The organism is Chryseobacterium capnotolerans, assembly GCF_021278965.1.
GTDB lineage: Bacteria > Bacteroidota > Bacteroidia > Flavobacteriales > Weeksellaceae > Chryseobacterium > Chryseobacterium capnotolerans.
The window spans coordinates 3,864,990-3,980,332 of the sequence record NZ_CP065589.1 but is presented as its reverse complement, the minus strand read 5'-3'; the positions used below and the strand labels follow the sequence as shown (position 1 = coordinate 3,980,332).

106 protein-coding genes, 16 tRNA genes and 4 pseudogenes (1 of these 126 only partly in view) are annotated in these 115,343 nt (G+C 35.3%); 95 read left to right on the top strand and 31 right to left on the bottom strand.

Translation table 11 applies throughout. The features are described from left to right. The 5 genes from H5J24_RS19150 to H5J24_RS19130 form a co-directional block, all read left to right on the top strand. On the top strand, positions 1-1,503 hold the 3' portion of the coding sequence (locus tag H5J24_RS19150; RefSeq protein ID WP_082810987.1) for an alkaline phosphatase D family protein. Its footprint begins 252 nt before the window's first position; only the last 1,503 of its 1,755 coding nucleotides appear in the window; its start codon lies off the left edge, out of view; its stop codon occupies positions 1,501-1,503. Between the two features lie 290 nt (positions 1,504-1,793). Further along, complete coding sequence (locus tag H5J24_RS19145; RefSeq protein ID WP_068939925.1) at positions 1,794-2,660, top strand: helix-turn-helix domain-containing protein; 867 nt, start codon at positions 1,794-1,796, stop codon at positions 2,658-2,660. A 651-nt stretch (positions 2,661-3,311) separates the two neighbouring features. Next, positions 3,312-4,235: an alpha/beta hydrolase gene (locus H5J24_RS19140; RefSeq protein WP_068939923.1), complete on the top strand. Its 924-nt coding sequence runs from the start codon at positions 3,312-3,314 to the stop codon at positions 4,233-4,235. Between the two features lie 126 nt (positions 4,236-4,361). Continuing rightward, the gene (locus H5J24_RS19135; protein WP_068939921.1) at positions 4,362-5,942 is read left to right on the top strand and encodes a Na+/H+ antiporter; all 1,581 of its coding nucleotides are present in this window, start codon (positions 4,362-4,364) and stop codon (positions 5,940-5,942) included. A 12-nt stretch (positions 5,943-5,954) separates the two neighbouring features. After that, complete coding sequence (locus H5J24_RS19130) at positions 5,955-7,001, top strand: MBL fold metallo-hydrolase (protein WP_068939919.1); 1,047 nt, start codon at positions 5,955-5,957, stop codon at positions 6,999-7,001. A 114-nt stretch (positions 7,002-7,115) separates the two neighbouring features. On the opposite strand, the gene H5J24_RS19125 is transcribed toward H5J24_RS19130, so the two are convergent. Then, a complete protein-coding gene (locus H5J24_RS19125; protein ID WP_068939917.1) occupies positions 7,116-7,973 on the bottom strand; it encodes a DUF4822 domain-containing protein in 858 nt (285 codons plus the stop codon). Between the two features lie 118 nt (positions 7,974-8,091). Further along, positions 8,092-8,946, bottom strand: a complete 855-nt coding sequence (locus H5J24_RS19120; protein WP_228407570.1) for a hypothetical protein — start codon at positions 8,944-8,946, stop codon at positions 8,092-8,094. Between the two features lie 387 nt (positions 8,947-9,333). On the opposite strand from H5J24_RS19120, the gene H5J24_RS19115 reads away from it, so the two are divergent. The 8 genes from H5J24_RS19115 to H5J24_RS19080 all read left to right on the top strand — a co-directional run bounded on the left by H5J24_RS19115 (position 9,334) and on the right by H5J24_RS19080 (position 15,870). Further along, complete coding sequence (locus H5J24_RS19115) at positions 9,334-10,053, top strand: DUF434 domain-containing protein (RefSeq protein ID WP_068939915.1); 720 nt, start codon at positions 9,334-9,336, stop codon at positions 10,051-10,053. After that, positions 10,043-10,699, top strand: coding sequence for a hypothetical protein (locus H5J24_RS19110; RefSeq protein WP_228407569.1), 657 nt, complete (start codon positions 10,043-10,045; stop codon positions 10,697-10,699). The genes H5J24_RS19115 and H5J24_RS19110 overlap by 11 nt, the downstream gene beginning before the upstream one ends. A gap of 230 nt (positions 10,700-10,929) precedes the next feature. Next, positions 10,930-12,294, top strand: a complete 1,365-nt coding sequence (locus H5J24_RS19105) for an SDR family NAD(P)-dependent oxidoreductase (RefSeq protein WP_068939913.1) — start codon at positions 10,930-10,932, stop codon at positions 12,292-12,294. Positions 12,295-12,303: 9 nt separating this feature from the next. Beyond that, a tRNA-Ser gene (locus tag H5J24_RS19100) sits at positions 12,304-12,375 on the top strand. A 105-nt stretch (positions 12,376-12,480) separates the two neighbouring features. Beyond that, entirely contained in the window at positions 12,481-12,927 is a 447-nt protein-coding gene (locus H5J24_RS19095) for a hypothetical protein (protein WP_082810983.1), read from the top strand. Further along, positions 12,914-14,830, top strand: coding sequence for a hypothetical protein (locus H5J24_RS19090; protein WP_068939911.1), 1,917 nt, complete (start codon positions 12,914-12,916; stop codon positions 14,828-14,830). Before H5J24_RS19095 ends, H5J24_RS19090 begins: the two co-directional genes overlap by 14 nt. 12 nt (positions 14,831-14,842) lie before the next feature. Further along, positions 14,843-14,913, top strand: a tRNA-OTHER gene (locus H5J24_RS19085). A gap of 171 nt (positions 14,914-15,084) precedes the next feature. Next, the gene (locus tag H5J24_RS19080) at positions 15,085-15,870 is read left to right on the top strand and encodes a TatD family hydrolase (RefSeq protein WP_068939909.1); all 786 of its coding nucleotides are present in this window, start codon (positions 15,085-15,087) and stop codon (positions 15,868-15,870) included. 80 nt (positions 15,871-15,950) lie between these two features. On the opposite strand, the gene deoD is transcribed toward H5J24_RS19080, so the two are convergent. Next, a complete protein-coding gene (gene deoD / locus H5J24_RS19075; protein ID WP_068939907.1) occupies positions 15,951-16,661 on the bottom strand; it encodes a purine-nucleoside phosphorylase in 711 nt (236 codons plus the stop codon). Positions 16,662-16,935: 274 nt separating this feature from the next. Here deoD and H5J24_RS19070 point away from each other — a divergent pair, with 274 nt between their 5' ends. From H5J24_RS19070 to H5J24_RS18885, 38 genes are all read left to right on the top strand, one after another. Continuing rightward, positions 16,936-17,325, top strand: a complete 390-nt coding sequence (locus H5J24_RS19070; RefSeq protein ID WP_068939905.1) for a VOC family protein — start codon at positions 16,936-16,938, stop codon at positions 17,323-17,325. Positions 17,326-17,977: 652 nt separating this feature from the next. After that, the gene (locus H5J24_RS19065) at positions 17,978-19,012 is read left to right on the top strand and encodes an IS110 family RNA-guided transposase (RefSeq protein ID WP_068939903.1); all 1,035 of its coding nucleotides are present in this window, start codon (positions 17,978-17,980) and stop codon (positions 19,010-19,012) included. 274 nt (positions 19,013-19,286) lie between these two features. After that, the gene (locus tag H5J24_RS19060; RefSeq protein ID WP_228407568.1) at positions 19,287-19,937 is read left to right on the top strand and encodes a hypothetical protein; all 651 of its coding nucleotides are present in this window, start codon (positions 19,287-19,289) and stop codon (positions 19,935-19,937) included. Next, positions 19,934-21,067, top strand: a complete 1,134-nt coding sequence (locus tag H5J24_RS19055) for an AAA family ATPase (RefSeq protein WP_068939900.1) — start codon at positions 19,934-19,936, stop codon at positions 21,065-21,067. Before H5J24_RS19060 ends, H5J24_RS19055 begins: the two co-directional genes overlap by 4 nt. Further along, positions 21,040-21,783, top strand: coding sequence for a hypothetical protein (locus H5J24_RS19050; RefSeq protein ID WP_068939898.1), 744 nt, complete (start codon positions 21,040-21,042; stop codon positions 21,781-21,783). The genes H5J24_RS19055 and H5J24_RS19050 overlap by 28 nt, the downstream gene beginning before the upstream one ends. Continuing rightward, positions 21,774-23,216 (top strand): hypothetical protein, encoded by a 1,443-nt coding sequence (locus tag H5J24_RS19045; protein ID WP_232815782.1) that lies wholly within the window; start codon positions 21,774-21,776, stop codon positions 23,214-23,216. The genes H5J24_RS19050 and H5J24_RS19045 overlap by 10 nt, the downstream gene beginning before the upstream one ends. Next, on the top strand, positions 23,147-24,142 hold the full coding sequence (locus H5J24_RS19040; protein ID WP_232815781.1) for a hypothetical protein: 996 nt from the start codon (positions 23,147-23,149) through the stop codon (positions 24,140-24,142). Before H5J24_RS19045 ends, H5J24_RS19040 begins: the two co-directional genes overlap by 70 nt. 8 nt (positions 24,143-24,150) lie before the next feature. Then, on the top strand, positions 24,151-24,750 hold the full coding sequence (locus H5J24_RS19035) for a hypothetical protein (protein ID WP_232815780.1): 600 nt from the start codon (positions 24,151-24,153) through the stop codon (positions 24,748-24,750). Positions 24,751-24,806: 56 nt separating this feature from the next. Further along, positions 24,807-25,850 (top strand): hypothetical protein, encoded by a 1,044-nt coding sequence (locus H5J24_RS19030; protein WP_232815779.1) that lies wholly within the window; start codon positions 24,807-24,809, stop codon positions 25,848-25,850. Next, complete coding sequence (locus H5J24_RS19025; RefSeq protein WP_068940150.1) at positions 25,843-26,862, top strand: soluble NSF attachment family protein; 1,020 nt, start codon at positions 25,843-25,845, stop codon at positions 26,860-26,862. Before H5J24_RS19030 ends, H5J24_RS19025 begins: the two co-directional genes overlap by 8 nt. Positions 26,863-27,055: 193 nt before the next feature. Further along, positions 27,056-27,184 carry a penicillin-binding protein gene (locus tag H5J24_RS19020; protein ID WP_068939893.1) on the top strand — a complete coding sequence of 43 codons (129 nt, stop codon included), beginning with the start codon at positions 27,056-27,058 and terminating at the stop codon, positions 27,182-27,184. A 576-nt stretch (positions 27,185-27,760) separates the two neighbouring features. Then, positions 27,761-27,828 (top strand) — tRNA-His (locus H5J24_RS19015). An 8-nt stretch (positions 27,829-27,836) separates the two neighbouring features. Then, positions 27,837-27,910 (top strand) — tRNA-Ile (locus H5J24_RS19010). Between the two features lie 64 nt (positions 27,911-27,974). Beyond that, positions 27,975-28,048 (top strand) — tRNA-Lys (locus H5J24_RS19005). 7 nt (positions 28,049-28,055) lie between these two features. Then, positions 28,056-28,129: transfer RNA gene (locus H5J24_RS19000), tRNA-Arg, on the top strand. Between the two features lie 7 nt (positions 28,130-28,136). After that, a tRNA-Asp gene (locus H5J24_RS18995) sits at positions 28,137-28,207 on the top strand. A gap of 67 nt (positions 28,208-28,274) precedes the next feature. Continuing rightward, a tRNA-Pro gene (locus tag H5J24_RS18990) sits at positions 28,275-28,346 on the top strand. Positions 28,347-28,447: 101 nt separating this feature from the next. Further along, positions 28,448-28,520 (top strand) — tRNA-Leu (locus tag H5J24_RS18985). 5 nt (positions 28,521-28,525) lie between these two features. Further along, positions 28,526-28,597 (top strand) — tRNA-Asn (locus H5J24_RS18980). A 251-nt stretch (positions 28,598-28,848) separates the two neighbouring features. Beyond that, a tRNA-Cys gene (locus tag H5J24_RS18975) sits at positions 28,849-28,930 on the top strand. Between the two features lie 251 nt (positions 28,931-29,181). Beyond that, positions 29,182-29,268: transfer RNA gene (locus H5J24_RS18970), tRNA-Tyr, on the top strand. A 271-nt stretch (positions 29,269-29,539) separates the two neighbouring features. Then, a tRNA-Glu gene (locus tag H5J24_RS18965) sits at positions 29,540-29,611 on the top strand. A gap of 243 nt (positions 29,612-29,854) precedes the next feature. Then, a tRNA-Phe gene (locus H5J24_RS18960) sits at positions 29,855-29,927 on the top strand. Between the two features lie 99 nt (positions 29,928-30,026). Then, a tRNA-Gln gene (locus H5J24_RS18955) sits at positions 30,027-30,098 on the top strand. 8 nt (positions 30,099-30,106) lie between these two features. Further along, a tRNA-Trp gene (locus H5J24_RS18950) sits at positions 30,107-30,177 on the top strand. 99 nt (positions 30,178-30,276) lie between these two features. Next, on the top strand, positions 30,277-30,765 hold the full coding sequence (locus H5J24_RS18945) for a ribonuclease H-like YkuK family protein (RefSeq protein WP_068939891.1): 489 nt from the start codon (positions 30,277-30,279) through the stop codon (positions 30,763-30,765). Positions 30,766-30,799: 34 nt separating this feature from the next. Next, a complete protein-coding gene (locus H5J24_RS18940; RefSeq protein ID WP_068939889.1) occupies positions 30,800-31,576 on the top strand; it encodes an ATP-grasp domain-containing protein in 777 nt (258 codons plus the stop codon). Positions 31,577-31,587: 11 nt separating this feature from the next. Then, a complete protein-coding gene (locus H5J24_RS18935) occupies positions 31,588-32,133 on the top strand; it encodes a 3'-5' exonuclease (RefSeq protein ID WP_068939887.1) in 546 nt (181 codons plus the stop codon). A gap of 18 nt (positions 32,134-32,151) precedes the next feature. Continuing rightward, positions 32,152-32,937, top strand: a complete 786-nt coding sequence (locus H5J24_RS18930) for a hypothetical protein (RefSeq protein ID WP_068939885.1) — start codon at positions 32,152-32,154, stop codon at positions 32,935-32,937. A 30-nt stretch (positions 32,938-32,967) separates the two neighbouring features. Continuing rightward, entirely contained in the window at positions 32,968-33,303 is a 336-nt protein-coding gene (locus H5J24_RS18925; RefSeq protein ID WP_390881164.1) for a cyclic-phosphate processing receiver domain-containing protein, read from the top strand. A gap of 32 nt (positions 33,304-33,335) precedes the next feature. Beyond that, a complete protein-coding gene (locus H5J24_RS18920; protein WP_068939884.1) occupies positions 33,336-34,349 on the top strand; it encodes an RNA ligase, Rnl2 family in 1,014 nt (337 codons plus the stop codon). 51 nt (positions 34,350-34,400) lie between these two features. Further along, positions 34,401-34,991 carry an RNA ligase 1 family protein gene (locus tag H5J24_RS18915; RefSeq protein ID WP_068939881.1) on the top strand — a complete coding sequence of 197 codons (591 nt, stop codon included), beginning with the start codon at positions 34,401-34,403 and terminating at the stop codon, positions 34,989-34,991. A gap of 241 nt (positions 34,992-35,232) precedes the next feature. After that, on the top strand, positions 35,233-36,174 hold the full coding sequence (locus H5J24_RS18910; RefSeq protein WP_068939879.1) for an MBL fold metallo-hydrolase: 942 nt from the start codon (positions 35,233-35,235) through the stop codon (positions 36,172-36,174). Between the two features lie 113 nt (positions 36,175-36,287). Then, positions 36,288-36,851: a metallophosphoesterase family protein gene (locus H5J24_RS18905; protein ID WP_068939877.1), complete on the top strand. Its 564-nt coding sequence runs from the start codon at positions 36,288-36,290 to the stop codon at positions 36,849-36,851. Between the two features lie 139 nt (positions 36,852-36,990). Then, positions 36,991-37,536: a 3'-5' exonuclease gene (locus H5J24_RS18900; protein WP_068939874.1), complete on the top strand. Its 546-nt coding sequence runs from the start codon at positions 36,991-36,993 to the stop codon at positions 37,534-37,536. Between the two features lie 69 nt (positions 37,537-37,605). Continuing rightward, entirely contained in the window at positions 37,606-38,157 is a 552-nt protein-coding gene (locus H5J24_RS18895) for a 3'-5' exonuclease (RefSeq protein WP_068939872.1), read from the top strand. A gap of 111 nt (positions 38,158-38,268) precedes the next feature. Beyond that, complete coding sequence (locus tag H5J24_RS18890; RefSeq protein ID WP_232815778.1) at positions 38,269-39,801, top strand: ATP-dependent DNA helicase; 1,533 nt, start codon at positions 38,269-38,271, stop codon at positions 39,799-39,801. 110 nt (positions 39,802-39,911) lie between these two features. Further along, positions 39,912-40,241, top strand: a complete 330-nt coding sequence (locus H5J24_RS18885; protein ID WP_232815777.1) for a helix-turn-helix domain-containing protein — start codon at positions 39,912-39,914, stop codon at positions 40,239-40,241. 13 nt (positions 40,242-40,254) lie between these two features. Here the strand turns inward: H5J24_RS18885 and H5J24_RS18880 are convergent, their stop codons facing one another. The 3 genes from H5J24_RS18880 to H5J24_RS18870 form a co-directional block, all read right to left on the bottom strand. Further along, positions 40,255-41,154 carry an alpha/beta fold hydrolase gene (locus H5J24_RS18880; RefSeq protein WP_068939870.1) on the bottom strand — a complete coding sequence of 300 codons (900 nt, stop codon included), beginning with the start codon at positions 41,152-41,154 and terminating at the stop codon, positions 40,255-40,257. Beyond that, positions 41,151-41,495, bottom strand: a complete 345-nt coding sequence (locus H5J24_RS18875; protein ID WP_068939869.1) for a GIY-YIG nuclease family protein — start codon at positions 41,493-41,495, stop codon at positions 41,151-41,153. The genes H5J24_RS18880 and H5J24_RS18875 overlap by 4 nt, the downstream gene beginning before the upstream one ends. 81 nt (positions 41,496-41,576) lie before the next feature. Then, on the bottom strand, positions 41,577-42,005 hold the full coding sequence (locus H5J24_RS18870; protein ID WP_232815776.1) for a MarR family winged helix-turn-helix transcriptional regulator: 429 nt from the start codon (positions 42,003-42,005) through the stop codon (positions 41,577-41,579). Between the two features lie 466 nt (positions 42,006-42,471). Here H5J24_RS18870 and H5J24_RS18865 point away from each other — a divergent pair, with 466 nt between their 5' ends. From H5J24_RS18865 to H5J24_RS18850, 5 genes are read left to right on the top strand one after another with little or no spacing between them, the layout of a single operon-like run. Next, the gene (locus tag H5J24_RS18865) at positions 42,472-43,356 is read left to right on the top strand and encodes a DUF6493 family protein (RefSeq protein WP_232815775.1); all 885 of its coding nucleotides are present in this window, start codon (positions 42,472-42,474) and stop codon (positions 43,354-43,356) included. Beyond that, a complete protein-coding gene (locus H5J24_RS18860; protein WP_232815774.1) occupies positions 43,301-45,007 on the top strand; it encodes a DUF7824 domain-containing protein in 1,707 nt (568 codons plus the stop codon). Before H5J24_RS18865 ends, H5J24_RS18860 begins: the two co-directional genes overlap by 56 nt. Next, positions 44,988-47,012, top strand: coding sequence for a DUF6493 family protein (locus H5J24_RS18855; RefSeq protein ID WP_283250731.1), 2,025 nt, complete (start codon positions 44,988-44,990; stop codon positions 47,010-47,012). The genes H5J24_RS18860 and H5J24_RS18855 overlap by 20 nt, the downstream gene beginning before the upstream one ends. Then, complete coding sequence (locus tag H5J24_RS25705) at positions 46,955-47,683, top strand: DUF7825 domain-containing protein (RefSeq protein ID WP_283250730.1); 729 nt, start codon at positions 46,955-46,957, stop codon at positions 47,681-47,683. The genes H5J24_RS18855 and H5J24_RS25705 overlap by 58 nt, the downstream gene beginning before the upstream one ends. A gap of 4 nt (positions 47,684-47,687) precedes the next feature. Continuing rightward, complete coding sequence (locus tag H5J24_RS18850; RefSeq protein WP_068939861.1) at positions 47,688-49,034, top strand: SWIM zinc finger family protein; 1,347 nt, start codon at positions 47,688-47,690, stop codon at positions 49,032-49,034. 63 nt (positions 49,035-49,097) lie between these two features. On the opposite strand, the gene H5J24_RS18845 is transcribed toward H5J24_RS18850, so the two are convergent. Then, entirely contained in the window at positions 49,098-49,550 is a 453-nt protein-coding gene (locus H5J24_RS18845; protein ID WP_068939860.1) for a VOC family protein, read from the bottom strand. A 480-nt stretch (positions 49,551-50,030) separates the two neighbouring features. On the opposite strand from H5J24_RS18845, the gene H5J24_RS18840 reads away from it, so the two are divergent. The 4 genes from H5J24_RS18840 to H5J24_RS18825 all read left to right on the top strand — a co-directional run bounded on the left by H5J24_RS18840 (position 50,031) and on the right by H5J24_RS18825 (position 52,932). Beyond that, complete coding sequence (locus tag H5J24_RS18840) at positions 50,031-51,548, top strand: TROVE domain-containing protein (RefSeq protein WP_068939859.1); 1,518 nt, start codon at positions 50,031-50,033, stop codon at positions 51,546-51,548. 177 nt (positions 51,549-51,725) lie between these two features. Beyond that, a complete protein-coding gene (locus tag H5J24_RS18835; protein WP_232815773.1) occupies positions 51,726-52,082 on the top strand; it encodes a hypothetical protein in 357 nt (118 codons plus the stop codon). After that, complete coding sequence (locus tag H5J24_RS18830; protein WP_232815772.1) at positions 52,070-52,387, top strand: hypothetical protein; 318 nt, start codon at positions 52,070-52,072, stop codon at positions 52,385-52,387. Before H5J24_RS18835 ends, H5J24_RS18830 begins: the two co-directional genes overlap by 13 nt. Positions 52,388-52,398: 11 nt before the next feature. After that, positions 52,399-52,932 (top strand): DUF6584 family protein, encoded by a 534-nt coding sequence (locus H5J24_RS18825; RefSeq protein ID WP_232815771.1) that lies wholly within the window; start codon positions 52,399-52,401, stop codon positions 52,930-52,932. A gap of 1,453 nt (positions 52,933-54,385) precedes the next feature. Here H5J24_RS18825 and H5J24_RS18820 read toward each other — a convergent pair. Both H5J24_RS18820 and H5J24_RS18815 read right to left on the bottom strand, forming a co-directional pair. Beyond that, on the bottom strand, positions 54,386-54,703 hold the full coding sequence (locus H5J24_RS18820; RefSeq protein ID WP_228407566.1) for a helix-turn-helix domain-containing protein: 318 nt from the start codon (positions 54,701-54,703) through the stop codon (positions 54,386-54,388). Positions 54,704-54,747: 44 nt separating this feature from the next. After that, entirely contained in the window at positions 54,748-55,173 is a 426-nt protein-coding gene (locus tag H5J24_RS18815; protein ID WP_068939852.1) for a transposase, read from the bottom strand. A gap of 620 nt (positions 55,174-55,793) precedes the next feature. Between H5J24_RS18815 and H5J24_RS18810 the strand changes: the two genes are divergently transcribed. The 14 genes and pseudogenes from H5J24_RS18810 to H5J24_RS18745 all read left to right on the top strand — a co-directional run bounded on the left by H5J24_RS18810 (position 55,794) and on the right by H5J24_RS18745 (position 68,387). Continuing rightward, positions 55,794-57,332: a SulP family inorganic anion transporter gene (locus H5J24_RS18810; protein WP_068939850.1), complete on the top strand. Its 1,539-nt coding sequence runs from the start codon at positions 55,794-55,796 to the stop codon at positions 57,330-57,332. A gap of 339 nt (positions 57,333-57,671) precedes the next feature. Then, positions 57,672-57,884 carry a hypothetical protein gene (locus H5J24_RS18805; protein WP_232815770.1) on the top strand — a complete coding sequence of 71 codons (213 nt, stop codon included), beginning with the start codon at positions 57,672-57,674 and terminating at the stop codon, positions 57,882-57,884. Positions 57,885-57,904: 20 nt separating this feature from the next. Then, entirely contained in the window at positions 57,905-58,339 is a 435-nt protein-coding gene (locus H5J24_RS18800; protein ID WP_232815769.1) for an HAD family hydrolase, read from the top strand. An 8-nt stretch (positions 58,340-58,347) separates the two neighbouring features. Next, the gene (locus tag H5J24_RS18795; RefSeq protein WP_346729924.1) at positions 58,348-59,109 is read left to right on the top strand and encodes a phosphoribosyltransferase family protein; all 762 of its coding nucleotides are present in this window, start codon (positions 58,348-58,350) and stop codon (positions 59,107-59,109) included. Between the two features lie 51 nt (positions 59,110-59,160). Beyond that, positions 59,161-59,718 carry a TerD family protein gene (locus tag H5J24_RS18790; protein ID WP_068939844.1) on the top strand — a complete coding sequence of 186 codons (558 nt, stop codon included), beginning with the start codon at positions 59,161-59,163 and terminating at the stop codon, positions 59,716-59,718. A 2-nt stretch (positions 59,719-59,720) separates the two neighbouring features. After that, positions 59,721-60,890 carry a toxic anion resistance protein gene (locus tag H5J24_RS18785; RefSeq protein ID WP_185124646.1) on the top strand — a complete coding sequence of 390 codons (1,170 nt, stop codon included), beginning with the start codon at positions 59,721-59,723 and terminating at the stop codon, positions 60,888-60,890. Between the two features lie 40 nt (positions 60,891-60,930). Continuing rightward, the gene (locus H5J24_RS18780; protein ID WP_232815768.1) at positions 60,931-61,854 is read left to right on the top strand and encodes a hypothetical protein; all 924 of its coding nucleotides are present in this window, start codon (positions 60,931-60,933) and stop codon (positions 61,852-61,854) included. A gap of 66 nt (positions 61,855-61,920) precedes the next feature. Further along, a complete protein-coding gene (locus tag H5J24_RS18775; protein WP_068939841.1) occupies positions 61,921-62,529 on the top strand; it encodes a TerD family protein in 609 nt (202 codons plus the stop codon). An 86-nt stretch (positions 62,530-62,615) separates the two neighbouring features. Then, positions 62,616-63,660 (top strand): annotated as a pseudogene (locus H5J24_RS18770) (TerC/Alx family metal homeostasis membrane protein). Between the two features lie 275 nt (positions 63,661-63,935). Next, positions 63,936-64,463, top strand: a complete 528-nt coding sequence (locus H5J24_RS18765; RefSeq protein ID WP_068939839.1) for a TetR/AcrR family transcriptional regulator — start codon at positions 63,936-63,938, stop codon at positions 64,461-64,463. A gap of 3 nt (positions 64,464-64,466) precedes the next feature. Then, positions 64,467-64,880 (top strand): nuclear transport factor 2 family protein, encoded by a 414-nt coding sequence (locus H5J24_RS18760; protein WP_185124645.1) that lies wholly within the window; start codon positions 64,467-64,469, stop codon positions 64,878-64,880. A 306-nt stretch (positions 64,881-65,186) separates the two neighbouring features. Further along, complete coding sequence (locus tag H5J24_RS18755) at positions 65,187-66,689, top strand: zinc metalloprotease (protein WP_068939835.1); 1,503 nt, start codon at positions 65,187-65,189, stop codon at positions 66,687-66,689. Beyond that, positions 66,686-67,309, top strand: coding sequence for a hypothetical protein (locus tag H5J24_RS18750; protein WP_068939833.1), 624 nt, complete (start codon positions 66,686-66,688; stop codon positions 67,307-67,309). Before H5J24_RS18755 ends, H5J24_RS18750 begins: the two co-directional genes overlap by 4 nt. 73 nt (positions 67,310-67,382) lie before the next feature. Beyond that, positions 67,383-68,387, top strand: coding sequence for a hypothetical protein (locus tag H5J24_RS18745; protein WP_141395616.1), 1,005 nt, complete (start codon positions 67,383-67,385; stop codon positions 68,385-68,387). Between the two features lie 177 nt (positions 68,388-68,564). Here H5J24_RS18745 and H5J24_RS18740 read toward each other — a convergent pair whose 3' ends face one another. Beyond that, the gene (locus tag H5J24_RS18740) at positions 68,565-69,578 is read right to left on the bottom strand and encodes a catalase family protein (protein WP_068939828.1); all 1,014 of its coding nucleotides are present in this window, start codon (positions 69,576-69,578) and stop codon (positions 68,565-68,567) included. Between the two features lie 293 nt (positions 69,579-69,871). Here H5J24_RS18740 and bamJ point away from each other — a divergent pair, with 293 nt between their 5' ends. The 5 genes from bamJ to H5J24_RS18715 all read left to right on the top strand — a co-directional run bounded on the left by bamJ (position 69,872) and on the right by H5J24_RS18715 (position 73,776). Further along, on the top strand, positions 69,872-70,306 hold the full coding sequence (gene bamJ, locus H5J24_RS18735) for a BamJ family beta-barrel-assembly machinery protein (protein ID WP_068939826.1): 435 nt from the start codon (positions 69,872-69,874) through the stop codon (positions 70,304-70,306). A 140-nt stretch (positions 70,307-70,446) separates the two neighbouring features. Then, positions 70,447-71,397: a hypothetical protein gene (locus H5J24_RS18730; protein ID WP_068939824.1), complete on the top strand. Its 951-nt coding sequence runs from the start codon at positions 70,447-70,449 to the stop codon at positions 71,395-71,397. A 65-nt stretch (positions 71,398-71,462) separates the two neighbouring features. Then, complete coding sequence (locus H5J24_RS18725; RefSeq protein WP_068939822.1) at positions 71,463-71,873, top strand: Rrf2 family transcriptional regulator; 411 nt, start codon at positions 71,463-71,465, stop codon at positions 71,871-71,873. A 60-nt stretch (positions 71,874-71,933) separates the two neighbouring features. Next, positions 71,934-72,587 (top strand): NAD(P)-dependent oxidoreductase, encoded by a 654-nt coding sequence (locus tag H5J24_RS18720; RefSeq protein WP_068939821.1) that lies wholly within the window; start codon positions 71,934-71,936, stop codon positions 72,585-72,587. A gap of 16 nt (positions 72,588-72,603) precedes the next feature. Next, complete coding sequence (locus H5J24_RS18715) at positions 72,604-73,776, top strand: MBL fold metallo-hydrolase (RefSeq protein WP_068939820.1); 1,173 nt, start codon at positions 72,604-72,606, stop codon at positions 73,774-73,776. Between the two features lie 205 nt (positions 73,777-73,981). Here the strand turns inward: H5J24_RS18715 and H5J24_RS18710 are convergent, their stop codons facing one another. Together H5J24_RS18710 and H5J24_RS18705 are read right to left on the bottom strand one after the other, a co-directional pair. Beyond that, positions 73,982-74,815 (bottom strand): M23 family metallopeptidase, encoded by an 834-nt coding sequence (locus H5J24_RS18710; protein ID WP_429832706.1) that lies wholly within the window; start codon positions 74,813-74,815, stop codon positions 73,982-73,984. Next, on the bottom strand, positions 74,775-75,017 hold the full coding sequence (locus H5J24_RS18705; RefSeq protein WP_232815766.1) for a hypothetical protein: 243 nt from the start codon (positions 75,015-75,017) through the stop codon (positions 74,775-74,777). Before H5J24_RS18705 ends, H5J24_RS18710 begins: the two co-directional genes overlap by 41 nt. 225 nt (positions 75,018-75,242) lie before the next feature. On the opposite strand from H5J24_RS18705, the gene H5J24_RS18700 reads away from it, so the two are divergent. Next, complete coding sequence (locus H5J24_RS18700; RefSeq protein ID WP_066691828.1) at positions 75,243-76,283, top strand: NAD(P)H-dependent glycerol-3-phosphate dehydrogenase; 1,041 nt, start codon at positions 75,243-75,245, stop codon at positions 76,281-76,283. Positions 76,284-76,361: 78 nt separating this feature from the next. Here the strand turns inward: H5J24_RS18700 and H5J24_RS18695 are convergent, their stop codons facing one another. Genes H5J24_RS18695 through H5J24_RS18685 form a run of 3 tightly spaced genes read right to left on the bottom strand, consistent with a single transcriptional unit; the run spans position 76,362 to position 79,088 of the window. Continuing rightward, the gene (locus tag H5J24_RS18695; RefSeq protein WP_068939819.1) at positions 76,362-77,138 is read right to left on the bottom strand and encodes a hypothetical protein; all 777 of its coding nucleotides are present in this window, start codon (positions 77,136-77,138) and stop codon (positions 76,362-76,364) included. An 11-nt stretch (positions 77,139-77,149) separates the two neighbouring features. After that, positions 77,150-77,971, bottom strand: coding sequence for a hypothetical protein (locus H5J24_RS18690; RefSeq protein ID WP_141395615.1), 822 nt, complete (start codon positions 77,969-77,971; stop codon positions 77,150-77,152). 10 nt (positions 77,972-77,981) lie between these two features. Beyond that, positions 77,982-79,088, bottom strand: a complete 1,107-nt coding sequence (locus H5J24_RS18685; protein ID WP_068939815.1) for a hypothetical protein — start codon at positions 79,086-79,088, stop codon at positions 77,982-77,984. A 522-nt stretch (positions 79,089-79,610) separates the two neighbouring features. Here H5J24_RS18685 and mqo point away from each other — a divergent pair. From mqo to H5J24_RS18670, 3 genes are all read left to right on the top strand, one after another. Next, the gene (mqo, locus tag H5J24_RS18680; protein ID WP_068939813.1) at positions 79,611-81,116 is read left to right on the top strand and encodes a malate dehydrogenase (quinone); all 1,506 of its coding nucleotides are present in this window, start codon (positions 79,611-79,613) and stop codon (positions 81,114-81,116) included. Positions 81,117-81,189: 73 nt separating this feature from the next. Then, entirely contained in the window at positions 81,190-81,591 is a 402-nt protein-coding gene (locus H5J24_RS18675; RefSeq protein ID WP_045493119.1) for a hypothetical protein, read from the top strand. Between the two features lies 1 nt (position 81,592). Beyond that, positions 81,593-82,459, top strand: coding sequence for an AadS family aminoglycoside 6-adenylyltransferase (locus H5J24_RS18670; protein ID WP_068939811.1), 867 nt, complete (start codon positions 81,593-81,595; stop codon positions 82,457-82,459). Here the strand turns inward: H5J24_RS18670 and H5J24_RS18665 are convergent. Further along, positions 82,456-83,826 carry a GMC family oxidoreductase N-terminal domain-containing protein gene (locus H5J24_RS18665; RefSeq protein WP_232815765.1) on the bottom strand — a complete coding sequence of 457 codons (1,371 nt, stop codon included), beginning with the start codon at positions 83,824-83,826 and terminating at the stop codon, positions 82,456-82,458. The two genes, H5J24_RS18670 and H5J24_RS18665, sit on opposite strands and share 4 nt — an antisense overlap. Before the next feature lie 11 nt (positions 83,827-83,837). Further along, on the bottom strand, positions 83,838-84,035 hold the full coding sequence (locus tag H5J24_RS18660) for a hypothetical protein (protein ID WP_232815764.1): 198 nt from the start codon (positions 84,033-84,035) through the stop codon (positions 83,838-83,840). An 86-nt stretch (positions 84,036-84,121) separates the two neighbouring features. On the opposite strand from H5J24_RS18660, the gene H5J24_RS18655 reads away from it, so the two are divergent. From H5J24_RS18655 to H5J24_RS18640, 4 genes are all read left to right on the top strand, one after another. Continuing rightward, the gene (locus tag H5J24_RS18655; RefSeq protein ID WP_232815763.1) at positions 84,122-84,784 is read left to right on the top strand and encodes a DUF1684 domain-containing protein; all 663 of its coding nucleotides are present in this window, start codon (positions 84,122-84,124) and stop codon (positions 84,782-84,784) included. Between the two features lie 3 nt (positions 84,785-84,787). Further along, the gene (locus tag H5J24_RS18650) at positions 84,788-85,264 is read left to right on the top strand and encodes a GNAT family N-acetyltransferase (protein ID WP_068939805.1); all 477 of its coding nucleotides are present in this window, start codon (positions 84,788-84,790) and stop codon (positions 85,262-85,264) included. 72 nt (positions 85,265-85,336) lie between these two features. After that, positions 85,337-86,146 carry a glucose 1-dehydrogenase gene (locus tag H5J24_RS18645; RefSeq protein ID WP_068939803.1) on the top strand — a complete coding sequence of 270 codons (810 nt, stop codon included), beginning with the start codon at positions 85,337-85,339 and terminating at the stop codon, positions 86,144-86,146. Between the two features lie 109 nt (positions 86,147-86,255). Then, complete coding sequence (locus tag H5J24_RS18640; protein ID WP_068939801.1) at positions 86,256-88,922, top strand: MGH1-like glycoside hydrolase domain-containing protein; 2,667 nt, start codon at positions 86,256-86,258, stop codon at positions 88,920-88,922. Positions 88,923-89,022: 100 nt separating this feature from the next. Here H5J24_RS18640 and recO read toward each other — a convergent pair whose 3' ends face one another. From recO to H5J24_RS18620, 4 genes and pseudogenes are all read right to left on the bottom strand, one after another. Continuing rightward, a complete protein-coding gene (gene recO, locus H5J24_RS18635) occupies positions 89,023-89,709 on the bottom strand; it encodes a DNA repair protein RecO (protein ID WP_068939799.1) in 687 nt (228 codons plus the stop codon). Further along, complete coding sequence (porZ, locus tag H5J24_RS18630; protein WP_068939796.1) at positions 89,709-91,964, bottom strand: type IX secretion system anionic LPS delivery protein PorZ; 2,256 nt, start codon at positions 91,962-91,964, stop codon at positions 89,709-89,711. The genes recO and porZ overlap by 1 nt, the downstream gene beginning before the upstream one ends. A 1-nt stretch (position 91,965) precedes the next feature. Further along, positions 91,966-92,915: pseudogene (locus H5J24_RS18625) on the bottom strand (bifunctional metallophosphatase/5'-nucleotidase). Then, positions 92,915-93,673, bottom strand: coding sequence for a 5'-nucleotidase C-terminal domain-containing protein (locus H5J24_RS18620; protein ID WP_068939792.1), 759 nt, complete (start codon positions 93,671-93,673; stop codon positions 92,915-92,917). Before H5J24_RS18620 ends, H5J24_RS18625 begins: the two are co-directional and overlap by 1 nt. Positions 93,674-93,780: 107 nt before the next feature. Between H5J24_RS18620 and dapA the strand changes: the two genes are divergently transcribed. The 4 genes from dapA to H5J24_RS18600 all read left to right on the top strand — a co-directional run bounded on the left by dapA (position 93,781) and on the right by H5J24_RS18600 (position 96,594). Continuing rightward, positions 93,781-94,653, top strand: a complete 873-nt coding sequence (dapA, locus tag H5J24_RS18615) for a 4-hydroxy-tetrahydrodipicolinate synthase (protein WP_068939791.1) — start codon at positions 93,781-93,783, stop codon at positions 94,651-94,653. Positions 94,654-94,776: 123 nt separating this feature from the next. Further along, on the top strand, positions 94,777-95,280 hold the full coding sequence (locus H5J24_RS18610) for a GNAT family N-acetyltransferase (protein WP_068939790.1): 504 nt from the start codon (positions 94,777-94,779) through the stop codon (positions 95,278-95,280). Positions 95,281-95,573: 293 nt separating this feature from the next. Then, complete coding sequence (locus H5J24_RS18605) at positions 95,574-96,155, top strand: helix-turn-helix domain-containing protein (RefSeq protein ID WP_068939788.1); 582 nt, start codon at positions 95,574-95,576, stop codon at positions 96,153-96,155. After that, on the top strand, positions 96,148-96,594 hold the full coding sequence (locus H5J24_RS18600) for a response regulator (RefSeq protein WP_068939786.1): 447 nt from the start codon (positions 96,148-96,150) through the stop codon (positions 96,592-96,594). Before H5J24_RS18605 ends, H5J24_RS18600 begins: the two co-directional genes overlap by 8 nt. Positions 96,595-97,189: 595 nt before the next feature. Here the strand turns inward: H5J24_RS18600 and recG are convergent. The 9 genes and pseudogenes from recG to H5J24_RS26250 form a co-directional block, all read right to left on the bottom strand. Beyond that, positions 97,190-99,277: pseudogene (gene recG / locus H5J24_RS18595) on the bottom strand (ATP-dependent DNA helicase RecG). A gap of 111 nt (positions 99,278-99,388) precedes the next feature. Then, positions 99,389-99,922, bottom strand: coding sequence for a thioredoxin family protein (locus H5J24_RS18590; RefSeq protein WP_068939782.1), 534 nt, complete (start codon positions 99,920-99,922; stop codon positions 99,389-99,391). A gap of 41 nt (positions 99,923-99,963) precedes the next feature. Next, positions 99,964-101,475 carry a peptide MFS transporter gene (locus H5J24_RS18585; protein ID WP_068939779.1) on the bottom strand — a complete coding sequence of 504 codons (1,512 nt, stop codon included), beginning with the start codon at positions 101,473-101,475 and terminating at the stop codon, positions 99,964-99,966. 21 nt (positions 101,476-101,496) lie between these two features. Then, positions 101,497-102,489 carry a PDDEXK nuclease domain-containing protein gene (locus H5J24_RS18580; RefSeq protein WP_068939777.1) on the bottom strand — a complete coding sequence of 331 codons (993 nt, stop codon included), beginning with the start codon at positions 102,487-102,489 and terminating at the stop codon, positions 101,497-101,499. 59 nt (positions 102,490-102,548) lie between these two features. Continuing rightward, positions 102,549-104,303 (bottom strand): peptide MFS transporter, encoded by a 1,755-nt coding sequence (locus H5J24_RS18575; RefSeq protein WP_068939775.1) that lies wholly within the window; start codon positions 104,301-104,303, stop codon positions 102,549-102,551. Between the two features lie 133 nt (positions 104,304-104,436). After that, positions 104,437-106,091: pseudogene (locus tag H5J24_RS18570) on the bottom strand (peptide MFS transporter). Between the two features lie 128 nt (positions 106,092-106,219). Next, a complete protein-coding gene (locus H5J24_RS18565) occupies positions 106,220-107,017 on the bottom strand; it encodes a hypothetical protein (protein WP_068939770.1) in 798 nt (265 codons plus the stop codon). A gap of 9 nt (positions 107,018-107,026) precedes the next feature. Beyond that, complete coding sequence (locus H5J24_RS18560) at positions 107,027-109,156, bottom strand: S9 family peptidase (RefSeq protein ID WP_068940136.1); 2,130 nt, start codon at positions 109,154-109,156, stop codon at positions 107,027-107,029. Between the two features lie 242 nt (positions 109,157-109,398). After that, positions 109,399-109,467, bottom strand: coding sequence for a bacteriocin-like protein (locus H5J24_RS26250; RefSeq protein WP_407918884.1), 69 nt, complete (start codon positions 109,465-109,467; stop codon positions 109,399-109,401). Between the two features lie 126 nt (positions 109,468-109,593). Here H5J24_RS26250 and H5J24_RS18555 point away from each other — a divergent pair, with 126 nt between their 5' ends. Further along, entirely contained in the window at positions 109,594-110,067 is a 474-nt protein-coding gene (locus H5J24_RS18555; protein WP_068939768.1) for a hypothetical protein, read from the top strand. Between the two features lie 11 nt (positions 110,068-110,078). Then, entirely contained in the window at positions 110,079-110,267 is a 189-nt protein-coding gene (locus tag H5J24_RS18550) for a DUF6496 domain-containing protein (RefSeq protein WP_068939765.1), read from the top strand. 58 nt (positions 110,268-110,325) lie between these two features. Here the strand turns inward: H5J24_RS18550 and glgP are convergent, their stop codons facing one another. Beyond that, positions 110,326-111,993: an alpha-glucan family phosphorylase gene (gene glgP, locus H5J24_RS18545; protein ID WP_068939763.1), complete on the bottom strand. Its 1,668-nt coding sequence runs from the start codon at positions 111,991-111,993 to the stop codon at positions 110,326-110,328. Positions 111,994-112,195: 202 nt separating this feature from the next. On the opposite strand from glgP, the gene H5J24_RS18540 reads away from it, so the two are divergent. Together H5J24_RS18540 and H5J24_RS18535 are read left to right on the top strand one after the other, a co-directional pair. Beyond that, positions 112,196-112,993, top strand: a complete 798-nt coding sequence (locus H5J24_RS18540; protein WP_232815762.1) for a hypothetical protein — start codon at positions 112,196-112,198, stop codon at positions 112,991-112,993. Between the two features lie 155 nt (positions 112,994-113,148). Beyond that, positions 113,149-115,248: a T9SS type B sorting domain-containing protein gene (locus H5J24_RS18535; protein ID WP_068939760.1), complete on the top strand. Its 2,100-nt coding sequence runs from the start codon at positions 113,149-113,151 to the stop codon at positions 115,246-115,248. The last annotated feature ends 95 nt before the right edge of the window (positions 115,249-115,343 follow it).

Sequence of the window (115,343 nt, the reverse complement as noted above, 5' to 3'; positions counted from 1 at the left end):
ATAAGCAGAAATAGCAATTTTTCTGAAGTTTTGAGAAGTGGTAAAGCTAGTGCTTCAATTGCTAATGACTTTACAGTAGCCGTAGATGTACAGAATATTCCGTCCAATACTCAATATTATTATAGATTTTATAATCTTAAAACTAAAGAGGTTAGTGTAACAGGAGAAACCATTACATTACCATCTAAAACAGATACCGTGAACGATGTGAAGATGGCGGTAGTATCATGTTCTAATTTTCCGGCGGGACTTTTCAATGTATATGGAGCGGTTGCCAAATCTGAAGCAGATGTTGTTGTGCATCTTGGAGATTATATTTATGAATATGCACCGGGACAATATGGAACCAACCCTTATACCAACTCGTTAGGAAGAGCACATAAACCTGCTAAAGAAATCCTGAATCTTAACGATTACAGAGAACGATACAGACAGTACAGAGGAGATAAAAATCTTCAATTGGCTCATCAGAAAAAACCTTTTATCTGTGTATGGGATGACCATGAATTTGCCAATGATACCTATAAATCCGGAGCAGAAAATCATCAACCGGATGAAGGGAGTTTTGAGGCAAGAAAAAAAGCTGCATTCCAGGCTTACAGCGAATATATTCCTCTCAAAACGGGAAAAGATCTTCGAATTTACAGAAGTTTCAATTTCGGAAATATTGTATCTCTTTATATGATGGATACAAGAGTGATTGCAAGAGATAAACAATTGGAGTATTCAGATTATCTGGATAATACCGGAAATTTTGATCAGGGAAAGTTTAAAGCAGACTTTTTAGATCCCAACAGAAAACTGATCGGAAGCGAACAGATGTCGTGGCTAGGCTCACAGATCAATACTGATGCCGCTAAATGGAAGGTTTTGGGACAACAGATCTTAATGACCAAAATGATGGTCCCAGCAGAACTATTAATGCTATTGAACCAGATTTTAGCAGAAATAAAAAACCATGGAAGTGCCCAGCCAGCAACAATGCAGGCCCTTCAGAATACCATTGGACAGTTGGTCGTCATAAAAGGAAGATACAAAGCTCAGGACCCCACCCTTACTCCACAGGAAATAGCAAGAATAACCACTACATTACCTTATAATCTGGATGCCTGGGACGGATACTTCATAGAAAGAGAGCAATTGTATTCTATCCTTGCCGATAAAAAAATTGTTGTGCTGGCAGGAGATACCCATAATGCATGGTTGGGAAAGCTTACCAATGCACAAGGGAAATTTATAGGAACCGAGTTAGCCTGCAGCTCTGTTTCTTCGCCAGGACTTGAAGGTTATCTTGGGATTACCTCAGATCCTACCCAAGCGATTGCTCTGGCTCAGGCATTTTCTTCACTGATTGATGATCTGGAGTATGCCAACCTTTATAAAAGAGGCTATCTGCATGTGAAATTTACTACCGGAAGTTCTGACGCAGAATGGAGGTTTGTAGATAATGTGACTTCTGATATTTATAATGTTTCTACAGAAAAAAAATATACAATTTCATAGTTTTTTAAGAATAGATCTTATTTTCAATTTTGTACAGAGCTTCAGATAACACTGGAGCTTTTTATATGTTCATTTTTTGTCATATCTTGAACAGATGCAAGAGAATTTTAGAAAAGAGTTTGTACCATTAGTCTCCCAACCTAGCTGGTTAATCACTTGTCCGATTAATATTTTCTTGGTTGTAAAAATATAGAAAGATAAACCGGAAAATGTATCCGTTTTTCCTGAATATGTATCATAAGGATACTGTTCAAAATATTTAATTTTACCCATTATTGAAAGACTGTACAATGAGTATAAAAATATTAAATATACCCGAATTCTGTCAATACCTGAATGTTGGCAGTCTGAAAAGTGATGATCTTCACATCGTAGATTTTGAAAAGCAGAATGATATCAGGCTAAAATCTGAGCCGGTAACTATTGATTTTTATCTTTTGGCTATCAAACCACCGATGGAAGTTAAGTTTGTTAGTCGTCAGCTTCTGGAAGATCAGTCAGATTCATCTTATATGTATGTGGATTGCCCGCAAAATACGCTTGAGTGGGAGATTGCACCACCATTTTCAGGTTTGTGTATTATGATGGGGGCTAAATATCTTGAGAAATATGCCAAAGATTATAGCTTTGTACATTATAACAATCATGAAGCTCTTTTCCTCACTAAAGAAGAAGAAAGTATTTTGTGGGATCTCTTTATAAAAGCAAACCACGAATTTCAGAAAGAATATTATTCAAAAAAGGTTATCATCTCTTATGCCAACCTGATTCTTACTTACGTTAAAGATTTTTATGACCGTCAGTTTGATACCCGAAGTGAGATTTATCACAGGGTAATCGATGAATTTTACAAAAATCTGGATCATTATTTCATAGACAATGAAACTCTTGCCGGCTTGCCTTCTGTAGCCTATTTTGCACAGAAAAGTAACCTTTCTCCCAATTATTTCGGTGATCTCATCAAGCACTTTACAGGCAAATCACCATTGGATCATATTCATGATTACGTTGTAAAGCTGGCAAAAGATAAACTCAAGAATACAAGTCTTTCCGTAAGTGAAATATCTTACAGCCTTGGGTTCGACTATCCTAACTATTTTGCAAGATTCTTTCGCAAGAAAACAGGACTTTCCCCAAAAGTTTTCAGGAATCAGTAAACAGTTTCAACAATATAATAAAAGGCAGCTCAGCGAGTTGTCTTTTACTTTTTCAGAAGCTTTTCCGGCTATGCACTCATACTCCTCGCGCCAGCACATCCCATGCTTACCTCCCCAACTTTCCAGTTTGGCTGCGGGGTAACCGTTACTATCCGGGCTAATATATAAGTAATGAGTAATAAATGATGAGTAATATTAAAAAACATCTGTCTAAATCTGAGCAATCTTTGGGAAATAAAATTCTGCAATCTAATAAGGATTGTGACTAACCACAAAAGTCGCAAAAAATTAAACACTTAAGCGATTTTAAGTTAAAAGCTTTGAGTACAAAAAGTACACAGAAATTTTTGAAAATTTATGATTTTCATATCCGAAGTCATCTGCGAAATCTGCGAGAGATGAAACTTTAGCAGTTCTGAAAAATACCCAAAAACATCATCTGGCTTTCGCTAAAAATTACAATAGAATCAGTAAAATACAAAAAGTAAAATGTATCTGTTTTCAGGTAATGTGTCTCCTTTCCAAGGGAGCATGCCTTGCTACCTTTGATTTGTCAAAATAAAAGAAGAATATCCGGGAAAAAGAAGTTAAAAATAAAATGTTACTTCATCCGGCTTCTTTTTAAAAAAGTAACAAAAAAAATATAAAATCATGTCACAGGAAAAAATCAGTATTAAAAACACAAACGCCCAGGAAATTATCCTATCAGCCGTCATTAATTTCCCTGAAGAGTTTGATCATAACAAAAAATATCCAGCAGTCATAGTGTCCCATCCGGGGGGCGGAGTAAAAGAGCAGACCGCAGGCTTATATGCTAAAAGATTAGCTGGATATGGATTGATAACAATTGCATATGATGCTTCTTATCAGGGAGAAAGTACAGGAGAACCACGCCAATTGGAAAATCCTTATATCAGAACAGAAGACATAAGTGCAGTAATTGATTACCTTACAACCTTATCTTATGTAGATGCTGATAAGATCGGAGCTATGGGAATTTGTGCAGGAGCAGGATATACAGCTAATGCAGCTATCAACGATCATAGAATTAAGGCTGTGGGAATGGTGAGTGCTGTAAACATCGGATCCATGTTCAGAAACGGATGGGAAAACAATGTAAAAGATGCCGATGCATTACCTTTTTTACTAGCAGGTTCTAATGCAAGAACAGCTGATACAGGGAACACAGAAATCCAGACTATTCCTTTAGCCCCAATGAGAGAAGAGGATGCACCAAATGAAGAATTGAGAGAAGCTTGGGAATATTACCATACAGATCGTTGTCAATATCCTACAGCACCAGGTTTTGCTACAGCACGAAGCCTTTCGCAGATCATTTCTTATGATGCTTATAATAAAGCAGAAGCATTCTTTACACAACCTCTTTTAGCTATAGTAGGAAGTGCTGCAGGCAGTGCATGGATGAGTGATGATCTGCTTGAGCGTGCTGCTTCTGGTGATAAGAGAAAATATATCATTCAAGGAGCCAATCATATGTCTTTATATGACAGAGAAAACTATGTGAATGAAGCGGTAAGTCAATTAGCACCTTTCTTTCAAGAGAAATTAATATAAAAACATAAAATACTGCTATGCTTTTGTGTGGCAGTATTGATTTTAAAATCGAAAACCAATTAAAAAAACAATCATATTTCTCAAAAAATATATAAATTAGATCCACACAATTAATTGAAAAAGCAAATGGTGGAGAATTTTATATATTATCTCGGACTGGTTCTTGTTATTATTGGGGCTATTATGCTGGCCAATCGTTTAAAAGTAGCTTATCCCATTATACTGGTGATTGCAGGGCTGTTGATCAGCTTTATTCCCGGCTTGCCCCCCATAAAAATAGATCCCGAACTTATATTCATCATTTTTTTACCCCCATTGTTGTATGAAGCTGCATTTGCCGTTTCATGGAAGGAAATCTGGAAAATGAGGCGGATCATTACCAGCTTTGCTTTTATTGTAGTATTTCTTACCGCTATATCAGTAGCCTTTGTGGCCAATTCTTATATTCCCGGATTTTCATTAGCATTAGGTTTTGTATTGGGCGGGATTGTTTCTCCACCGGATGCCGTGAGTGCAGGAGCTATTTTAAAGTTTGTAAAAGTTCCTAAAAACCTGTCTACTGTTTTGGAAGGCGAAAGTTTATTCAATGACGCTTCCTCTCTTATCATCTTTAGATTTGCAATGGTAGCGGTAGCAACCGGACAGTTTATATGGCAGGATGCAGCGGTAAATTTTGGATGGATGGTATTTGGAGGGTTAGGGATAGGCGTCGTATTGGCCTTTATCTTTCTTAAAATTGAGAAAATATTCCCCACTGATGTCAATATGGATGCTATACTCAGTTTGGTAGCTCCTTATGTAATGTATATTGCTGCTGAAGAAGTTCACTCTTCCGGAGTTTTAGCCGTAGTAAGCGGCGGATTGTTTCTTTCCATCAGAAGACATGAAATCTTCCGAACTTCAGAATCTAGGCTCAAAGGGTCCAATGTCTGGGAAAGTTTTGTATTTCTGATTAACGGGATTGTATTTCTATTAATTGGACTAGATCTTCCGGAAATTATGGTAGGGCTGGACAAGGAAGGAATAAGTCTTTCCAACGCGGTAGGTTATGGGTTGTTAATTACAGCTGTACTCATTGTGGTGCGCTTTTTTGCTTCTTTTGGAGCTGTTTTTGTAACCTTAATTATGCGTAACTTCATTAATGTAGCAGATAGAGATCCTGGGATGAAAGCTCCAATATTGATGAGCTGGACGGGTATGCGTGGAGTAGTTTCTCTGGCAGCTGCTTTATCCATTCCTGTTGTGATGGATAACGGACAACCTTTTCCCCATCGTGATCTTATTCTGTTCATTACCTTTATTGTGATTTTGGCTACCCTTATCATTCAAGGGCTTACCTTACCGGCATTGATTAAAAAACTTAATTTATCAGATACCGGAGGAGGATATTTGTCTGAGGAAGAATCCGAGCATTATTTGAGAAAAGAAATGCGCAAGGTGGCTTTCAGATATCTTGATGAAAACTATAAAGAGCGAAGAAATGAAAATGAATATTTCAATAAATTGATGGATCGTTGGGAACAGGAAGATAAAGAAGGTTCTACCCATAAATTATCAGATGATGCCAAAGAGATTTATTTTGAAACTCTCGAACAGCAGCGCATCTGGCTGCGGGAAGAAAACAGACGAAATCCGAATATAGACGAGGAATATATAAGACATTATTTAACAAGGCTGGATCTTGAAGAAGAAAGGCTGAGAATGTAAAAAAATAAGGAAATGAATTTAGTAAAACAACTCGGGCAGTTTCCTGATGAAAAAAGAAAGGAATACTTCAGCACACTTCCCAATTATGCCAATGGAAGATTTCAGAATATACTTATCACACCAGCTTTATTAGAAGGAGAAAGTATGACCAAAGCCCTTCTGAACAGTTTGTGTAAGGTAGAAAATACTTCACCCAAATCTGCACTTCCGTTTGTGGTTACAGATCTTAAAAACCTTTCTCCAAAAGAAAATGTTTTGGTATGGTTCGGGCACAGCTCTTATTTTATACAGGTTGATGGCAAAAAATTCTTGATAGATCCTGTTTTTAGTGGAAATGCTTCACCAATGCCCGGATCTATAAAAGCATTTCAAGGAGCAGATTATTATAAGCCGGAACATATGCCGGATATAGATTTTCTATTGATTTCCCACGATCATTGGGATCATTTGGATTATAAAACGGTACAGGCTTTAAAAAATAAAGTGGAAAAGGTAATTTGTGGACTAGGAACTGGGCAGCATTTTGAATATTGGGGCTGGGAATCGGAAAAGATTATTGAGAAAAACTGGTGGGAAAGTATAGATATTGCAGATGGTTTCCGAATTACCCTCACTCCGGCAAGACATTTCTCCGGCAGATTATTAAATAGAAATATATCCCTTTGGACCTCATTTGTATTAAAGACTCCAACCAAGAATCTGTTTTTAGGCGGCGATAGCGGTTATGGAAATCATTTTACCGAAATTGGAAATAAATATGGCCCGTTTGACCTGGCTGTTATGGAATGTGGGCAGTACAACGAAAAATGGCCCTACATTCATACATTACCGGATCAGCTTATTGGAGAAGTAAAGGAATTAAAAGCTAAAAATTTTATCCCTGTTCATCATTCAAAATTCAAGCTTTCTCAGCATGCATGGTTTGAGCCGGTAGAGCTTGCTGCTAAAAATGCGGAAGAAAATAATCAGCCAATTACTTTACCTATTATAGGAGAAAAAGTAGACCTGGACCAATTGGGAAATGTAACCTGGAAAAAATGGTGGGAAGAGTTCTGGTAATAAAGAATTTCTTTATGATTTTCAAATATTTTAACCAGAATGAGAATGTCACTAATACAATTAAAACCTGCCCATCACTGAGCAGGTTTTCCTTATTATCAAAAAAAATAATCACTACTGTGGTTCCTTGTGAGAATCCTTTGTATGAATGATATCGTAAAATACAGCCGGATTAGCTGCATCTGGGGTGATTCTGTAGGTAAATGTAGTTTCGTTCAGTACAAGAATATTTACAGTACGGGTGAAAAGTACATTCCCATTAGCATCTAAGGCAACAAGTGTTCTTGTCTTTCCATCAGGTGAAATAGTCCATGTTCCCTGAGATCTTAAGACATCATTTAATCCGAAGATTTTAAACGTTCCATTAGCTTTAAAATAAGAATATCCTACATAGCCAGCCACGCTTGCATCCGTTAATGCTACAGTAGATCCGCTGTTGTCTTTAGCATCAGTAGTTTTCCATGGAGTAGAGGCTAATGTAAGCTGTCCGTTTTTTGGTTCAGCATGAGTCGTTTTTGTATGGATAATATCATAATAAACTGATGGATCTGTTGCATTAGGACGGATTCTGTATGTGAATTCATTTCTGTTTAAAACAAGAATTTCAACATCACGCTTGAAGATGATTGATGCATCCGGATTTAAAGAAGTAATGCTTCTTGTTTTTCCCTGAGCATCTACAGACCATGTTCCTCTTGATCTTAATACATCAGTTAAGTTGTAAATAGCAAAATTTCCGTCTGCTTTAAAATAAGCAAATCCTACATATCCAGCCACGCTGGCATCTGTTAAGGCTACATTAGCCCCATTTTTATCTTTAGCCCCTGTAGTTTCCCATGGAGTAGAAGCCAGAACTTGTGAGGGAGTCTGTTGTTCGATAATAATTTCGTTATCATCGCTTGAACATGAAACGAAAGAAGCAGAGGAAAGTATCGCTGCAGATAAATAACATAGTTTTTTCAGTGTATTCATAAGGGTATTTTTAAGTCTTTGCAAACTTATTTCTAATCCCTATCAAAACTGTTGTATAAAATATCTCTTTTGTTGTAAAAAATATAACCAATTCTCTATTGGTTTGAATAATATGATATTACCAGCCTGTCACCAAAAGATTTCTAGCCGCTTTTACACTGCATTTCTGATATTTTGAATAGGCCAGTGCTGCTTTGCTTCTGATTTCTTCACCTGATTCATTGTTGAGATAGCCTGTTAAAGCATCATGCAGAATATAGGCTTCAGGAGCCATCAGATGGCTGGACCAAACCAAAGGATTAGCTTTCGTTTCCTGTAATAAAGGTGAGAAAAACTTTTTACTGTAACAGGCTAAAATGATGCAGTCTCTAGTCTGCCCATCTGTATTTTTAAAAGATTCTGATAATTGAAAATCCATTAATCCGTCATGTCCTATATAAGAAATGAGTTTGGAATTGCCGTATAACCCAATCTTGGTATTATTAATAGAAAGTACATCCTTCATCTGCCCTGAACTGCTATAGAAAAAGTCCTTTGTGCAATTTTTGATATATTGCCCGTCATAAGCATCAGCAACCAGGTAATAATCTTTCTTTGAGGTGTGCTGAAAAATAAGCCTTTCCATCCTTATTGAATCCTTTTTTTCAGCCTTTAAAAGTTTCCACTCCTTACTCTTTTTAAAAAAAGTACGGATTCCATAAGCTGCTCCCCAATATAAGTTCTGATCAGGATCTTGTCCGTTTCCTATTTTTTCCGGAACCGGAACAATTCCTTGGTATTTATTATCACATAAGGCAACAAGTACGTGAATCGTTTTAGTATTTTTATCAAAGTTATCAACATTTTTCAGGGTTTCATGGTTTTTACCAAGACCTGCAAGGTTAATCATCTTTTCTTTCGTTTTATTTTCACAGCTTAAAAGGCAAAAAGAGAAACATACTAAAACAAATAAAAACGGATTCTTTATTTTCATGACTTGGCGTATTTTCCTTAAAAGTACAATAAACTGCCTTATGAAAAAAACTATTATCTCGCAGAGAACACAGATTTCGCAGATGATTGAGGATATGAAAATCAAAGATTTTCAAAAACTTTTGTGTACTTTTTGTACTCAAAGCTTTTAACTTAAAATCTCTTAAGTGTTTAAATCTTTTGTGCCTTTTGTGTTTAATTATTTTTTAAGTCTTCTCCTTTATATATTAGAGAATATATTCTTTGTACAATATGAGATTATGACATTTCTGAAAAGCATTATTGATATTTGTGTCTATAGTTTTCACATTGAGTAGGCGATTGCGAAAAATCTGCGTAATCAGCAAAATCTGCGAGAACTTTATCTTTAAAAACTCTATTTTTGAGTATGAATAACAGAAACCGCGGAAAAAATACAGGCGATGATATGCTGTTCGGTTCAGAAAAACAGATCAGCAAGCTGAAATTGGCTGTTCAGGATATGCAGTATTTACTCACAAGAGGATATGCCGAAAAAGCGGCGTCTGATCTTGTTGGAAACAGATATAGATTGAAAACACGACAGATACAAGTCTTGCGTGGTGCATCAGCATCTGAAGAACAAATTTATGACAGAAAGCAGAAACAGCAGAAAATATCAGATCTGAAAGAGAAAACCGTTTACCTTGATGGCTTCAATGTATTGATTCTGTTGGAAAGTTTATTGTCAGAAGCCTATATTTTTGAAGGGGTTGATGGTTGTTTTCGAGATCTCTCCGGTGTTCATGGAACGTATAAGAGGGTCAACCAGACCCAGAGAGCCATAGAACTTGTGGGGATGTTTTTTCAGAAAAGCCAGGTTCAGAAATTGGTTTGGATTTTTGACCAGCCGGTTTCCAACAGCGGAAGAATTAAGCAGATGGTTCTTGATGCTGCGGTGGAAAATCAACTTAACTGGGAGGCCGAACTTGAGTTTAGCCCCGATAAGTTTCTGGCAGAAAGCGCAGCAACAATTATTTCTTCAGATGCCTGGATTTTGGATCATTGCAAAGAATGGTTTAACCTCATCGGCTATCTGATCAAGGAAGAAAACTTATCTGTTAATTTGATACAATGTTATGATCAATAAGTTTGAACACTATATTCCTTTCATTTCAGATGAATGGAAGGAAAAGTATAAGCCTATTCTGGTAGAAGAGCATTTAAAAATGTTGGATGAAAACATTCAAAAATTTCAGGATAAAATATTGGACTGGAATCTGCCTTATTTTAATGAAGAAATAAGTATTGACAGGGAAAAAGTCTTTAATCAGTTTGTCAAGATCTTTACCTGTAATGACACTGATGAGGTTAAAGCAAAGTATTTGGAAAAAATATCATTTGAAGACTGGCTGATTGTTTTAGGGCAAAGGCTAACCTCAGCAAGTATTCGTGATGAAACAGCAGTCCCGCCCCTAACTTCTGTTTTGATTGAAGCTTGCCAGAAGTCCTTTAACGAAGAAATTACCATTGCCCAACGTGCCTGGGAAAAACATACCGGAAGAATGAATGATGATGATTTTTGGGGCGAAGTAAAAGGAAATAATAAGCAGAAACAGGAAAAAGTGATGCAGAAAATTCGGTACATCCTTGAAAATAAAACCTGGTGGAATGTCTTCTTTCATTATAAACACGAATTGGTGTTTGAAGTCCGGGAAAAAGAGGGGCACGGAATTCGCTGGAGCCACAGTGGAACAAAGCTGATAGGGTTTCTGGAAAAATTTATCAATGAGTAGAAAAGTCTGGAAGCGGGAAGAATGAGGCTGGGAGTTACTCTTTGCCGTGAAATTTCTAATCATCTTTTTATAGATTTTAAGGATGTAAAAAAGGAATAGAATTGATCTTTATGACCTTTATAACTTCCTTATTCCAGCTCCCATCTTCCAACCTATTTAGCTAATATTTTTCTACTGCGTAAAAAGATTGCGTACCATTATCATAATTTTGTCCACATAAAACTGAAACAATGAATTTATCAGAACAAAGATTTTCAACGGAAGAATGGGAAATATGCCTCAAGGTACTTTTTGCTTTGAAAGATGATCCTTTTCAGAATCCTGATAATGAAATATTTTCAGGACTGATAACGAAAATACATAAGAATGCCAGGAAGCAGAGCCGTAGTGGGCATTATTCTGAGATGAAATCTCATGATCTCACTATAAATTCTGGTTCTGTGTTGATGCAGAAAGCATTGGCTGGAGTTTCTGCTTTTTATGACGATGAAAAAGATGAGATGAAGCTCACTAAACTTCAAATTCCCAAAAACTGCTACTGCTGTAATCAAAGTTATCAGTATGCTCATTCTTTCTATTCAAGATTATGTCCGGTTTGTGCCGGAGAAAACTATGAAAAACGTTTTGAAAAGGTAGACCTTACAGGACGAAATGTGATCCTGACAGGAGGAAGAGTAAAAGTAGGTTTTGCCACTGCATTGAAATTATTGAGAAGCGGAGCTAATTTGGTTTTGACAACCCGTTTCCCGGCACTTGCTATGGAGCTTATACAGCAGGAAACAGACTATGAAAACTGGAAAGACAGACTTTGGATATATGGGCTGGATCTGAGAAATCTTCAGGCTATTCAGGATTTTATAAATTTCTATAAATTAAATTTTGATACGCTCGATATCCTGATCAATAATGCTGCTCAGACGATTAAATATCCTGATGAATACTATTTTTCGATCATCAAACGTGAAAAGGAAAAACTGATTGATTTTACAGACCTTCAGCATCTGATACCAAATCGTACAGAAATTTCAAATGAAACGGCAAAACTGGAATATGCCCAGAATGAAACAACTCAGGTTGAGCTTACCCGTTTCGGACAGCCTGTAGATAACAGAGAGAAGACGAGCTGGAATTCTACGCTGGAAGAGGTATCAATGTATGAACTGGTAGAGGTAAATCTCATTAATCATATAGCACCCTATTTTCTGATTAAGGAATTGAAGCCTCTGATGAAAAATTCAGTTTTTAAAGAAAAATTTATCATCAATGTGACTTCTTCGGAAGGGATATTCAGCTATGAAAATAAAACGGTGTTTCATCCACATACCAACATGACGAAGGCAGCGCTCAATATGATGACACTTACCTCAGCAAGAGAATTTGAAAATGATCAGATCTATATGAGTGCCGTAGATGTAGGTTGGATTTCTACGGGAGCCAAGGAAAGTTTAAGAAAGAAGCAATTTGAACAGGGGTATATCCCGCCATTGGATTCTGTAGATGGAGCGGCAAGAATTCTGCATCCAATCGGAGAAGGAATAAAAGGGAATTACTTCAGCGGAGTTTTATTAAAAAACTATAAAATTCATACCTGGTAAATTCAAATGGAGATAATAGTATTAAAATGGAAAAACACATTATGCTAAAATGAGTTGCAGGTTCGAGTCCTGCTTATCTCACAACCTAATATAGTAAAAGAAATAGTTTAATCTGGAAAAACTCATTCCTACAGAGTGCATTATCGGTTCGATCCCGGTTTTCTTTTACTTTTAAAAAATAATACCATGTTCAAACGATTATTAATTTTTTTCAATATTATCGATGAAATCCAGATACCTGTTCCGATACAACGGGGTGCAGTTCAAAAACTGGTCAAAGTACAAGAGAAAGAAGAAAGGGATATAGTTCCTAATGCTGAGATTAGCTCTGCAATAACGTTTGTAGAAAGAAGGATAGATGAGAAAATAAAAAAAATTAAAGATTTCAGTGAATACACTCAGAATTACCAAGAATATTGTCTTGAAAAAACGAGCAATCAGCATATGATGAAAGCTTCAAGCTATAGAGTGGTTGACAGTGAAGACAGTACTGAAACATTTTTTATTAAGGAAGATGCCTTCATTATCCATGATGAACATAAAGTCTTACGTGTAGAAAGTCCATATTTTGTAAAGTATATCCAGCAGGAATATAATCCAATAACTCAAATTAGTGAAAATGCATACGACTGATACCACAAAAAGATATAAGATATTCTCTGAAGAAGACTTGGATAATATACTTCCGGGTGAATATGCATCCATAGAGATCTATGCAAAAAATATGACGTTTGGTTTTACTGAAATAGAAGGAAATCTGCTATTACGTGGTGAAGGCTGTAGCTTCCCTGATCTGGTGAACATCAGCGGGAATCTTTCTATAGATGCAGGAAACTGTATTCTTCCAAAGCTTAAGACAATAGGCGGAAGTTTTGCTATGCACGGTCCTGCAGTTTTGGATAAACTTGAAAAAGTAAAGGGAGACTTTAAATGTATCCTCAATTTTGTGTTCAAAAACTCAATAAAAATTGATGGAAGTATTGAGTTGAAAAATGCAGATGTATATGCCGCGGGTAAAAAGCTGAATGATATAAAAAGAGTCATTGTTATCAATCACCAATATCAGGTTGATTTTCTACCGAAAGACGGAGTATTCAATGTAGATGTTTTTGCTGATGATATTACTTTTCTGCATCAGGAAATCCGTGGAAAGATTAATGTTTTGGGTAGCAATGTTTCTTTTCCTAATCTTGAATTTATTCGTGGTCAACTTAAAATTGAAGCCCGGAAAAAGAAAGAACCGGATTTTGAGCCTGATTTTGCAAGGCTGAAAAAAATTGTGGGGAATTTGATCATAGATAAAACTAAATTGTGCCTTCCTGAGCTTAACGAAATAGTAGGAAATATTGAAATCAAAAATAATTCTTATGTGAAATTTCCTGTATTGGAAAAATCGGGAAGCGTTTTTATCAGACAGCATGCAGGAGCGGAGTTTCCGTTTCTGAGAGAGGTTTCCGGAGATCTTCAGAATTATGGTTTTGAAACCTGTTATCTGACTGAATTGAAGATCGTGAAGAAAAGTTTCTATACCCATCAGATCCTTGCGAAAAATATTGAGGAAGTGGGAAATCTGATGATGAACAAATATTGTGAGTTCGACTATCTGAAGAGAATTGAAGGTGTTGTCAGCAGTAATACAAGCTTCAACTTCAAATCTTTGGAATATATCGGGTATTTAATGGAGGACAAACAGAAGAGTTCAAAACTACCTTCTTTAAAAAAGATTGGGCATTATATGTATAATGAGCACGATGGTTTAGAGGATCTTGCTGACCAGATTTATTTTAAGGTGAAGGAAAATCTATATGTTACAAAGAATAAATGCAATATTTCACGACTCAGATCACCCAATATATATCAACATTCTCTTTCTCCGTTGAAAAAACTGGTTTCCATATTAAAATTGAGACATAAAAGTTTTCAAAATTTTCTTACCCGCGAATATGAAAGAGAATGGATTAATTACAGTTCACCCAACTTTATGAAGATCCTAAAGAATATCGAGAAAATATGGGATGAAACAGGAGCTATCCGATATGAAGAATTTTTTACCCACTATGACAGAGAGTTCAGACTTTTCTGTTTCAGCTATCTGGGAGTGGGAACATTAATGGAAAAGTTGGAAGCAAAAAAGATTAATCAGGAGGAGATTTTGATCAACTATTTTGAATATGATAAGAACGGAAATAAGATACCGGTGCGGAGAACTAATCATTACGAAGTGTATGAAGTAGAAAATGAAAAGTTCAGGCTCTCACTTTGGGGAAGAGAACGGCATTCTTATGCTGTAAAATGTTGGTGCCCATCTACAGCAGAAGAACACTGGTTATGGATAGAATCTCAGTATAAAGATAATGCACTGACTGCCATCGCTTCTACATTTAGGGTTCATGAAAATATTATTCCTCATATAAAATGTCTGAAAAGACAGGGAGATTTGTTAATTTGTGAACTGAAATCACAAGTACTTCCAAAAGGTAATATAAGACCTTTAACCGCTTCAGAATATTTCAACCTTTTGGAGGCTGAATCATAAAGAATATATACAGAAACAGTAGTTTAATTGGAAAAACACGCCAAGCACAGGCTGAGTTGCCGGTTCGATCCCGGTTTGTTTCTGTTTTTCAAAACTAAAAATTATGGAAGAATGAAGTTGGAATTTACTTTTAGGGGTATTATGAATAAAAGTAATGATAAAAAATGTAATATCAATTCTCTATGACCTTCATAACCTCCATCTTCCAACTCCCATCTTCCAGCCTGACTAAATAACACAAAAATTTAAAACAAATGAATACATACATTGATATTGGCATCAATCTGACCAATAAACAGTTCTACAACGAACAAGAAGAAGTCATTAATAGAGCTCTGGATAATGGAGTAGACTATATGATCCTCACCGGAACAAGCGTCCGCGGAAGTAAAGAATCCGCAGCAATTGCAGAAGATTATCCTGATATTTTATTTTCAACAGCAGGAATTCATCCTCACGATGCAAAGTCTTTTAATCATGAAAGCATTAATGAACTGAGAAAGCTTTTGAAACAGGATCATGTGATTTCAGTAGGAGAGTGCGGATTGGATTTCGATCGTGACTTTTCACCAAGACCTATACAGGAAAAATGCTATAAAGCTCAATTGGAACTGGCAATAGAAGTGAATAAACCTCTTTTTCTCCATGAAAGATCAGCTTTTAAAAGGTTTAATGAAATCACAGATGATTATCTTTCTCAGCTGCCGGAAGCTGTTGTACACTGTTTTACCGGAACACTGAATGAAGCTAAAATATATCTGGACAAAGGATTCTATCTGGGATTTACCGGAGCCATCAGCGATGAAAAAAGATTTAAACATTTAGAAGAAGTGATTCGATATGTCCCGCTGGACAGAATGATGATAGAAACAGACGCCCCTTTCATGCTTCCGAAGAATATGCCGAGGATGCAGAACAGGCGAAATGAACCCTCATTTCTTCCTTATGTAGCACAGACGATTGGCCACTTGAAGAAGATCAGCATTTCTGAAGTAGCAGACGAAACAACAGAAACCACTAGAAATTTTTTCAGACTATAAAAAAGAGCTCTACTGATACAGTAAAGCTCTTTTTTATGCGGTTGAAACGGTAATCAGCAAATTTGCCTTTCTACCTTTTCTTATAAACTCTTGATTGCAGACTCTAAAGCAAGTTCCATCATTGGTTTCAAAGCAGTTTCTCTCTCATCGGCAGAGATTTTCTCGTGAGTTGGGATAATATCAGTTACAGTTAAGATCGTAGCTGCATTTTTACCTAAATGCTGAGCATTGGCAAACAATCCGAAAGCTTCCATTTCTACTGCAGGGCAGTTGTATCTTGTAGCAATCTCAGGCGTGTTAGGATCTTTTCTGTAGAAAATATCACTACTGTGGATATTGATCGCTTTAGCGTCTATAGATAATTCTTTAGACGTTTCATTGATCGTATTGAAGATATTTCCCTGGTGAGGAAGAATATCACTTTCAATTCCCCATGCATATTTAGCATAGGTACTTTCGCTGGCAGCATTTTCAATATTTAAAATATCAAAAAGCTTAAGATCTGTATTGTAAGCTCCACATGTACCGATTCTTATGATTGTATCTACTTCATATTCTGTAAATAACTCAAAAGAATAGATCCCGATACTAGGGAATCCCATTCCACTAGCCCCTACAGTGATCTCTTTCCCTTTATAAAGACCTGTATAATAAAAGATACCTCTGGTTTTGCTTACCAGTTTTGCATTTTCTAAATAATTTTCAGCAATATACTGTGCACGAAGCGGATCCCCCGGCTGCAATACTACTTTAGCAATTTCTCCTTTTTTAGCACTGATGTGAATACTCATAATGTTATTTTGAATGGCACAAATATAATAACTTTTATATTGACCTTGTCATTGTGGAAAGTGAAATCATAAAGCTGATTTATCAGGGAATAATGTATAATTTGTTGTCAATAAGTACTTTGTTTATTGACTTTGAAGGTGAGTTTTTGAAATTTTATTTCTTTAGGGCTAAAAAGAATAGGTAAATACAGAACAAGGATAGAGTAACAGGGAGCGGATATACCATAATTCTGACAATTAATTTTGCAGTATTAATATTCTTAAAATTAAAAAAATGAAAATAGAACATATTGCTGTTTGGGTAAAAGATCTTGAAAAAACCAGAACATTTTATCAGAAATATTTCGGAGCAACTTCCAATGAAAAATATGTGAATCCTGTTAAAAATTTTGAATCTTACTTTCTTAGTTTTGATAACGGATGCCGTCTAGAGATCATGACCAGAGCAGATATTAAGGAAAGCGAAAACTTTTACGAATCCCAACAGTTTGGAATCATCCATTTTGCATTCTCTGCAGGAAGTAAAGAAAAAGTAAATGAGCTTACAGAAGTTTTAAGAAACGATGGCTATACCATTGCCGGAGAACCAAGGACAACCGGTGACGGATATTACGAAAGTGTCATCCTGGATCCTGAAAATAATATCATTGAAATAGTAGCTTAACCAATCATTGCGAGGAGAGAGCGAAGAAGCAACGTCTTTTCAGGAATATTTCTATTGTTGGAAAACGCAAGGGCGTAAAGCTTTTAAATAATATGCTTTTAAGGCGCAAGAAAATCGAAGATTTTCAGCAAAAGTTACTCTGATTTTTCTAGCCACGAATACACAAATAAAATGATAAAATCCGTGCATTCGCAGCCATTATATACTTTATGAATTAAAAAAAACTGCACATTCAAATAAAGAAAGAATAGAGGTTTTACGCTTTAATAGTATTCCTTTTTCACCACCATTCATAGGGATAAGATCTTACATTATCTCATCACAGACATCTGCGAAATCTGTGCAATTAAATAATTATCGGAAATACATCAACCGCATAAAATTTTATCGCAGATAAAATCCTCCTATGTTTGTATAAGTTATAATTTGCTTTATCTCAAATATTATCTTAGCCATAAAGTGAATAAGAATGAGAGTTGAATAAAAATCCAATAGTTCAAAGAAACATATTCGGCGCAAGAAACGACCTCATTCTTTTTTATCTTTTAGAGTCAGAGCAGAATGTAAGGAATTAAAAACCTCATTTAATATCCAGAATATCCAATCAGGAGAAAAGACGAAGGAAGATATCTCACTTAAAAAGTAATAAAAGATGAAAGTATTAAAACAAGTAGCCGGTATAGATGTGTCTCAAAAAGAATTAGTAGTTACTTTAGGTTGTCTATATGAAGATCAAACTATAAAATTTCTAGCTTATAAGGTATTTAAAAACACAGATGTTGGAATCCCATTATTGATTAATTGGATTGAAAAACAAAGTGTTGAAGATCAGGAAATTCACTATGTTATGGAAGCCACAGGGGTTTATCATCAGAAGTTCGCTTATTATCTTGCTGAGAATAATAAAAAGGTCTATATCGTTTTGCCCAATAAAATAAGTAGCTACCTAAGAACTCTTGATATAAAAACGATAACTGATAAAAGTTGTTCTCAGGCTATTACTCAGTTCGGTCTTGAAAGAAAATTAAATCATTGGAAAAAACCTGATCAGACTTATAATGAGCTGCAACAGCTTACCAGAGAGCGCGATCAAATTGTTCAGGAGCGGAATGTGATAAAAAATCAGCTTCATGCAGAAACTATTCAAGCTTCTCCTCATTTAAAAAGTATAGAAAGAATGCAAGCTCGTATGAATTTGCTCAATGCTCAAGAAAAAGCAATAAAGAAAGATATCGATACTATTATCAATACTAATCCTGTGATAAAACAATTGATAGAACGACTTACAACAATACCGGGAGTTGGTGTTTTAACTGCGGTTACTGTTTTGGGAGAGACCAATGGCTTTGAACTGATTAGAAACAAGTCTCAATTATCAAGTTATGCAGGGTTAGATGTTAGAGAAAAACAATCTGGAACGTCGGTAAAAGGTAAATCACGGATATCAAAAAAAGGAAATAGAATGTTAAGGAAATGTTTGTTTTTGCCGGCTTTAACAATTGTGAAGTGGGATGATAACTTCAAAGAAGTTTATATAAGACTCACTTCAAAACATGGAATAAAAATGAAGGCTTTAGTAGCAATCCAAAGAAAAATATTAGAATTGATCTATATTCTTTTTAAAAATGAAACCGTTTATGACGGTAAATATAAATCAAAAAATAGCGTGAAAACTGAGATAGTATAGCACGCTACAGAGTCTAGCTCTAGGCCGACTTAAAAAACAAATTTACAAAAAAATATAAATATTATTTGCAGATTAACACAGAATCTTGCACCTTAAAACAGCATGATATTAAACCATCTTAGCGCCTTAGCATTTTCCAACATACCATTCTTTCAAAATAAAGAAACTATCACTCGAAGCCTTAAAAGCCGTATTTTTCCAGCAGCGGCATAATTTAATATCAATCCTTTTTCTAAAAATTTTATTCTCTACAAAATAGTTTTATTTTTGTTAGATGATGGAATCCAAATCACCATTTCTAGATACAATCTTTTTACTGCGTAAAAGCGAATGTATTACCCTCTTTTCGAATATTCAGACCATTTCTCCCAAAGAAGAGGAGGAAGCGGAAATGTATTTTGAAGCAGAATTCGAAAAAGAAAGATTGGAATTTCTTTCCGATCAGCTATCCTGTGATAAAATCACAGCAGTTTGGGCAGCAAAAGTCCTGTATCATAGTGCTCAACTATATTTGATAAGAGAAAATACAGTCAACAATCTTGAAAACCTGATTCCAAAATTTAAAGGGATGAGAAATATTTCTTCTATTCTATCAGCAGATTTATCATTAAGATTTTTACCTGAAGTGATGATTGCCCTGAATTCAGTTGATCCTGAAGATCCACTCATCAAATTGCTTGAAGATATCCTGACAGAATTTCATTACTCAGGAGTCGGATATGAACTTGATCTGAAAGGAGTGAATTGGGAAGAAGAGTTGAAAGACAAAACCTACCGGAAATTGTATCTGGAAAGAATTGTTGAAAAAAGAGATTATAAACTGGCGGAAATTCCATTCATCAATACATTGCTTATGGCAGAATTTGGAATGCATAAAGAGGCGTTCTGGAAAGAATTAAAAATAATAACTGAAGAAAATCAATGACGCAGAATATTAATAAACTGAATACAGTTCTAAACTACGTAAAAGATACTTTTGTAGGGAAAAATGATGTAGTAGACCTGCTGGGGATCTGTCTTTTGGCAAGAGAAAATGCCTTTTTGTATGGGCCTCCGGGGACTGCAAAATCAGCCATTGTAAGGACATTGGCAAAAACTGTAAAGGATGGAAAGAACTTTGAATATCTCCTGACCCGTTTTACAGAGCCCAACGAGATATTTGGTCCTTTTGATATTAGAAAATTAAAAGAAGGAGAACTTCTGACCAATACCGAAGGAATGATGCCTGAAGCCTCCATGGTTTTCCTTGATGAGATCTTCAATGCCAATTCCGCTATTCTGAACTCCCTTTTGATGGCGCTTAATGAAAAGATCTTCAAAAGAGGAAAAGAAACAAAACATTTACCTGCTTTGATGTTTGTAGGAGCAAGTAACGTTCTTCCGGAAGATGAAGCATTGAACGCTTTATTTGACCGTTTTCTGGTAAGAATCAATGTAGATTATGTCAATCCGGAACTCCTGCAGCAGGTGCTTTTAGCAGGAAGAAAGCTTGAAAATGAAGAAGAAACAGAGGTGCCGGAAATTCATGCCAATGAGATCAGAGAATTACAGAACCTGTGTAGGACAATAGATTTAAAACCGATCTATGAAGTTTATCTAAATACGATTATGAGCCTTAGAAATACAGGAATTGCTATTTCGGACCGTAGAGCCGTGAAACTTCAGAACCTCATCGCTGCAAGTGCTTTAATTTGCGGGAGAAATGAAGCGGTGCTTTCAGATCTTTGGGTTTTAAAACATATCTGGGATACAGAAGAGCAGATTGAAATTCTGGAAGGCATAGTTAACAGAACGATTGAGAGAGACGACCATCCGAACTCCCATCCACAGGCGATGCATAATAAAACACCAAATCCGGAAGAGGTGATGAAAGATGTAAAAATCCTTGTAGATAAATGGAACGAAGGGCATCTAAGCTTTGAAGAGCAAAATGTGATCAAAGATAAACTGAGATATTTACAGACACGCTGTGACTGGATCAGAAATCCTGAACAAAAGCAATATATTCAGCAGGAAATTGAAAGCTTATGGCAGAAAATTCTTCAGACCCTATAATAGAATTCTGGGCAGAACTTCCACGTGCGGATCAGGACTATCTAGGCTCTATCCGGGATTGGAAGAATGTTCTGATCGCAACAGATGATGAAACAATATGGCTCAAAGGTTTTACCGATGAACAGATATTGAGTTCAGAGCTGCATCAGTTGCCTAACTTTTTACTGTACGAATTGCGTGATGGGCTTTTATTCAAAAAAGAAGCATTGGTTCCCAGCAAAAAAATGAGAACAGCATTGCTTTGGACGTCTATTGATAAAGCTTTAAGGCTCACCTTTCCGACTTCTAACCAAAACTATTTCGGCATCAGTGAAAAAGTCCCGGTTAAGTTAAAGGAGAGTGGAGAAGAACATTCGGTTATTGCTTTGGTAAGCAAAATTGGAGATATCAAAGAAAGTATTATGGCCTTACCAAAGTTCAGACTGGAAAAAATAAAATGGATTGTGATGGGAGATAAAGCTCTTTTTTTAGGAACCCCATTATTAAGTCTGCCGGGGAAAACATATTGGACAAAAGACAGACATCTTTTGCCTTCCGGTTTTGATTTTGAATTTAGAAACCTAAGCACAGTCTTACAAAAAAAATATAATAAAGAGTCAGATGGATGGCTTTTATGGGATGAAAATGGAAATTATCTTTTAATCAAAGAAACAGATTTCAGACCATTATCTGTAAGTTCATTCCGTCTTACTGAAAAATCAAGAGAATGGAATTAAAGGCCTATTTCCAATCTTACGAAAATTATTTCTGGGAATGGAAAACTGATGAAGATGTGCCCGGAGATTCCGGATATCATGAGAATAATCTCCTCTCCATACCCGGAGTGGGTGCTATCGCATATAGACCTTATATCATTGAGGTTCTGAAAGAGCTTCAGCCGCAGGGATGGCCTCCGTTTGGAGCTTTGCTGATGGTTTTATATGCCATGCAGGATGGCTATACAGACTTTGCAGGCCCTTTAAGATATACTGCAGATTTTTACAGTGTCGGAAACTTTGATTTCAATGCAGAAAGAGAAATTGAATTTCTGGAAAAGATAAGAGCCCTTCCGAAAGTTTATAAACAGAAGCAGAACAAAATTATATTGCTGCAGACTTTGTTTAAAGATAGTCATAACAGACTATCTTCTTTAAACGCGGAAGCTTATTTGAGGGTTTATTCTAAAAGACCTCAGGAATTGAGCTTTAGTGCAGAAAAGCAACATGCTGGTCCATCTGTTTTGAACAAAGATCTGACGGCAATAGATCTCAACGAAAAATTTCCAACCGTACAATCCATCATTGACGCCATGAAAGGTTCGATTGAAGAGCCGGAATTAGATGATGAGGTGGTAGAGGAAGAAGCTAATGCAGATACAGATAAAGACTTTATCCGAGAACTGGTGGAAGAATCCAAGACTTTCCAGATAGGGAGCCTTATTAAAAGAATATGGAGCGGACTTAAAATTCCGATGCGTCATCTTTCTCCAGGGGAACAGCCTATTGGAGGTGTTTCTGATATGACCAATAAAGGAGATTTTCATAGAATGCTTTTATCAGAGTTTGCCAACGAAGACGAAGTTTTCATCAATCGTGTGGCGAATAATGAAGCTTTATACATCCAAAGAGAAATACCGCCTGAAGAAAATATTTTTGAAAGAATTATCCTGATTGATACTTCCCTTAGAAACTGGGGAATCCCAAAAGTATTGGCCTTTTCATCAGCCATTGCCATCATCAAGCATCCGAAAGCCCATTCAGAATGTAAAGTAATGGTGCTTGGACAGGCTGCGATTCCTATTTCCTTACATAAAGTTGAAACAGTAATTGAAAACCTTAATCAGGTAAGTCCGGTACTGGAAGTTTCAGGAGCGTTGGAAAAGTTTTTAAATGAAGAATATCCTCAAAAAGATATTGAAGTCTTTTTCATCACTCATCAAGAGAACCTTGAAGACGAAAAAATGCAGCGAGTTATTCACCAGAATAGGGACAGACTTAAATTTTTAGTCGCTACTACTTCATATGGGGAAATTAATTTTTATAAACATCATAAAGGGGCACGAAAGCATATCCAGAAAATAATGCTTCCTCTTCATGAGCTATGGGCCAATCCCCCCAGCAGAAAAAGACTGAGAATAATTCGAATGGAAAGAAAACCGATCTTCCATTAAATTACCCGATCCTGCTCCCAACTCCTGCGAATAAGATGGCTCAGTTTCTGTACGAAGGTGAATTTTTTATCCTGAGTTCAAAAAAACAATTATTGAAAACTTATCTTTCTGATAATTATTATGACAGACATTCTTATGATTACTATAAAACTTATCATGGTTGTGAAGTGATGGCTGAAGGAATTTCTGTAAAACCAACAGGACAGTTTGCGCTGGCAAAAAATAAGCAGCAGCATTTTATATTATGCCAATATCAGCCTTCCAGAAAATTAGTGTCTAAACTGAATGTGAATACAAAAGAATATTCTGAGATCAATGTTACCGGACTAAATATTCCGGATGATTATAAACTGATTTATTTTGACCAAAGTTTTTATCTTCATCAGGCCTCGAACCCTCAATTGTATAAAATAAATATAGAAGGAAATACTTCAGTAGAACCTTTTGATCATCAATACAAAGATATAGACAAAAACATTGCAAAAGTAGAGACAGAAGTAGCCAAACTGAATAGAAGCGGATTAAAAATTATCGGTAATTTTAATAAAATCGGGATTAATGCACATCATAATTTTGTTTTTTCAGGATATGAAATAAGCAGCGTATATGAAAATACCCTCAATCTTTACAAAAACAAATACGATATCCCGATTTTTGCAGAACAGAATAAAAATAAATATACCTTTCCTGATGGAAGCGAGGTCATTGCAGATTCCCGGGGAATGCTTATATTCAGAAGCAGTAACAAAGGGATAGAAGAGTTTTATATTCCGACGACAAGCTATGGATTTCTGGCACTGGCTACTCAGACAGAATTTGGCGGATCAGAATATTATCTTCCGGAACAGACCTTATTGAAGGTAAGAACGATGGAGGAAATGTATCATCAGTATTTGAAACCGTTTATAGAGCAGGTGATGTTATAGATAAGATTATGGAGCTTAGAATAAAACCTTTTCCGAAAAATATATATCCTAAAAATGGACTTTTAATAAAAGGTTCTTCACCTCTTGTATGGCTTCAGGAAATGGAAACTCTGGAAATTGACCTGGATCGTACAAAAGCTTATGCCATTCCAGCAAATACTCCCAACGTCATCTATGGGTGTTTCTTAGTATTTCAAGATCATGTTCCACAGGAAATCGGAAAGAATGCCTATTTTCAATGGGTAGATCATAAACTTTTTATTCCGGAAAATACTACGTTTTATCCAAAGGTTAATCATGAAGATTGGGAAGCGGTAGATTCAACTTTTCTCATTATGCATCCTGAATTTGGATTGGTAAAGCTGTCAGAGCAAATCGATTGGGTCGAATTGATTCAGGAATCTGGAAAGATAGAAGAAACGATAAGAAAACCTTTGAACGGAGTTAAAATTCCACAAATCATAGAAAGCTATACGGTTGAGATAGATGATGAAAAAATGCTCGAGGCATTACAGAAACCTCAAACCGAAGAAGAATGGATGAATAACCTGCCATTTGATTTGAAGAAAGTCATGGCCGGAAATAAAAAGAAATTGAAAAATATTTAAAATACATTGAAAAATATCCTGAAAGAGCTATAGAACTTGGAATACCCTTAGACATTATGGGAACATCCAGGGGCGATGGATTTAGCAAATTTACCTGGTTAGACGGGCTGTTGGGAAGTTCCGGTGCGAAACAGGAAAGTGCAGGAACCAGGAATTTTCGCAGAATATTTTGGGCTGTTATAGTAATCGCTATTGTACTAAAAATAGCTTTACCATCAAATAAGGATAGTACAGCAGGAGAAGAGGAAAATGTAATGTCTTCAGGGAAGATTGTAACAGATGCTGTAAAAGCTCCTTCAGATATGATCGCGTTTCATTCTGGCGTTTCCGAAATAGACCAAAAGATAGATTCTCTATATTTTGATCAAAGAAAAGGTCTGTCCAATGAACTCCTGAATGCAGGAATGCAGGAGAGCAAGACAAAAAAAGAAAAAGAAGAATATAAAAAGAAAGGAGGAAGGGATGTAAGCGCCATTGGTCAAGATATTCAAAAGCTTAGCAGTAAAGAGCAGCAGAGCAGAGATTCTCTTAAAATTATTTATACTAAAAAAATCACTAAGCAGATTAAAGAAAGAAGTGAAGTCCTGAAACGTAAAATCTCAGATTCCTTAAAACAATATACCAAAGGAAAACCGGTAAATGGAGATGTTGTCAAATATCTTTTAAAGAAAAAACAGGTTCTGATGCAGGATTCTTTAGGAAAGCTATACGGAACCATAGATATAGCTGATATGTCACCCCCGTCATCCATCAAAGATTCAAAAGTAAAAGGCGCGGAATCTGGGAGTAATTCGTTAAATAAAGATACTCCTGTTTCAGATATTATTTATATGGTAATTCTAATGATTGCAGCGGTTGGATTATACTCCTTCCTATTTAAAAATAAATCATTGAATCTGGGCGGAGATAATGTCCCGGGCTGGATAAAATTCCTTTTAATTGTGATTCTGGTAGGAATGTTAGTATATCTGTTTTATCCTTTGGTAAAAATGTTTGGATACAACTGGTTTGTATGGGTATTGGCTATTGGGGTGATGTTACTGCTTTACCGTTTGTTCAGGGATGATAAAACCATTTTAAAATCCGATGATGATGAATAAACAGAAATTTATAGACAAATTCATGGCTGCCTTCGTATTGCTGGCCATGTTTAAAGTGATTGGAATTGTAGCACAGCTATTCCATGAAAGTTTCTGGGATGTTGTCGGAACTCTTGTGATTTTTCTAATTGTTGCGTTCATCATTCTTATGGTGATTGCTTTTCTAAAAGATAAAGAACAAAATATACAGAATTCAGGAAAAGGAGGAGCCAAAGGAGGAAATTTTTATCTTGAAAACTCGCTATTTGACAGGATAAGAAGCAAATATGAAGATTTAGCTCAAAAATATATAGAAGAAAAAGACTATAAAAAAGCAGCAAAAGTCTATATGAACCTGTTGCAGGATTATTACAGAGGGGCAAAAATATTGGAAGAGGGTGGTTTCTATAACGAAGCCGCAGCCGTGTATCTTAAAAAATTAAAAAATAAATCCGATGCTGCCAATTGCTACGAAAAAGCCAAGCAATATAAAAAAGCTATTGATCTGTACAAAGAAATGGAGCAGAAAGAAAAAGTAGGAGACCTTTACAAGGAAATCAATGATCTTAAAAATGCCCATATTTACTATCAGATGGTAGCAGACGACTATACCACCAATAATCAGATGGTAAAAGCCTCATTGGTCTACCGGAAGAAAATGGAAAAGCCGGAGGAAGCTCAAAAAGTATTATTAAAAGGCTGGGAAGAAGATAAAGATGCCTTCAACTGTCTGAATAATTACTTTACTAATATATTCGACGGTAAAAAGCTGGAATCAGAAATACAGACGATGTATGAGAAAACACCGGCTTATAAAAAGCTGACCTATCTGGAAGCCATGAAATACGAATTTAAAAAAGATCCGAAATTACAACCAGTGGTGAGAAAGATCGCGTATGAAATCATTGCAGAAAAAGTAGAAACCCGCTCTGAAATTGTGAATGAGCTAAAATATTTTAATCCCAATGATGAGGTAATCCTGAAAGATATTTCAAGATTTAAGACAGGAAGAAATAAGATGTTTAATCATTAATAGCGAGGGAAGCTAGAGGATGGAAGATGGAAGTAAATATTGTCTTTTGAATAGGTAAAAGGTCTTAAAAAATAAGTTTTAATAATGATCTCCTTCATTACTTCCAGCCTCCCTCTTCCAGCTTCCAATCCTCACAACAAGTCCATTTTTCCATAATCAAAAGCAATTTTTCATATCTTTGCACCAGAAAATTATGACAATACAAAGAGCACATATCAATGCAGAACTATTCGAAAGTCCTTCTAACAAAGGATTGTTGGGATATGATGAGGTGATATGGAATGAGGCGAAATGTGCTGACTTTGGAAATTATTTACTATAAACTTGTAAAAAATTAATCAAAATACAACAGAAACGTCTCGAAAAATCGAGACGTTTTTTGTTTTTTAGGTCAGAAATTATTTAGAATGAAAAAAAATAACCATAAACATGAAAAATTTTTAATAAACAATGCAACTTTAATACAATAAAATAGAGTGATAGACAACCCAATGAGAGACAGTCATTTAGGTAATTAAGATATCTGCAAAATATTGCGGACAGAAATCGCTTACTCTAATAATTAAATATAATCATCTGATTATCAATGGTTTAATTTGAAAATTTATTTGCAGGTTCCAAAAATTCATATTTACTTTGCAACCGAAAATTGAAAGCAACAGGTTTTCAGGATTCAATCAAAAATAATTTAAAAGCAAAACAAAAATAAAATGAAACAATTTCATAACATATACAATCAATATTCAAGACTGTTTGGACAAGAGCCGACAGGTGTTGTATGTATTCTTGAAAGTGGAATTGTGAATAAAAGGTGCTTATATACGTGGGTCAGCTAATGATCTTTTACGTAAAAAAATATGAAGCGCCTCTCCAAAAGAGGCGCTTTTTTTATGGTTTCTTTAGCTTATTTGGTAAAGCGCCGGTCTGTGGAACCGGAGAACAGGGTTCGATCCCCGGAGATACCCAAAATATAAAATCTCATGGCTCAAATGGTTAGAGCATCGACCTGATACGTCGAAGGTTGAAGGTTCGAATCCTTCTGAGATTACAATGAAAGTGAATTGTGAAACTAAAATTGATAAACAAAGCGCGAATCATTAAAAAACTAAAACAATCTCATAGCTCAAGTGGTTAGAGCACCGGTCTTTTAAACCGGGAGTTGAAAGTTCAAATCTTTCTGGGATTACTTAAACGGTTCCGTAGCTCAACTGGATAGAGCATGGGTTTTCTAAACCCAGGGTTAGAGGTTCGAATCCTCTCGGAATCACAAAAAAGGTCTATTGAGGTAATGGTAACCTGCCCGACTGTCTCTTGGGCACCGCGAGTTCGATTCTCGCATAGACCGCAAAGATTCATCAAAAGTCTCTGCTCCGGTTGTCTCTCGGAAATGAATTTGAAATGAATCTGCAAAACTGGAAAGATAACGGTGGTTGTTTACCCGTCTTGGACGCGGGAGGTCGCAAGTTCGAATCTTGCTTTCCAGACAGGAATATTAGTAATGAGCAATGAGTAATAAATAATAATAGATTGAAACATAGCTTTCATCATTACTCATCACTAATTACTCATTATTCATCAAGCCGCCGCGGGAATGGTGGAACGGTAGACACACTTGATTTAGGATCAAGGCGCTGAGGGTTCGAATCCCTCTTCCCGTACAAAAGATTTTGTAGCTCAATGGTAGAGCGCTGGTCTGTTAAACCAGAAGTTGAAAGTTCGAATCTTTCCGGAATCGCAGTAACTAAATGTTAATTGTTTCAGGAGAAAATAAAAGTTTGTCAAGAGCAGAAGATCTTTACACCAAAACACAAAAAGTACAGACAAACTTTTTCTTTCTCAATCATTAACAGGTAGTAACTAAACAATATGATGAATACAATTTTAGGTAAAAAATAAAGTCTGCCAAGCGTAGAAGTTCAAACAAAAAATATAGACAGACTTTGTTTTTTTTAAATAGGCAGTAAAAGATTACTCCTATTAAAATATGATGGTTCGCCGAAGTGGAAGAGTCGGGGCGGTCTGCAAAACCGTTGCGTAAGCTGAGTGGGTTTGAATCCCATAACCATCTCAAAAGTAAGCTGAAAATTGGAATGTAACAGTAGATGATCAAATCTATCAATGATCATTCATCAATTATAGCTGAAAAAATATCCTTTATTAAGAAAAGAAAACGTCTGTCGAGCGCAGAAGATCTTTAAGCCAAAACACAAAATACAGACAGGCTTTTCTTTTTTAATAAAGAATGAGCAATAAGTAATCAGTGATTGAAAAATAGTTTTCATCATTACTCATCACTAATTACTCATTACTTATGAATAGGGAAGTACGCCGAAGTTGGAGAGTCGGGGCAGACTGTAAATCTGTTGCTTAATTGCTGAGTAGGTTCGAATCCTACTACTTCCACCAAAAACCGCTGATAATGTAATGGCAGCATGCAGGAAATGTACTCTTGTTGTTTAGGTTCGATTCCTAGTCAGTTGGTCAAAAAAAGAAAATATAAAAATGCTCAATATAATTTTCGAAAGAAAGGCTTGTCAAGCGTAGAAGTTCTTTTTGTTAAGCAAATTTAAAGACAAGCTTATTCTTTTTAATGAGGAATAATGAGCAATAAGTAATCAATGATAGAAGAGTCATTTTATTATTACTCATCACTAATTACTCATTATTTATAAAAAACGCTCTATTCGTCTAACGGTAAGGACGCCTGCCTTTCGAGCAGAAAATAAGGGTTCGATTCCCTTATAGAGTACTGGATGTGAATAACTGGTCAATATTAAATTGATTTTAATACCATGAAAGTTCAGATTAAAAGAATTGGCCAGTTGCCATTCACACAAAATGAAGAAAAGAAAAAAAGGTTGTCAAGAGCAGAAGATCTTTAGTCAATAAAAATAGACAACCTTTTAATTATGAGCAATGAGCAATAAGTACTGAATGATAGGAAAGTAGTTTATTATTACTCATCACTAATTACTCATTGCTCATAAAATAGGGAAGAGTGGTGTACTCGGTGTGCACGTTAGTCTGAAAAACTAAAGGTACAGGTTCAATTCCTGTCTGTTCCGCAAAAACATGAATGATAAGTAATATAATGAATCATCTTTGATACTTGACTGTTTTTAAACATTACTCATTACCAATTACTTATTACTCATGAATTAATCTGATTCATAGTGTAATGGGCAGCACACAAGATTTTGATTCTTGGAGTTTAGGTTCGAGTCCTAATGAATTAACAACTTTTACTCTGATAGTGTAATGGCAGCATCTCAGTCTCCAAAACTGATAGTACTGGTTCGAGTCCGGTTCGGAGTGCAAAAAATGAATAGTCAATAATGAATTTTTAAAATTGACCATTCAGTAATTAATTATCAACAATCATTTATCAATTATAAATTAAAGTATGTAGAAAAAATGGAAACGCAACAACAACAAACATGGCAGAATATGAATGGAAAAATGTTCCAAGACTCTATCACACAGCTGGTAGAAAAAGCCATTATTCGCGAACAGGCAAACGGACATCGTCTGAAAGTATGTGTGGGATCAGACTCTCACGTATATGGAGAAGCTATTAATTATGCTACAGCAGTAGTATTTATTCGTGAAGGAAAAGGAGCGTTTACCTTTATCAGAAAAGAAAGAGAAATACAGAGCATCAGTATCAAAGAACGAATGCTGAATGAAGTCAACAAATCCGTTGAAATCGCTTATGCAATCTGTTCTGTATTGGACACTTATGGAGTAGAAATGGAGGTACACGCAGACATTAATACCGATCCTGATTTTAAATCTAATGTAGCATTAAAAGATGCGATGGGATATATTCTGGGAATGGGATATGTATTTAAAGCAAAACCTTTTGCCTTCGCAAGTTCCAATTGTGCAGATATGATGGTATAACAAGATAAAAAATTAAAGATTAAAACCAATAACCATGTATTTTTTAATTCAGTCTAATGTGTATTTAGATCCGGATCATTACAAAATTTTTGAGGCACTGGAAGAATTGAATATTGACTATGATGTCATTAATATTCCTCCAACAGCAGATAAAATAGACTTTGAAACAGATAGAAAAGATGTTTTTGTCTATGGTTCGGTGACGATTGCAAGACTGGCAAAACAAAATTCAGACTGGTTTCCCGGTTCTTTTTATGGTGGGAATCATTTGTATGAGGTATACTCTCAATATTATGGTGAAAACCTGTTGAATCATAAGGTTTCTGTTCATAAAATTTCTGAAGCATTACAATGGGAAAAAGGTGAAGAGAAATTTATCAAACCATACAATGAAGCAAAAATTTTCACAGGAAAGGTTTTTATAGAATCAGAATGGAAAGACTTCATTTTTGAAAGATTAGAAAATCAAGCCAACAGAATTACAGCAGATTCTTTAATTCAGGTCTCAGAAGCAAAGCGAACCATAAAAGAAGCAAGGCTTTGGATCGTTGGTGGGCAAATTGTGGATAGTGGCTACTACAGATTTAATGATAATGCTCCTTTCGAAGAAAATGTTTCACAGGACGGATTGGATTTTGCAAAAAAGATGATTCAGTTGTTTAATCTTGAAGAAGCCTTTGTAATGGATATCTGTTTAACGGATAAAGGTTGGAAAGTCGTTGAAATTAATTGTATCAACAGTTCCGGATTTTATCCCAATACCAATGTGAAAAGTGTGATTAAAGCATTGAATATCTACTTTTCAAATTAAAAAATAAAGAAATGCTTTTGTATGATAAAATTACAGTGATAGACATAGAAGCGACTTGCTGGGAAGATGACAAGATTCCTGAAAATCAGGAAAGAGAAATTATTGAAATCGGAATCTGCAAGCTGAATATGTCAGATGGAAGCATCGAAGATAAAAGAAGTTATTTCGTAAAACCTTACAAATCCGAAGTCAGTGAATACTGTACACAACTGACCGGAATTACAGCTGAAAAACTGGAAAAAGAAGGACTCTCTTTTCAGGAAGCCTGTTCAAGAATCAGGAACAGATATAATTCGCTGGTCAGAATTTATTCAGGATACGGAGGATTTGATAAGGAAATTATGGAAAGTCAATGTAAAGAAATGGGAATAAGATCTCCCTTTAATACAACTTATATTGATCTGAAAATATTGATAACCCTGATGAAAGGAGAAAAGCCAAGAGGTCTTTTAAAAGAACTCGAAGCAAGAAATCTTGAATTTGAAGGAAATAACCACAGCGGAGCAGACGATGCTTATAATACCGCCAAACTATTATATCACGTGTTAAGAAAATAACACAAAAAAACTAGAAACATGACTCACAATAGAATAGCCGTTATCGGCTTACACGAACAGGAATACGAATATATACGACAACATTATGATGGCCTTATGATCTGGCACCAATCCATTCCAATGATAAAAGTTGTGGACGGAACCTTATATGTTGAAAAGGCCCAGGGAGTAGGAATGCTTCCGGTAGATAAGGTCGTGTATCACGGGATTTTTGAAGATGATCTCGATCTTATCGCCGGATTGACAATTTGGAACGGCCCATGTTTCCCAAACGCTTACGGAATGCTCGAATGTAGATTGAAAATTCCTTGCCTTGCTAAGGCGATGAAGTATTCAAAATTTAATTCCCAAAGAGGATTTATCTCAGCAGGAGCTTATGTGAATACAGATACCGAGTTAGTGGCAAAATGGGGAAATTGGCATTGTGGAGAGAACAAACATAAATTTACAGGAAGTTGGGAAAGTACAGAAAATAGTGTGCTGGAACCTTATTTTGAAGGCGATGCTGTAAGAATTTTAAACATTGGTGAAAAATCCTGGCAGATAAAGCTTGAAGGAGATACATGGCTAAAATCCATCCATCCGGATGATGCCCAATTCATGGAAATGGATGCAGAACTTTTACAAGATACCCTGATGTTAAAAGAAAAGATAGGAATGGATGTGATCGCGAATGACTATATCGTTCAGAAAAACGGTCATAAACATTTATTGGAAATTAATCATATACCTAATATTACAAGGTTCGAAGAAGTGAGATTACATTTTTTAAAGACCGTTGTAGATTGGATTCATGAGGACTAGGTAAAGTTCAAAAAAAATAATACGATGGAAATGACCAAAAGACTATTGTTTCTGGATGATATTCGATATCCGATTGAGGCATATCGTTATACCAAACAGGATATTTTTCTCAGGAGAGACTGGCATATTGTTCGGAATTACGATCAGTTTGTCAATAGAATTCTAGAGAAAGGCCTTCCGGAAATGATTTCTTTTGATCATGATCTTGCAGATGAGCATTATCTAAAACAGGATGCCGGTGAGTTTGTGGAAAAAACAGGTTATGACTGTGCAAAATGGTTGGTAGAGTACTGTATGGATAATTATTTAGACTTACCAAAATTCTATAGCCATTCCATGAATCCCGTAGGAAAGGAGAATATATAAAGGCTTTTAAAAAACTTTAAAAAACTAAAAAAATGATTTTCAAAACATATAACTCTATAGAAAATGCTTACCAGAGCCGAATGATCGATCAGATCAAGATGCAGGGCTTTGGAGATGAGGTTTTCATCGTGCAGGAAAAAGTTCATGGAGCTAATTTCTCTTTCTTTACCGACGGAAAGGAAATTAAAATCGCCAAAAGAACAGCTTTCATTGAGAAAGAGGAGAAATTTTATAATGCACACAAAATTTTGGAACAATACAGAAAAAATGTAATTAATTTGTTTCAAAAAGTGAAGACAATATATCCGGATATTGAAACTGTAGTCATCTACGGTGAATTGTTCGGCGGCGGTTACAAACATAAAGAAGTAGAACCCGTAAAAGACGCAATAAAAGTGCAGGCAGGAATTGAATATGCACCTTACAACGATTTTTATGCATTCGATATTAACTTGAATGGGGTTACTTATTTGGATACGGATATTGCCAACTCAATTTTTGAGGAGACCGGATTTTTCTATGCTAAAACCTTATTTGAAGGAACTTTAGAAGAAGCTTTGATGTTCCCGAATGTTTTCAATTCTAAAATCCCAACCTGGTTAGGATTACCGGAAATGAATAACATGTGTGAAGGAACCATTATCAAAACTCTAAAAACCAGATATTTTGGAAACGGAGCCAGAGTCATTCTTAAAAATAAAAATGAAAAGTGGATCGAAAAGTCTAAAATGGTCAAAAAACAAGATAAAATTGTTCAAAAAAAGCTTGATTTCAGTGAAACTGCTCAAAATATCTGGAACGAAATCCAGAGATACGCAACAGTGAACCGTTTGAATAATGTGGTGAGCAAAATCGGCGAATTCGAACCTAAAATGATAGGAAAAGTGATTGGTCTTTTTGCGCAGGACATTTTAGAAGATTTTGAAAAAGATTTTCCGGCAGTTTTTACAACCATTGAAAAAGAAGAACAGAAAAGGATCAACAAAAAGTTGAATTCTTTAGTGATTGATATTGTGAAAGAAGAATTAAATTCAGCAAAAGTATAGTTTGGGATTGATGCCAATGAATAAGAGCTTTTGCCATTAAAGCAATTAAAAATGAAAAAGATAAGTACATTATTCAAAAAAGATATAAATAATTTAGGAAGAGTTATTAACGAAATTAATCCTGAAAACAATTGGGTTTTTGATGGAAAAGCTATTGCTACGCAAAAGTTTGATGGTTCTGCATGTGCGGTGATCAATGGTAAATTATACAAAAGATACGATGCCAAAAAAGGTAAAACAGCTCCTGAAGGTGCAATTCCATGTCAGGAAGCAGATCTTACTACAGGCCATCATCCGCATTGGGTTGAGTGTAGCATGGAGAAAAAAGATGATCAGTACTTCTGGGAAGGTTTTAATGCGTTGGCCGAATCGGGCAAGGTGGAAGAAGGTACTTACGAACTTATTGGGGAGAAAGTACAGGGGAACCCTGAAAATATTAAAGGTCATTTATTAGTAAAGCACGGAAATAATATTCTTAGTTTAGAAAGTCTGGATTTTGAATGTATCAAAAACTTTCTGAGCAATCCTGAGAATAATATGGAAGGTATTGTTTTCCATCATACAGCGGATAATCGTATGTGTAAGATCAGGAAATCTGATTTTGGTATACATAGAAAAGCGATAAAAGAACTTATTGTTTAAATAAAGATGAAGTTTCGGTAATTTATTTTACCGGAACTTTTATATATATAAATGCAACCACAACTTAAAAAGCCAAGCATGTCATTATGCACATAGATTGAAAGCATTCAAATATACCTGAGAAATGGATAGAAACAGGTATTTTTACAAGTATCTCAGTTGAAGACGTGAAAATTCCCCTCCAATGAAGGGGTGGCAAAAATTAAAAATTTTTGATGGGGTGGTTTAAAAAAGAAAAACAATGTTACAGGCAGAAATAAAAAGTCTTTTAAAAGAAGACATCAGTATATTAATAAAAGTTCCCAACTCAGCAAAGCACTATTTGTGTGATTGTGGAGAAGCAAGTTTATTAACGGTAAAGGAAGCACAGGCGATATCAGCGATATTGATCAGCCATACGCATATCGATCATTTTTCCAATTTTGACGGAATTTTCAGACATCAGATTGGAAGCGGAGAAAAAGTTGTGATCTGTGGACCAAAAAATATTCATCAGCAAATTGAAGCAAGATTAAAATCCTATACCTGGAATTTAATAGCAGAAGATGCTATTGAGTATGAGATCCGTGAAATTGTTTCTAAAGAAGAAATCAATGTTTATACCCTTCGTCCTCCTTATTGGAACCTTGAATTTGTAAAGACTCAGGATTTCCTTTTTGAAGATGAATATGTAAATGTAGATTTTGCAATTCTGGACCACAAAACAGATTCTATTGCTTACCTGTTTAAGGAAAGAGATTCTATTACTTTTCATGAAAATGCTTCTGATTTTAAGAAAGGAAAATGGATCAGTGAACTGAAAGTGGCCTTTGAAAATAATGACTCGGATAAAGAAATCGAAATAGAAGGAACTTTGTATAAAGCATCAGATTTGTTTCATTTGTTAACCAGAAATGAAGGTTACAAATTAGGAGTAATTATGGATCATGCTGCTGATGAAGACAATTATAAAAAGATAAAAGAAGTCTTCAATGATGCAGATAAAGTCTATATTGAAACATTTTATAAAGATTCGGATCAGGAATTTGCGAAGATCAATTACCACAGCTTTGCCTCTGCATCTGGAAAGATTATGAAGGAATGTAAGGTGAAAGAAGCCGTTCCTATCCATTTTTCAAGAAGATATACTGAAAACGATCAACAAGAAATTGAAACTGCTTTTTATCAAGCATTTCAAAATTAAAAAAATTAAGATTCCACCCTTCACAATAATTTCAGTTGAAGACGTGATATTCCCCTCCTCCGGAGGGGTGTCAAATCGTAGATTTGACGGGGTGGTAACAAAAAAATAAAACAATGAAACCCAATATATTTTTCACAGCCGACCATCACTTTGGTCACGAAAATATTATAAAATTTTCCGAAAGACCCTTTGAGTCTATGGAACATATGAATCAGGAACTGATCAAAAGATGGAATGAAAGAATCAATCCGGGAGATACCGTCTACCATTTAGGAGATTTCAGTCTTGGAAAGCCAGACTTTACAAAGGAAATCTTAGATCAGCTGAACGGAAATATCCATTTGATCAAGGGGAATCACGAGGGGGCTGCTTTAACGTATCCTAAACGATTCGCCTCCATCAGAGATTATCATGAATTGAAAATTGATGAACCTGATAATAGCAACGGAAAACAGAAAATTATTCTCTTCCATTACGCCATGCGTACCTGGAATGGCTCACATCGTGGAGTCTGGCAGTTATACGGACATTCACACGGAACCTTGCCGGATGATGAAATGGCATTGAGTTTCGACGTAGGAGTAGATTGCCACGATTTTTATCCAATATCCTACGAAGAAGTCAAGGAAATCATGAAAAAGAAAAAATGGACACCACCATTTGCCCCTCGGGAGTAATAGACAGGAGAGTCTGGGAGAAAGAATTTAAACTGAAAATAGATCAATAGCTAAATGATGCCATATTTATGGTATCCAGGTTCTTTATGACTTTATTTATTGACTTTATCCTGTTCCCATTAACACATTTTACACAACCATGAAAACAACCAATGAAATCATAATTGTCGATTTGGAAGCAACCTGTTGGGATAACGACAGGATTCCAATCGGACAGAAAGTTGATATTATAGAAATGGGAATTTGTAAGTTGAATCTTATATCCAATACTATTTCTCAAAAACAAAGCATTTATGTCATTCCTGAAAGATCAGAAATCAATAGATTCTGCACAAAGCTAACTGGAATTACTCCGCAATTAATAGAAGAAAAAGGAATCTATTTCGAAGAAGCCTGTGAGAAAATCAGGGGTGAGTACAATCCTGAAGCTCTCACCTGGGCCGGATATGGAAACTTCGATAGAGAACAGATCATCGAACAGTGCGATTGGCTCGGGATAGAAAATCCTTTTTCAGGACAATACCTTAATGTGATGTATGAATTCAAAAGACATTTCAGACTGTATAAATCTATTGGACTGAAAAGAGCCCTGGATCATCTGAAAATGAATTTCGACGGAAATCATCACAGCGGAGCAGACGATGCTTATAATACAGCCAAAATTCTTAATAAGATTTTGGAGTAATCATCTGGATGGAAGCAACAAACTTAAAATAATACATCGCTTCCATCTTTTAACCTTAAATAAAAAACAATGAAAACAACAGAAAATATACTCATTATAGACCTTGAAGCCACATGTTGGGAAAAATACCCGCCGAGAGGTCAGGAAAGTGAGATCATCGAAATCGGAGTTTGTATTATGAACACAAAAACCGGTAAGATCTCACAAAATGAAGGGATTTTAATAAAACCTCAATATTCAAAAGTAAGCCCGTTCTGTACGGAACTTACTACGCTTACCCAAAATATGCTGGATACCGAGGGAATCATGCTGGATGATGCATTCGATATTCTGAGAGCAGAATATGATTCAGAAGATTTAACCTGGGCAAGCTATGGAAACTATGATCTGAATATGCTCCAGAACCAGGCCAGAAGATTTTATCTGGATTATCCGTTAAGTGATGATCATATCAATGTCAAAACATTATTCGGGCAAACTCACCCTACCATAAGAAAAAGCGTAGGAATGCAAAGAGCGCTGAATGAACTTGGATTTAAACTAGATGGTACTCATCACAGAGGTGTAGATGATGCACGAAATATAGCCAAGATCTTGCATTGGTGTCTGCAGCATAATTAAAATGCAATACAGAAAATATCATTGATACTAAGAGACTGTTCCATAGCGATCAGTCTCTTTTTATGAGCTGCTTTTATTTTTATCAGTTATCTTTGATAAAAATTGTATCCCTTGGAGGAACTTGTCGAGCTACTGGAACATACCAACAGAAGTGTTTTCCTGACAGGAAAAGCAGGAACAGGAAAAACTACCTTTCTGAATGATTTTGTAAAGAAAACACACAAAAAGCATATTATTGTTGCTCCCACAGGGATTGCAGCGATTAATGCCGGCGGGGTAACCATCCATTCGCTGTTTGCTATTCCTTCCCGAACCTTTGTTCCTACTACAGAACCTGTTGATCCTAATCTTGCGATGAATATCAACGAACTGTTTCCACATTTTAAGTACAGAAAAGAAAAACTGGATCTTTTTCGGGAAATAGAATTGATTGTCATTGATGAAGTGTCTATGCTCAGAGCAGATTTATTAGATATAATGGATCATTCATTAAGAAGAGTAAGACGGAACCCAATGCCTTTTGGAGGAGTTCAGTTATTATTAGTAGGGGATTTATATCAATTGCCGCCCGTTGTAAGAAGTGATTCTGAACGGATTCTCTCAAAATTCTACGAAACCCCGTTTTTCTTTTCAGCCAAAGCTTTGCAGAATATACGGTTAATAACAGTGGAATTAATGACGGTCTACCGCCAGCAGGACAAAGAATTCCTGGAAATATTGGATGCTGTAAGGCATGCAGACTTTCATGAACTGGATTTTGAAAAGCTGAATTCCAGATACAATCCTGATTTTGAGCCTGAAGCTGAAACCTATATTCATTTATGTTCTCATAACCGTATTGCAGATCATATTAATCAGAAAAAACTGAGAGAGCTGGAGAGCGAATCGCTGTTTTATAAAGCTTCAGTGATTGGTGATTTTAAAGAAACCCAATATCCGATGGAAGAAACTCTGGAGCTGAAAGTGGGTGCTCAGATTATGTTTATAAGAAATGATTCTTCGCCGGAAAAAAACTTTTATAACGGTAAGCTGGCAGAAATTTCCTATCTCGATGAAGAAACTATCAAAGTAATCCTTGATGAAAGCAAAAAAGAGATTATTGTAACCACTGAAGTCTGGGAACAGAAAAGATATACCCTGGATGCTGATAAAAACATTAAAACAGAAGTACTGGGAAGCTTTGAGCAATATCCCATACGGTTGGCCTGGGCTGTTACCATTCATAAAAGTCAGGGACTAACATTTGATAGGGTAATCATAGATGCCGGAAGATCCTTTGCCAGCGGACAGGTCTATGTTGCATTAAGCCGATGCCGTACCCTGAATGGAATCATCCTGAAATCTGAAATTTCGAAGAATGCCATACTCAAAGACCATAGAATCGAAGATTTTCAGATATCTACCAATGCTAATGATCATTTAGTACAGATCATCGAACATGAAAAATATGATTATACATTACATAAAGTTCAGATGACAGTAGACGCAGCCTGGCTAAAAGAAGCGGTAATGAATTGGAAACAGGTGATTATGGGTACAAAAATACCAGATTCAAAGAAAATCAATACCTTGTTAAATGATTTTGAAAGAGAAAGTGAACATCTTTTTAAAGTAACTGAAAAATTTAAAAAGTTATCCATCTGAAATTAACCGATTTTATAAACGGTGATATTCAGTGGAGTGAGATTGAAGAAAAATGTCAGGGTGCTGTCAACTTTTTCTTCAAAAATGTCGCTGAGAAGTTCTTATTACCTTTGAAAAGCCTTTATTCGGAAACAATAGGAATCAAAGGTTTAAAAAAATTCAACGAAGAAACGAAAACATTGCTGTACGACCTTGGAGAGTATATTGAACGATTGAAATCCTGCCACCTGCTGGATATTCCTTTATTTAATCAGAAAACTGAAATAGATACATCCATAACAGTAGTTAAAAAACCGACCCATCTTATTACTTTTCAATTATTTGATGAAGGAATGCCTCCTTTTGAAATTGCTGAAAAAAGAAATCTCACTCTGGCAACCGTATACAGGCATCTTGCAAAGATGGGGTTAACGGAAGTCGAAAGAACTTTTAAACAATAATACTGCTTAAAAGCTATGCCCTAACTTCTGAGATCAATGCTGTAATTTGATTACAGATAAGATAATATAATTCCTTGGGAATAGAATGTCCCATTCCTTCCATCAACAAAAATTTCGCATTAGGAATAGAATCTGCAATATCTTTTCCACAATCAGAGCGAAAAATAGGGTCCTGAGTCCCATGGATAACTAAAGTAGGAACGGTTATTCTTTTTAAAACATCCAGAGTATATTGATAGGAAGAAATTGCCAACAGTTGTCTTATCGTTCCATATTTTGTTTTTGAACGGTTCAGTTCTTCTTCAATCATTTTAATTTCTAAACTTTCCTCCAGTTCATATAAATCTCCTGAAATTCTTTTTGCAAAAAGTAATTTTTCCTTGAGATAGCTTTCCTTGTCGGAGGCTGGATCTATCGGAGGTTTCATCATCATGGCCATCACTTCCGGATCTGAAGGCGGTAATGCAGGATTTAGGGAAGTAGACATTATGATTGTTAATGATAAAACCCTTTTCGGAAAGTATGAACCCAATAATTGTACGATAATTCCACCCATAGATCTGCCGGCAAAATGAGCTTGATCAATCTGTAAATAATCGAGTAAACCAATCACATCTTTTGCCATGTCCATTAAAGAGTAAGGAACATCTTCCATTTTAACAGTAGAAAAAAACTCCTGATGATTTCCATTGAAATTCAGCTTCTTTTCAGAATGAAAAACAGATTCTCCCGAATCCCTGTTATCAAACCGGATCACTCTGAGGCCCTGTTGAACCAATAATTGACAAAAAGGATCATCCCAGCGGATCATTTGACTTCCCAATCCTGAAATGAGAACAATGGTCTGTTGATGCTCTGCTCCTAAAATTTCATAGCATAGATCAACACCGTTTATTTTAGTAATATGATTCATGAGGTATACATTTCACCATCAATCTTTGTTACTGCAGCGCGTTCTGCCTTTACAATTTCCTGACGGTAATTAATATATTTATTTTCCTGAACGGGAATAATGGCGATAAATTCAAAGCTGAAACATTCACTTCCGTATTCGTTCCAGTCCTGCTGTAGCTGGATATTGTTAAACATATTGCCTAGTAATAAAAATTTCAGTTTATTTACCAGTGCTTCCAGGTTCAATGCTCCTTTTACATATTGCTTTCCATTCCTGTTATTTTTCACAGAAAGTACACCCATTGTGATGGTATGGTTTTTTGCTTTTTCGCGAAGCTGCTGTTTGATATCATTTTTCATAAAGATCTTATGTATTGGTAGAGGCCTGAAGTCGGGAATGAGGAGAAATTATAAAACTAAAAATAACCCCCAGCTTCCGGCTTATTTATTTAATATTTCCACCCAACTCAAATAAAAGCTCGGTTGCCGTTTGTAGTGCTTTATTCTTTTTAAGGAAAGGATGTTCTTTGCTGTATGTTCAGCAGTTACCTGGGCTTCTTCAAATATTTTTTTTCCATTCGCTGTAATAACAACATAGCTTACTCTGGCATCTCTTTCATTGGTTTCTCTGGCTACCCATCCTATCTTTTCCAGAGGATTTAGTAAACGGGTAATACCGGAAGCGGTAACCCCTACTTTTTCAGCCAGGTCAATTCTGCGCATTTTACTTTCAGATGACTGGCTGAGGATATAAAGAATTACAAAATCATTAAAACCCAATCCATGGGCACTCAGAGAATCAAACTTTCTTACCATAATAGATTGAAGTTTGTTGATGTTCATTAAGAGTAATAATTCAGGGCTTATCATTGAAAAGTATTTGAGTTATCAAGTAATTGCATTGTGCAAATATATAAATTTTAATGAATTACAACTGTTTTTAGAAAATAAAATGTTTGCTATGAGGAGTATTCGTTTTTAATCAGATTAGAATATAAAAATAAGAGTAGGGAATTTTTTGAAATGTATAGAGTTTAATATTATTGAATATCAATAAATTATGATTATATTGTGATTTAACAATTGATAATAGTTTTCATCTAATTATTTTCAATTTCCAGTTTTTTTCCAAATTCAGGTTAAAAAAGTATTAATTACAACTGGATTTTGGGTTTTTTATTTCATTTACTTTAAAATTGGGACATCTCAATATTGAACTAAAGTAAGTGGTAGAAGTACTTTATTAACTTAAAATTTGTTAAAAAATTCACTTTTTAGGGATAATTAACCAGCCTATCTGTCAATTTTTTTTATTTTAGCGATCAAGAATGGATTTATGCTTATTAATGAAGAGTTTAAAGCAATATATTTAAACTATAAAATCAAGGAAATTATACTTTTTCTTAAGAAGCTTACACCAAAAGATAAAAAAGATGTTGTTTCCATTTTAAAAAAACATATCAATAAAGAATGGGGGCACAATACAATATCTGTGTTAGCAGCTTTGGCGTGTAGTACAACAAAGGACGAATATGAAAAGTTGAGACCGGGATTTTATTCCATACCGGTAGAACTAGTCGATGAACTCTTTGAAACCTATGTTCCTGATTGGATTGGAGAAAGCTATTTATTTCTTGATGGATTTGATTATCTGAAAGTCCTGGAATGGGAACAGAAAAATTATCTTACCATTCAGGATGAAATCTGGGCATCATTGCTATCCTCATCATCCAGAACAGAAGAAACATTGTTTGCCTATCCGGTAACACTGGAATCCCATATTTGGTTTTTATTTGAACATGAATGCAGTGTTACATCTGTTTATCGCGGAAAAAGTTGGAAAGATATATTGAAAAATCTCGTGCAGGAAAAGAAAATAGACCGTTCGAGAGTACTTAAAGCAAGTCTTGCCGCAATCAATTTCAATTTTTCAAAAGAACATAATACCTGGTTTCTTGAGCTTTTTGCCTATTTGGAACCTACTCATAAAGAAATTCTGGAATTACAGGATGAATTGTTTATGATCTTTCATTCCACGCAGCATTCATTGTTTCCGGGAATATTAAAGATTATCAATCCGGTAATTGCAGAAAAAGATTTTAAAACAGAAGATTTTTTACAGGCTGCAGCATCTTTAATGACCCTGCCAACGAAGAATATTATCAATGGTTTGCTTCAGGCTCTGGAAAAAAATAGCAAAAGATCATCAAAAATATCATGAAGCAGTATGTCTGTTTCTCATGCCTGTCTTTTTAAACAAAGATAAAACCCTTCAAACCAAAGGAGCAAAGATCATTGTTAAATACGGAGATCCGAAATCAGAAAAAATCAGGACAGAGCTGATATTTTATAAGGCTTCTCTTCTTTCTGATGCTCAGAATTTATTGGTTAAATTTCTTATAGAAAATGAAACCAACGAAAATAAAGATGAACAAAATTATGAAGCGGCTGCATGGCATATTTCACAACCTATACCTTCCGTAGAATCCATAGATGACTTTATTTTCCTGGCTTCTCAGATTTTTAATAATAATGAAACCTACCATATTGATCTGTTTTTGGAGGCTTTGATAAGATTTAATGATACTTTTGAAGACGAACATTTTATTCAGCTTGAACCTACATTTAATGCAGCATTCAAAAGAAAAGAAACGGTAGGATTTCAGCATTTGCTGGCAACTTTTGTGATTAATTACGGACTGCTGAAACAAAAGAATACATTAAAAATATTCTCAGGTGCTTATTTAGGATTTCCAACACTCGAAAACTGGAGTGAAAAAAGAACCCCTTTTATTTTCAAAGCCTATCAGCAGCTTTTGTTAGGTATATTTGAATTTTTAAAAGAGAACAAAAAACTTCCGTTACTTTCTGTTCCGGAGTATACTCCTTGTTGGATTACCATTAATACTCTTGTAGATAAATTGAAAGTGTATCAGCAGCAAAAGGAAAAGCCTATTCCTTTTGATCTTGAGATTGCCCTGCTTCGGGTGGAAAAAGAAAATCTGAAAAAAGGAGAATTATACGCTAAAGAACAACTTAATGAAGACTATTTTGACCTTCTTAAACCGGTTTTTGAGCAAAATTATTTTTCAGAACGGTATAAACAAGAATTTATTGATGGTGGCTTCAATTGGAAGCTGGGGTATAAAAAAATCTATAAATGGAATAATACAGAAGAAGTTCCTGAGTCATTAATAACTATTTATAATAACAAGGAATTGCCGGAAAACGCCTCATTCCTGACTCATCTTTTCAATTCTTATCATGCAATGTATCAGGATGATCTGATTCGTAGTTTATATGCAGCACCATATTTTTCCGGGTCTTTGGCCGCAAGAAAATACAATGGTGATTTGTCTTGTTCTGCCTATCAGTATGACATAAAAGGAAATATAGAATTTCTGGATGCCTGGATGAAACTCAATCTTCCTTTTCAGACTGTACATTATTTAGTACTGTCTGCAGGATTGTTTCATAAAGATAAAACCTTTTCTGGTATGGCTTTTGAAGCCCTAGTAAACAAGGCTGTTTCAGAAGATTTTAATTTTCAGGAGCTGGGAATTATCATAGGTAAAAAGGTGAATTTCGAATGGGCTCCCGTAAAAAGGTTTACCGATGGATTATCCGGATTTATCAATTTGAGTTCCAGTCATAACCAAGCCTTTGAAAAACTGTTGATCTCCATTCTATCAGCAGTTGAAAAACCGGTTTTTAATTTAAAAAAGCTGTTAGAGCTTTATTATGAACTGCTGAATCAAAACAGAACCCAAGTAGACGAAAGCGTTGCTGAAGTTCTTAAAGAATGGGAAAACGAAAATAACCTGAAAAAAATTATACATCAAATTAAAACACATGAAAGAAAGACTTTATGACATCCTTAATGAGGAAAAAATACATGAGATTGTCCCTTTTTTGCAGCAGCTTACAGCCGAAGAAAAGCAGGCATTAGTGCCTACAATAAAAAAAATGGATCGTGAGATCAACAAGATCATCATGACCAAAAATTCTTATCATACAGCAGGTTCTGTGAATCAGCATTCTATTATTGATATTGCATCATTTATCTGTATGGATCAAAAGAGTTTTGGTAAAAATTACTGGAGTCTTTTCCGTAATATAGAACAGACGGAAAAGATACTGGAATGGGGATGTCCGGACTGGTTCTCCGATTTTATTAATGATTCTATAGATGCTGAATTTACTGCTTTTAATTATCAGAATATTTTAGGATGGACTGAAAAGGGTTATATCCAGCCAAAACCGGAATTATTGGGACACCATCTGAGTAATTATCCTACGGATCTGGATCTGTATCCTGAAACACTGAACACTCACTTTTGGTATCTGTGTGAATATCCATCCAAATCACTGCCATTCCAGAAAGAATGGTTTCCGTTAGTACAAAAGCTTGTCACAGAGCAAAAAATTGAAAGAAAAAGATTTTTAAAAGAATGTCTGCTGGCATCCAATAGAAACTTTAACAAGAACGTGACAGGCTGGTTTATGGATGCTTTTACCGCTTTAAAACCAACAGAAGATGAATTGATAGATCTTCAGGATGAACTAATGGCTGGGCTGGCATCTGTACAGTCAAAAGCCGTCAATACAATTCTTATCCATTTAAAGAAAATAGTAGGAAATTCTGCTTTCAAAAGCGATGAATTTGCTCATTACCTTCCCAATCTGCTAAGTTTGGAAGTTAAAACTGTAGTGATGGGAAGCCTTACTTTAACGGAAAAGATTTTTCAGCATAAAAAAATTAACCCGGAAATCTTAGGACTTGCATTAACTTCTGCTTTTGTAAGTAAAGATGATGGAATACAGTCGAAGGCAGCTAAAATCATTCTGAAATATATTCCGCCATCTGAAATGATAAAGGAATCCCTTTCCCATTATTCAGACAATATACTGACGAATGTACGGACTCTTTTAGAAACTTATATAGAAGAAAAACCGCAGGAATTGGAAGCAATAGTTTCTGAAAAAGTATTCCTGACTACCGAAGAAAATAAAGTTACGGTACTCGAAAGCTTTGAAGATTTGATGTTCTTCCTTCCTCTGGCCATAGAAGACCCTTATAGTCATCATTGTGACGTTGCTTTATGCGGATTTGCCCGTTTTGCCAATGATGTTAATGAAGAATCTGTGAAATTGATAGAACCGGTTTTCCTGAAAGCCTGTAAAACTATTGCCAAATGGGAAGTTCCCTATCTGAACGTCCTGCTATGTAATGTTATCATTAATTATGGACTGAATTTATTAGAAAAATATCCTATTCAGCTTAAAAACCTGGATAAAATATATGAGAAAACAAGCAGTGAGGAAGCTGCAAGAGAGACTTATTCAAACTATCAAAAAAAACTGGGAGCAATAACGGAAGTAGGAGCAGGAAGCCCGGTTATGAAAGCCTTTAAAGAACTTGCGATATATATTTATGAAAAGATAAAAGCAGGAGATAGTGTCCCTTTATTGTTTGCCATTACCCATGCTCCTTGTTGGATTTCTCCGGTTACTTTGGTAGAGAAACTGGAAATATATCAGAATAAAAATATTGAACCTCATCACCTGGATATGCAGCTGGCATTACAGAGATGTGCTCTGGATAATACAGCAGAGGCATTACAGCTGGCTGAGCAACGATTAAAAGGAGAGTACAAGGATCTGCTGCTTTTCTTCTTTGGCAAAAATACTGAGCCAAAAGGAAAATTTGAACATCCCGCATGGTGGATGACTGCCGGTTTTACACGCTCTCCGGAAACTACCTTCAAAGAGTTTAGCAGTTTTGGATATAATACGATTCCAGTAGAATTTTTTCTGGAATGTACCAATGGAAAACCATTGACAGTAAGAAAAATTCATATTATCCGGCTGAGCTGAACATCGTGATCCCCAAATATCATTTTGAAAAAAGAGAAAATCAATTGCTTCTGGAATATTTTATTGCTGAACCAAGAGAGCTTTCCGAAACCATTGGGATGATGTGGTGCTTTCCGAATACCTTGGGGAATGCCTTGGCCAAAGTGATTAAAAGTTGTCTTTTCTACTCCGGTATTGCCGAAGTTTACGAAAGAAATCTGGTGTTGAATACTGCACAGGCCCTTTACCAGGTCAAAAAACCTTTGGACGAAATGGGCTGTCTGTTTCTGGGAACTATTTTCCTGGATGGAGATAAAACAATTCGTGGAACTGCTGCAGAAATTTGGTTAGAACATGTTTCTCATAAGATGATGGATAATGCACAATTAGGAAAAGTGATCGGTATCCATGAAAGGCTGGAGTGGGCCCCTGTGAAAAGATTTACAGATCTTATCCAACATCAGATGCTAAATGTAAGTAAAAATCATAATATTGCACTCGAAGAATTAATCTCCAGCATTCTGCTTCAGATGGATAAACCTATTACCAATCTGAAGAAGCTGTTGGAAGTATATCATGAAGTATTGGCTTTAAACCAGTCGGAAGCCGATAAAAAAGTAATTGAAAAACTCAACGACTGGAAAGAAAACTCGAGCCTGAAGAAAATCTGCAATCATCTTCTAAAAAAATAAAACTATGGAAGATATGCTTACCTATAATTACTCAAGATCCTCCTCCTTCGTAAAGAAAGATGCTCTTGAGGAGCTGTTTCTTGCTCAATACAGTGAGATACAGAAAAAGACCGATATCCCCTGTTTTTTCTGGGGAAATGTAGGTCAGCCTTTTATATTGGCCCGTTGTCTGATTGCCCTTTCCAATATCGTAAAATCAAGTTTCAGCTTGTCACCGTTTCAGATGGCACTGTTGAAAGATCCGATCGTGACAGCTGGAAATGGGAGGCTTCGTTTCGAAGGTTTTTCGCACTGCGCAGGTGTATATGCCCGTGTAGATGTTCTTCCTGATGGATTGGATGGTGAGTTTTTAGAAAACGGGACCACCAACGTAGACTTTAATCAGCCTATGATAACCGCTTTGGGAAGTATTCGTCCCAATGAAAGAATTATGCTTTCTGTAGGGGAAAAAGAAGTCGGACTCTATAAAGAAGAAAAAAAAGTGGTGGAAAGAAAAGTTCCATTGCCTGTAAAATGGATCAAAGGTCTCGGAACCGTTCAGATCTATCTTTCGGAATCAGAAAAACAGCATACTTTTAATAAAATACAGACCCAGCAGCTGTTCAGAGGAATGCCGAAAGGGGTAGTGAAATCGGATTACTACCTTATTGTAAGAGGAAATAAACCTATGTTTTCTCCGGTAAAATCTGCTGATGCCGTTTGTATCGGAGGGCTTCACAGACTTCGTTTGTTGGAACCTCTGCTTCCGTATATTGATTCTATGCAGGTTTTCCCACACCCGAATATGCAGTCTACCACCTGGCAGCTTTATATGGGGAATATAAGATTCAGTTTTTCCTTATCAAGAGAAAGCTGGCGAGGGTTTTCAGGAGAAGGAGCTGTGCTGAATAGTCTGACTACTGAGGTTTCAGATGAATGGATCGATGCTTTGGATAAATATGCTTATGCCAATCAGTCATTCAATGCAACCATTTTAGCTTTGGAAGAAAATCTTAGTTTGAGTAGAGCAGATAACCTGACCGGAAGACTAGCCGCAATGGGATTACTGGGCTATGATCTCGATGAAAATGAATTTTTCTATCGCAGACTGCCTTTTAAACTGAGCCGTATTTTAGGCTTGAATCCTCGTATGAAAAATGCAGAAAAACTTATTGAAGACGGAAAAGTAGAGATTTTAAACAATAGTAAAGTGAGAACGGAAGCCAGGGTAGAAGGTACTGGAGTACATCATACCGTCATTCTTGAAGAAGGTAAAGAACGCTGCACCTGTGAATGGTTCAGTAAGTATCAAGGGGAAAGAGGACCTTGTAAACATGTTCTGGCTGTGAAGAAACTTGTCAATAGCCAATAACAGATATATTTTGCCACGAATGCCCAAATTAATTTATCCATGCGTTCGTGGCTTTATCAATAATCAACCCTGTATTCGATTCATCCATTCTTCGTATGACAGAACACCTAATTCAGGCTTGCTGTCTCCTTCAAGAATAGAAATAAATTCTAATTGATTGCCATCCGGATCGTTAAAATAAATGGCTAATGCTGGCATCCATGCAAATACCATGGGCTCTATGGTTCCGTTTTTCAGAAAATTGTAAGGCTTTAAATTCTTGTCCTCCAAAAATTTCACAGAATAATTCAGGATGTCTTCTTTTGTACTTGTAAAAGCAAAATGTCTTGTTTGCAGATTCTCTTTCTGTTCCCACAATCCCAGCATAAACTCTTTTTCTTCTCCTACCCATAGAAACGCTATTGGCCTTGTTTCATCTCTATGTGCCAATCTTAACCCCAGCACTTCAGTATAAAACTGAATACCACTTTCCAAATCACTTACCTGAACATGCGTTTCATATAATCCTTTAATCATAGCTTTAATTTTAATACAGACAAATCTAGATAAGATTCGTCTAAAAGCCTGATAATACCGATTTCTTTCATAGAAATGAATGATAGAAGGAAAATATGGAGGATTAAGGGAGAAGTAAAAAGGTAAAAGATAAAAGTAAAAAGTTTTGTCGTTAAACAATAATTATCCATGCGGATATCAACATCAATTAAGGCGGACTATAATCCTGAGCGTAGCCGAAGGAAGCCCACCAGCCCAATAAATCAAAATTCAATTGGCTTTAGCCAAAACATAAATAAAAGCACCAAAAAATCTGCGTTATCAGCAAAATCTGCGAGAGTTTTAAGTCATATTATATCAATCTATTGAAAATAAAAAAAACAAATTTTTTCAAAAAAATAATCTACGCAAAAAGATTACGCAATAGGGTCCTTATTTTGCATCAGAAATCAGAGAGGAAGCACTCACTCTTCCTAATGTTTAACATTAAAACAGTAACTCATGAAATTTAACTTTCTAAAAAAAGAGAAAATAGTGGTAACCAACCACGAAGGTGCAAAAGCATATGTGATGACACCTGCAGAAGAATTATACAGTGCTGTGGTTACAACAGGACTGTCGAATATTACTTATGAAAAAGGAAATGACAGATTAGGGAGAATACAGTCTCTGATTCAGAAAAACGATCCCGAATTTGTAGCAAAGCTCGCTGTATATGCAAGAAAGGAGATGCATATGCGTTCCATTCCATTGGTTTTGGCCACAGAATTGGCAAAAGAGGCCTCTGGTACTGATCTGGTGAGCAGAACAGTAGACGGAGTCATCCAAAGAGCTGATGAAATTACTGAACTATTGGCATATTACCAGCTTGCCAATGAAAGAACAGAAACCAAAAAGCTGAACAGATTATCAAAACAGATTCAGAAAGGTTTGGTGAAGTCCTTCAATAAATTTGATGAATACCAGTTCGCCAAATACAACAGAAAAGGAGAAGTTACCTTTAAAGATGCTCTGTTCCTGGTTCATCCAAAAGCGAAAGATGAAAACCAGCAGACTATTTTCAATAAGATTGTCTATGATATTTTGGATACTCCTTATACATGGGAAGTAGAGCTTTCAGTATTGGGACAGACAAAATTTACAGATGAAGCAGAAAAGAAAATAGCTTTCAAAAATAAATGGGAAGAACTGATCTTTAGTAATAAACTGGGGTATATGGCCACCTTGCGAAACCTGAGAAATATCCTTGAAGCAGGAGTTTCTCCTGAAGCAATGAGTAAAGTGTGCAACTATCTATCAGATGAGAGAGCGGTAAAAAATTCAAAACAATTGCCATTCCGTTTTCTTGCTGCGTACAGAGAATTGAAAAATGTAGATTTGCCTTATCTGTCCTCAGTTTGGAATGCTTTGGAAGAAGCGGTCTTAGCAAGTGCTCAAAACATCAAAGGTTTCGGATTCAATACTTCGGTAGTGATTGCGGCGGATGTTTCAGGTTCTATGCAGAAATCAGTTTCTCCTAGAAGTAAAGTGCTGTTGTATGATATTGGTTTGCTGATGTCTATGATTCTGCAGTCACAATGTCAGAATGTAATTACGGGTATGTTCGGTGACCGATGGTTGAGAACTCCAATGCCTAAACAGGGTATTCTTCAAAATGTAGATGCATTATACAAACGAGAAGGTGAAGTAGGGTATTCTACCAATGGTTATCTGGTGATTGAAGACCTTATCAAAAGAAAAGAAACTGTAGATAAAGTGATGTTGTTCACAGATACCCAAATGTGGGATAGCAGCGGAAGAGGAAACTCTTTTGAAGATAGCTGGAACAGATATAAGATGATAGCACCAAATGCTAAACTCTATATTTTTGATTTGGCAGGCTACGGCAGACAGCCTATTGATATCAAAAGAAATGATGTATACCTTATTGCAGGTTGGTCAGACAAGATTTTCGATGTTTTGAATGCGTTGGAAGATCAGAAATCGGCCATAGAAATCATTGAAAAAGTAGTGCTGTAAAAGGCACTGCTTTCTATTGAAATTCAAAGTTCATTATGATTATCGATGGGAGTTTAGAAATCATTAGTATATTTAGGAGCTTATTCCCGCTTTCCGCTATATCTTTTTCGCCTGGCCGAGGCCAATTCAGAAAAAGAATGCCACTGCAATCGGGGCTAGCAAATGAAGAGACATACTATGATAGAGCTTATTAACACCATTGAAATTAATCCTTTAAAATATTCCAAAGAAGACTTTGAACTGCCGGAAATTGCTGATTATCCTGATCCTGAAGAATACTTTTTGAAATTTACAGAGACTGCTTCCCGCCTTACCCTCAATTTTAATGAAATTCAGAAAGGTTCCAACCTTGTCAATATAGAAAACATTGATGATGAAAGTCTGGAAACTATTGTGGTTGCAAAACTCACTGAAGTAGAATTTGATGATCCGGATGAAAGAGGATTTGTGCTCTCTTTTGATGGGGGAATTGTATTAAAAAAGATGATGAGGTGCTTATTCAGCCAAGCTGCTGCGGAGATATGGAAAATATAGAAAACTGGGAGAAAGTGATAGATAACAGATCTTCCGGATGGGCAGAAATGTGGATCGGACATCCTTGGGTTTTGTATAAAAGAAAAAACGGAATCATTAGTTTTTCAGACTATACAGAAGTCAATATTAATGAGGTAAAAAATGTAAAAATAAAATTTGAAGTGGAAGAAACAGAATTGAAAGATGAATTGGAAAAAGTAATGCAGCATCAAATCCGTTTTAAAAATAGAATTTTAAATATTTTGAAAAAGATGAATATAGATAATGCCGAAACCATTTCAGTATTCATGTCCGGTATTAAATAAAAATATAAAAAATGGGAAATCTGTTTGATAAGATAGAACAGGACCTGAAAGAAGGAAAAAGAAAAAAAGCATGTGACAGATTAAGAAATTTAATCAATCAGTTTCCGGATGATCTTTCTCTAAGAAAGAAATTAGGACAGATTTATTATGAAGCAGGTTTTATAGATGAAGCCGGAAAGTACTGGATTTTGTCTCAACCTGAAAATAAGGAAATGGAAAAAGCCGTTGTACTTTACAGAAAAACATTAGGCAATTCCGGAAATGCTATTTTGAAAGATATTGTTTTCAGAGGAAATAAAGCTCAGCTTAATGAATATGCCATGAACGTTTTTGCTGAACTTGAAAAAGACAGCCTAAAGAAAACTAAGCATATTCCGGATTTTAAACCTAAAACCAGAGAAAAAGGAAATTACTCAGAAGAGAAAGACTCAACAGGTTTTCTAAATAAAATTTTCATTGGGGTATTGATTGTGTTTTTAATATCGCTTCCTATTTTAGGTATTTTCAAACTTTTAGAACTGATAAACACATTATTTTCTTACTAAAAACAAACTGCGTAAAAAGAATGCGTACTTAGCATATAATTTTGCAGTATTAATATTACCGGTGTCGTAAGAAAGGCCTACTTCGATTCCAAAATGACAGAGCCTTTCGCCAAATTACCCGGTAAAATAACCAATGCCGTCCGTAAGAGTTTCATCGTCAACTTCCAATTGAAACTAATTACTCTTACAATACATTGCTTGGTTTTTATAAAAAAATAAACTGCGTAAAAAGAATGCGCAGTAAGCATATAAATTTGTAGGATCAATTAATAACCATGAATAACTATAAAACAGATCTTAAAGAAGCAGTGTATTGAGGTTAATACTCAATACTCATGAAAAAAAATCAAAAGATTAAAACAAATTTTCGGAATCAATGAATATGGGTTGATTGATTTCCCGAAGAAAATTTCCGGAATACGGATTTCCAGAATTTTATATGGAGATGAATTAGGTTGTTCATATTGTTTTCCACACGGCTTTGAAGTGGTGAATGCAAAGTACACTAAGTTTCAGCGATGCTGGAAGAAATACAGAAACACCCAATGGAAAAATTAAAGCAAGTGCCGTAAAACAGAATTACTTCGTGGGGTAACAGAGGTACAGGTGCAAGTCCTGTTCTGCGGAAGCAGGTGGTGTAAAGTAGTACGCTGTTAATATGAGTCTGTTTAACTGATTGCCTTGCTTTTTTCAAGTGTCTTTCAAGAATTATACTTGAAACTAATACAAATGAAAAAGTAAAAAACTAAAAATCAGGTGTCGTCTTAGAATCATACTTCGAGATTGAATAAACATTGGGGCGCAGGTTCGAATCCTGCCTTTTTCCTCGAAAAGGAGAAGTAGCTCAGCAGGTAGAGCAAATGCATGAACGATTCTGGAAATATTACCCTGATTTGTATAAAAGAGTGCCGTAGAAAAGGCTTACTTCGGTTTATTTGGTTCGACTCCAGAAGATCATGAAAGTGATCTGTAAATGTCTTTTCAAAATTTGCCTCTTTTTTTTAAAAACAATCAAGTGCCGTAAAATAGTGTTACTTCGCTCATTACGACGGGGACACGGGTTCGAATCCCGTCTTTTCCACTAAGACACAGGAAAAGTAGCTCAGCTGGTAGAGCACGACATCACTATTTGCCTGTTGCCTTGTTTTATTATTTTAAATACAATATTAAAAAAATAAATTAACTGAAGCCAAAAGCGGGAAGTAGGATATAATCTTTGTATCGTAATTTTCTATAAAGTCAGGCAGATATTCTTTCAGACTTTAACAAGTTCCTTTCTTCCCACTTCAAGCTTCCTTTCTATAAATTACAAGTGTCGTTAGGAAAAAGTTCATCGTACCATTTGAGGGAGGAATAGCGAAGCCGGTAACTCTGGCAAGGCTATCCGGTTCGACTCCGGCTCACGTAAGCCCCGCTTTTTCCTTACTATTACCTTTACAAAAAAGCCGATAAGTTATTTATCGGCTTTTTTCATGGCTTGTTCCAGCTCTTCTTCAAACATCAGTTTCCATTTGGAGAGAGTGGTTCTGCTGATCTTATATTTTTTAGACATATAACTGGTAGAGTGCCCATGCTTCTTTTGATATTCAAGAAGTTTAAGCATCGTTTTTTTGTCATAAGTCTTTAGCTTTTGATTATTTTTCTGGCCTTCTTTGGAAGGTTTAAAAAGCTTTTCATTGAATTTCAATACATCTTCGCTGGTGTCCAGCTTTCCGAGAAGCTCCTTTATTTTAGGATCTTTTAGCTTATCCGGGTAATCCATCTTAAGCATGTCCTGATATATTTTTTTATAATTGGGACGCATTGTTTATCCGTTTATCCGTTAATATCACTTTTCTGAAGCCATCTGTGAAGCGTACTCTTAGGAATGGAATATTCCTTAATGACCTCACTTTGGGTCATATCTCCCGAAAGAATTCTTTTCATAATGAATTCCTTAATTTCCTGAGTATAAATGTTTTTTCTGAAGTAAGGAATTTTATCAGATTTCTGTTGATTTTTATTGGTTGCCGCCGGGGGAGCATATAAAATCAGGTGTGAACTGTAAAGTCTGAAGAAATCATATTCCAGTAATTTGCTCCATCTCAGAAGAAGATCTGCATCTATTGATCTGCTGTTGTACATTCCTTCTATGGCATCTTCATCTTTGCCCAGGAATTTACATATCCTCTCCATAGTTATTTCATTTTCATCAACCCTCTCCTTAATAAACTTTCCAATATGGATCTCTTTGTATAACATTTTTCTTTAATATTATCTATTTATTACAACTTATACATTCAAAAACGTGAAATAAGCAATATATATTACTCCGAATTACAATCTGTAATTCATCGGATTTTGAGCTGAAGAATCAGAGCGCTATTCAAAATTTTGAATACCTGTAATGAGATGATAAAGTTTTAGGAAATGGTTTTAGGACAGCTTAAATTAAAAGGATATGTTTATCTACCTTTAGGTATATGCATTATTTCCAATGGTTTTATGGCTCATCTTCTCTTTCAAACTTCTTTTCTCTTCCATTTGTGTAAATAATATATAACCTATTAACGTTGTTTCATGCAATTCTATTTACCTTAAGCTTTTGTGTTGAAAGGTTGTAAGTATTTTGACAACCAGTTTTTTATGTTTAGAATATCTTGTTTAGTACCCAATAATCTGCTTAATTGCTTTCAAATTTAAACAAAAATTAGAAGTAAAGATGGATGGAAATCTAAAAAAGTTTCTTTATGGGCAGATTTTAATTAAAATTAACATATTATGTGAACAGATGTGTGAAATAAATTGAGAATAATTGTATTTCATAAAAGTTGATAAGAAAAATTGTATACCACTCATCAAGTATATACCTTTGCAGTTCAATGAAAAATACCATCAGCTTATTCGATTTTTCGAAAAAAATAAATTACAAAAATGAATTGCTGGCAGGCTTTACCGTGGCCATGACCATGATTCCTGAATCGCTTTCATTTGCCATTCTGGCAGGGCTTTCTCCACTTACAGGGTTATATGCAGCCTGCATGATGGGATTGGTAACAGCCGTTTTAGGCGGCCGTCCGGGAATGGTTTCAGGAGGAGCCGGAGCTACCATTGTGGTGCTGATTGCATTGATAAAATCTCATGGTGTAGAATATCTTTTTGCGACAGTTGCTTTAGCGGGAATTCTTCAAATGCTTGTTGGGATTTTTAAACTTGGGAAATTTGTCAGACTTATTCCACAACCGGTTATGTATGGATTTCTTAATGGGTTGGCGGTTATCATTTTCATGGCTCAGATTGAACAGTTTAAAATTACAGATGTGAACGGAGCCGTAAGCTGGCTTCAGGGAATACCACTTTACATTATGGGTGGATTAACAGCGCTTACCATTGCAGTTGTTTACTTTTTTCCAAAACTTACGAAAGCTGTTCCTGCATCATTGGTTGCCATTATTGTGGTGTTTGCTGTAGTATTGGGATTCAATATTCAAACGAAAACAGTAGCAGATATTGCTCATATCAGTGGAAACCTTCCCAGCTTTCATATTCCCCAAATTCCGTTTTCCATGGAAACGCTGCAAATTATTTTTCCTTATGCATTGATTATGGCTGGAGTAGGTCTTATCGAGTCTTTACTTACTTTATCGATGGTGGATGAAATTACCAATTCCAAAGGAAATGCCAACAAAGAATCAGTAGCACAGGGAATAGCTAATATTACTAATGGATTTTTTGGTGGAATGGGGGGCTGTGCAATGGTTGCCCAGACCTTGGTGAATCTTAATGCAGGATCCAGAGCCCGATTATCAGGAATTATTGCTTCCATTATGATTTTATTGATTATCCTGTTTGGGGCCCCTGTCATTGAGAAAATTCCGATGGCAGCTTTGGTAGGCGTTATGATGATGGTGGCTATCAGTACCTTTCAGTGGGTTTCTATCAGAATTGTAAATAAAATGCCGAAGTCCGATATATTTGTAGGAGTTACGGTTGCTTTAATTACTGTGGTGCTTCATAACCTTGCATTAGCAGTTTTGGTAGGAGTGATTATTTCTGCCCTGGTTTTTGCCTGGGACAATGCCAAAAGAATCCGTGCGAAAAAGCATACTGATGAAAACGGGGTTAAACATTATGAAATATATGGCCCTTTGTTTTTCGGTTCAGCAACAGCTTTTGCAGATAAATTTGATCCGATGAACGATCCTGATGAAGTGGTAGTAGACTTTAAAGAAAGCCGTATTGTAGATATGAGCGCGATTGATGCTGTAGATAAACTATCAAAACGATATAAACAACAAGGAAAGACATTATTTCTTCGCCACCTTAGTGAAGACTGCCGAAAAATGCTGAAAAATGCTGAAGCTGTAGTAGAAGTGAATATTCAGGAAGATCCTACCTATAAGGTGATGCCGGAAAAATAATAGGAAAGTCAATAGTGAATTTTGCTTTGCAAGTGAATTGTGAATTTTTGAAATCCTGTCAAGATTGACAAGCGAAGCAAATTCCCATTCATTATTCCCAACATAAAACAATTAAATTCCCATAACCAAACAAGGACTGTAAGAAGAAAACCTTACAGTCTTTATTTATTACTATTTATTCCTCTAAATCATAAAATATCTTAAAACAGAGATAGAAGGTAATACGTTTATGATAAAAATTTTATCTTTGGGAAGAATAGAGAATTAAACACTTTTTGATGATTAATAAATTTTAAATCTTTTTCAAGAAGCTAAATAAAACTTTTAACTTAAAACATATTGAAAACAGATATCGACATTCATAACCACTGTCATTTCTCCTTTGACTTGTGGCTCACCTTAATCAAATCTCATCCTGAATTTAAAGCAAAAAGAGTTGGGCTGTTCTCCTCGTTTTTTAATGTGGATGCACCAATAGAAGTGGTTGCAAGAACTGTAAAATATTACGATGATCTTTGCAATACCATTAACGAGGTTACAGGGGGAATATAGATACTTTTGAGATTTATCTGATGATTCTGGGCGCATTGAATGTAGATATAAAGCTTTTAAACAAAGAAAAGTTTAATGAGTTTTATGAGAAAAGTGAAGAGTTGTTTTTAGAATATAAACCTGTTGTTATTTTTGAAAATATTCATGATTTTTTTGATGAAATTAAAAATCAGGGAAAAACCATCAATATTCTGAGTAATACAGGATTTATCAAAGGAAAAACAATGAGAAAGTTTCTGATTCATGAAAATTTGGATCAGTATATTGATTTTCATATTTATTCTGATGAAATCAACTGTTCAAAACCGAACCCGCTTATTTTTCAGGAAGTGAAGAATAATCTTAAAAATCAGGATCTTCCGTTGCACCAGATTTTACATATTGGTGATAATCCTGTGGCTGATTATAAAGGTGCTACAGACTTCGGGTTCAGCGCACATTTACTTAAACACTAACCATAAACATGAACAAAAGGTACAGCTTACACCACATTCATTCAGCGGATGAGTTCACTTTCTCACCGGCAGAATACAGCTATTTCAAGTATGGCGATAAGTCGTATGCTGAAAAATTTGCAAAAGAATTATTCGAAGGATTTATTTCCGAAAATGAGGAACTTTTTAATACAGATAAAGAAATTGTAGTACTTCCAAGCCCTTATATGGCCATTCCTACGGCTTCCAATTTCTTATGTTTTTATTTTAAAAAGCATTTGGATTTTTATCTGTTTCAAAAAGGAAAAAAATCAAGCATCTTATCTAAAATCAATAGAAATCATACGTATATCACAGATTATGGGAATCTTAACTTTGAAGATCGTAAAAATCTGATTGCCAATGATACTTATTATATTGATAAAGACTTTTTAAGAGGAAAACTTTGTATTTTTATAGACGATATAAAAATTACAGGAAGTCATGAGTTTACGGTGAACAAAATTCTGGATGAATATGACGTAGAAGCAGACTTTATGTTTCTGTATTACGCTGAACTGATGAATTTTGATCTGGATCCTAAAATTGAGAACTTCTTCAATTATTATGCAGTGAAAAATGTAAAACATATTGCTGAAGTAATGAACAAACCAAGTTTTCAGTTTAATACAAGGATTGTAAAATATATTTTAGGCCTGGATTCAAGTAATTTTGACTATCTTACGTCTAATGTAAAAAGGAGCAGATGGATCTCCTGGTGGAGCTTGCCATCAGTAACAACTATCATTTAATAAAAGAATATAAAAATAACATCAATACTTTAACACAAACGGAATTATATTATGGCTATTAACTTACAAAAAGGACAAAGAGAAAATATCAACGCACCTAAATTCACTGTAGGTTTAGGATGGGATGTGAATAATACTTCTACAGGAACAGGATTTGACCTTGACGCTTCTTTATTTTTACTAGGAGACGACAAGAAGTTAGTTTCAGATAATCACTTTATTTTTTATAACAATACTGAATCTCCGGATAAATCTGTAATCCACACAGGAGATAACCTTACGGGAGAAGGATCTGGTGATGATGAGCAGATCAAAATTGATCTTACAAAGATTGATGATGCGGTAAAGGAAATTACAGTAGTCGTAACTATTCACGATGCAGACGCAAGAAGACAGAACTTTGGACAGGTTAGAAATTCTTTCATCAGAATTTTCAATACAGATACGAATGAAGAAATCTTAAAATACGAATTGGATGAAGATTTCTCAATTGAAACTGCAGTAGAATTCGGAAGAATCTACAACAGAAACGGAGAATGGAAATTTGAGGCAGTAGGAGCAGGACAGAGAGACGGCCTTGAGAAATTTGTATCAATTTATCAGAAGTAATTATGGACAATCAAGAAAATCAACCGATAGATCCACTTGGATCAATTGAACCTCTTAGAACATTTGAACCGGCTCCAATGGTTCCACCGGCACAGCCTGTTGAGAATGCAGCACCAGCGGTTCTTGTGGATAGAGAGGGAAATGTAAATCTGACTCAGCTGCAGTCAGAAGAACGTCAGAAATATGAAGTTTTAGCAAACTCTATTGATGAAGCTAATCCGGGATCCATTGTGAATTTTGGAGCTGAGCTTCAGAAAACGTTAACTAATCAGAGTGACAGTTTCTTAGGAAACGTAAGGAGATCAAACTCTGGAGAAGTAGGGGGGCTTATCAATGATCTTTTGGTAGAGCTGAACTATGTAGACGTAGAAGAGCTAAACGGAAATAAAGTAAAAAGCTTCCTGAGCAAATTGCCATTCATGAAGAAGGTAATCACTCAGGTAGAAAATTTATTTACAAAGTATGACAAGATCATCAACAATATTGAACAGATCTCTTATAAAGTAAATGCAGGAATCATTACTTCCACCAAAGATAATGCAGTTCTTCAGACTATTTTTGAAAGCAATGTGAACTCTATTAAGCAGATTGAAGATCTTGTAATTGCAGGAAATATAAGAATGGAAAGAGCTGCTGTAGAATTGGCTCAAATGGAAGCCAACCCTGCTAGCTTTCAGGATTATCAGATTGCAGACAAAAGAGATTTTATTGCAAGATTAGACAGAAGAATGGCTGATCTTAAAGTGGTGCGTGTAATTATGATGCAATCGCTTCCTCAGATCAGATTGGTTCAGAATAACAACGTTTCTATTGCAGAAAAAGCACAGACTATTCTTACCACGACACTTCCTGTATGGAAAAACCAACTTTCACTTGCCGTTGCTATGTACAGACAACAGCAGAATATTGAAATCCAGCAGAAAGTATCTTCTACTACTGAAGAAATCTTAAGAAAGAATGCTGAGCGTCTAGGTCAGAACTCCATTAATGTAGCGAGAGCTAACGAACAGACTATTGTTTCTGTAGAAACGTTGAGAGAAACAACTTCAATGTTGATCAATACATTAAATGAAGTGAAACAGATTCAGAAACAAGGAGCTGATAACAGAAGAAAACTGGATCAGGATCTTCAGACATTAGAGCACGAACTGAAAGCAAATGTCAGAGGTTAATTTATAGGGTACTACGGTGGGGGAAGATGCAGCAACCATATTGTCACAGAGCAAAAGAAGGTTAACAAGGCTTAAACTTCTGGCTAATTTTTTTGAACATATTGACATAATATCCATTTACATCAAAACCGATATTATCCACAATCTGTTCCAGGAAAATACGGCCCTGGATTACAATAAACTGGAACTTTTCCACCTGCAGTATACCGACAGCCTCATAGAACTTTTGACTAAGATCAAAAGGCAGAAGGAAAATGATATGCTGGCGGTGCTTAATGAAATTGACATCAATAAAAAATATATTTCAGGTTTTGAAGAAAGACAGGTAGACAGTTTTCAGACCGACAGGAAAATGTACAGCGGTATATTTTCTCAGCATCTGAAAGCTTTGTACAAAGACCTTACAGAAGATGTTTTCACAGCCAATTGGGATAATGTACTGTATTTTCATAAAAAATATGCGAAGGAATTTTATAGGCTGGAAGCAGATGAATCTCTACTGAAGGCGGAATCTTTTCCTGCCTATCAATACAAAGATTATTCTATTGAAAGAAAGCTCTTAGGAAGGTTGAATATACAGGGGTTTAAAGTCCGTTTTGTCTGTGGCTATGCTATCGGGACTCATGAATATGAGCTTTTCAAAATCTTTCAGACTGATGATTATTTTATTTTCAGTGTAGATGATAAAAAGCTTTATCTTTTCGATAAGGAACTGGATAAGCTTGATATTTCTGAAAATCAATCCAATCAGAGTACCATTATTGACCAGCTTAAGAATAAAAATGAAGAGCTGGAAAATACAATGAATGAAAGAAAACGCAACTTACCACCAGAGGTAGAAGCGGTCTTGAAGGATTATATCAGAAACCTCGAGAATATAGATATTATGAGCAAAATATTTGCTTTTGATGAAGAAACAAATATTCTACGGGCAATGCTTAATTTGAATCTGAATAATCAATAAAACGAAATTTGAAACAAGCGAATTATATTTTCGCAAAAAATGTAAATAACAACTAAACATAAAAAGATGGCGATCAACTTACAAAAAGGTCAGAGAATCAACCTTAAAAAAGAAAACGGAGCTGAACTTTCCCAAGCTTGTGTAGGAATCAACTGGGGAGCAATTGAAAAAAAAGGACTTTTCGGAACTAAAAAAGAAGCAGTAGACTTAGACGGAAGCTGTATTTTATATGATTCAAACAAAAATGTTACTGAAGTAGTGTATTTCGGAAATCTGAAATCAAGAAACGGTTCTGTAAGACACAGTGGAGATGATCTTACAGGTGATATCAACGGGGATGATGGATTAGATAACGAAGTGATCACTGTAGATTTCAGTAACCTTGAGCCTAACGTGGATCACGTGGCAATGGTATTGAACAGCTACAAAGGTCAGGACTTTGGAACTATTCCTTTTGCGTCTATCCGTATTTATGAGGGAACTCCAACCAATGTAAAAGAGGTTTTTGCTAAATATGATGTAGCTAACGATGCTTCTTTCAGAGGACATGTTGCTATGGTATTGGGCGTATTCTACAGAAGAAACGGTGAATGGAAATTCAATGCGATTGGAGATCCTACAGCTGACAGAAAGCTGGAGCAGACGATCCAAACTGTACAGATGAATTATTTATAATCGTTTATACATCAAAATGTAAATAAAATAGCAATATTTGTACTTTGTTACATCTATTGCTTTTATCATATAATAACATAACTCAAGTGGAACATCAAAGTATTTTAGATCTGCACCCTGGCTTGGTGTGGGGATTTGCGGTAACAGTCGTTATCATGTTACTCCTGGATTTAGGAGTTTTCAACAAAAAAAGCCACGAAGTTTCCTCCCAAGGAAGCTACCATCTGGTCTATCGTATGGATCTCGCTGTCTATGATCTTTTCAGGAGTCGTGTATTGGGTCTTCAATACAGACGGAACCCCTGAGAGTCATGCACTGGCGGTAGAGAAATTTACACAGTACCAGGCAGCTTACTGGATTGAGAAAGCCCTTTCTGTAGATAACTTATTCGTATTTATCCTGGTTTTCGGATTCTTTAAAGTTCCGAAATTCCTTCACCATAAAGTTCTTTTCTGGGGTATTATTGGAGCACTAATCTTCAGAGCGATATTTATCTTTGCAGGAGTAGGGTTGATTAACCTTACCTATCTTCCTGAAATGGATATTTTTGGAACACCTGTGAAAATTAATGTGGTAATGACCTTGTTCGGTTTATTCTTGGTGTATGCCGGGATCAAATCATGGGGCGACGGTGGAGATGATGAAGATGAAGACTACAGCAATACTGCAGGTGCAAGATTAATTAAGAGCTTCTGGAAAGTTTCTGATAATTATGATGGTGATAAGTTCTTCACCATTCAGAATGGGATCAAAATGGCAACACCACTATTAGTCGTAGTAGGAGTTATTGAGTTTACGGACGTTCTTTTTGCAGTAGATTCCATTCCGGCGATCTTTGCGATTTCAAATGATCCGTTTATCCTGTATACATCGAATATCTTTGCAATTTTAGGTCTTAGATCATTATATTTCCTATTAGCCAACTTTATCCACATGTTCAGCAAACTTCCTTATGGATTGGCGATTATCCTGTCGTTCATCGGAGTTAAAATGCTTATTGCACCATGGATTCATATTCCTTCTCCAATTTCATTAGGGATTGTAGGTGGAGTATTGGTTATTTCAGTTCTTTTATCCGTTATCTTCCCTGATAAAGAAGAAGAGAAGAAAGAAGAATTAGAAGAAAAATAAGATATAAACAATACAAAAAAAGAGCCCTCCGGAATTTAATTCTGGAGGGCTCTTTTGTTGAGAAAATATAAGATACAAGATTTAATGAGGTATTTTTTACGGTATTAAATTTTATCGTAGATAAAATCCTTGCATCTTAATATAATATTCTACATTATAAAAATTTGCGCCTTTGCGTTTTCCAACTCTTATATAGGAATTTATATTCAAATAAAATAGACAGACTTGTCTGTATGTTGTTTTTTTCATACATTTGTTCTATAAAAGAAAGCAATATGAAATCCCCAAGAGAAAGAATTATAGAAACAACGTTTGATCTGTTTGCAAGGCAGGGCTATAATTCTACGGGAATCAACCAGATTATTTCTGATGCAGGAGTAGCCAAAGCAAGCTTTTATCTTCACTTTAAATCCAAAGAAGACTTGTGTGTAGAGTTTCTTAAGGTAAGACATGAATATTGGTTTAATGAGCTTCATGTTTTTTCTGCCCAATCAGAAAATGTGAATTCGAAAATCATCAACGCTTTTGATTTCCTGATCTATATGAATGAGAAAGAAAATTTCAGAGGTTGCAGTTTCCTGAATATTTTATCAGAAATCCCGATGGATAATGTTAAAATTCTGAATGTAATTCAGGCTCACAAAGCAGATCTTAGAAATTATTTCCTGGAATTACTCAAAGATGATGCTCTTTCCGACCATATTTATATGCTTTTTGAAAGCAGCATTATAGAAAGCCAGCTTTTTAAATCGAATGAACTGATATTGAAATCAAAAAAAATAGTTAACCATTTAATTTTTTAAATAATGGAACAGAAACATCCGCTACCGCCTTTCACTCTTGAAACGGCAAATCAAAAAATTCAGATGGCAGAAGATGCCTGGAACAGTAAGGATCCTGAAAAAGTATCCAAAGCATATACCTTAGACAGTGAATGGAGAAACAGAGATACTTTTGTGAACGGAAGAGAAGAAATTGTTGTATTTCTTCAGAAGAAATGGGAAAAAGAACTCAATTATAAACTTAAGAAAGAATACTGGGCACACACAGACAACCGTATTGCCGTTCGTTTCGAATATGAATACCAGACCAAAGAAGGAAACTGGTTCAGAGCCTATGGAAATGAAAATTGGGAATTTGATGAGAACGGATTAATGGCTAAAAGATATGCTAGTATTAATGACCTTGCTATAAAAGAAGAGGAACGTAAATTGAGATAAAAGAATACAACCAAGAGTAAAGATTCAAAGATTTTCCTTGCCGCTAATGCACAAATTATAAGTGTATTCGCGGCTTTTTTTATTTAATAAGCGTGATACAACTAAAAATAAATAGTTATAGAACTGAAACACTTTCAGATGTTTATGGAAAAAAAATATTTTCTGAGTGAAATAATATTTCTAAATTTAGAGAGTTATTAATTAAAAACACACTTATGAAAAAAAGCATCTTAAATTCAAAGCTGTTCAAGCAGCTCATTACTTATGGTACTATAGAAAGAAATCATAACACTTAATTTCTATACCATGAGCAGAACGAGAATTGTAAAGGGGACCTATACCAAGATTTCCCAGGAAGGGCATAGCATGTATTCCAATGAAAATATTATCACTACTGCAGGGAATTCAATTACAGAAACAGGTGTAAAAGATGGGGTTAGTTATGGAATTCCCAAATATGCACCGGGAATAGAGTTACCCGCGAAATGTCTGGTGCAGTTCAGGGCAAAAGATCATTGGAAAGGAGAAGATTATGGCTTCGATTGGATGCGGTTGGGGGAGACTTCCAATTTTGGAGATAAAAATTATAAAGAGGTAGTCGCTGAACAGTATAAGAAAAGTAAAGATAAAAAAGATAAAGCTTTTACCACGCTGGAAACCGATCCTAATGAATATGAAGGAGATTTTAAAACCTCGTCCTCTCTATTTGCCAGGCTAAGGAATGAATATGGAGTATATAGTATTCCCTGGAAGAAAAAAGCAGATGGCAGTGCAGAAGATTATTTCTGTTCCTGGCTTTCTTTGTATCCTTCCCAGATAAAAGATGAATCCGGAAATCTTACAGCTTCTGGTTTTAGCAATACCAAAGCGTTGTTAAGCCTTATTGTGGAAGTGGACGAAGAACCACAGATTTTAATATTTAAAGAGAATCCCCATTTTAAGATAGACCCGATGGAAATCACTACCAAAAGCAAGGGTAAACATGATCTTAAAGATTATGTTACAATAGAATGCTTGGAAGAATTTTTTGTGGATCAGGATATAGAAGTATATGCTGTTTCTAAAAATGAAGAAGGAAAAGAATTAGAACAGCTGGCTGGAAAACTGAAGGTCTGGGCGAATGATGCTTCGAAAAGGAAGAAGGCTAAGGCGCTATTAGTAGAAATTAAAACACCTGAAATTATACTCACAAAAGGAGAAAGAAAAGGAATGGCTTCTGGGCAAAAAGAGTTATTTGAAAAATATCTTCGGCACGCATTGATTGAAATAGAGGTAGAAACCTATTCTCTGGATTTATCTTCTGATTCTAATTTACAATCAGGCGGAAAATATGTGGAAGGTAGAAATATATTGGCATATTATGACAATGAAAAGCATATTCCTTCGGCTCATGTAAAAGGATATATGAATCTTGCTTTTTACCTTAACGGAAAACTAAAAGAAGACCTGAAGAATAAAAAAGAGAATGAATACAAATACAGTAAATATTTTGTCGCCTTTTATCTGGGAGAAAATGGAGGCTGTATGGACAAATCAAATGCGTATAAAGGTTTGAATGGCTATGCCCTCAATGATTTTGTAATCCTATTTCCTGGAAAGAGCAATGAAACCGCAGCACATGAATTCTTGCATACCAAAGGAATACCTCATAGTTTTACCAATAATGCTGCAGATTCTAATGCAGAATATACCTACATTTATGGAATGACAGAAAATATTATGGATTATTCTCATATTAATGAAAAACTTCGGTATAGTCTCTGGAAATGGCAATGGCAAAAAACAAACTCTAAAATAACGAATCTATGATTAAATATCTTTTTTTATTGATATTATTAGCTAATATTTCTTGTAATGCTCAAAAAAAACCTGTTATGATACCAGAAGTAGATAATAACTTTGAAAAATTTGACTCAATAAAATTTAATAGTTCTATAAAAGAAAGTTCTGATATATTAAGAGAATTTTTATCTAATGGAAATTATATTGAAATGACAGTTTCAAATTCAGGAAAATATTATTTAGAGACTTTTAAAGACTCTTATTATATGATTTCAAAATCTTTTTACTCCAACGGAAATATAAAAAGAAAAGGTATTGGATTCAATGGAGATGCATTTAAAAAAGGTATCTGGTACGAATTTGATGAAAAGGGAAATCTTATCAAGGAAACAGATTATGATATACCATTCAAATTTACTTTTGAGGATATTTTAAATTTTTGTAAAAATAAAGGAATAAAAATAGACAAAGGTCCTATTTTGCAGAGTACGGGATGGCATAATAAAATTTTTAGAGATCTAGAAAATGGAGATCCAGTATGGGAAATTGAGCATTTAAAGAAATCAGATTTGGTTGAAATCATCAAATTAGATGGGATTACCGGAAAGATTATAGGAACAAGCACTTATAAATATATCAACAATTAAGCATTATTTTTTTTTAATAATGAATAAGCTCACACAAAGTCAGTTTCACTAAATTTCCAAATTAAAAAATAATATGGGATTACAAAAACGCACAATCTATTCATTTGTTATTTTATTATTCCTTCATGAATTTTGTTATTCACAAAATATTCTTGATAAGTTTAAAGATAAAATAGATTTTGATCTACTAAGTGAAGTCATTAAAATGTCAACTAATGATACAATCTTTGTAAGTAGTCTTAAAAATAAAGGCAATAATGATTATTTTTATAATAGCAAAACCAAAACTAAGATAATTCCTGAGGGATATGAAGTGGCTTATCCTTTTATAGGAAAAACAGCCATTGTAAAATATAATAATCGTTGGGGGCTCATTGATAGAGCAGGAAAATTTATTTATTTTCCTAACAATCCCAATACCATTCGATTATCTTCTTATGAGAAATACGGAATATTTTCTAATAATGATTCAGAAAAAGCAATTTATAATTTAGAAAATGGCTTTTTACAACAAGGATATACTACATGTGCAGAACCTGTTATTCCAGATTATTTTATTAAAAAAACAGATTCTAACAAATATCGTTTAATTAAAGCCGAAACTAATGAATCAGTTTTTAAAACTGATATGGATTCTATAATTTCAAAAAATAGATTGATATACAAAGAAAATGATGACATAAACCTAATACTTGTTCAGAAAAAAAATAATTATGGTTTATTCCTTTCAAATGGAAATGAACTGCTTAAACTAAAATATAAAAAGGCCAAATTTTTAGGTGAATATATTATGGTATATGAAAACAATATTTGGAATTATTACACTTATAAAAATAATGAATTACATTTAGCCATTTCAACAAAGATAGAATGTATAAGTTCTGCTTATCAAAATAATATTATTGGAGTATTTAAAAAAAATAACAAGTATAATCTTTTAAAAATTAATGGTGAAATATTACCATCAAGCTTTGATTATATAAATGATGATGGAACTTTTGGAGTCAATGGAAACTCAGTGGTGGTTTTTAATTCAATTGCAAATTATTATCATTACTATAGACAACATATTTATTGATGTTTTTCTGAGGATATCAAAAAACAGTTGGAAGATTCTAAGTCTAAAACAAAAGAAAGCATCTTAATTTCAGGTATATCCTACATGATAAAAATGTATAATAGTCTTTTTTATTAATGAAAAAATTGTCAGTTTAAATAGTAATATGATAAAAGTATTGATATCCTTTCTGAATAATTACAATTCACTTTTCTTCCCATGCAAAAGGGTATTGATCTTTCTTCTGGTCTGAACAGATACTTTATAAGCACCATCGCGTAATTTCTGGATCTTTCCGACAGGTTGAAAAATCATTTTACTTTCAAACGGATTAAACGAAAGCAGTTCATTACTACAATCACGGGGATCCAACAGAGCGTCTTGATTTATTTTCACTTCTCCGATTTTAATATAAGGAGAGTTTTTCCATTCCACATTCAGGCGGTTGATAGGTTGGTCTTTCAAATCATAACAAAGCTGAATTAAAACATCTGCTGTAAAATCATTCTTCTGAAGATAATTCCTTAAAGCTTTTTTAACATTCTGCTTCTTATCCATATTTTTATTTACGGACCTGGGACTTATTTTTATTTTCATCATATAATCTCCCAGACGGTAAGCACCTACAGAATGATAGTCAAAAGAGAGAATGAAATCATTTCTCTTGCTGAATAATTTTAAAGCATTTTTGATAAATGAAGCTGTGAGAATAGATGGGATGACTTTCAGTATTTGTGCTATCAAAGAAAACAAGCTGCTCCATTTATTATTATAAGATTGATTAATAGCGGTAAACAGTTTTAAAAAAGTAGAAACAGAATTAACCGGGAACAACGGAAAATTCACTAAGGGATAATTGGAAAGCAGATTATTGTTTTCATCCCTGATTTGTACCGCAAAACCATAGGCAGGAATATCCCTCTTTGAATTGGTAATTTTGAATTGAGCATTGGAAAGCCTTATCAACAGATCAAATTTCTCCCTATCAAAAAACGGTTTGAGGAATTCAGGAATATTAGGATCCACCCAAAAAACTCCCTTGGCAACAGCATATGTTTTCGCATGGGCGTTTCTGGTAGCATAATTGACGTCACTTATAGAAGAGGATTGCTCAACAAAATCAGCAATCGATTTTTTATTGATTTCCAGAAGTTCTTTTTCCTCTTCATTAAGCTCATCAAACTTCTTGTTATATAATATCGGATTTGGCATTTAGTTTTTAAATCCAATTATAACGCCAAGTTTCGAAATCTGTGTTAAGGAATTATTACAATTATTTGAATTTTGAGTAAGCTAGAAGCAGGAAGTTGGAAGCATGAAGTTCTTGAGTATATTGTTTTAATAAATTTTGTATTCAAGTTGTTGATTATTAGTATTTAATTATTTTAAGTAAGAGTGAATAGAATAGCAATATTTGATATTGAAGCACTCAATTTTTAAACTTCCATCCTCGAGCTTCCATCTTCCAAGCCTAAAAAAACTTTATCTTTGTAAAAAATTATAATATGGGAGTAGCAGATTTGTTATTTAAACGTAAAAAAGAATTAGCCGAAAAGAACCTTAAGGACGGTAAAGAATATATGGAAGAGTATGGTAAGAGAGAAACTGTTGTTCAATTACCAAGCGGCTTACAATATGAAATCATCACTGAAGGAGATGGCGCAAAACCAGGACCAAAGTCTACCGTAAAATGCCACTATCACGGAACTACTATTTCCGGTAAAGTTTTCGATAGCTCCGTAAAAAGAGGAACTCCGGCATCTTTCCCTTTGAATAGAGTAATTTCAGGATGGACGGAAGCACTTCAGCTAATGCCTGTTGGAAGCAAGTGGAGACTGATTATCCCACCGCATTTAGCATATGGAGATCAGGAGATCAGCAAAGAAATCGGACCAAATAGTACTCTTGTTTTTGAAGTAGAATTACTGGGTATTAAATAATCCGGCTTAAAAATAAATTAAAAATTTACCTGATTTCAGGTAAATTTTTTTATTTGTACTATATTCGTATAGATGAATTATATTGAAACTGATTGATGATTTCTGACAATGATTCAGCTATTGCACAAAAATTGGTTTGAATGAAAAAGATTTTTTACCTGTTAATCGTTTTAGGGCTGTTGACTTCTTGTGTTTCCAAGAAGAATCAGGTTATTCAACAGAATATACTTACCTTGAAGGATAGTTATTGTAAAGCTCCCTTTAAATACAATTATAGTAATAAAGTTCCTTCTTACAACTCAGATTCTATTTTAGAAGCCAATAAAGAGTTGAAAGAAATGTTTTCTGACCAGAGTATTTTAATTTTAAATGCTTTGGATAATTTGGATGAGGTTCATCAGATCATGGACCTTAAAAAAGATTCATCATTAGCTTCACAGATTAAGGTTCTACAATTAAAGACAAAGATCAATAGTAAAATTACCATTGCCCTTACTGAGCTTGATGCCGTTGCGGCAGAGTTCGATTGCGAAGGCGAAAGAGTGGCTCAGATTGGAAATTATGTGGATAATCTCAATTCTTCAAGAAATAATAAACTGATTCTATATTCTATCATTACAGGTGCTGCAGCCTCAATTGCCGGGGGAATTGTCGGAGACCAGGGCTGGAGTAATGCTATTGATATCGGAGGAGGGGTTTTGGGAGCCGGTTTTGGTTTAGCCACGCTTAATCCAAAAGGAAAAAAGGTAGAATTTATTCATCAAAGAAACCTTTTGAGAGATATCTGGAAAGGCAAATTAGAATCTCCAAACTTTCCGCCTTTTATCTGGTATATGTATACCGAAAAGAAATTTTCTAATAGGGAAGAACGTTCCATTATCGGAAATATGAAAGAAAGATGGCTGCATTATCAATTTGATGATGATAAAACAGCGGCAGATCAATCCGTTATTTTCAGTGATGGTGGATTCTATCGGGCAGATGATCTTCATAATCGGGCTGCGATGCTTAATCAGATGCAATCAGCAACCAGAACGATTAATCAAAATATTAATTATTTACTGTTGGATCTGGATAAATTAATCCTTTAAGAAAAATTTAACTGTAATAAATTTTGTTACAATTAAAATTTGTCTATCTTTGCAGAGTAATTACAATGAACAATACAAGATTTGCTACGGCAATACATATAATGACCTTATTGGCGAAAAGTCCTCAGGAGTGGCTCACTTCTGATTGGATCGCGGGTAGTATCAATGTAAATCCTGTCATTGTACGTAAAGAGATCAGTGTTTTGAGAGAAGCAGGTTTAATTGTAAGCAGACAAGGAAAAGAAGGTGGAAGCCAGTTGGCAAAAAATGCTGAAAATATTACAATTTCTGAGATTTACAGATCAGTAAAAAATACTGAAGTATTAGGAAAGAAAAATCAGAACCCTAACCCCGCCTGTAGTGTCGGAAAGGAAATTAACAATCATTTAAATACACTGTTTGAAGAAACAGATCAGTTGGTAAGTCAATTTTTAGGAGATAAATCTTTGAAAGAATTCGCAGATCAATTCGAATAAAATTTTTTACCTTTAAATGTAACAAAAATTATTACAATTTAAATAAAAAAATAGAACATTATGAAAAAAGTAGCAGTAATCGGTGCGACCGGTTTTGTAGGTGCACACATCGTAACAGAATTGGCAGACAGAGGGTATGCAGTGGAAGCATTAGTAAGAGACGCGTCGAAGGTAAAAACGCAGGAAAATGTAACAGCAAAAAGCGTTGATGTAAACAATGTAGCAGAATTAGCAGAGGCTTTGAAAGGAAATGATGCGGTAATCAGTGCATTTAATGCAGGATGGACAAATCCAAATCTTTACAATGACTTTTTGAATGGATCTGAAAATATTGAAAAAGCAGTAGAAGAGTCAGGAGTAAAAAGATTGATCGTTGTAGGCGGGGCAGGAAGCCTTTACACACCAGATAACATTCAGATTGTAGACACGCCGGATTTCCCGGATGCTTATAAACCAGGAGCAACTGCAGCAAGAGATTATCTGAATAAAATCAAAGGGAACAATACTTTAGATTGGACTTTCTTCAGCCCTGCTATTGAAATGAATCAGGCTAACGTAGGAACAAGAACAGGAAAGTACAGAACATCTCTGGAAACTCCAGTATTTGATGAAAATGGAAGAAGCCAATTGTCAGTAGAAGATGTAGCTGTAGCTTTGGTTGATGAACTGGAACAGAATAACCACATCCGTGAACGTTTCACAGCAGCTTATTAATTAAAAAAGAACAGAAATGTTAAAAAGAAAATTATTATCATTAATGACTATTCTTGGTTTCATCAGCATATTTGCAGGAAACCTGAAGGTGAAAGTCTATAATCCCGGAACCAAGGCTATTTTTCCAATTACCTCTACCATTATTTATGGAGATAAAGATGCGATGCTTATTGATGCACAGTTTCAAAAGCAATATGCTGAGCAATTGGTAAAAGAAATAAAAGCAACCGGAAAAAATCTTAGAACCGTCTTTATTTCTCACAGCGATCCGGATTTCTATTTTGGATTAGATGTGATTAAGAAAGCTTTTCCCAACGTAAGAATTATTTCTACAGCCCAGACTGCTTATCTTATTTCTGCTTCTAAAGATGATAAACTGGCAGTTTGGAAACCGCAATTAAAAGCTGATGCTCCTTCAGAAATCATCGTTCCGGAAGCTGTGGATTCAATTCCTGATCTGGAGGGAAATAAGATTGAAATTAAACAAAACCCTGAGGATCCGGCGCACAGCTTTCTTTGGATTCCATCTATCAAAACAATTGCAGGAGGAATATCAGTTTCTGTGGATTCACATCTTTGGATGGCAGACACTCAGAATGTAAAAGCTATTGACCAATGGATCGGGCAGATTGATGTTATGAAATCTTTGAAACCTGAACAGGTGGTTGCATCGCATTTTGCAAAACAGTCTTTGTCTACGGTATCACTTGACTTTGTAAGAGGTTATCTTGAAAATTACAAGAAAGCAGTTACTGAAAATAAAACTACATCTGCTATTGTAGATTTTATGGTCAAGAAATATCCAAATCTTCCCGGAAAAGATGAATTGGAAATGGGAGTAAAGGTTTTTCTGGGTGAAATGGAGTGGGATTTAAAATCACCATATCCGGCCATTGGCAAGAAAGTAGAAGTTGATTTTGGAGCTGTAAAATTCCTGTTGGATTTTAAGGATAACAAAACAATGACGTTTACCGGAACAGCAGGAAGTTCAAAAGGCAGTACAGATACTGTAGAATATACAGCAGTAGAAGTAGCAAAGAATATTTTTATGGTGTACTGGCATGAGCCTCATCTGGGATTCAATGTGACTCATATTCAGGATTATAATAAAAATATTGTGTATTCTAATATTGCAGGACCAGACGGGACATTTACCCATCCTACAGGAACTCTTAAGATTTTAAAATAAAAAGCAGCTGCCATCGGCAGCTGTTTTTGTTTATATTGTAATTGTAAAACCCTTATACTAAAATAACATCTCGCAGATTCCGCAGATCTTGCAGAGGTTAACGTTAAAAAATCTGCGCTATCTGCTTGATCAGCGAGAGTATAAAATCTGTTTATATCTATCTTTTAGAATTAAAAAAAGCTGCCTCATTGGAGACAGCCTTCTTTTATAGATTCATAAACAACCTCGGGTTTACCGGAGTATTGTTTTTGTGTACTTCATAATGAAGATGAGGTCCGGTAGAACGCCCGGAATTTCCGGATTTGGCAATAACCTGGCCTACTTTTACTTTATCATTTACTTTGGAAACAAGCTGTGATAAATGTCCGTAAAGGGTAGCCAGCCCGTTTCCGTGAGAAACAATGACACAATTTCCATACCCACCTTTTTGTCCGGAAAAAATAACAGTTCCGGCAGCAGCAGCCCTTACATCAGAACCAAACGCAACGGCAATATCCAGTCCTTTATGGAATTGCATTTGATCCGCTTCAGCAGGAGGATTATTTTTTTCCAAAGGAGCAACTTTAGAAACAGTTGTTCCGGCAACAGCTTTTACAGCAGGAGCGGAAGCCGCCGATGTAGATGCTGCTGGGGCCGCTTTTGGAGTTACCATTACTTTAACTTCTCTTTTATTTCCATAGCTGTCTGTTAATTCGACGATTTTTTCAACAGGCTCAGCCTTCACTTCAGGTTTCGGAGCTGCTGCTGCAACAGGTTTGGCTTCTGTAGCCGAGCTTGATTTTACCGAAGCAAAAACAGTTTTGAATGGAATAGGATTTTTTCTGATCCCGAAATTAGATGAAATATATCCATCTGTAGGCATTCCTAATGGAACCTGCATCAGCTTTTTCTGTAGGTCCATCAGATATTGGCTGTATCGGTTGGCTTGTTTGGAAAGATAGATAGAATTGGCGATGCTGTCCTGATCAAGCATCATGAGCTTTTCATTAGAAATGTCTTTAGACTTCAGGAAAGAATTCAGTTGGGGAAACTGTCTGATCTACAAGGGTAAGATCAGTTTTCATTTTCAGATAATCTACACTGTCTTTTTCAGTGTTTATTTTTACAAGATTAACTTCATAATTTTTATCATCCTTCTCGGAGAATAATTTGGCAATGAAGATCCCTTGTGCAAAAACTACTAGTAAAAGTCCTCCCAGGAGAATGTTTACGTTCTTCTTGCTGTTTAGAAATTTTTTCATATTTCCTTTCTTAGAATAATTAAAACGGTTTTTCAGCTGCAAATTTAATTAAAAATAAGTTTTGAAGATTATTCTTAATTAAAATTCAGTTTTTTCTGTATCTAACGTTGAATTGCATATTTAATTGTGTGGAAGCATTATTTTTTTCAGAAAGTGTTTTTTTATCATGCCTTAAAGTATTTTGTTAAATCTTTGTTTAATATATTTGCAGTTCACATTCCAATTATGGCTAAAAAGAAAATTATTTCAGAATCTTCGAATCCAAAAAAGACTAAAAAGGATGTTTCTGTAGGAGTAGTAGGAAGCGGAAGTTTTGCAACCGCTATCGTAAAAATGTTGGTTGAAAATTGCAAAGTAGTACACTGGTGTGTAAGAAGCGAGTTTGTAAAAGGAGCAATTGAGCTTCGTGGGCATAACCCTACTTATCTTACTGCAGCTCATTTTAACCTGAAGAGTTTAAAGTTGACCACAGATATCAATGAACTGGTTTCAGCTTGCGATGTTATTGTGTTGGCAACACCTTCCATTTATTTATCTGATACCTTGGATAAGATGACCTGTGATTATTCAGATAAGATCTTTGTTTCTGCAATTAAAGGGATTATTCCTAAGGTGAATGATGTGGTGGCACATTATCTTCGTGATGAGTTTAAAATCGGTTTCAGAAATCAGGCAGTTATTGCAGGACCTTGTCACGCTGAAGAAGTAGCAATGGAAAGACTTTCATATCTTACAATTGCAACAGTAGAAGATGAAACGGCCGAAAAGCTGGAAGGAATTTTCAGTTCAGATTTTATTAAGGTGCAAACCAGTAAAGATATTTTAGGAAATGAATACAGTGCAATTCTTAAAAATATTTTTGCTATCGGGGCCGGTATTGCAAGTGGACTAGGCTATGGAGATAACTTTACAGCCGTTTTTGTATCCAATGCGATCCGTGAAATGGAGATTTTCCTGGAAGCCATCTATGAAGCACCAAGAGATGTAAATGAAAGTGCCTACCTGGGAGACCTTCTGGTAACCGCTTATTCACTTTTCTCAAGAAACAGAAATCTTGGAAATCTTATTGGAAAAGGATATACCGTAAAATCAGCAATCCAGTCAATGAATATGGTTGCAGAAGGATATTATGCTGCTCAATCCATCTATAAGACTTCAAAACAGAAAAATCTGAAATTACCGATTATTGATACGGTATATGCTATTCTTTATGAAGGTAAAAATGCTGAAAAACAGTTTAAAAAACTCACTGCAAAGCTCAATTAAAAAACAAGGTTCCATATTATAGAACCTTGTTTTAATACCTATACTGAAGGCTCAAGTAAATCATTACTTAAGCCTTTTTTATTGACTCATTTTAGTAATTACAAGAGCCAGTGACGAACGGATATTCAGATTGCTGGCTGTAAAACCGTTTCCTGTATCAAACTCAAATTTTTGACGGATCGTTGTTGGTGCGGTTAACGTTAAAAAATAGCTTCCCTGAAAAAAGGTAAAAGAGCTTGATAACTGGCACATTTTGTTGATTTCCGTAATGCTTGTACCTGTTGCAGCATTGATCATATAAGATCGTGTACAGGTGAAGTTTTGAGAAAGATACTGTGTATTGGTGGTTCCGTTGTTGTTATTTCCATTACTGGAATCTACAGAGTATCGAAGGATATATGTTCCGGCGGGTAAAGTAATAGTAGAAGTATCAGATCCTAAGGAGGCTGAAGTAATTTTATTAGAGGCAACAGTGAAATTGCTAAGCGTATTATTAGTACTTCCGGTAGGAACTAAAATACCTGAATTGATAATTAAAGACATAGACTGAGGTTCAGTTCCTGCAATTATGGAACGCTGCCACTGGTTTCTGATCCATACATAATATCCTTTGGGAAAAGTAGAGACTCCTCCTTTGTTATAAATCATCAGACCATCTGCTGGATTAGCAATCGGTGTTGTTGTACTATTGAGTACTGTAAGATCATATTGAGGAAAAAGTACACCTTTATCGGATGAGTTAATATCCAGGACACTGCTTGCGTTAGGGGTGCTAGTATTAATACCAACTTGTGCTTTAATGCTTATACTAAAAAGTATTAGTGCTGCGCAGGCAAAATAAATATAGTTTTTCATTGTAGTAGTAATTATTGGTTAAGGGCTGATCTTTGAATATCAACTTTGGTGTTGGTAATGATAATCTCTCCGTTATTGGGAGTTGTCCCTCCTGCTCCTTGTTGATATGTCCCTCCTGCATCATGGGCAATAGAAGGGACTAAAGTAATAGGTGTTGCTGAGGTTGAAACAAAAGAAAAACTCATATTTAAGGTATGTGTTTTATTTGATGCTATTGATTGGGCATTGATGCTTATTGTTTTTCCATATTGAGTTCCTGAAACAGGGTCAACAAGCTTTACAAGATATTGATGCAAATGTACAGGAGTACCTCCAATTCCCGCAGTGCTGCTTTCCAATGCAGTTCTTATATTAAGACATATGTTAACCAGATAACCACTGTTTCCAGGAAGGGTAATAACTCCTGATGTTGTATTATAAGAAGCCCCAATATCATTTGAGAGAACAGTAAGAGAAGCATCCGTGAAGTTTTTAAAAGTACCATTCGCAAAATTTCCTAATACATTATAATCTGTCGTACGTTGAAGCATCATGTAGCTTACAAGGTTGTAGGAATCTGCCATTTGAGTCCATCTGTTATTTTTCCATATATAGAGACCAGGACTGATTGAGTTTCCTTTATTGTATACTATCAAACCTTCTGCGGGATTAGCAACTGGGGTAATATTGTTTAATATATCTATAATATCAACTGTCGGAAGGAGTACTCCCTTATTAGTAGATTCAGATACTTCCAATACTGCTGAGCTGTTTATAGAAGATTTCCCAATTCCTACTTGTGCGTGTATTATTTGCACTATTACAAATAATAGGACGATATAACCTTTTTTCATGTGTTTTGTTTTAAAGTTGTGATATTTTAATATAAGATCCAGTGGGAATTACCTTGACAAGGTCGTAAAACGTACTGTTTTGCATTCTTCCCAATCGTAATCTTAAACCTCCGATGATATTGGCATTAGGATTAGAAGGAACACTGTAATAATAAGACCATGTTGCTAAATGATTAGTATCTACTTTAGAAACAATTGGGACTTCCTTTCTTGTATTTGCTCCTGATACAAACGTATTACTTGTATTATTATACAGATCGTTGGTAAAATCTATAAAATATCCCATCAGATAGTAACTGCTTCCTGAAAGAGGTGCTGTCCCTCCTTGTCCGGAAGGGTTTTCCTGAGGAGAATTTAAATTAAGATTTACTTCTACCAGATAGTTTCCTTGAGGAAGAACTAGAGAATATCCCCCTGTACTTGGATTTTGAACAACTTTGAAACCATTAATGTTAGATACCCCGGAAACAGCTGGAGGATTTACTAATAATTGAGCATTAGTTCCGGCAACAGCATTATCCAATACAGATAGATTTCCTGTGAAATCAAGGTAGGCAACTTTAGGAGTGTTTTCGGCATCAATAGTACTTTGCCATTGTTTAGTAGTCCCGTTGAAAACATGTAAGGCCTTATTATTAGCATTAGTACCTCCATTAAAACCAATAAGAGCATTTGCAGGAGAGGCAACTGGAGAAGTTGTACTGCTTAGATTTGTGATATTCAGGTTAGGAAATAGCAATCCTTTATTCCCTCCTGAAATAACGACTGTGGGAGCACTGGTATAACCGCTTCCTCCATTATTTATAGTGATACTGGTTATAGTTCCATTGGTCATATTAGCCGTAGCACGTGCTTTTGTACCGCCATTCACAACAGAACCGCCGCCATAAAAATTAATAGTAGGTGCCATAATGTAACCACTTCCGCCGTTGGTGATGGTAATCCCGTTTACAACGCCACCTGATACGCTTGCAGTAGCTGTCGCAGAAACTCCATTGAAATTTTCGATATGCAGAATTGCACTAGGGTCCGGTTTGGACGTGTTGATTCCTACACTTCCGCTTTGGGCAAATGCCAATGTAGCGAAAAATGTACTTACGAAGTTAACAATTTTCATCTTTTATATGTTTACGAAATAATTTTAATTAAATACACATGGAATATGGTATTAAATCAATTGAAAGATACGTATAAAAAATGATTAAATTGTGTTTTTAATATGACTTTTGATCAAATAAATTATTGTTTTATCAATTAAATGTGACTTTTATTTGTTTATTTTTAATGTAAATTCACATATTTTTGAAAAAAATATGATTATAAACCATTATGATTAAAGTAATTCATACAGTGAACTTGGATGAACTTAAATTAACATAAAATATACGAAGAATGCAAAAAAGATAATTATTTACCTTTTGGTGAATTATATTGAACTAAAATTTATTTTTTTTTGATGGAAAATGACTATTTATTATTGCTATTATTAATCATTTCAATGTTATTCTATTGATACTTTCCATTATATATTGTTGCATAATTAAGAAGTGTTTTTAACTCAAAAATTAACGTGTTAAAATCGTTAAACGCGTTTCTCTTTTTAAAACTTTTCCCGAAATTTGAACTAAAATTTAAAATTATGTCACAATCGCTTACAAGCAGAACACCGAAACCTAAATACGACGTTGTACTGATAGGGGGCGGAATCATGAGCGCCACTTTAGCAACGCTGCTTCATGAATTTGATCCAAAACTTGAAATTGCCATCTTCGAAAGACTAGGAAGATTTGCCAAGGAAAGTACAGCAGCTTGGAACAACGCCGGAACAGGGCACTCCGCATTTTGTGAGCTAAATTATACTCCGGAAAACCCGGATGGGAGTATTGATATCAAGAAAGCAGAAAGCATCGCAGAACAGTTTGAAGTTTCAAAACAGTTCTGGTCTTACTTATTAGCGAAAGGATATATTCAGGATCCAAAGGACTTCATCAATTCCTGTCCGCACATGAGCTTGGTATTTGGAGAAAAAGATGCTGAATATCTTAAAAAACGCCATGAGAAAATGTCCGAATCAGTTCTTTTCTCCGGAATGGAATTTTCTACAGATCATGATAAGTTGAGAGAGTGGATTCCATTGGTAATGAGCAAAAGAAATAAGTCTGAAGTAATGGCGGCCACAAAAATGAATATGGGAACAGACGTTAACTTCGGAACTTTGACCAGAAAAATGGGAAGACACCTTTTGGAAGATTCAAAGGTGGAAGTATTCCTATATCACGAAGTGAAAGACATCAGCCCTAAAGAGGACGGAAAGTGGGAAATGAAAGTGAAAGACAGAATCAATAGCCACAAGCAGGAAGTAAATGCAGACTTTGTATTTATAGGAGCTGGAGGATATGCTCTTCCGTTATTGGACAGTTCAGATATTAAAGAAAGTGAAGGATATGGAGGTTTTCCGGTTTCCGGACAATGGCTGGTAACTCATAACCAGGAATTGGTAGAGAAGCATCAGGCTAAAGTATACACACAGGCAACCGTAGATGCTCCGCCAATGTCTGTACCTCACCTTGATCTTAGAATTATTGATGGACAAAAGGCTCTTCTTTTCGGACCTTTTGCAGGGTTTTCAACAAAATTCCTGAAAGAAGGAAGCTATCTTGATTTGCCGGAAAGTGTAAACACTAAGAATTTAAAATCTTTATTTGGCGCATGGTGGCATAACCTTCCGCTGACTAAATATCTTATTCAGCAGGTAGCGATGACCAAGTCTCAAAGAATGCAGCATTTAAGAGAATTCATCAAGGATGCTAAAGAAGAGGACTGGGAGTTGAAAGTAGCCGGACAAAGAGTTCAGATCATTAAGAAAGATGATAAATTAGGAGGTAAACTGGAGTTCGGAACTGAGGTGGTTGTTAATAAAAACGGTACCATTGCTTCTTTATTGGGAGCTTCACCGGGGGCATCCACAGCAGTACAGGCAATGCTTAATGTTCTTGAAAAATGTTTCCCTGAGAAACTTCAGGGAGAATGGAAAGACAAATTGCTGGAAATGGTTCCGTCATACGGACAAAAATTGGCAGAGAATCCTGAACTTACTGAAAAGTTAAGGGAATATACCAAAGAAAAGCTAGAATTAGAATACTAATATTAATAATGAGCAGTGAATAATAAGCTATACAACATATTATTCATTGCTCATCACTTATTACTGATAAAAGGTGGAAGAAATTGTTATAAAGCCGGTTATTGCAAAAGAACTTCTTGAATCTCTTCAGACAAAAATAGAAGAAGAGAAGCAGGTGATTGTACATTGTTGTTTTCCTGCATCACCATTTTTAGGAAATTTAATCAGAATCTGGCATTCAACCTATCTTTTTGATAACCAATCTGAGCATAGAAGCAAAATGATTCATGCGGAGAATATTTCGATTTCTCCCTATTGGACGCCTGTTCCTTTTATGCAGGATTTTTGGTTTACTTTAATCTTTTCAGGGCTGCCAAAAGATTGTAAAAGTTTCGATCTTAAAGAAGTTATTCCTGAAGAAGGTGGTTTCTTTGTAGAGTCTATTAAAAGAAATTCTTCCGATGTATATCGTGTGAAAATATCAGAATCATATTAACATGAAGGTAAGGGAGGAGAAACTGGAACAAATCATTCACTGGGCAGAAAACAATCCGGATATCAGAGCTGTTCTTTTAACCAGTTCATTGGTAAATCCATATGCTCCGGTAGATCATTTTAGTGACCTTGATGTAGAGTTGGTTTTTGAAAACAGGCCTATTTACGAAGACAGTCATGAATGGCTTAGGCTTTTCGGAGAACCGATTTCCATGGTGGAAGAAGATGATACTGTTTTTGATGGAAAACATGCGATGAAGATGGTGTTGTACAGAGATCATATAAAGGTTGACTTTAAGCTTTATCAGGTAAAGGAATTCTCTGAAGAAATCTGTGCAGAAGTACTTCCGGATGATTGGGATCTGGGATATAAGGTTTTAGTGGATAAAGATGGGCTGACAAAGGATTTGAAACCCCCAACTTATCAAACGATTATGATTCATCAACCTACGGAGAAGAAATTTAATCAGTTATTAAATGACTTCTGGTGGGATACGACTTATGTAGCAAAATGCCTTAAGCGAGGTGATATTTTCTATGCTAAATTCATGTCGGAAGATATATTGAGAACAGATTATCTGGTTCCTTTAATCGAATGGTATATTGCTGGCTCTCATGAATGGAATAACATAACCACAAACAAACATGGAAGGCTCTTCAAAAAATATCTCTCAGAAGAACAATGGAGCAGAGTGGAAGCTACCTTTTCAGGAAGTAATATTGAAGAAAACTGGACTGCTTTATTTGTTTTCGCTGATCTTGTTCACGAATTGGGAACTGTTTTGGCTGAAAAGCTAGATTTTGAATACCCTTTTCAACATGAAAAAGACATCCGAAATTATCTTGTAGAAGTAAAGGCGCTACCTTAGGCAAATTCATCCTGACGGATCAGATTTTCAATACAATATTCTGCAATAGCTGTAATGGTCACAAACGGATTGACTCCAATGGTTCCGGGAATTAAGGATCCATCCAATACATAGAGATGTTCATGATCCTTTAGCTTTCCAAACTCATTGGTTGCTTCACCTAATACACATCCGCCAAGAGGATGATAACAAATATCAGCTCCAAAACCATTGTTGAACAGAAAGTGGCTTCTGGTTCCTCCATTTGCTTTATTCATTTTTCGGATAAAAAATTTGGCATTTTCCCTCATTTTAGAGGTATGACTTTCATCCCAGTTCAATCTAATCTTTTGGGTGGTTTTATCATAACCTACTTCTCCTTTTTTATCGACTCTGTTAATCAGCAGATATAACGCTGTGGCAACATCCATTCCCATCGGTAAAGGAGCAATTTCTGTGAAAAAAGGATGTTCTTTATCCTCCCAATTATCAATTCCGCCTACCGGAATGGTAGATTGTTTTGAACCTGTTCCGCCTGATAACGGTTTTACCCAGTTTCTTCCGGTCATGAAATTACCGTTGTTTCCCCAATTTTTGCCAATGTTTTCATGAACAGGAAAGTGATTGAGAGCATTGGAATGAAACAGCAGTTGTAATGTTCCCATTGTTCCAGCAGAAAGAATCAGTTTTTTACAATTAAAAACCTTGTCTGCAACTACACTTCCGGAGGTATCAATTTGCTGAACATTTAATGTATAGCTTTTATCATCATTAAGCTTAATATGATCTACACAATGAAGATCCAGTATTTCGAGATTCCCGGTTTCCAATGCCTTTTTCAGGTAAGTTTTATCTAAACTGTTTTTTCCATGATTATTTCCATAGATGACCTCAGTATTGAGAGCGGAACGGGGAACTTCATTTAAATATTCCTTTTCCATGTATTTAAAATCATACACATTAGGAACCCGCATGGTCTTGAATCCTGCCTTGTGAGCCTCTTCTTCACCTACTCTTGTGAATTTATAATAAGGACATTCTTTTAGAAACTGTTCATCAATAACATTTACTTTGAGTTCTTCACGTACCAGAGGGAAGTAATGATTGTAAAACTTTTCAGCATCAAGATTGGGGAAAACCTCTCTGAAGTAACTTTCTTTGGGAGTTACGGCCATTCCTCCGTTCACTAATGATCCTCCTCCAACTCCTCTTCCCATCCAAATATTAATATTGTCAAAATCCATTCGGTCTAATGTTCCAGTGAAAGGTGTTAAGGAAAAGATATTCATAAAAGGAGCTATTGTTTTCTTTTTTAACCAGGCTGAACTTTTTCCCGGCTTTAAGAGATTGGAAAATGGAATCCCGGCTTTTTCCCAGTTAAGGCCCATTTCAAGCAATATTACTTTTTTCCGGCTTCACACAGACGTAAGGCAGAAACAGCACCGCCATACCCGCTCCCGATGATAATAATGGGAGCATCAACGGTTTCTTTTATCGTAGTGGTTCTTCGTTCAGCGGCCCGAAAAAGATCTGATTGTAGAAAATAAAAACCTGAGATGGCAAGCATGCTTGTTTTGATGAATTTCTTTCTATCCATGGGCATTGCTGCTCAAAAAGTATGCTAGACCCGGAGAAACTTACTTTATTTAAAACAGATTATACTTTTTATTAGAATTTTAACTTTTGAAACGAAGGAAAATTCTTAGTTTTACTTATAATTTTACAGTTCATGAAAAAATATATATTGATCTTTTTCTTTTACCCTTATTAGCCTTTTCGCAAAAAATGGTTTCCCGGGAGGTTATGGAAATCAAAAAATTTCAAAAAGATCTTGATAAAGAATACCTGGATCCAAAAGAAACACCTTTACGAGGAGATAATTTCAAAAATTTTAAAGGACATCCATTTTTCCCTTTTGACCTGAAGTATCGCGTAACAGCAAAATTTGTAAGAACTAAAGATGCACAGCCTTTTGAGCTGCCAACATCTTCGGGTAAAACAAAATCTTATAAAGAATATGGAAAGGCAACATTTGAACTGGATGGAAAGTCTTATACCTTAACACTATATCAAAGTCTGGATCTTATTAAACAAGATCAATATAAAGACTACCTTTTTCTGCCTTTCCGTGATGCGACCAACGAGAAAGAAACCTATGGAGGTGGAAAATATATGGATTTGAAAGTCCCAAAAGGAAAGACCATTGTTCTGGATTTTAACAAATCTTATCACCCGTTCTGTGCTTATAATGCCTACGATTATAATTGTCCTATTGTCCCTGAAGAAAATAAACTTCCCGTGGAAATACGGGCAGGGGTAATGTATGAAGATATTTATCATCATTAAATTATGGTAAGTTTAGAATTTTTTAAATCAGATGAGCATCTTTCGGATGTTAGCTATAGTTTAGACGACAATCAGCTGCGTTTTACAGCCTCTCCTAATCAGGCTTTAGAAAATATTGAGAAAAGAGATGATCATGACGCATATCCCATTACAATTCTGGAAAATTTTGTTCCGGTAGGATTTTTTGTTCTTGACTTTGGAAAAGATAAATTTGAATTGACGGATAATGAAAATTCTGTGTTGGTAAGATCTTTATCGGTAAATCCTGATGTGCAGGGTAAAGGAATCGGGAAAGCAGCAATGATTCAGGTAGATGATTTTGTAAGAAAAAATTTTAAGGATTGCGATGAAATTGTTTTGGGTGTTAACCAGAAAAATGATTCGGCGTATCACATTTATCTGAAAGCAGGATATATTTATGAAGGTAAAACCAGAATTGGAAGGAGTGGTCCGCAATACCTGATGTATAAAAAACTTTAATAAAATTTTAAAATCATAATTTTTTTACTGCTGATTTGTTTCCATAACTTTGAGTAACATCAATTTACAACTATGGAAATATCACTTCACAACCAGGTTGCAGTGGTTACAGGTGCCTCTAGTGGAATAGGCTCCGGTATTGCAAAATCATTAGCTTCAGCAGGGGCAATTGTTATTGTCAATCATTCTTCACCAAGATCTCAGGATGAAGCAAAATCAGTATTGAAAGAGATTACAGATGCTGGCGGGCAGGGAATAACCTATCAATGTGATGTTTCACAGGAGGGTCAGGTGATTCAGATGTTCCAGGATGTTGTCTCAAAATTTGGAACGGTAGATATTTTGGTAAACAATGCCGGAATCCAAAAGGATGCTAAGTTTACTGAAATGACTTTGGACCAATGGAATGCGGTAATAGGAGTGAATCTTACCGGTCAATTTCTTTGCGCAAGAGAAGCTGTCAAAGAATTTCTTCGCCGGGGAATAGATCCGTCCCGTTCCATAGCCTGTGGGAAGATTATCCATATCAGTTCTGTTCATGAGATTATTCCATGGGCGGGACATGCTAATTATGCATCCAGTAAAGGGGGTGTCAGAATGTTGATGCAGACATTAGCCCAGGAATATGGTGCAGATAAGATCCGCGTTAATTCTATTTGCCCGGGAGCTATTCAAACCCCTATCAATCAAAATGCGTGGAGTACGCAGGAAGCACTTAATTCACTTCTTACTCTTATTCCGTATAACAGAATTGGGCAGCCGCAGGACATAGGAAATCTGGCAGCATTTCTTGCCAGTGATCTTGCAGACTATATTACAGGAACCAGCATTTTTGTTGATGGTGGAATGACAACGTTTGAGAGTTTCTCTACGGGCGGGTGATGGTTCAAAGGTTTAAAGTTTAAAGTTTGAGGACTGTTATTGTGAATACGTTTTACAAGCTGTTACTCATTGCTTATTATTCATTAGTTATTACTCATAATTAACACTTATGTCAGAAAAACAAAGAGTTTCAGATGTTTCATGGAAAAAATGGGGGCCTTATGTAAGCAATCGTGAATGGGGGCTTGTTCGTGAAGATTATAGTGAAAATGGTGATGCCTGGAATTATACCAGCCATGATACAGCAGAAGCCAAAACCTACCGATGGGGTGAGGAAGGTATCTGTGGCATCTGTGATGATCTTCAGAAACTTGTATTCTCTGTTGGATTCTGGAATAAGAAAGATCAAATGGTAAAGGAACGATTCTTTGGCCTTACCAATGGGCAGGGGAATCATGGAGAGGATGTCAAGGAATATTTTTATTACCTGGACTCCACGCCTACTCATTCCTATATGAAGATGTTGTATAAATATCCTCAAAATGCCTTTCCTTATGATGATTTAATTAAAACCAATGCAAAGAGAAGTAAAGACGAACCTGAATATGAATTAATTGATACCGGAATCCTTGAGCATAATGAATATTTCGATATTTTTATTGAGTATGCTAAGGAAAACCAGCATGATATTCTTGTCAGATTAACAATCATTAATAAAGCAGAGAAGGAGGCAGATCTTGTCATTTTACCTACAGCCTGGTTCAGAAACACCTGGAATTGGGGATATGATGACTATAAGCCTCAATTGTCTGCTGAAGAAGCCACTCACATCAGGGTAAATCATCAGGATATTGAAGTGAAGAATATATATGCAAAGCAATCTTTAAAAACACTGTTTTGTAATAATGAGACCAATAACCAAAGGCTTTATCAGTCTTCCAACGAGTCAAGATATTGTAAGGATGGAATTAATGACTTTGTACTGACGGGAAATTCTCAGGCAATTAACCCTAAAAATACAGGAACAAAAGCTTCATTTTTTATTGATGACCATTTTAAGGCTAAAGAGTCTAAAATATATGAATTCAGGCTTACAGATAAGGAATTAAAAGAACCCTTCGATGACTTTGAATCTATTTTTGAAGAACGGCATAAAGAAGCGGATGAGTTTTATGGAGAAATTCAGAAAGGAATTCAGTCGGATGATGAAAAATTAGTACAAAGACAAGCATTTGCAGGGATGCTTTGGAATAAAATGTTTTACCATTACAATGTTGAGAAATGGCTGAAAGGTGATCCGGCAGAAATGCCCCCTCCTAAATCCCGTGAAAAAATAAGGAATTATGACTGGAAGCATCTCAATAATGAGCATATTGTTTCCATGCCCGATAAATGGGAGTATCCGTGGTATGCCACCTGGGATCTGGCTTTTCATACCATCAGTTTTTCACTGATTGACCCGGATTTTGCCAAGCATCAGCTGAAGCTTTTTCTTTTTGAATGGTATATGCACCCTAACGGACAGCTTCCGGCTTATGAATGGAATCTTAGTGATGTGAACCCTCCGGTACATGCCTGGGCAGTTTTCAGAGTATTTAAAATTGATGAATATTTAAAGGAAAAACCTGATCTGGAGTTTTTGGAAAGCGCATTTCAGAAACTGTTGATGAATTTTACCTGGTGGGTAAATAAAAAGGATATCAATGGGAACAATATCTTTGAAGGCGGCTTCCTGGGACTTGATAATATTGGTGTTTTTGATCGGAATTCTACTTTACCCAATGGAGAGCAGCTGGAGCAATCAGATGGGACAAGCTGGATGGCTATGTTTGCATTAAATATGATGCGGATTGCGTTGGAACTTGCTCAGTATAATAACGTATATGAAGAAATGGCAATGAAGTTTTTTGAACATTTTCTTGCCATCGCCAATTCACTGGATAATATGGGAGATGAAAATTTCAGCCTTTGGGATGAGGAAGATGAATTTTTCTATGATGCCATTGCTTCCAGTGATGGAACTCATATGTATTTACGGTTAAGAACTATTGTAGGATTAATCCCCATGTTCGCTGTAGAAGTAATAGATGATGAAATGATTGAAAACCTGCCGAATTTTAAAAAAAGAATGAAATGGGTACTGGATAACAAACCGGAACTGGCAGCGCTGGTTTCAAGATGGGAAGTGAAAGGGCAGGATTCCAAACACCTTTTATCCCTGCTGCGGGGCCATCGGTTAAAAAGACTGCTGGCAAGAATGCTAAATCCTGAAGAATTTTTAAGTGACTATGGAGTAAGAGCTCTTTCCAAGGAATATGAGAAAAATCCTTATACATTGAATCTCAATGAAACTGATTATTGTGTGAAATATACTCCAGCAGAAAGCGACAGTGGATTGTTTGGTGGGAATAGCAATTGGCGAGGGCCGATTTGGTTTCCTATCAACTTTTTGATTATTGATAGTCTCCAGCGGTTTTTCTTCTACTACAGTCCTGATTTTTTAGTTGAATATCCTACTGGAAGTGGAAATTATTCAAGCTTAGATCAGATAGCAGATTCTTTGAATAAACGATTAGCAAAGATATTTTTAAAGGACAATGACGGGAAACGACCTGTACATGGACAATATGAGAAATTTCAAACTGATCCCGATTTTAAGGATTATATTTTGTTCTACGAATATTTTCATGGTGACAATGGCCGTGGGGTAGGGGCTTCTCATCAAACAGGGTGGACAGGCCTTATTGCAAAAATTCTCCAACCAAGGTTTATTAAGAAAGAGATTGCCGAATCTGAAACGGAAATGCCTGAAGATGCTGAAGAGAAAAGAAACTAAAAAGGTTACTTAGCAAATACAGAGGCAAAAAACAAAACAATAAATAGAACTATTACATCTGTTTTTTAAGCCTTGCCAAGCACTGTTTATCTCTTTTAATTTATTCGAATATCTGCTGTATTACTTCTAATGATGCCGGGTTTTTAAAATCGGTAATATGATAGTGATAGTATACCAAAATGCTGTCAAGAAAATCTTTTCTCAGAGATGAATGTATCTTTACACTATAAAGATTTTCGGTAGTCAGGATCTTTTTCCAAATCATGGAAATTTCTTCACTGAATAACTGGTGTGCAGAATTTGTGGAAAAAGTTCCGGTTTCCGGATCTAAAAAATTTCCTTCACCTATTAAAGGGGCTACACCCTGTACTTTTAGTATAACAAGTAAAAACAGTAAATGACACTGATAGTTTTGCTGTTCCAGTTCAGTAATAAATCTTTCTATACTGGAGAAAATAGTAAGGTTTTTGTTTTCAAGTTTTAGGATCTGATTCAGGAAGTCTGCAATAAAGAATATGACAGTACCAGCTTTGATATCAGCATAAGCATCATTTCCTTTTACCAATTCAAATTTTGAGATGGTAGCTATGCCGCTGCCTCTTACAGGGCTGAGGGAGAAATTCAGTTTATTCAAGGGCTGCAGGAAGGCTTTCTTTTTATTTTTTCGGGAATAAATTCCTTTCAGAAAATAAGACTGAAAACCATCCTCCTCAGTAAAACAATGCAATACAGCATCATTTTCCCCATATTTGATGAATGAAAGTAAAAAACCGTTTTGTGTATTCATTAATTGACTACGCCTATTTTGGCTGTCGCTTTATCAGAACCGTCTTCATTGGTCATGAGTACAAAGTAAATTCCTGATGCCACTCTGGCACCGCGTTGATTGTTAAGATCCCATTCATAGGCTCCCCCTCGTGCTACTGCAGAATGTACAACATTTCCAGCAGCATCAACGATTCTTATATTGGTTTTCTCTGCCAATCCTTTAATTGTAACTTTCCCTTTGAAATTGGAGTAAACTACAGGATTAGGATAGACTATTACATCTCCAAAGTTGGAAGTTACATCTGTGATATCTCCCTGATAAGTTACAATACCGTTATAGGTTACAAAATATACTTTTCCTGTTTTTTTATCTACTTTTATATCAGTAACGCTATTGGTTGGAAGAGGAGAGTTTTCCATGGTAAAATGCTTTATAGTCCTTTGACCATCTGCAGAAAGGTAGTATACACCCCCTCCATCTACGGAAACCCATTTATAATTTCCTCCGTCTGTTTCTATCTGAAGAATACTGGAATCTCTGAAAAGCTCTTCGCCAATCCCGTTTTGCTCAATAATAATAGGGTTAACCTTAGGTTCAGGAGTTTTTATTTCAGCAGCAGCATTCGATAAAACTCTTACTCCTTTGTCTGTACTAATCCATACGTCACCAGACTTGTCGGCAGCTACAGATAATGTTCCGGAAGCAGTTGTAGGAAACCCATTTTTTTCAACTAATATATAATCGTTATCATCGGAAAAGTTAAGTGCATCTTTATAATCATATACCCAAAAAGCATTTGACCTGGATAAAGGGATCCATAACATATTTTCATAAACGATAGGCTTTTGTACGGATGCACTTTTAAAATTAGAAACTTTTAGATTGAAATCATCCTTAGCCTTATCATATACAGCTACAGCAGGACCTCCGTCATTAAATGAAAATACAGCAAAGATATTGTTTTGGGTATCAGTTGTAAGACCTACTGCTCGTCTTTGCCCAGGAGTAGCTTGTACTGAATAACGTTTTGCAAAGTCAAAGTCTTTATTGGCAGCATTATATTTAAGTTTATAAATTCCTTGAACATCTGTTGCATAGTTTGCAAAAAGAACCTCACTATTATCAAGAGGATTAAGAATGGCATCCAATACATTGAGAGTTCCTGTAAAAGTTTTAAAGTAAGAAGGATAAATCCACTCTGTACCATTAAAGTAATAGAATCCAGGTCTTTTAGGGTTAATGACTGGTGTATTGTATCTTTCAGCTCTAGCTCCGGTGGAAATTAATAACTGATTATTATCGTATATATTTATTTTATAGGCAAAATTAAATTCTGGTCCGGATGGTTTATAATTATGATTGCTTTCATCCTTTATTCCTGATAGTACGGTTCCGCCAAATAATTTTCCGCCAGCCATTGTAGCAGTGTTACATTGCTCTCCGAAATCTACAGCATTCATATTGGTCCCGTTCAGACCAAATGTATAGACCCTGCTGTCAGTAACTACAACATTATTTTCAGTAACTACAATATCCTGAATATTTCCAAGACTCACAGGCAGCTGAATAGGGGCTCCATTATTATAGACGAATGCGGCAGTAGTAGATGAAAATGCTAATTCCGATTCGGAATCAATATGCTTGAAGTTTCCGGGAATCTCTGTAACCCAAGTAGAATAAGCCGGAAAAGTATTGTTGATTTCATGGCTCTTCAACCCTGAATTTGTTACAGAATACACTTTATTTCCGAATATGGTAGCTTCATTACTTGCTTCAAATGTTCCTCCGGTTAGAAAAAATACAGAGTCTGCAAATTCTTTCTTTTTTATATTAAAAATGGATACTCCGTAGCCTACAGAAATTGTAGCTCTATCTCCTGTGATAGAGATGTGATTGATTTTCTTATTTCCATTATAACCAGTCGCAATAGGAATATCAACAATATATTTAACCTCATTAGGGGTCACTACATCTATGGCTCCGTTTACATAACCAATAACCGCTGTTTTACTTTTAGGATCATAATCAAAAGCTGTTATTCCTATATTGTGGAGACCAGTGGCTTTAGATAACTTCGTAATTTCTCCTGTTGATATGGTATAATAAAATATTCCGTTTTCTGTGGCAGCCACTATTCGTCCGTTGTCTTCCTTCATAGCTAAGACATTATTGTAGGAAAATAGATCTGCCCATTTTTTTGATGAAATGACCTGAGCTTTTGTAAACTGCAGGGAGGCTAAAATACCAAGAGAAATTAGAGAGAGTTTTTTCATGTTATGCTATTATGCTGCTGTCTATTGCCTGGTTGTTCCAGGAAATATGCTGTACGTTTTTGTTTGTATCAAAATAAAAATCTATTCTACCTAAAAGAAGTCCTGCCCATCCTACCTGATTAACAAGAACGTTTTTGCCTTGTCTGTTGGTATATGTCTGAGGTTCTGGTAAGAATGTATGAGTATGGCCGCCCAGAATGATATCAATATTTTCTGTGCTGGCTGCTAAAATTTTATCACTTACTTTGTTAGGTTCATCTTTGTAATCATATCCAATGTGTGAAAGGCAAATGACAAGATCACATTGCTGATCTTTTTCAAAAAGTTTGAATAATGCTGTGCTACATCAATAGGATTAGAATAAACGGTTTCTGCATACTGCTTCTTACCTACAAGTCCATCTAACTGGATTCCTACTCCAAAGATCCCAACCTTAATTCCGTTTTTGTTGAAAATCTTATAAGGAGATGTTTTTCCATCCAGAATCGTATTCTTAAAATCGTAATTTGAACAGATGAATGGAAACTTCGCATTCGGAAGAACCTTTAAAAATCCTTCAAGTCCGTTATCAAAATCATGATTTCCCATCGTAGAAGCATCATACTTCATCATGGACATTAATTTGAATTCCAGTTCACCACCAAAAAAGTTGAAATAAGGTGTTCCCTGGAAAATATCTCCAGAATCAAGAAGAAGTACATTGCTTTCCTGGTTTCTGATTTGCTGAATTAAGCTTGCTCTTCTTGCAAAGCCACCCTGATTAGGATTTTTTGTATAGCTTGCATCGAATGGTTCTATTCTGCTATGTTGGTCATTAGTATGAAGAATCGTTAGCTTATTTGCGGATTTTAAGTTAAGAATTTTTAATTCTTCCGCCATCATCATATTAGGAGCTAAAGCCATTGCTAAAGATCCACCACCTATTGCCTTTAAAAAACTTTTTCTATCCATTACTTTTTACCAATAAAATTTAGACGAACATCTGTAGGAGAAACAATCTCAGGATTTTTCTTGAAATAATCGATGTATAAATCTCTAAGTTTAACTCCTGTAGGAATAGCTTCTCCTTTTGAAAAGAATTTCATATTATCACCACCTAAAGCCAGATAATCTGAAGTGGCAATATAGTAATCTTTGTTAGGATCTACTTCTTTTCCATTAATTAAAGATTTAGATAATTGTCCGTTTTTGGTTTCAATATATAAATGAGAAACAGGATTGTTGACCTGCGTTTTGGCATAATATTCAAAAAGTCCGGATAGGTCTGAACCTTTCATTTTTACAATAATCAATTCATTTTCGAAAGGCATTACCTCAAAAAGGTTTTTCAGCATAATATCACCTTTCCCAATCGTAGTACGGATTCCTCCAATATTGATTAATGCAGCGTCAACATTTTGTTTAAGATGAATTTTTGTCCATTCATCACCACCTTCAAGGGTGTAATCTGCTAAAAGATTTCCCAGATTGCTGTTATCCCCCTGCTTGGTAAGGTCTGTATTGGTGTGAGAGATCTTTTGGTTCATCTCTTTATCCAATTTCTGCTTATAAGGTTCGATAAATTTTACAAATTCCTCATCATTCTTTAGCTCATTATTAATAGAAATATTTTTCTGGGTCTTTACAGTCGCAAGTTGCGGCGCAGAAGCCGTTTTGCATGCAGTAAGAGATGCCAGAGCAATTCCTAGTAACAAGAATTTATTTTTCATAATATCTTTTAGTATATGCAAATATAACTATATGTATAATAAAACATTATTATTTATTACAAATTCTTATTGTAAATGATTAAATTTGGCAAAAATAATTCGAACAGATGAGCATTTTAAAAGGAGTAGGTGTTGCGCTGGTAACACCCTTTAATGAAGATTTATCCGTTGATTTCGACAGTTTAACAAAACTTGTTGAATATAATATTGAAAACGGAACCAATTATTTGGTAGTATTGGGAACTACAGCTGAGGCTGCAACGCTTTCTGATGAAGAGAAGAAACAGGTAATTGAGCATATCATTAAGGTGAATAATAAACGTCTTCCTTTAGTATTAGGAATAGGCGGTAACAATACTCTTGAGGTTAAGAAACAGATTGAAGAAGCAGATCTTTCTGCGTTTGAAGCAGTACTTTCTGTATCTCCATATTACAATAAACCTAATCAGGAAGGTCTTTATCAGCATTATAAAGTGCTAGCTTCTACAGGGAAAAATATTATCATCTATAATGTTCCATCCAGAACAGGACAAAATGTTGATGCGGATACTACAATCCGTCTTGCAAAAGAATTTCCAAATCTATTCATGATTAAAGAAGCATCATCTAATATCTTACAGTATTTTGATATTCTTAGAAAGAAACCGGAAGGTTTTTCATTAGTATCCGGAGATGATGAATTTACTCTTCCTGTAACATTGGCAGGTGGTAATGGCGTAATTTCTGTAATCGGGCAGGGATATCCAAAAGAATTCTCTACCATGGTACAATTGGCTTTGGAAGGTAAGGTAAAAGAAGCTTATGAAATTCACAACAAATTGGTTGATATTACCCGTTTGATTTTTGCAGAAGGTAATCCTTGTGGGATTAAAGTTGTATTAGCAGAAAAAGGAATTATCAAGAATTATCTGAGACTTCCATTAGTTCAGGCATCAGAAGGGCTTTATGGAAAAATTAAAGCTGAAATGGCAAACATTTAATAGATGAATAAGTTAAGGATTGAGGTCTTTTATACTCAATGGCTTAACGAAAATAATCATTAATCAAATATAAAAAGTGAAAAGTTCAGACTTTTCACTTTTTTTAATCATAATACAAAAAATATGAAATTAATAAAAGCGACAGGGAAAGATATTCCTCTTATTCAGGATCTGGCAAGAAGGTCTTGGGAAAATGCATATGCAGAGATCCTTTCCAATGAACAAATGGAGTATATGCTCTCAGAAATGTATTCGGAACAGGAAATTGAAAGTCAGCTTCAGAATCCCAATTATCATTATTATTTGATTGAAGATAATAATACCCAATCTTATGAAGGATTTATTGGGTATGAGCATAATTATGAAGATCAGACTACAAAACTGCACCGTATTTATTTGGTTCCTGAAAGTAAAGGAAAGGGATTTGGGAAAGGGGCTCTTCTGTTTTTAAATGAGAAAGTTTCCGAGAACGGGAATAAGAGAATTATCCTTAATGTCAACAAACATAATGCTGCCAGAAACTTCTACGAATCCCAAGGATACAAGGTTTATGGTGAAGGTGTTTTTGATATTGGAAACGGTTTTGTGATGGATGATTTTTTAATGGAGTTTCTAATTCACGAATAATTGACTTAAAATTTTGTAACTTTATCCTGTAATTCTATAACGGGTGATTTCTTTTTTTGAATCATCTTTGTTCCAGAACCAAATCACTTATATATAATACATTCATATGCTTGGTTTTGAGCTGACATAGCTTTTTATCAGTATATTTTTTTCATCCTTAGTGTTTAAATTCCTGTGTTTTCGAATGCAGGAGTTTTTGCGTATATATATTATGTTAAAAAAATATTTTCTATTTCACTTTTACTTGAAATAAATTATTATATTTACTAAAAAAATAGGCTTACTTATACAGGATGAAAATGTACGTTAAATTTGATTTCAATGCCCTTTGTAAAAAGGTATTGGACGAAAAGCTGAAGGAGCACGGGCTTAAATACCGGTTGCTGAACTTCGGTGAGGTGGAGTTCTATGAACCTTTTACACAGGAACAGCATAATCTCTTCAAGAAGAATCTTGGTGATTATGGTATTGAAATCATAGAAAGCCAGAAAACAGCTTTGGTACAGAAAATAAAAGATGCAATTGTAGAACTCGTCTTCTCTGAAGAGATTATTCCCGTGAAGGCATCTATTTACATTTCTGAAAAACTGAATCACAGCTATGGATATCTTTCCAATCTATTTTCTGAGGTTGCTTTTACTTCTATCGAGAATTTTATTATTCTCCAGAAAATTGAATATTCAAAAGCTTTGATCATAAGGAATAAGCAAAGTCTTACTGAAATTGCCAATAAACTGAATTATTCCAGTGTGGCACATTTAAGCACTCAGTTTAAAAATACAACAGGAATTACCCCATCACAGTTTCAAAAGATCATTGGAAAAAGAAGAAGAGCCCAAAGTACGGTAATAAACCCTAAAATGCAGTATGAATAAAGAATTTCTGAACGTAATTGTAGCAGATAACGATGAAAACACCTTGATTTTTTTTAAAAATATATTTAAAGAGCTGAAAATCTCTATAAAAGTTCAATGTTTCAGTAGTGGAAAAAATCTGATGGAGTACCTCACTAACAATGATGCCGTCATACCTGAAATCGTTTTTATCAATTACAATATTTCAGGAAAAGATTGTATGGAATGCATTGATGAACTGAAAACTAATCCAAAGTTCAACAATATGGTAACAGCCATTTATAGTGAAGAGATCTCAGAGAATGAAATTGAAGAAACTTTTGTAAAGGGAAACAATATTTGTATAAGAAAGCCTTCTGATTTCGGAACCTTAAAAAAGGTGCTTACAGAGGTTATTACCATAAATTGGCAGTATCATACTTCAGGATTAAATAAAGATAATTTTATTCTAAAAATTTGATGAATAGATAGTTTAAAATTTTCCATTTGAGATAAATGGGATGTTATTCATTGTATAATATTCACATTAAAGTGAAAATTTTATAACTAATAGTTGAAATAATATAAAAAAGAAGACAGTTAATATTCAGACATTTGTAAATATAAACCTTGTGACACAAATTTAATTATATACATAAGATATAAATGAATGAGAAGTAATTGTTTCTACATACAATAAATAAATCACGATGTAAACAAAATGAGTTATATTCATTTCCAATTTTAAAGCATAGAAGATCTTTAAACAAAACGGTACAATCATGAAAACTCGAAATAGTTGGAGATATTTTTATTCGTTTCATTCCCTCATCTCCGCTAGACACAGTTAGTTTTTATAATAAGCAAGTTGGAAAAATAATTCATTTTGTTTTTTTATAATTTATTTTAATAGTGATGACTTATCTTCAAATAATATTATATAGATATTTTCACACCACATCACAAAATATTAAGTATAAGCTATTAAAATAAATTTTTTAAACAGACTTTAAAAAGTAATTTCTTCTAAATAACAGTTTTATAAGGGGACCGCAGGAATATTTTCTGCGGTTTTTTTATGAAATTTTACTCCATTTATTTTTCCCTTTATAATACTTTATGTAGTAATTTTTAATAATGAGATTATCCTGTCTTGCCAGCATAGGATCTGCTTCCAGAATTCTGTCAACCGTATTTTTAGTCGTTTTAATAATCGCCGAATCATTAACCAGATCCAACCTTTTAAAATCAACTACACCACTTTGTTGAGTTCCTAAAATGTCACCAGGGCCGCGTAGCTGCATGTCGACTTCGGAAATTTTAAAGCCGTCATTCGTTTCAGTCATGGTTTTGATACGGGTCCTGCTTTCTTTAGATAATTTGTCGGAGGTCATTAGAATGCAATAACTCTGTTCGGCTCCTCTTCCTACACGTCCTCTCAGCTGGTGAAGCTGTGAAAGACCAAACCTTTCAGAGCTTTCAATAACCATTACAGAAGCATTCGGAACATTTACTCCCACTTCAATTACGGTAGTAGCTACCATAATCTCTGCCTTTCCTGAAGCAAAATAAGCCATAGCAGCATCTTTTTCATCCGGCTTCATTTTTCCATGCAGCATAGTAACGTTGTAATCAGAGAAGAAATCCATAACATGTTCCAGGCCTTCCATCAGATTTTTGTAATCCAGAGTTTCAGACTCTTCAATCAGTGGGTAGACAAAATAAACCTGTCTTCCTTTTTTGATCTCATCTTTACAGAAATTATATACGTACAATCTGTCTTTTTCTCTTCTGTGGGCAGTGATGATTGGCTTTCTTCCGACAGGCATTTCATCGATGACAGAAACATCCAGATCAGAATAAAAGCTCATCGCGAGTGTTCTGGGAATAGGAGTAGCAGTCATCACAAGAATATGAGGCGGAATCTTATTTTTTAGCCCAAAGCTTAGCTCTTTGTGCCACACCAAATCTATGTTGTTCATCAATAATAGACAACCCAAGATTTTTGAACTTAACCTTGTCTTCCAGAACAGCGTGAGTTCCTACCAGAATAGAAAGCGTACCGTTTTCCAGTTCTTCGTGAATAATTCTTCTTTCTTTTATTTTGGTAGAGCCAGTTAATAACCGGACATTGATTCCTGTTTTTTCCAGTAAATCTTTTATCCCATTATAATGCTGCTGGGCAAGAATTTCAGTGGGTGCCATCATACAGCTTTGAAAGCCGTTATCCATGGCAATAAGCATAGTCAATAAAGCCACCATCGTTTTCCGGAACCTACATCTCCCTGCAAAAGCCTGTTCATCTGAATGGGCCTTTTCATATCCATCCGGATCTCCTTTAAAACTCTTTTTTGAGCACCAGTAAGTTCAAACGGAAGGTGATTTTCATAGAAATCATTGAAATGATCACCTATAATAGGAAACGGATTACCGTAAGATTGTGTTTTATGATGAAGCTTTTTTAAGCCATACCCTAATTGAAAAAAGAAAGATTCTTCAAATTTAAGCCTGAAATCAGCCTTGTCAAAATGTTCCATATCTTTAGGGAAATGTACATTGAGGAAAGCATGCTGCCTTGACATAAATTTGAAAGTTTTCATGAGATATTCCGGAAAGTTTTCCTCAATAAGATTAGGAATTTCTTTACAGATATTTCTTAGAGCATTTTGAAAGAACCTTTGGTTAAGTCCCCTTTTTGTCAGTTTTTCGGAACTTGGATAAATGGGCTTTAAACGAGTTTCACCTTCTTTCTTTTCCTCAGCCTCAATTTCAGGATGCGGCATAGAAAACTGGCGGTTAAAAACATTGATTTTTCCGAAAATATAAACTTCACGATTGATAGGAAGCTGCTCTTTCAGCCATTTTGAATACTGAAACCATACAAGATCCATGCTTCCCGTATCATCATTGAATTTAGCCGTTAATCTCTTGGTTTTTCCTGTTTGAATTTCCTGAACCTGGGTAATCCTGCCTTTAAACTGAATTTCCTGACTGGTTTCTTCATGAAGCTGAGAAACTTTATAGATTTTGCTTTTATCCAGATAACGGATAGGGTAGAAGTTCAACATATCTTCTACAGTGGATAATCCCAACACGCTTTTGATGAGTTTGGCTCTTTCCGGACCTATTCCTTTTACATATTCTATGGAAGTTTCTAAAGTCATTTATAGTCTGAAATTCGGGAATCGAATATTGTATGAAAAATAAAGGTTCGAATTTCGGTAAAATAAAAAAGACTTCCAAAAAAAATTGAAAGTCTTAGGTTATATTACTGATTAATCTTTGATTTTAGATTTGAATTTTTTCTGATAATCTTCCCACTGTTCCCTGGTTCGAATCTTTTTAAAAAGATCTTTTGAGATCAGTTCCAGGTAAGGTTCCAGCTCTTTAGCGGATAGCTCTCCCTGAAGAATGGTGATGGGGTCACCATGTTCATCCAGAAATACAGTACTTGGAACAGCACCTACATTCATATATTGAGTAAACTCATGTAGAGAATTTCGTCCTTTTTTCTGTTCTGTATTAGGATTGGAAAATGTTCTTCCAAAAATTTCAATAGTTTTCTTTTCTTCTGCATTAAATTTTACAGGATAGAAATTCTCATTTAATATTTGAGCAAGTACCGGATGTCCATAGGTATTCTTGTCCATAATTTTACAAGGGCCACACCAGTCAGCATAAAAATCAATAAGAATCTTTTTAGGATTTTCTTTCTGTGCTTTTAGCGCCTCTTCAATAGTCATCCATTTAGTTTGTGCAAAACTAAAGTTTAATAGTAATAAGAGAACTATGCTTAAAATTTTCTTCATAACTTGATATTTACGTAAAAATAAGCATAATTACTTATTTTCTATTTTACATCCTGCATTAATTTTTTCACAAACGGAGATATCAAAATTAATACCACTCCGGCAATTATCGCATACAATCCCAATTGTTTATATCCATCGGTATAAGTGATAAGTTCATCATAATTGGTAGAACCTTCTTTTGCTGTAGCAAGACTGGCTCCGATAATTCCTGCCACATATTGTCCATATGCCGAAGCAAGGAACCACATTCCCATCATCATTCCCTGAAGGTTTTTGGTGGAAAGCTTGGTCATAATAGATAAACCAATAGGAGAGAGGCATAATTCCCCAAGAGTAATGATTAATAACGCCAGTGTAAAGAAGTTCAATGAAGTAATTCCCTGTAAGTCGGCGAATAATCGGGTCGCAAATAAAACGTAATATCCAGCTCCTAAGAAGATAAATCCTAATCCGAATTTAATGATCGTATTCGGTTCAATTTTTCTCTTGTTCAACCAAATCCAAAGAAGCCCTACTAATGGAGCAAGGAAAATGATGAAGAAGGCACCACCAGAATTGTTCACTCCATTCGGGTCCAGTCCGAAAAGATCTTTATTAAGGTTTTTAGCAGCAAAAATACTTAATGAACCTCCACTCTGCTCATAAATTCCCCAGAAAATAATAGAGAAGATGATGAATACTAATGCAGCCCAAAGCTTTTTACGTTCAGCAGCTGTTACTTTAGACATTTCATAGAATAAATAGATCAATGTCAATGGCCCAATAGTCCACATGAAATAATCCGTATATTCAGTCTTGGCAACCATTGTCATAATGATTGGGATGAAAATTAAAGACAGGACATACACTCCATATTCTTTCCATTTTGGGATAGGAGCACTTTTAGTTTCTGCTAATGGATGCCCCGGTTGTAAACCGATAGTTCCCAATCTTCTTTGAGTAAACACAAAGTTGATTAAGCTGATAACCATTACTACTGAAGCCAGTCCGAAAGCAATATGCCATCTCATTTCTTCTGCAATAAGATTTCCTAAAAATTCTCCTTTACCGATTGCGATACATAGGTAACCGCCTAATAGGGCTCCAAGGTTAATTCCTGCATAAAATAAGGAAAAACCAGCATCTGCTCTTGAATCATTAGGCTTATAAAGCTGTCCTACCATGGATGAAATGTTAGGTTTGAAGAAACCTGTTCCTACTACAGTAAATGCAATTCCAAGGAAAAAGAATTTGTGTGGATCGGTTGCGAGGATCAAACTACCAAGGATCATCAGTAGCCCGCCCCAGAACAGGGATTTTCTGAATCCTAAAATTTTATCTGCAAAAAGTCCACCTACAAAGGTAAAGGCATATACGAAGGCCTGGGTGGCACCATACTGAAGGTTCGCTTCTTTTTCATGGAAATTAAGCTGAGAAATCATAAAGAAAACCAGCATTCCGCGCATTCCGTAGAAACAGAAACGTTCCCACATTTCAGAGAAAAACAGACTCCAGATTTGTCTGGGGTATTTTCCTTTGAAATTTTGTATTTCATCTAAAGTTAAGCTCATAATGATATATGATTGTTTTAATTAAGGGTTTTTATTTTCCTGATCCAGTTCAAATTGGATTCTGTCCTGGTCAATGATTTGTTTTAATTCTTCTTCTTTTGGGAGGTACAGCAGGTATTTGCTGGCAAATAAATTATTTTTATCATTAAGTACGGAGTATTTTACAATGGTTTCATCCTTTTCAGAACATAGTAAAATACCAATGGTGGGATTGTCTCCTTCACCACGCTTCATATCATCATACATTCTTACATACATATCAATCTGCCCGATGTCCTGGTGAGAGAGTTCACCGGTTTTTAAATCAATAATGACAAAACATTTTAAAATGTAATTATAGAATACCAGGTCAATATAGAAGTCGGAAGTATCTGTAGAGATATGTTGCTGTCTTGCGACAAAAGCGAACCCTTTTCCAAATTCCAGTAAGAATTTCTGGATGTGATCTATGATGGCGGTTTCAATTTCTTGTTCTGAAAACTGATCATCAGCCTTTAATCCAAGAAATTCAAAAATATAAGGATCTTTTAAAACACTGTGAATACTTTCGGTAGAAGATTGTTTATGTTTTAAAACTCTTTCGTAAGCTAATGAGTTGATTTGTCTTTTTAAGTCTCTTGAGCTCCAATTATTTTGAATAGTTTCATCTATATAATAATTGATTTTCTGAGTATGATCTAACTTGAATAATAATCTGTAGTGTGTCCAGCTCAATTCGTGACGCAGTGCGTCACATATTGGAAAAGTTTGATAAAAAGAACGCATATTTCTCAAATTACTTTCATCAAACCCTTTTCCAAACTCTAAAGAAAGCTTTTGAGAAAGGTTTTTCAATGTATATTTTCCATATTCAGCACGTTCTTTTCCTTGTTGTTCATCTTCAACAATAAGTTTTCCAATCTGCCAATAGGTAAGCAGTAATGTAGAATTCGCTATCCGAAAAACCTTTTCGCGCGACTGTCTAATGATTTCCTTTACGGATTGGAATAAAGAATCTTCGGAAATTTCCATCATACGAAAATAAAAAAAACCTCTGACTTAGCAGAGGTTTTATTCATATTTTGTTAATGCAATTAGTTTACACCATGCATCATTTTCTTTAATACTGGTGAAAGTAAACCTAAGATTACAGAAGCAATACCACAAAGTACCACAAATACCATGAAGAATTCAAATAAGTTGTGAATCTCAAATCCTACAAAAGTAGGGTTGTGTAATGGTAATTGAGCTTTTTCAAATGCTGCAACCTGGTCAGTAGTTAAAGTTACCTTTTTATCTAAAACATCCTGTAAGTTAACTCCAATTTCCTGAGCTTTCTTAAATTTATCACCTGTTGCAGGAATAAGAGCTCCTAATGAACCTGCTAAAGCATATCCGGCAGCATTAGAAATAAAGAAAACACCATATAATAATGAAGCAAATCTCTTAGGTGCTAATTTACCTACCAAAGAAAGTCCGATTGGAGATAAACAAAGTTCACCACAAGTTTGGATGAAATATAGAAGCATTAACCATTTGATGGCTAATAAACCTGAGTTTCCAAGATCTTTTACATTGTGTGCAATGATAAAATAAGAAAGAGCAATTACAGCAAGACCAATAGCTTGTTTCAGAGGAGATACAGGTTCTTTTCCGTTAGCTCTTAGTTTATCCCACATTAAGCTGAAAGGGAAAGCTAAAAGAACAACGAAAATTCCGTTGAAGATCTGAACCATTGAAGGTGGCATATTCCATCCGAAAATGTCTCTGTCTGTCTGGTTATCTGCAATAAACGTTAATGAAGATCCTGCCTGCTCGAAAGCTGCCCAGAAGAATATAATGAAGAATGAAACGATATAAATTACCCAGATTCTCTGTCTTTCAACCTTGTTTTCAGCGGAAGTCATAATCAGGAATGCAAGGGAAATACCTGCTGCATAGATGAATGGATAAATAATTCCTTTAATCATCTGTCCCATTTCCACTGAGTTAAATCCAAGTTCTCCAACCAGTAAATATCTGAATACAAAGAAAAGAACAGCAAAAATACCTATAGTGATCCCTAAAGACATCCCTGAGAATTTAGCTGTCTGAGATTCTCCTTCTTCAAAATCTGCAGTACTGTTATTTTTTGGTAACCCTCCGATAGGTCTTCCTTCCGGAGTTACAACGTATTTATTTTTAAGGATAAAGAATGTTATAGTTCCTATTAACATTGCTATTGAAGCTGCTAAGAATCCCCATTTGAAAGCAAAGATATCTCTTACTCCGGTAGCTGCATCTTTTACATCTCCTAGGTATGGGCAGATGAACTGTCCTAGGAATGCTCCGATGTTGATCCCCATATAGAAAATCGTGAACGCAGAGTCCAGTTTAGACTTTTCCTGTTTAGGGTAAAGACTTCCCACCATTGAGGAAATGTTCGGTTTGAAGAATCCATTACCAAAAATGATAACAAATAATGCCAGCCACATAATCATTTTAGCACTTCCAATATCCGCAGAGAACGTTGAAGCACTGATGAATAATAAAAACTGACCAATTGCCATTAGAGATCCCCCTACGATAATTGCAAATCTGTTTCCTATATATTTATCAGCAATAAAGCCTCCTAGAAGCGGAGTTAAATAACATAAAGCTAAAAATCCACCATAGATAATCGCTGCATCAGCTTCTTTTATCAATAAGGAATTTACCATAAAGAGCGTTAAAAGTGCTCTCATTCCGTAAAAGTTGAAACGCTCCCACATTTCCGTTCCGAATAGAACCCATAATCCTTTTGGATGTCTGGAGCCCTTATTCTCTACCAATTCATCCGGTTTCGGATTTATTGCTTCAATATTATCCATTTTCTATTGTTAATTTTTGTTAAGACTGACAAATATAGTTTATTTTGGGTTTTTGGCAAGGTTTTAATTTTATTTTTAAATAAAAAAGCTGCGGACTCAGTCCGCAGCTTGCTATTCTTTATAAGATCAAGGATTAATGCCCTTTTTCCTTCATAATTTTATTTAATCTTTTTAGCATAGAAAGGCCTAAAAGGGTAGCAAATATTAACAAACCGAAATTTACAAGGAAATAATTCGTCTTGTTTTCATAATTGTACCATGTGCTGGCCAGAATTCCTGAAAGCTTATTTCCTACAGAGTTGGCAAGGAAAAATCCTCCCATCATGAGAGCTGTAATTCTTGCAGGGGAAAGCTTGGAAACGAATGAAAGCCCCATTGGTGAAAGACATAATTCTCCAATAGTAATCACCCCATAACTCGCTACCAGCCATAAAGGAGAAACCTTTACGGAACCGTTATCTCCAGCCATTACTGCCAACACCATTACCAGGCATGAAAGACCTGAAATAAACAATCCTAAAACGATTTTGGTTGGTGTTAAAGGCTCTTTTCCTTTTCTTCTTAACAAAGCCCAGAATCCTACCACAACCGGAGTTAAGGCAATGACCCAGAATGGATTGATGGATTGAAATAGCTCAGTGTTGTATAAGTACACTTTAGTTTCAGGGTTTTTCTCAAGAGCCGCACGCTGTTCCGGAGAAATGTTTTTAAAATAAACATCTTTCCCCATTTCTTTTTAGTATCTCCATTGTCATCTTTCTGAGAACGGAATTGGTTGTCATAGACAGGAACTTCTTTGTTTTCATAACTTTTCCCGTCCACCATATAAATTCCTTCCAGAGGTTTTTCCAGAGAGGCAGGAACACTTCTGTCCGTATAATAATTCGCCCATCTTGTTAAAGCAGTACCATTCTGCTTGAAAACGGCCCAGAAAAACATGCTGATCAGGAATACAGAAAGTAATGCTCCGATTGATGCTTTTTCATCAGGTTTAGCTTTAAAGTAAAGAGAAGCATAGAAGTAAATAACAGGAACACAGGCAAAAATAAAGGCATCTGTGCTATCACTTCCAAAGATATTATTAGGAATAAACCATCCGATAGCTCCGGCAGCAATAGCAGGAACAAATACTTTAAGCATGATCTCAGAAAGTTTTGTATCACCTTCCTGTACAGGCTTCATTTGAGCAGCATGGATGTAATGTTTTCTTCCGATGGTAAAAATAACCATACCAATCAACATCCCAACTCCGGCAGTGATGAAGGCTTCACCCCAACCGAATTTGTTTCGCATAAATGCCGCAATAATGTTACAGATAAATGCCCCGATATTGATTCCCATGTAGAAAATATTGTATCCGGAATCCTTGTTCGCTTTATAAGGTTCTTCGGAATAAAGATTTCCTAAAAGAGTAGAGATAGTAGGTTTAAAGAAACCATTTCCGATAATAATTAATGCCAGAGAAGCATAAAATAAAGGTAAATCCTTGAAAACACCCATCCCAATATATCCTGCGGCCATCAGAATACCTCCAAGATAAATAGATTTGATATATCCTAACACTCTATCAGCTAAGAAACCACCAATGAAAGGAGTAAGGTAAGTTAATGCGATATAGGTTCCGAAAATGTCATCAGCAGTTTTGTCAGGTAGTCCCAGACCTCCTTTCATACCAGCAGGTTCAATGACGTACAGAACAAAGATTCCAAGAATCAGGTAGTACCCGAAACGCTCCCACATTTCTGTAAAGAAAAGATAGGGCAGCCCTTTAGGATGTTTTGTCTTCATATATTCAAATTTCAATTGCCCCAAAAATAAGTTTTTAATTCCAATTGATAAAATAAATAATATACCCCTAAATGATTAATGAAATAAATATAAAAATCCCTTTCAAAAATTTTGAAAGGGATCTATTTTTAGTTTTGCTTTCTGGGTGGTGATGGAACGGGAGCTTGGGTATTAACCTGTTCAACATATTTCTCCGTTTTCACTTTTATCAGACCATTGAGAAAATCCTGCAGATCCTTTTCACTAGATGTAAACTGTTTTTCCGGAGAGCCGGCACTTATTTGTGCACATGCTTTATCACCGGTAATCACATAATAATGTATGATGTCATAATCCAGATCAATGTCATGATATTTTATATAAAACATTTCAGTTCCGTTTACAGTCCTGAATTCTGTTCTTTTGATTTTATAGTGACTGGGATTCATTAAAAAACTTGTAAGAACAATATCCTTCACATTTTTTAATGTGGTATTATTTTCTAAAGGAAAACTTCCAAAACTGGCAAACATATCTTTATTCAATACTCCCTGAAGTTCAAATTCTCCACGGGAGTATTCATGCTGCTCTTGAAGGACAGTCCATTTTTTAGGATCATAATAAAATCCGGCATTTGCTCTTTTGCTTTGAGCCAATGATGAAGCAGTTTTCGGATTTGTGTAGGCTGTACTGTTGATTACAGTGTTTTCATACAGGCTTTCCGTTGCTTTGTTCATGAACTTCCATGTGTTGTCTGAGAAAATAATCACTTTCTGATCACCCGCTGTAAAGGCTTCCATAGTGGAAAAGTTTCCAAGGTCGCCTCTACTGGATTTCCATGTTTTATCTTCAAGAAGCATAACTTCTTTACCCTCATTAGTAATTGCTTGCTGTGAAAAGAACACAGACCAGCATAATAAAAATAATAAGTGAAGAGCAGACTTCATTACTGTTTTCTATAAATTATTCAGGATGAAATCTGTCATTTTCTGATACAGCTGCGGTCTTGTCTGGCCACCATAAATTCCGTGGTTTTTATCCGGATATGCCATAAAATCAAATTGTTTTTTATTTTGAATCAAGGCTTCTGATAACTCCATAGAGTTTTGGAAATGTACATTATCATCCGCCGTTCCATGGATTAAAAGGAATTTTCCCTTCAATAGATTAGCGTATTCAGTAGGAGAATTTTTGTCATATCCATCAGGGTTTTCCTGAGGTGTTCTCATAAATCTTTCCGTGTATACAGAGTCATAATATCTCCAGTTGGTTACTGGTGCTACTGCAATACCCATTTTAAAGACATCGGCTCCTTTTGTCATCGCTAAGCTGGTCATATATCCACCAAAGCTCCATCCAAACATTCCGATTCTGCTCTTGTCAATATAAGATTGGTTCCCGAACCACTTTGCTGCTGTAATTTGGTCTTCGATCTCATATTTTCCAAGGTTCATATAGGTCACTTTCTTGTATTTTGCTCCTTTGTACCCCGTTCCACGTCCATCTACACAAGCAACGATATATCCTTTTTGTACAAGGTGATTGAACCACATGGTATTTCCATTGTCCCAAGAGTTGGCAACCTGTTGTGATCCAGGACCTGAATATTGAAACATAAACAACGGATACTTTTTATTAGGATCGAAATTTTTAGGTTTCATAACCCAGGCATTCATCTGATCACCTACGGCGTTAGGAATAGTGATGAATTCTTTTTCAACAAAATTATCTGCTTTTAATTTCTGAAGCTGATCGTTATTGTTCTGAAGTTCCTTCACTGCTTTACCGTTTCCGTCTTTTAAAACATAAGTATGGGGTTTTGCAGCAGTAGAAGAAGTTTCAATGAAATAATTATAGTTTTTGCTGAAATTTGCAGCGTTATTTCCTTCTGCATTAGAGATCAGTTGTGACTTTCCGTTTTCAATACTAACTTTAGAAACAACCTTATTGATACTTCCTTTTTCTGTAGTCTGAATATAGATTTCTTTAGATTTCGGGTTGAAGCCATAATAATCTGTTACCTCCCAATTACCTTTGGTAACCTGTTTTTTAAGCTTCCCATCTTTGTCATACCAGTATAAATGACGGTTTCCATCTCTTTCCGAAGCCCAAAGGAAAGAATCATCATCAAGAAATTCAATGGTTGGACTGTCTGTTTCAATCCATTTATCATCAGTTTCCGTGAATAATTTCTGTACTGCTCCTGTTTTGGTATTTACTTTTAAAACATCAGAAGCATTTTGAATTCTTTCCGAAGTAATCAGAATCATTTCATCCGCTTTTGCAGTCTGGAAAACATTCTGGATATAATAATTTTTGAAGGATCCTAAATTCAATGGTAATATTTTCCCTGTATCAAGGCGATATAACTGTGCAGAAACTACCGAATTTTTTTCTCCTGCCTTAGGATATTTATAACGCATTTCTGCAGGATAAAGGTTTTTTCCATAGATCGGAATATAAATTTCCGGAACCTGGCTCTCGTCAGATTTTACAAATACAATAGCATCAGAGTTTTTTGTCCACTCATATTGTCTCGCATGGCCAAATTCTTCTTCATAGACCCAGTCTGCCAAACCATTAAGAATTGCATTTTTCTTGCCATCTGCAGTCATCTGAGTGATTTTTCCGGAAGTTAAATCCTGATAGAATAAGTTGTTATCAACAATGAAAGCTACTTTTGTGGCATCAGGTGAAAACCTGGGCTCCTGTACAGGCTTTCCTTCGTTTAAACGGGTAACTTTCCCTGATTTTAAATCTTTTACATCAAATTTTCCAAGAAAAGAATGTCTGTAAATAGGCTGGCTTCCATTCTGTAAAAGAATCTTTGACTCATCGTCAGAAAATATATAGCTTTCAAAGCTTCCATCCACAATATTTCCTTCTTTTTGAGAAGTTTTATAAGAATATTTTGCAATTCCTGAAGGCTCAATAACAAGATAGTTTTCTCCGTTTTTCATGGAAGTAATTCCGGCAATGCCTTTTCCTCGGTAGTATCCTGAATATATTTTATCTAAAGTGATTTCCTGTGCTGACACATTGTGAAATGCAGCAGCTATAGTCAAAGTTAAGAGTAGTTTTTTCATTTCTAATTTTAATGCTTCCAAATTTAATGAATCTTGGTTACATAACCATATAAAACAATAATAGGGATCTACGTCCTGATTTTTTATACTAATTAGCTACATGAACTGTCCCGGAATCTCCATTGTCTGGCGGGTAATATACTGCCGGAGCATAAAAGGATACGGAGAACTACACGACGATTCTTAAAATCCTCCAATCCAACAAATTCTGAGTTTACTGGTAGAACTGTCCATGCATCTTGTCATTCGGGTAAAACACTTCTTTCTACTTCTTTTAATTGTTGTCTAGAAACCTTCTTTAAATTTTTCATGGTTAATACTTTGATTGTAAACTTAAGGTAATTGAAAAAATTATCGGATGGTGAAATTTTTAAAAAAAGACAATTTGGCAAAAAAATTGAATATATATAATTACCAATCAATCAAAAAGAATAATTATGGAAACGAATGCATACAACCAGAAACTGAACCGTTATGTATTAAACGACCGAATTGTTTATACAGGTTTTTCTAGTTTTAATGATGCGCAGGAATGTGCTGATAAGAAAGGAGGAATGTTAGTAGAAGTAGGGTTTAAAGATGGAAATGATAATCCCGAAATTACAGATGAAGCCGGTTTGATAGAGAAAAAACTTCATTACTATGTGTATGCAGGCGATGAGTATAAATTTATCCATTCATCTGATCCCGGATTTAGAAAATATGCGGAAGAGCTACAGAAAATTAAGGCGAGAAATGATAAAACAAGTCCGGATGAAAGGTACTTTGCTAATTTTGAAATTGAAAATATAGAAGACCCAATTATTGTGATCAAAAATGATCAGTTTCAGTCGGTAACATCAAGAGAACGCTCAAAGTATTTGAAACATGCCAGAGTTTATGAACTAGGGGTATCCCTGCCAAAATCTTAAAAAAAATTATCATGAGCAAGACCAAATATTCAGATAAAGCTCAGGACAAAGTAGGAAAAGTAATGCACGAATTCAAGGAAGGAAAACTGAAATCTTCTTCCGGGGAAAAAGTGACAAGCAGAAAACAAGCGGTAGCCATTGGTATTTCTGAAGCGAGAGAAAAAGGACTTAAAGTGCCATCCAAAAAGAAAAGTAAATAATCTTTATACAAAATGCCCGGAAATTTTCCGGGCATTTTTTGATGGTAGAGTAAAATAATTAATTATTTTTTTGATTATACAATACTCTATAATATTCATCAGCCATTCTATCACTATTGAACTGATCTTTTACATCGTTCATAGCATTGTGCTGGATTTTTCTCCATTGATCCGGATGATCATAATACATAGGAAGAATTTCGTTTTCAAGGATCTCATATAATGTATTTAAATCATAATTATCCTGCTCATAGATGCTCATATTCATGTAATCTGCTTTAGGAACTACGAAAGAGTTTTCTCCATGTTTGGCAAATTCAGGAATCCAGCCATCATCTGTGGATAAGTTGACAGATCCGTTCATTGCTGCTGTCATTCCTGAAGTTCCGGATGCTTCTCTTGGAACTCTTGGATTATTTAACCAAAGATCAGAACCCTGCTTCAATGATTTGCTTAAAGAAAGTTCATATCCGGTAAGGACAGCCATATTTTTGTGATTCTTACTTTCTTCCACCAAAGTATTGAAGGTAGATATTGCTGAATAATCCATAGGATAAGGTTTTCCAGCCCAGATGATTTGTACCGGATATTTCGGATTATTCAAAAGTTTGTAGAATCTGTCTTTATCATGTAAAAGCAGCTCTGCACGTTTGTAGCCTGCAAATCTTCTGGCCCATACGATAGTGAAAACATTAGGGTTGAATAGGTTTCCGGTTTGATCAGCCACAATGCTGAATAATTTTTTCTTTAAATGTTTTTTACGGTAATCGAAAACGGTATCATCGTTTTCATCTTTTGCATTGTAAAGCGGTTTGTCTGCCCAATATTTGAATTCCTGTGCATTAGTAATGGAAGTAATTTCACAGATTCCGGGATATTTATTCCACATGGTACGGGAAACCACCCCATGAAGCTGAGAAACTCCATTAGCTATTCTTGCCATTTTCAAAGCACAAAGAGAATGATTGAAGCGGTCATCATCAGTTCCTTCAATTGCTTTTACTTCTTCCATGCTATAACCGGAAAAATACGTCATATCATAGCACAATCTGAAACTATGCTTTTCATTTCCTGCTTCTTCAGGAGTATGTGTAGTGAAAACCAGTTTTTCTTTAACCTTATTCAGATCTCCATTGTATTTTCTTAACAGATAAAATGCTGCAGGAAGGCCGTGAGCTTCATTTAAATGATAAACATCTCTTTCAGTGTTCATTTCATCAAGCAATTTGGCACCTCCTTTTCCGAGTAAGATATATTGCGCTAGTTTAGTAGATTCATTAGCATCATAAAGCTTATGACAGATTGTTTTTGAAACATGATCGTTTTCAGGAACATCCGTAGAAAGAAAAAACATAGGTGCTGTATTGAAAATTTCAGGATCGAGATACCATACTTTTACCCAAACAGGGGCACTGTGAATCTCAATTTGAAACTTTATTCCCGTATCTTCAAGAAAGCTGTACATTTTTCTTGTCCATACAGGCTGAAGAGTCTGATCGTGATTTCTCGCTTGGTCATAATATCCGAATTTCCAAAGAATTCCAATTCCAATAAGATCCTGCTTAAGGTTATAAGCACTTCTCATATGAGAACCGGCTAAAAAACCAAGTCCTCCGGAATATATTTTCAATACCTGCTCAAGGGCAAATTCCATTGAGAAATAGGCGGTCTTTTTTGAATATTGGGGATTGATGCTGTAGGGTATTTTAAAATTCCTAAAATCCATAGAATGCTGGTTTGTGTTTAAGAAGGCAAAGGTATTAATAATGAAAATAAACTTTATATTAATTAATGGATAAATTAATTTTAAAACTAAGCATTGAATAGTTTTTTTACTTATCTTTAAGAGTGTAAATTTTTGATTATCAAAAACTTTTAATGATGAAAGCCAATGGCTGCATGTGTTTAATTAAATAAAAAAATCACACATGAAAAAGACATTTTCTGATGAAGATCTGATCAAGAATCTGAGTTTATATTACCTTAACAGGCATTTGAAAAAAAAGCCTATAGAAAAGTATCACCGTACCATAGATGAATCTCCGCTTCATGACCGTGAAAAATACCGGAAAAAGTCAGAGATTCTTCTACTCAACTCTTTTATGCACCATTTTCCCGATGTAAAATTTGAAAACTTTACCTGCGAAAGCCCAGACTTTATCGCAAAACTGAACGACAAAAAAATCGGAATAGAATTGACCGAAGTCATCAATCATCTGGAAATGAAAAAGGTAGAAAGTACTTTGAATAAAATGTTCCGCCAGGCAGAAATAATATTAGAACAGGAAGACACTACGAAGTATCATGGTGTTTATTTTTTAGAATTTCACCCCAATATAAAGTTTGATAATCTGGAAGAGCAGGAGGAAAATATCATTAATATCTACAAAAGCATAAAAAAAAATAAAGGAGTAGGGTGTGTGAAAAGTGTAAGAAAATCTTTCCATCGAAGAAATGTTTTTATTACGCATGAATATAGTATGAATCTTTTTGATGAGCTATGCTCCGAAAAAATTCTTGATCTTATTGAAAAAAAGAATGAAAAGTTTCCTTATTACGATACTTCAGTGGATGAATGCTGGCTGGTTATTGTTTCTGATATGAATTCTATTGCATCAAGGTATACATTTATCCAGGATAAAGACCATTTAAAAGAAGTGAAAAGCCCTTTCCATAAAATTTTTCACCTTGAAAATCTTTGTGGGAATATTACAAGTATAAAATAATAAATTAATATTTATTTGTAATGATTCGCGGTATTTAATTTAGATATCATAAAAAATATCGGTTTTTGTTATTTGTAATTAAATAATAGGTATATTTGATATAAGTTGGGTATTGATCTGACGCAAAACGACTTAACCACTAAATCAAAATATCTATGAGAAAAATTTTACTATTTGTTTTTTTCTGCATTTCCCATTTTCTATATTCTCAGCAAGATTGTGCTACGGCACTCGCTGTTTGCGGAAATTCTAATATTACTTACAGTCCTTCCGGGTATGGTAATATTAAGGAAATGGTGAATTCCGGGACTTGTATAGATGCATCTGGAGAACACAATTCGATCTGGTATAAAATTACCATTGCTACAGCTGGTACTCTGACATTCAATCTGGTTCCCAATAATCCGGATGCCGATTATGACTGGGCTATCTTTGGGCCTAATGTAAATTGTGGAAGTCTGGGATCTGCTATACGCTGTAATGCTGCAACCGTTATTGGTGTGGGAGCTGCAACCGGCTTGAATATGACCAGTACCATTACAAACGCGATTGGAGGATCCACTACTCCATATTGTCGGTATTTGGATGTTTTACCAGGACAAACGTACTATTTATTTATTGACAACTGGGTAAGCAGCACGAGCAGTACAACCGCTCCTTTCTCTTTAACATGGGGTGGAACAGCTACGTTAGCTTCTCCATTTACTGATCCAACTATTCAGCCTAATCCTTTCATACCACCAGGTATCCCGGCTGCTAATCCTGCTAATCCAAGAGAAGTGGTGATCTGTGGAAATCCTGTTATATTTGACTTTACGAGCTTATCATCAGGGATTATTAATGGAAATCCTGGTTTTAGTGTAAGTTATCATACCAGTGCCAATGATGCATTAACAGTCAATAATCCTATTACAGCTCCTCAAGTAGTAAATACTACAACGGTTTATTATTATAGCATAAGTTATGCAGACCCAACCAATCCAAATAGTCCGCTTAATAAATGTAAACAAACGGGAACATTTAAATTTAAAGACGGATCTATTGTGGTAAAAGACGCCACATTAATAGAGTGTAACAATAATAATGCAGGAACAGCTCTTTTTGATCTCACCACAGCTGATGTTATAGCAGCAAATGGTGTTTCGAAAAAATACTATAACAGTATGTTTGACCTAAATGCAGGGACTAATGAGATCACGAATCCGAACGCATTTGTTTCTGCGGAAGGAACTATTTATGTAAAAGTGACGTCTGAATATGGATGTACTGGTATTGCAAAGATTATGTTAAAATTTCATCCTGTTGTTTTTGCCAAAGAAGCTCTGCTTACGGAATGTTTTATAGAATCCAATCCAAGTACTGGATCTTTTAATCTAGCAAACGCTCCGGTAACCACTCCGGATAATACTAAAAAATATTATCCTTCTGAAACTGATGCCATTAATCAGACTAATGAAATTTTAAATTTTTTAACTTATATCGCTCCTAATGGAGTGGTGTATATAAGAGTTACCAATGCCAGAGGATGTTACGCTGTTGTTAAGGTGACTTTGATTGTGACTCCGCCGAAATATTCTGATGTCCTTAAAGATAAAACCATATGTGTAGAAAGTAAAACTACTTTAGATGCAGGACCAGGATTCAAAAGCTATCAATGGAGTACCGGAGCTACTACCCAAACGGTTACTGTAGGGGTTGGAGTGTATTGGGTGAAACTTAAAACCGGCGAATGTATTACTACACAAACGGTAAAGGTATTGCCATCTGAACTTCCTGTGATTTCTAATATTGAAGTGACCAATACTACTTTAACGGTATCTGCCATAGGAGGCAACCCGCCTTATCAATACTCCCTGGATAATATTGTTTGGCAGGATTCCAATACTTTTACCAATCTTTCCAGAGGTAATTATAATGTCTTTGTGAAAGACGCCTACAATTGTGAACCTATAAAAGTAGAAGTTGTAGTTCCCAACCTGATTAACGTAATCACTCCAAATGCCGATGGTGTAAATGATATGATTGATTATTCTGCATTATCAGGGAAACAAAATCTTATCATTAATGTTTTTGATAGATACGGAACCAAGATTCATCAGGCAGATAAACTTAATGGCTATAAATGGGACGGAACAGTAGGAGGAAGAAAAGTTCCAACCGGAACCTATTGGTATTCTGTGTTATGGAATGAAAATAACAGCAAGAATACCCCTGTTAAATTTACAGGCTGGGTATTAGTTAAAAACCGGGAATAATAATGCTATACTATAAATAAAATACATAGATAAAACCACTTCGGAAAGAGGTGGTTTTTCCTTTTGATTTTTTACATTAGTGATTAAAATAGAAA

Excerpts from the sequence above, each read along its gene's own strand:
- H5J24_RS18555 (WP_068939768.1), top strand. The coding sequence starts at position 109,594 with ATGGAAACGAATGCATACAACCAGAAACTGAACCGTTATGTATTAAAC.
- H5J24_RS19120 (WP_228407570.1), bottom strand. The coding sequence starts at position 8,946 with ATGAAAATAAAGAATCCGTTTTTATTTGTTTTAGTATGTTTCTCTTTT.
- H5J24_RS18925 (WP_390881164.1), top strand. The coding sequence starts at position 32,968 with ATGACCAAAAGACTATTGTTTCTGGATGATATTCGATATCCGATTGAG.
- H5J24_RS18715 (WP_068939820.1), top strand. The coding sequence starts at position 72,604 with ATGTTAAAAAGAAAATTATTATCATTAATGACTATTCTTGGTTTCATC.
- H5J24_RS18665 (WP_232815765.1), bottom strand. The coding sequence starts at position 83,826 with ATGGGCCTTAACTGGGAAAAAGCCGGGATTCCATTTTCCAATCTCTTA.
- H5J24_RS19050 (WP_068939898.1), top strand. The coding sequence starts at position 21,040 with ATGGCAGAAAATTCTTCAGACCCTATAATAGAATTCTGGGCAGAACTT.
- H5J24_RS18610 (WP_068939790.1), top strand. The coding sequence starts at position 94,777 with ATGAAATTAATAAAAGCGACAGGGAAAGATATTCCTCTTATTCAGGAT.
- H5J24_RS19030 (WP_232815779.1), top strand. The coding sequence starts at position 24,807 with ATGGGAACATCCAGGGGCGATGGATTTAGCAAATTTACCTGGTTAGAC.
- H5J24_RS19090 (WP_068939911.1), top strand. The coding sequence starts at position 12,914 with ATGCATACGACTGATACCACAAAAAGATATAAGATATTCTCTGAAGAA.
- H5J24_RS18905 (WP_068939877.1), top strand. The coding sequence starts at position 36,288 with ATGAAACCCAATATATTTTTCACAGCCGACCATCACTTTGGTCACGAA.
- H5J24_RS18930 (WP_068939885.1), top strand. The coding sequence starts at position 32,152 with ATGACTCACAATAGAATAGCCGTTATCGGCTTACACGAACAGGAATAC.
- H5J24_RS18590 (WP_068939782.1), bottom strand. The coding sequence starts at position 99,922 with ATGAAGAAAATTTTAAGCATAGTTCTCTTATTACTATTAAACTTTAGT.
- H5J24_RS18840 (WP_068939859.1), top strand. The coding sequence starts at position 50,031 with ATGAAATTTAACTTTCTAAAAAAAGAGAAAATAGTGGTAACCAACCAC.
- dapA (WP_068939791.1), top strand. The coding sequence starts at position 93,781 with ATGAGCATTTTAAAAGGAGTAGGTGTTGCGCTGGTAACACCCTTTAAT.
- H5J24_RS18660 (WP_232815764.1), bottom strand. The coding sequence starts at position 84,035 with ATGGATAGAAAGAAATTCATCAAAACAAGCATGCTTGCCATCTCAGGT.
- H5J24_RS18850 (WP_068939861.1), top strand. The coding sequence starts at position 47,688 with ATGGAAGATATGCTTACCTATAATTACTCAAGATCCTCCTCCTTCGTA.
- H5J24_RS18820 (WP_228407566.1), bottom strand. The coding sequence starts at position 54,703 with ATGCTTAAGATGGATTACCCGGATAAGCTAAAAGATCCTAAAATAAAG.
- H5J24_RS18640 (WP_068939801.1), top strand. The coding sequence starts at position 86,256 with ATGTCAGAAAAACAAAGAGTTTCAGATGTTTCATGGAAAAAATGGGGG.
- H5J24_RS18565 (WP_068939770.1), bottom strand. The coding sequence starts at position 107,017 with ATGAAGTCTGCTCTTCACTTATTATTTTTATTATGCTGGTCTGTGTTC.
- H5J24_RS18690 (WP_141395615.1), bottom strand. The coding sequence starts at position 77,971 with ATGAAAAAAGGTTATATCGTCCTATTATTTGTAATAGTGCAAATAATA.
- H5J24_RS18835 (WP_232815773.1), top strand. The coding sequence starts at position 51,726 with ATGATAGAGCTTATTAACACCATTGAAATTAATCCTTTAAAATATTCC.
- mqo (WP_068939813.1), top strand. The coding sequence starts at position 79,611 with ATGTCACAATCGCTTACAAGCAGAACACCGAAACCTAAATACGACGTT.
- H5J24_RS18575 (WP_068939775.1), bottom strand. The coding sequence starts at position 104,303 with ATGGATAATATTGAAGCAATAAATCCGAAACCGGATGAATTGGTAGAG.
- H5J24_RS19045 (WP_232815782.1), top strand. The coding sequence starts at position 21,774 with ATGGAATTAAAGGCCTATTTCCAATCTTACGAAAATTATTTCTGGGAA.
- H5J24_RS18915 (WP_068939881.1), top strand. The coding sequence starts at position 34,401 with ATGAAAAAGATAAGTACATTATTCAAAAAAGATATAAATAATTTAGGA.
- H5J24_RS18920 (WP_068939884.1), top strand. The coding sequence starts at position 33,336 with ATGATTTTCAAAACATATAACTCTATAGAAAATGCTTACCAGAGCCGA.
- H5J24_RS19065 (WP_068939903.1), top strand. The coding sequence starts at position 17,978 with ATGAAAGTATTAAAACAAGTAGCCGGTATAGATGTGTCTCAAAAAGAA.
- H5J24_RS19040 (WP_232815781.1), top strand. The coding sequence starts at position 23,147 with ATGGGCCAATCCCCCCAGCAGAAAAAGACTGAGAATAATTCGAATGGA.
- H5J24_RS19130 (WP_068939919.1), top strand. The coding sequence starts at position 5,955 with ATGAATTTAGTAAAACAACTCGGGCAGTTTCCTGATGAAAAAAGAAAG.
- bamJ (WP_068939826.1), top strand. The coding sequence starts at position 69,872 with ATGGGAGTAGCAGATTTGTTATTTAAACGTAAAAAAGAATTAGCCGAA.
- H5J24_RS19080 (WP_068939909.1), top strand. The coding sequence starts at position 15,085 with ATGAATACATACATTGATATTGGCATCAATCTGACCAATAAACAGTTC.
- H5J24_RS18815 (WP_068939852.1), bottom strand. The coding sequence starts at position 55,173 with ATGTTATACAAAGAGATCCATATTGGAAAGTTTATTAAGGAGAGGGTT.
- H5J24_RS18910 (WP_068939879.1), top strand. The coding sequence starts at position 35,233 with ATGTTACAGGCAGAAATAAAAAGTCTTTTAAAAGAAGACATCAGTATA.
- H5J24_RS19125 (WP_068939917.1), bottom strand. The coding sequence starts at position 7,973 with ATGAATACACTGAAAAAACTATGTTATTTATCTGCAGCGATACTTTCC.
- H5J24_RS18785 (WP_185124646.1), top strand. The coding sequence starts at position 59,721 with ATGGACAATCAAGAAAATCAACCGATAGATCCACTTGGATCAATTGAA.
- deoD (WP_068939907.1), bottom strand. The coding sequence starts at position 16,661 with ATGAGTATTCACATCAGTGCTAAAAAAGGAGAAATTGCTAAAGTAGTA.
- H5J24_RS18880 (WP_068939870.1), bottom strand. The coding sequence starts at position 41,154 with ATGAATCATATTACTAAAATAAACGGTGTTGATCTATGCTATGAAATT.
- recO (WP_068939799.1), bottom strand. The coding sequence starts at position 89,709 with ATGAATACACAAAACGGTTTTTTACTTTCATTCATCAAATATGGGGAA.
- H5J24_RS19115 (WP_068939915.1), top strand. The coding sequence starts at position 9,334 with ATGAATAACAGAAACCGCGGAAAAAATACAGGCGATGATATGCTGTTC.
- H5J24_RS18705 (WP_232815766.1), bottom strand. The coding sequence starts at position 75,017 with ATGAAAAAATTTCTAAACAGCAAGAAGAACGTAAACATTCTCCTGGGA.
- H5J24_RS18700 (WP_066691828.1), top strand. The coding sequence starts at position 75,243 with ATGGCTAAAAAGAAAATTATTTCAGAATCTTCGAATCCAAAAAAGACT.
- H5J24_RS18725 (WP_068939822.1), top strand. The coding sequence starts at position 71,463 with ATGAACAATACAAGATTTGCTACGGCAATACATATAATGACCTTATTG.
- H5J24_RS18900 (WP_068939874.1), top strand. The coding sequence starts at position 36,991 with ATGAAAACAACCAATGAAATCATAATTGTCGATTTGGAAGCAACCTGT.
- H5J24_RS19140 (WP_068939923.1), top strand. The coding sequence starts at position 3,312 with ATGTCACAGGAAAAAATCAGTATTAAAAACACAAACGCCCAGGAAATT.
- H5J24_RS18620 (WP_068939792.1), bottom strand. The coding sequence starts at position 93,673 with ATGAAAAATAAATTCTTGTTACTAGGAATTGCTCTGGCATCTCTTACT.
- H5J24_RS19035 (WP_232815780.1), top strand. The coding sequence starts at position 24,151 with ATGGAGCTTAGAATAAAACCTTTTCCGAAAAATATATATCCTAAAAAT.
- H5J24_RS18560 (WP_068940136.1), bottom strand. The coding sequence starts at position 109,156 with ATGAAAAAACTACTCTTAACTTTGACTATAGCTGCTGCATTTCACAAT.
- H5J24_RS18600 (WP_068939786.1), top strand. The coding sequence starts at position 96,148 with ATGAATAAAGAATTTCTGAACGTAATTGTAGCAGATAACGATGAAAAC.
- H5J24_RS18540 (WP_232815762.1), top strand. The coding sequence starts at position 112,196 with ATGAAAAAGACATTTTCTGATGAAGATCTGATCAAGAATCTGAGTTTA.
- H5J24_RS18825 (WP_232815771.1), top strand. The coding sequence starts at position 52,399 with ATGGGAAATCTGTTTGATAAGATAGAACAGGACCTGAAAGAAGGAAAA.
- porZ (WP_068939796.1), bottom strand. The coding sequence starts at position 91,964 with ATGAAAAAACTCTCTCTAATTTCTCTTGGTATTTTAGCCTCCCTGCAG.
- H5J24_RS18860 (WP_232815774.1), top strand. The coding sequence starts at position 43,301 with ATGGTTTGCTTCAGGCTCTGGAAAAAAATAGCAAAAGATCATCAAAAA.
- H5J24_RS19060 (WP_228407568.1), top strand. The coding sequence starts at position 19,287 with ATGATGGAATCCAAATCACCATTTCTAGATACAATCTTTTTACTGCGT.
- H5J24_RS18605 (WP_068939788.1), top strand. The coding sequence starts at position 95,574 with ATGAAAATGTACGTTAAATTTGATTTCAATGCCCTTTGTAAAAAGGTA.
- H5J24_RS19110 (WP_228407569.1), top strand. The coding sequence starts at position 10,043 with ATGATCAATAAGTTTGAACACTATATTCCTTTCATTTCAGATGAATGG.
- H5J24_RS18670 (WP_068939811.1), top strand. The coding sequence starts at position 81,593 with ATGAAGGTAAGGGAGGAGAAACTGGAACAAATCATTCACTGGGCAGAA.
- H5J24_RS19095 (WP_082810983.1), top strand. The coding sequence starts at position 12,481 with ATGTTCAAACGATTATTAATTTTTTTCAATATTATCGATGAAATCCAG.
- H5J24_RS18730 (WP_068939824.1), top strand. The coding sequence starts at position 70,447 with ATGAAAAAGATTTTTTACCTGTTAATCGTTTTAGGGCTGTTGACTTCT.
- H5J24_RS19070 (WP_068939905.1), top strand. The coding sequence starts at position 16,936 with ATGAAAATAGAACATATTGCTGTTTGGGTAAAAGATCTTGAAAAAACC.
- H5J24_RS18745 (WP_141395616.1), top strand. The coding sequence starts at position 67,383 with ATGGGATTACAAAAACGCACAATCTATTCATTTGTTATTTTATTATTC.
- H5J24_RS19135 (WP_068939921.1), top strand. The coding sequence starts at position 4,362 with ATGGTGGAGAATTTTATATATTATCTCGGACTGGTTCTTGTTATTATT.
- H5J24_RS18550 (WP_068939765.1), top strand. The coding sequence starts at position 110,079 with ATGAGCAAGACCAAATATTCAGATAAAGCTCAGGACAAAGTAGGAAAA.
- H5J24_RS18810 (WP_068939850.1), top strand. The coding sequence starts at position 55,794 with ATGAAAAATACCATCAGCTTATTCGATTTTTCGAAAAAAATAAATTAC.
- H5J24_RS18870 (WP_232815776.1), bottom strand. The coding sequence starts at position 42,005 with ATGATAAGCCCTGAATTATTACTCTTAATGAACATCAACAAACTTCAA.
- H5J24_RS19105 (WP_068939913.1), top strand. The coding sequence starts at position 10,930 with ATGAATTTATCAGAACAAAGATTTTCAACGGAAGAATGGGAAATATGC.
- H5J24_RS18585 (WP_068939779.1), bottom strand. The coding sequence starts at position 101,475 with ATGAGCTTAACTTTAGATGAAATACAAAATTTCAAAGGAAAATACCCC.
- H5J24_RS18750 (WP_068939833.1), top strand. The coding sequence starts at position 66,686 with ATGATTAAATATCTTTTTTTATTGATATTATTAGCTAATATTTCTTGT.
- H5J24_RS18580 (WP_068939777.1), bottom strand. The coding sequence starts at position 102,489 with ATGATGGAAATTTCCGAAGATTCTTTATTCCAATCCGTAAAGGAAATC.
- H5J24_RS18935 (WP_068939887.1), top strand. The coding sequence starts at position 31,588 with ATGCTTTTGTATGATAAAATTACAGTGATAGACATAGAAGCGACTTGC.
- H5J24_RS19145 (WP_068939925.1), top strand. The coding sequence starts at position 1,794 with ATGAGTATAAAAATATTAAATATACCCGAATTCTGTCAATACCTGAAT.
- H5J24_RS18830 (WP_232815772.1), top strand. The coding sequence starts at position 52,070 with ATGGAAAATATAGAAAACTGGGAGAAAGTGATAGATAACAGATCTTCC.
- H5J24_RS18695 (WP_068939819.1), bottom strand. The coding sequence starts at position 77,138 with ATGAAAAACTATATTTATTTTGCCTGCGCAGCACTAATACTTTTTAGT.
- H5J24_RS18855 (WP_283250731.1), top strand. The coding sequence starts at position 44,988 with ATGAAAGAAAGACTTTATGACATCCTTAATGAGGAAAAAATACATGAG.
- H5J24_RS18740 (WP_068939828.1), bottom strand. The coding sequence starts at position 69,578 with ATGCCAAATCCGATATTATATAACAAGAAGTTTGATGAGCTTAATGAA.
- H5J24_RS19020 (WP_068939893.1), top strand. The coding sequence starts at position 27,056 with ATGACAATACAAAGAGCACATATCAATGCAGAACTATTCGAAAGTCCT.
- H5J24_RS18765 (WP_068939839.1), top strand. The coding sequence starts at position 63,936 with ATGAAATCCCCAAGAGAAAGAATTATAGAAACAACGTTTGATCTGTTT.
- H5J24_RS18875 (WP_068939869.1), bottom strand. The coding sequence starts at position 41,495 with ATGAAAAATGATATCAAACAGCAGCTTCGCGAAAAAGCAAAAAACCAT.
- H5J24_RS19025 (WP_068940150.1), top strand. The coding sequence starts at position 25,843 with ATGAATAAACAGAAATTTATAGACAAATTCATGGCTGCCTTCGTATTG.
- H5J24_RS18845 (WP_068939860.1), bottom strand. The coding sequence starts at position 49,550 with ATGATTAAAGGATTATATGAAACGCATGTTCAGGTAAGTGATTTGGAA.
- H5J24_RS18755 (WP_068939835.1), top strand. The coding sequence starts at position 65,187 with ATGAGCAGAACGAGAATTGTAAAGGGGACCTATACCAAGATTTCCCAG.
- H5J24_RS18720 (WP_068939821.1), top strand. The coding sequence starts at position 71,934 with ATGAAAAAAGTAGCAGTAATCGGTGCGACCGGTTTTGTAGGTGCACAC.
- H5J24_RS18650 (WP_068939805.1), top strand. The coding sequence starts at position 84,788 with ATGGTAAGTTTAGAATTTTTTAAATCAGATGAGCATCTTTCGGATGTT.
- H5J24_RS18800 (WP_232815769.1), top strand. The coding sequence starts at position 57,905 with ATGATTCTGGGCGCATTGAATGTAGATATAAAGCTTTTAAACAAAGAA.
- H5J24_RS18645 (WP_068939803.1), top strand. The coding sequence starts at position 85,337 with ATGGAAATATCACTTCACAACCAGGTTGCAGTGGTTACAGGTGCCTCT.
- H5J24_RS18865 (WP_232815775.1), top strand. The coding sequence starts at position 42,472 with ATGCTTATTAATGAAGAGTTTAAAGCAATATATTTAAACTATAAAATC.
- H5J24_RS18685 (WP_068939815.1), bottom strand. The coding sequence starts at position 79,088 with ATGAAAATTGTTAACTTCGTAAGTACATTTTTCGCTACATTGGCATTT.
- H5J24_RS18940 (WP_068939889.1), top strand. The coding sequence starts at position 30,800 with ATGTATTTTTTAATTCAGTCTAATGTGTATTTAGATCCGGATCATTAC.
- H5J24_RS18760 (WP_185124645.1), top strand. The coding sequence starts at position 64,467 with ATGGAACAGAAACATCCGCTACCGCCTTTCACTCTTGAAACGGCAAAT.
- glgP (WP_068939763.1), bottom strand. The coding sequence starts at position 111,993 with ATGGATTTTAGGAATTTTAAAATACCCTACAGCATCAATCCCCAATAT.
- H5J24_RS18795 (WP_346729924.1), top strand. The coding sequence starts at position 58,348 with ATGAACAAAAGGTACAGCTTACACCACATTCATTCAGCGGATGAGTTC.
- H5J24_RS18535 (WP_068939760.1), top strand. The coding sequence starts at position 113,149 with ATGAGAAAAATTTTACTATTTGTTTTTTTCTGCATTTCCCATTTTCTA.
- H5J24_RS18945 (WP_068939891.1), top strand. The coding sequence starts at position 30,277 with ATGGAAACGCAACAACAACAAACATGGCAGAATATGAATGGAAAAATG.
- H5J24_RS25705 (WP_283250730.1), top strand. The coding sequence starts at position 46,955 with ATGTACCAATGGAAAACCATTGACAGTAAGAAAAATTCATATTATCCG.
- H5J24_RS19055 (WP_068939900.1), top strand. The coding sequence starts at position 19,934 with ATGACGCAGAATATTAATAAACTGAATACAGTTCTAAACTACGTAAAA.
- H5J24_RS18775 (WP_068939841.1), top strand. The coding sequence starts at position 61,921 with ATGGCGATCAACTTACAAAAAGGTCAGAGAATCAACCTTAAAAAAGAA.
- H5J24_RS18895 (WP_068939872.1), top strand. The coding sequence starts at position 37,606 with ATGAAAACAACAGAAAATATACTCATTATAGACCTTGAAGCCACATGT.
- H5J24_RS18790 (WP_068939844.1), top strand. The coding sequence starts at position 59,161 with ATGGCTATTAACTTACAAAAAGGACAAAGAGAAAATATCAACGCACCT.